Origin of the sequence: Aliidiomarina celeris, assembly GCF_003316875.1 — a bacterium.
Taxonomy (GTDB): domain Bacteria; phylum Pseudomonadota; class Gammaproteobacteria; order Enterobacterales; family Alteromonadaceae; genus Aliidiomarina; species Aliidiomarina celeris.
The window spans coordinates 518,170-633,512 of record NZ_QMIL01000001.1; the positions used below are offsets into that span (position 1 = coordinate 518,170).

General features: G+C 49.4%; 104 protein-coding genes, 1 other RNA gene and 3 pseudogenes (2 of these 108 only partly in view). 47 read left to right on the forward strand and 61 right to left on the reverse strand.

The window, feature by feature from the left end; all coding sequences use genetic code 11:
* Positions 1–634, forward strand: partial view of a DUF3549 family protein gene (locus DQW12_RS02420; protein ID WP_113906207.1) — the 3' portion only. Its footprint begins 410 nt before the window's first position; only the last 634 of its 1,044 coding nucleotides appear in the window; the start codon falls outside the window, past its left edge; it ends in the stop codon at positions 632–634.
* Positions 634–993 carry a DUF3301 domain-containing protein gene (locus DQW12_RS02425; RefSeq protein ID WP_113906209.1) on the forward strand — a complete coding sequence of 120 codons (360 nt, stop codon included), beginning with the start codon at positions 634–636 and terminating at the stop codon, positions 991–993. The genes DQW12_RS02420 and DQW12_RS02425 overlap by 1 nt, the downstream gene beginning before the upstream one ends.
* Before the next feature lie 26 nt (positions 994–1,019).
* Here DQW12_RS02425 and DQW12_RS02430 read toward each other — a convergent pair whose 3' ends face one another.
* The 3 genes from DQW12_RS02430 to syd form a co-directional block, all read right to left on the reverse strand.
* Positions 1,020–1,352: an Mpo1-like protein gene (locus DQW12_RS02430; protein WP_113906210.1), complete on the reverse strand. Its 333-nt coding sequence runs from the start codon at positions 1,350–1,352 to the stop codon at positions 1,020–1,022.
* Positions 1,342–2,034, reverse strand: a complete 693-nt coding sequence (locus DQW12_RS02435) for a GNAT family N-acetyltransferase (RefSeq protein ID WP_113906212.1) — start codon at positions 2,032–2,034, stop codon at positions 1,342–1,344. The genes DQW12_RS02430 and DQW12_RS02435 overlap by 11 nt, the downstream gene beginning before the upstream one ends.
* Positions 2,035–2,109: 75 nt before the next feature.
* Positions 2,110–2,682, reverse strand: coding sequence for a SecY-interacting protein (gene syd / locus DQW12_RS02440; RefSeq protein WP_113906214.1), 573 nt, complete (start codon positions 2,680–2,682; stop codon positions 2,110–2,112).
* 75 nt (positions 2,683–2,757) lie between these two features.
* Here syd and queF point away from each other — a divergent pair, with 75 nt between their 5' ends.
* From queF to DQW12_RS02470, 6 genes are all read left to right on the forward strand, one after another.
* Positions 2,758–3,600 (forward strand): NADPH-dependent 7-cyano-7-deazaguanine reductase QueF, encoded by an 843-nt coding sequence (queF, locus tag DQW12_RS02445; RefSeq protein WP_113906599.1) that lies wholly within the window; start codon positions 2,758–2,760, stop codon positions 3,598–3,600.
* Positions 3,601–3,709: 109 nt separating this feature from the next.
* Positions 3,710–5,293, forward strand: a complete 1,584-nt coding sequence (locus DQW12_RS02450) for a GGDEF domain-containing protein (protein WP_113906216.1) — start codon at positions 3,710–3,712, stop codon at positions 5,291–5,293.
* A gap of 16 nt (positions 5,294–5,309) precedes the next feature.
* Positions 5,310–6,674 (forward strand): nucleotide 5'-monophosphate nucleosidase PpnN, encoded by a 1,365-nt coding sequence (gene ppnN / locus DQW12_RS02455; protein ID WP_113906218.1) that lies wholly within the window; start codon positions 5,310–5,312, stop codon positions 6,672–6,674.
* 42 nt (positions 6,675–6,716) lie between these two features.
* Positions 6,717–7,091 (forward strand): DUF3192 domain-containing protein, encoded by a 375-nt coding sequence (locus DQW12_RS02460; protein ID WP_113906220.1) that lies wholly within the window; start codon positions 6,717–6,719, stop codon positions 7,089–7,091.
* A 3-nt stretch (positions 7,092–7,094) separates the two neighbouring features.
* On the forward strand, positions 7,095–8,372 hold the full coding sequence (locus DQW12_RS02465; protein WP_113906222.1) for a hypothetical protein: 1,278 nt from the start codon (positions 7,095–7,097) through the stop codon (positions 8,370–8,372).
* Positions 8,373–8,528: 156 nt separating this feature from the next.
* Positions 8,529–9,533, forward strand: coding sequence for an isocitrate dehydrogenase (locus DQW12_RS02470; RefSeq protein ID WP_113906223.1), 1,005 nt, complete (start codon positions 8,529–8,531; stop codon positions 9,531–9,533).
* 89 nt (positions 9,534–9,622) lie between these two features.
* On the opposite strand, the gene rlmM is transcribed toward DQW12_RS02470, so the two are convergent.
* The 10 genes from rlmM to DQW12_RS02525 all read right to left on the reverse strand — a co-directional run bounded on the left by rlmM (position 9,623) and on the right by DQW12_RS02525 (position 16,358).
* Positions 9,623–10,702 carry a 23S rRNA (cytidine(2498)-2'-O)-methyltransferase RlmM gene (gene rlmM / locus DQW12_RS02475; protein WP_113906225.1) on the reverse strand — a complete coding sequence of 360 codons (1,080 nt, stop codon included), beginning with the start codon at positions 10,700–10,702 and terminating at the stop codon, positions 9,623–9,625.
* On the reverse strand, positions 10,699–11,316 hold the full coding sequence (locus DQW12_RS02480) for an alpha/beta family hydrolase (RefSeq protein ID WP_113906227.1): 618 nt from the start codon (positions 11,314–11,316) through the stop codon (positions 10,699–10,701). Before DQW12_RS02480 ends, rlmM begins: the two co-directional genes overlap by 4 nt.
* Positions 11,309–12,226 (reverse strand): transcriptional regulator GcvA, encoded by a 918-nt coding sequence (locus DQW12_RS02485; RefSeq protein WP_113906228.1) that lies wholly within the window; start codon positions 12,224–12,226, stop codon positions 11,309–11,311. Before DQW12_RS02485 ends, DQW12_RS02480 begins: the two co-directional genes overlap by 8 nt.
* Positions 12,223–12,429: a hypothetical protein gene (locus DQW12_RS02490; RefSeq protein ID WP_113906230.1), complete on the reverse strand. Its 207-nt coding sequence runs from the start codon at positions 12,427–12,429 to the stop codon at positions 12,223–12,225. Before DQW12_RS02490 ends, DQW12_RS02485 begins: the two co-directional genes overlap by 4 nt.
* Positions 12,430–12,986: 557 nt before the next feature.
* The gene (locus DQW12_RS02495; protein ID WP_113906232.1) at positions 12,987–13,436 is read right to left on the reverse strand and encodes a hypothetical protein; all 450 of its coding nucleotides are present in this window, start codon (positions 13,434–13,436) and stop codon (positions 12,987–12,989) included.
* A 517-nt stretch (positions 13,437–13,953) separates the two neighbouring features.
* On the reverse strand, positions 13,954–14,445 hold the full coding sequence (locus tag DQW12_RS02505) for a hypothetical protein (RefSeq protein WP_113906235.1): 492 nt from the start codon (positions 14,443–14,445) through the stop codon (positions 13,954–13,956).
* Positions 14,442–15,038, reverse strand: coding sequence for an RHS repeat-associated core domain-containing protein (locus DQW12_RS13600; RefSeq protein ID WP_232819862.1), 597 nt, complete (start codon positions 15,036–15,038; stop codon positions 14,442–14,444). Before DQW12_RS13600 ends, DQW12_RS02505 begins: the two co-directional genes overlap by 4 nt.
* Positions 15,019–15,159, reverse strand: coding sequence for an RHS domain-containing protein (locus DQW12_RS02515; RefSeq protein ID WP_113906237.1), 141 nt, complete (start codon positions 15,157–15,159; stop codon positions 15,019–15,021). The genes DQW12_RS13600 and DQW12_RS02515 overlap by 20 nt, the downstream gene beginning before the upstream one ends.
* 18 nt (positions 15,160–15,177) lie before the next feature.
* Positions 15,178–15,717, reverse strand: coding sequence for a hypothetical protein (locus DQW12_RS02520; RefSeq protein WP_113906239.1), 540 nt, complete (start codon positions 15,715–15,717; stop codon positions 15,178–15,180).
* A 203-nt stretch (positions 15,718–15,920) separates the two neighbouring features.
* Positions 15,921–16,358, reverse strand: a complete 438-nt coding sequence (locus DQW12_RS02525) for a hypothetical protein (RefSeq protein WP_157957827.1) — start codon at positions 16,356–16,358, stop codon at positions 15,921–15,923.
* A 718-nt stretch (positions 16,359–17,076) separates the two neighbouring features.
* Between DQW12_RS02525 and ppk1 the strand changes: the two genes are divergently transcribed.
* From ppk1 to DQW12_RS02560, 5 genes and pseudogenes are all read left to right on the forward strand, one after another.
* Complete coding sequence (gene ppk1 / locus DQW12_RS02535; RefSeq protein WP_113906245.1) at positions 17,077–19,122, forward strand: polyphosphate kinase 1; 2,046 nt, start codon at positions 17,077–17,079, stop codon at positions 19,120–19,122.
* Positions 19,119–20,645, forward strand: a pseudogene (locus tag DQW12_RS02540) (Ppx/GppA phosphatase family protein). The gene ppk1 and the pseudogene DQW12_RS02540 overlap by 4 nt, the downstream one beginning before the upstream one ends.
* 101 nt (positions 20,646–20,746) lie before the next feature.
* Complete coding sequence (locus tag DQW12_RS02550; RefSeq protein ID WP_113906251.1) at positions 20,747–22,780, forward strand: TonB-dependent copper receptor; 2,034 nt, start codon at positions 20,747–20,749, stop codon at positions 22,778–22,780.
* 26 nt (positions 22,781–22,806) lie between these two features.
* Positions 22,807–24,039, forward strand: a complete 1,233-nt coding sequence (locus DQW12_RS02555; RefSeq protein WP_157957829.1) for a sensor histidine kinase — start codon at positions 22,807–22,809, stop codon at positions 24,037–24,039.
* A gap of 3 nt (positions 24,040–24,042) precedes the next feature.
* Entirely contained in the window at positions 24,043–24,567 is a 525-nt protein-coding gene (locus DQW12_RS02560) for a response regulator transcription factor (protein WP_113906255.1), read from the forward strand.
* On the opposite strand, the gene trxC is transcribed toward DQW12_RS02560, so the two are convergent.
* The 6 genes from trxC to DQW12_RS02590 form a co-directional block, all read right to left on the reverse strand.
* A complete protein-coding gene (trxC, locus tag DQW12_RS02565; protein ID WP_113906257.1) occupies positions 24,548–24,994 on the reverse strand; it encodes a thioredoxin TrxC in 447 nt (148 codons plus the stop codon). The genes DQW12_RS02560 and trxC overlap by 20 nt on opposite strands.
* A gap of 71 nt (positions 24,995–25,065) precedes the next feature.
* Positions 25,066–25,830, reverse strand: a complete 765-nt coding sequence (locus DQW12_RS02570) for an SDR family oxidoreductase (RefSeq protein ID WP_113906259.1) — start codon at positions 25,828–25,830, stop codon at positions 25,066–25,068.
* 6 nt (positions 25,831–25,836) lie between these two features.
* Positions 25,837–26,733, reverse strand: coding sequence for a 3-hydroxyisobutyrate dehydrogenase (gene mmsB, locus DQW12_RS02575; RefSeq protein ID WP_113906260.1), 897 nt, complete (start codon positions 26,731–26,733; stop codon positions 25,837–25,839).
* Positions 26,734–26,736: 3 nt separating this feature from the next.
* Entirely contained in the window at positions 26,737–27,864 is a 1,128-nt protein-coding gene (locus DQW12_RS02580) for an enoyl-CoA hydratase/isomerase family protein (protein ID WP_113906600.1), read from the reverse strand.
* Between the two features lie 32 nt (positions 27,865–27,896).
* Positions 27,897–29,054, reverse strand: a complete 1,158-nt coding sequence (locus DQW12_RS02585) for an acyl-CoA dehydrogenase family protein (RefSeq protein ID WP_113906262.1) — start codon at positions 29,052–29,054, stop codon at positions 27,897–27,899.
* A gap of 12 nt (positions 29,055–29,066) precedes the next feature.
* Positions 29,067–30,560 (reverse strand): CoA-acylating methylmalonate-semialdehyde dehydrogenase, encoded by a 1,494-nt coding sequence (locus DQW12_RS02590; RefSeq protein WP_113906264.1) that lies wholly within the window; start codon positions 30,558–30,560, stop codon positions 29,067–29,069.
* 182 nt (positions 30,561–30,742) lie between these two features.
* On the opposite strand from DQW12_RS02590, the gene DQW12_RS02595 reads away from it, so the two are divergent.
* Positions 30,743–31,651 (forward strand): AraC family transcriptional regulator, encoded by a 909-nt coding sequence (locus DQW12_RS02595; protein ID WP_113906266.1) that lies wholly within the window; start codon positions 30,743–30,745, stop codon positions 31,649–31,651.
* Positions 31,652–31,799: 148 nt separating this feature from the next.
* The gene (locus tag DQW12_RS02600) at positions 31,800–32,075 is read left to right on the forward strand and encodes a DUF1289 domain-containing protein (protein ID WP_113906268.1); all 276 of its coding nucleotides are present in this window, start codon (positions 31,800–31,802) and stop codon (positions 32,073–32,075) included.
* On the opposite strand, the gene DQW12_RS02605 is transcribed toward DQW12_RS02600, so the two are convergent.
* The 6 genes from DQW12_RS02605 to DQW12_RS02630 all read right to left on the reverse strand — a co-directional run bounded on the left by DQW12_RS02605 (position 32,072) and on the right by DQW12_RS02630 (position 39,015).
* The gene (locus DQW12_RS02605; RefSeq protein ID WP_113906270.1) at positions 32,072–32,641 is read right to left on the reverse strand and encodes a hypothetical protein; all 570 of its coding nucleotides are present in this window, start codon (positions 32,639–32,641) and stop codon (positions 32,072–32,074) included. The genes DQW12_RS02600 and DQW12_RS02605 overlap by 4 nt on opposite strands.
* 112 nt (positions 32,642–32,753) lie before the next feature.
* The gene (gene kdsB / locus DQW12_RS02610) at positions 32,754–33,515 is read right to left on the reverse strand and encodes a 3-deoxy-manno-octulosonate cytidylyltransferase (protein WP_113906272.1); all 762 of its coding nucleotides are present in this window, start codon (positions 33,513–33,515) and stop codon (positions 32,754–32,756) included.
* Complete coding sequence (locus DQW12_RS02615; RefSeq protein WP_113906274.1) at positions 33,512–33,712, reverse strand: Trm112 family protein; 201 nt, start codon at positions 33,710–33,712, stop codon at positions 33,512–33,514. The genes kdsB and DQW12_RS02615 overlap by 4 nt, the downstream gene beginning before the upstream one ends.
* The gene (lpxK, locus tag DQW12_RS02620) at positions 33,712–34,779 is read right to left on the reverse strand and encodes a tetraacyldisaccharide 4'-kinase (RefSeq protein ID WP_113906276.1); all 1,068 of its coding nucleotides are present in this window, start codon (positions 34,777–34,779) and stop codon (positions 33,712–33,714) included. Before lpxK ends, DQW12_RS02615 begins: the two co-directional genes overlap by 1 nt.
* 13 nt (positions 34,780–34,792) lie before the next feature.
* Positions 34,793–36,541 carry a lipid A export permease/ATP-binding protein MsbA gene (gene msbA, locus DQW12_RS02625; RefSeq protein ID WP_113906277.1) on the reverse strand — a complete coding sequence of 583 codons (1,749 nt, stop codon included), beginning with the start codon at positions 36,539–36,541 and terminating at the stop codon, positions 34,793–34,795.
* Positions 36,542–36,600: 59 nt separating this feature from the next.
* Positions 36,601–39,015 carry a DNA internalization-related competence protein ComEC/Rec2 gene (locus tag DQW12_RS02630; RefSeq protein WP_113906279.1) on the reverse strand — a complete coding sequence of 805 codons (2,415 nt, stop codon included), beginning with the start codon at positions 39,013–39,015 and terminating at the stop codon, positions 36,601–36,603.
* Between the two features lie 20 nt (positions 39,016–39,035).
* Here DQW12_RS02630 and DQW12_RS02635 point away from each other — a divergent pair, with 20 nt between their 5' ends.
* The gene (locus DQW12_RS02635) at positions 39,036–39,629 is read left to right on the forward strand and encodes a DUF2062 domain-containing protein (protein ID WP_113906281.1); all 594 of its coding nucleotides are present in this window, start codon (positions 39,036–39,038) and stop codon (positions 39,627–39,629) included.
* On the opposite strand, the gene DQW12_RS02640 is transcribed toward DQW12_RS02635, so the two are convergent.
* The 3 genes from DQW12_RS02640 to DQW12_RS02650 are packed head-to-tail and all read right to left on the reverse strand — an operon-like array spanning position 39,565 to position 42,711.
* Positions 39,565–40,806 carry a lipoprotein-releasing ABC transporter permease subunit gene (locus tag DQW12_RS02640; protein WP_113906283.1) on the reverse strand — a complete coding sequence of 414 codons (1,242 nt, stop codon included), beginning with the start codon at positions 40,804–40,806 and terminating at the stop codon, positions 39,565–39,567. The two genes, DQW12_RS02635 and DQW12_RS02640, sit on opposite strands and share 65 nt — an antisense overlap.
* Positions 40,803–41,486: an ABC transporter ATP-binding protein gene (locus DQW12_RS02645; protein WP_113906285.1), complete on the reverse strand. Its 684-nt coding sequence runs from the start codon at positions 41,484–41,486 to the stop codon at positions 40,803–40,805. Before DQW12_RS02645 ends, DQW12_RS02640 begins: the two co-directional genes overlap by 4 nt.
* Positions 41,479–42,711, reverse strand: coding sequence for a lipoprotein-releasing ABC transporter permease subunit (locus DQW12_RS02650; protein WP_113906286.1), 1,233 nt, complete (start codon positions 42,709–42,711; stop codon positions 41,479–41,481). The genes DQW12_RS02645 and DQW12_RS02650 overlap by 8 nt, the downstream gene beginning before the upstream one ends.
* Before the next feature lie 225 nt (positions 42,712–42,936).
* Here DQW12_RS02650 and DQW12_RS02655 point away from each other — a divergent pair, with 225 nt between their 5' ends.
* The 3 genes from DQW12_RS02655 (at position 42,937) to DQW12_RS02665 (ending at position 48,371) form a co-directional block, all read left to right on the forward strand.
* Positions 42,937–43,536: a PilZ domain-containing protein gene (locus DQW12_RS02655; protein WP_113906288.1), complete on the forward strand. Its 600-nt coding sequence runs from the start codon at positions 42,937–42,939 to the stop codon at positions 43,534–43,536.
* A gap of 72 nt (positions 43,537–43,608) precedes the next feature.
* Positions 43,609–47,100 carry a transcription-repair coupling factor gene (gene mfd, locus DQW12_RS02660; RefSeq protein ID WP_113906290.1) on the forward strand — a complete coding sequence of 1,164 codons (3,492 nt, stop codon included), beginning with the start codon at positions 43,609–43,611 and terminating at the stop codon, positions 47,098–47,100.
* A 14-nt stretch (positions 47,101–47,114) separates the two neighbouring features.
* Positions 47,115–48,371 carry a CsiV family protein gene (locus tag DQW12_RS02665; protein WP_157957830.1) on the forward strand — a complete coding sequence of 419 codons (1,257 nt, stop codon included), beginning with the start codon at positions 47,115–47,117 and terminating at the stop codon, positions 48,369–48,371.
* A gap of 8 nt (positions 48,372–48,379) precedes the next feature.
* Here the strand turns inward: DQW12_RS02665 and asnB are convergent, their stop codons facing one another.
* The 9 genes and pseudogenes from asnB to DQW12_RS02710 form a co-directional block, all read right to left on the reverse strand.
* Complete coding sequence (gene asnB / locus DQW12_RS02670) at positions 48,380–50,392, reverse strand: asparagine synthase (glutamine-hydrolyzing) (protein WP_113906294.1); 2,013 nt, start codon at positions 50,390–50,392, stop codon at positions 48,380–48,382.
* Positions 50,393–50,409: 17 nt separating this feature from the next.
* On the reverse strand, positions 50,410–51,480 hold the full coding sequence (locus DQW12_RS02675) for an aspartate/ornithine carbamoyltransferase family protein (RefSeq protein ID WP_113906296.1): 1,071 nt from the start codon (positions 51,478–51,480) through the stop codon (positions 50,410–50,412).
* Between the two features lie 120 nt (positions 51,481–51,600).
* Positions 51,601–53,046, reverse strand: coding sequence for a sodium:solute symporter family transporter (locus tag DQW12_RS02680; protein ID WP_113906298.1), 1,446 nt, complete (start codon positions 53,044–53,046; stop codon positions 51,601–51,603).
* Complete coding sequence (locus DQW12_RS02685; protein WP_113906300.1) at positions 53,039–53,557, reverse strand: hypothetical protein; 519 nt, start codon at positions 53,555–53,557, stop codon at positions 53,039–53,041. Before DQW12_RS02685 ends, DQW12_RS02680 begins: the two co-directional genes overlap by 8 nt.
* A gap of 135 nt (positions 53,558–53,692) precedes the next feature.
* Entirely contained in the window at positions 53,693–54,064 is a 372-nt protein-coding gene (locus DQW12_RS02690) for a VOC family protein (RefSeq protein WP_113906601.1), read from the reverse strand.
* A gap of 50 nt (positions 54,065–54,114) precedes the next feature.
* A complete protein-coding gene (locus DQW12_RS02695; protein ID WP_113906302.1) occupies positions 54,115–54,546 on the reverse strand; it encodes a nuclear transport factor 2 family protein in 432 nt (143 codons plus the stop codon).
* 10 nt (positions 54,547–54,556) lie between these two features.
* Positions 54,557–54,847: pseudogene (locus tag DQW12_RS02700) on the reverse strand (M24 family metallopeptidase); the annotation flags it as partial.
* Positions 54,848–54,865: 18 nt separating this feature from the next.
* Positions 54,866–55,072, reverse strand: coding sequence for a ParD-like family protein (locus tag DQW12_RS02705; RefSeq protein ID WP_113906304.1), 207 nt, complete (start codon positions 55,070–55,072; stop codon positions 54,866–54,868).
* Positions 55,073–55,211: 139 nt separating this feature from the next.
* On the reverse strand, positions 55,212–56,174 hold the full coding sequence (locus DQW12_RS02710) for a calcium/sodium antiporter (protein WP_113906306.1): 963 nt from the start codon (positions 56,172–56,174) through the stop codon (positions 55,212–55,214).
* A 229-nt stretch (positions 56,175–56,403) separates the two neighbouring features.
* Between DQW12_RS02710 and DQW12_RS02715 the strand changes: the two genes are divergently transcribed.
* Positions 56,404–57,213 (forward strand): alpha/beta fold hydrolase, encoded by an 810-nt coding sequence (locus DQW12_RS02715; protein WP_113906308.1) that lies wholly within the window; start codon positions 56,404–56,406, stop codon positions 57,211–57,213.
* Positions 57,214–57,290: 77 nt separating this feature from the next.
* On the opposite strand, the gene acnA is transcribed toward DQW12_RS02715, so the two are convergent.
* Entirely contained in the window at positions 57,291–60,008 is a 2,718-nt protein-coding gene (acnA, locus tag DQW12_RS02720) for an aconitate hydratase AcnA (protein WP_113906602.1), read from the reverse strand.
* A 223-nt stretch (positions 60,009–60,231) separates the two neighbouring features.
* Between acnA and tesB the strand changes: the two genes are divergently transcribed.
* Positions 60,232–61,098, forward strand: a complete 867-nt coding sequence (gene tesB, locus DQW12_RS02725; protein WP_113906310.1) for an acyl-CoA thioesterase II — start codon at positions 60,232–60,234, stop codon at positions 61,096–61,098.
* Positions 61,099–61,116: 18 nt separating this feature from the next.
* On the opposite strand, the gene DQW12_RS02730 is transcribed toward tesB, so the two are convergent.
* On the reverse strand, positions 61,117–61,866 hold the full coding sequence (locus DQW12_RS02730) for an SDR family NAD(P)-dependent oxidoreductase (RefSeq protein ID WP_113906312.1): 750 nt from the start codon (positions 61,864–61,866) through the stop codon (positions 61,117–61,119).
* A 191-nt stretch (positions 61,867–62,057) separates the two neighbouring features.
* Between DQW12_RS02730 and DQW12_RS02735 the strand changes: the two genes are divergently transcribed.
* From DQW12_RS02735 to DQW12_RS02745, 3 genes are read left to right on the forward strand one after another with little or no spacing between them, the layout of a single operon-like run.
* Positions 62,058–64,202 (forward strand): protein-disulfide reductase DsbD family protein, encoded by a 2,145-nt coding sequence (locus DQW12_RS02735; protein WP_113906314.1) that lies wholly within the window; start codon positions 62,058–62,060, stop codon positions 64,200–64,202.
* 31 nt (positions 64,203–64,233) lie between these two features.
* Positions 64,234–64,854, forward strand: coding sequence for a thioredoxin family protein (locus DQW12_RS02740; protein ID WP_113906316.1), 621 nt, complete (start codon positions 64,234–64,236; stop codon positions 64,852–64,854).
* The gene (locus DQW12_RS02745) at positions 64,855–65,760 is read left to right on the forward strand and encodes a DMT family transporter (RefSeq protein WP_113906318.1); all 906 of its coding nucleotides are present in this window, start codon (positions 64,855–64,857) and stop codon (positions 65,758–65,760) included.
* A gap of 36 nt (positions 65,761–65,796) precedes the next feature.
* Here the strand turns inward: DQW12_RS02745 and DQW12_RS02750 are convergent, their stop codons facing one another.
* Genes DQW12_RS02750 through DQW12_RS02760 form a run of 3 tightly spaced genes read right to left on the reverse strand, consistent with a single transcriptional unit; the run spans position 65,797 to position 69,471 of the window.
* Entirely contained in the window at positions 65,797–66,720 is a 924-nt protein-coding gene (locus DQW12_RS02750) for a M14 family metallopeptidase (RefSeq protein WP_113906319.1), read from the reverse strand.
* 41 nt (positions 66,721–66,761) lie between these two features.
* Positions 66,762–68,546, reverse strand: coding sequence for a hypothetical protein (locus DQW12_RS02755; RefSeq protein WP_113906320.1), 1,785 nt, complete (start codon positions 68,544–68,546; stop codon positions 66,762–66,764).
* Entirely contained in the window at positions 68,524–69,471 is a 948-nt protein-coding gene (locus DQW12_RS02760) for a ChaN family lipoprotein (RefSeq protein WP_113906321.1), read from the reverse strand. Before DQW12_RS02760 ends, DQW12_RS02755 begins: the two co-directional genes overlap by 23 nt.
* Before the next feature lie 80 nt (positions 69,472–69,551).
* Between DQW12_RS02760 and DQW12_RS02765 the strand changes: the two genes are divergently transcribed.
* A complete protein-coding gene (locus tag DQW12_RS02765; RefSeq protein WP_113906322.1) occupies positions 69,552–71,285 on the forward strand; it encodes a diguanylate cyclase in 1,734 nt (577 codons plus the stop codon).
* On the forward strand, positions 71,282–71,914 hold the full coding sequence (locus DQW12_RS02770) for a fumarylacetoacetate hydrolase family protein (protein WP_113906323.1): 633 nt from the start codon (positions 71,282–71,284) through the stop codon (positions 71,912–71,914). The genes DQW12_RS02765 and DQW12_RS02770 overlap by 4 nt, the downstream gene beginning before the upstream one ends.
* A 10-nt stretch (positions 71,915–71,924) precedes the next feature.
* On the opposite strand, the gene DQW12_RS02775 is transcribed toward DQW12_RS02770, so the two are convergent.
* Positions 71,925–72,404: a DUF4199 domain-containing protein gene (locus DQW12_RS02775; protein WP_113906324.1), complete on the reverse strand. Its 480-nt coding sequence runs from the start codon at positions 72,402–72,404 to the stop codon at positions 71,925–71,927.
* Positions 72,405–72,583: 179 nt separating this feature from the next.
* On the opposite strand from DQW12_RS02775, the gene ssrA reads away from it, so the two are divergent.
* Positions 72,584–72,936: a transfer-messenger RNA gene (gene ssrA, locus DQW12_RS02780) on the forward strand.
* Between the two features lie 3 nt (positions 72,937–72,939).
* Here the strand turns inward: ssrA and DQW12_RS13440 are convergent.
* The 3 genes from DQW12_RS13440 to DQW12_RS02790 form a co-directional block, all read right to left on the reverse strand.
* Positions 72,940–73,116 carry a hypothetical protein gene (locus DQW12_RS13440; RefSeq protein ID WP_157957831.1) on the reverse strand — a complete coding sequence of 59 codons (177 nt, stop codon included), beginning with the start codon at positions 73,114–73,116 and terminating at the stop codon, positions 72,940–72,942.
* 120 nt (positions 73,117–73,236) lie between these two features.
* The gene (locus DQW12_RS02785; RefSeq protein ID WP_113906325.1) at positions 73,237–73,602 is read right to left on the reverse strand and encodes a hypothetical protein; all 366 of its coding nucleotides are present in this window, start codon (positions 73,600–73,602) and stop codon (positions 73,237–73,239) included.
* A gap of 9 nt (positions 73,603–73,611) precedes the next feature.
* The gene (locus DQW12_RS02790; protein WP_113906326.1) at positions 73,612–73,824 is read right to left on the reverse strand and encodes a hypothetical protein; all 213 of its coding nucleotides are present in this window, start codon (positions 73,822–73,824) and stop codon (positions 73,612–73,614) included.
* A 145-nt stretch (positions 73,825–73,969) separates the two neighbouring features.
* Here DQW12_RS02790 and DQW12_RS02795 point away from each other — a divergent pair.
* Positions 73,970–74,404: pseudogene (locus DQW12_RS02795) on the forward strand (transposase); the annotation flags it as partial.
* Positions 74,405–74,795: 391 nt separating this feature from the next.
* On the forward strand, positions 74,796–75,167 hold the full coding sequence (locus DQW12_RS02800; RefSeq protein WP_157957832.1) for a GreA/GreB family elongation factor: 372 nt from the start codon (positions 74,796–74,798) through the stop codon (positions 75,165–75,167).
* Positions 75,168–75,510: 343 nt separating this feature from the next.
* Here DQW12_RS02800 and DQW12_RS02805 read toward each other — a convergent pair whose 3' ends face one another.
* Together DQW12_RS02805 and DQW12_RS02810 are read right to left on the reverse strand one after the other, a co-directional pair.
* Complete coding sequence (locus DQW12_RS02805; RefSeq protein WP_113906329.1) at positions 75,511–76,182, reverse strand: DUF1707 domain-containing protein; 672 nt, start codon at positions 76,180–76,182, stop codon at positions 75,511–75,513.
* 379 nt (positions 76,183–76,561) lie between these two features.
* Entirely contained in the window at positions 76,562–77,668 is a 1,107-nt protein-coding gene (locus DQW12_RS02810; protein WP_113906330.1) for an MBL fold metallo-hydrolase, read from the reverse strand.
* A gap of 199 nt (positions 77,669–77,867) precedes the next feature.
* Here DQW12_RS02810 and DQW12_RS02815 point away from each other — a divergent pair, with 199 nt between their 5' ends.
* From DQW12_RS02815 to DQW12_RS02840, 6 genes are all read left to right on the forward strand, one after another.
* Positions 77,868–78,632, forward strand: a complete 765-nt coding sequence (locus DQW12_RS02815; protein ID WP_113906331.1) for a nicotinamide mononucleotide transporter family protein — start codon at positions 77,868–77,870, stop codon at positions 78,630–78,632.
* A 19-nt stretch (positions 78,633–78,651) separates the two neighbouring features.
* Positions 78,652–79,041: an MAPEG family protein gene (locus DQW12_RS02820; RefSeq protein WP_113906332.1), complete on the forward strand. Its 390-nt coding sequence runs from the start codon at positions 78,652–78,654 to the stop codon at positions 79,039–79,041.
* An 89-nt stretch (positions 79,042–79,130) separates the two neighbouring features.
* Positions 79,131–79,259, forward strand: coding sequence for a DUF3149 domain-containing protein (locus DQW12_RS02825; protein WP_113906333.1), 129 nt, complete (start codon positions 79,131–79,133; stop codon positions 79,257–79,259).
* A 99-nt stretch (positions 79,260–79,358) separates the two neighbouring features.
* Positions 79,359–79,751 (forward strand): thiol-disulfide oxidoreductase DCC family protein, encoded by a 393-nt coding sequence (locus DQW12_RS02830; RefSeq protein WP_113906334.1) that lies wholly within the window; start codon positions 79,359–79,361, stop codon positions 79,749–79,751.
* Between the two features lie 157 nt (positions 79,752–79,908).
* Positions 79,909–81,537 carry a S1 family peptidase gene (locus DQW12_RS02835; RefSeq protein WP_113906335.1) on the forward strand — a complete coding sequence of 543 codons (1,629 nt, stop codon included), beginning with the start codon at positions 79,909–79,911 and terminating at the stop codon, positions 81,535–81,537.
* 74 nt (positions 81,538–81,611) lie between these two features.
* Positions 81,612–83,102: a DNA recombination protein RmuC gene (locus DQW12_RS02840; protein WP_113906336.1), complete on the forward strand. Its 1,491-nt coding sequence runs from the start codon at positions 81,612–81,614 to the stop codon at positions 83,100–83,102.
* Here the strand turns inward: DQW12_RS02840 and wrbA are convergent.
* Together wrbA and DQW12_RS02850 are read right to left on the reverse strand one after the other, a co-directional pair.
* Entirely contained in the window at positions 83,099–83,698 is a 600-nt protein-coding gene (wrbA, locus tag DQW12_RS02845; RefSeq protein ID WP_113906337.1) for an NAD(P)H:quinone oxidoreductase, read from the reverse strand. The two genes, DQW12_RS02840 and wrbA, sit on opposite strands and share 4 nt — an antisense overlap.
* A 44-nt stretch (positions 83,699–83,742) precedes the next feature.
* The gene (locus DQW12_RS02850; protein ID WP_113906603.1) at positions 83,743–84,870 is read right to left on the reverse strand and encodes a GNAT family N-acetyltransferase/peptidase C39 family protein; all 1,128 of its coding nucleotides are present in this window, start codon (positions 84,868–84,870) and stop codon (positions 83,743–83,745) included.
* Positions 84,871–85,038: 168 nt separating this feature from the next.
* Between DQW12_RS02850 and purM the strand changes: the two genes are divergently transcribed.
* Together purM and purN are read left to right on the forward strand one after the other, a co-directional pair.
* Positions 85,039–86,079: a phosphoribosylformylglycinamidine cyclo-ligase gene (gene purM, locus DQW12_RS02855; RefSeq protein WP_113906338.1), complete on the forward strand. Its 1,041-nt coding sequence runs from the start codon at positions 85,039–85,041 to the stop codon at positions 86,077–86,079.
* Positions 86,079–86,729, forward strand: a complete 651-nt coding sequence (gene purN, locus DQW12_RS02860; protein WP_113906339.1) for a phosphoribosylglycinamide formyltransferase — start codon at positions 86,079–86,081, stop codon at positions 86,727–86,729. Before purM ends, purN begins: the two co-directional genes overlap by 1 nt.
* A gap of 54 nt (positions 86,730–86,783) precedes the next feature.
* Here the strand turns inward: purN and DQW12_RS02865 are convergent, their stop codons facing one another.
* The gene (locus DQW12_RS02865; protein WP_157957833.1) at positions 86,784–87,521 is read right to left on the reverse strand and encodes a DUF3108 domain-containing protein; all 738 of its coding nucleotides are present in this window, start codon (positions 87,519–87,521) and stop codon (positions 86,784–86,786) included.
* Between the two features lie 276 nt (positions 87,522–87,797).
* On the opposite strand from DQW12_RS02865, the gene fadE reads away from it, so the two are divergent.
* Entirely contained in the window at positions 87,798–90,239 is a 2,442-nt protein-coding gene (gene fadE / locus DQW12_RS02870) for an acyl-CoA dehydrogenase FadE (protein ID WP_113906341.1), read from the forward strand.
* Positions 90,240–90,339: 100 nt separating this feature from the next.
* Here the strand turns inward: fadE and DQW12_RS02875 are convergent, their stop codons facing one another.
* Both DQW12_RS02875 and DQW12_RS02880 read right to left on the reverse strand, forming a co-directional pair.
* Positions 90,340–90,909: a thioesterase family protein gene (locus tag DQW12_RS02875; protein WP_113906342.1), complete on the reverse strand. Its 570-nt coding sequence runs from the start codon at positions 90,907–90,909 to the stop codon at positions 90,340–90,342.
* The gene (locus tag DQW12_RS02880) at positions 90,906–91,838 is read right to left on the reverse strand and encodes an isopenicillin N synthase family dioxygenase (protein ID WP_113906343.1); all 933 of its coding nucleotides are present in this window, start codon (positions 91,836–91,838) and stop codon (positions 90,906–90,908) included. Before DQW12_RS02880 ends, DQW12_RS02875 begins: the two co-directional genes overlap by 4 nt.
* Before the next feature lie 212 nt (positions 91,839–92,050).
* On the opposite strand from DQW12_RS02880, the gene DQW12_RS02885 reads away from it, so the two are divergent.
* A complete protein-coding gene (locus DQW12_RS02885; protein ID WP_113906344.1) occupies positions 92,051–92,428 on the forward strand; it encodes a hypothetical protein in 378 nt (125 codons plus the stop codon).
* A 10-nt stretch (positions 92,429–92,438) separates the two neighbouring features.
* Here the strand turns inward: DQW12_RS02885 and DQW12_RS02890 are convergent, their stop codons facing one another.
* Both DQW12_RS02890 and DQW12_RS02895 read right to left on the reverse strand, forming a co-directional pair.
* A complete protein-coding gene (locus tag DQW12_RS02890; RefSeq protein WP_113906345.1) occupies positions 92,439–92,906 on the reverse strand; it encodes a hypothetical protein in 468 nt (155 codons plus the stop codon).
* 100 nt (positions 92,907–93,006) lie between these two features.
* The gene (locus DQW12_RS02895) at positions 93,007–96,948 is read right to left on the reverse strand and encodes a S8 family serine peptidase (RefSeq protein WP_113906346.1); all 3,942 of its coding nucleotides are present in this window, start codon (positions 96,946–96,948) and stop codon (positions 93,007–93,009) included.
* Positions 96,949–97,215: 267 nt separating this feature from the next.
* On the opposite strand from DQW12_RS02895, the gene DQW12_RS02900 reads away from it, so the two are divergent.
* Complete coding sequence (locus tag DQW12_RS02900) at positions 97,216–97,911, forward strand: 2OG-Fe(II) oxygenase (protein WP_113906347.1); 696 nt, start codon at positions 97,216–97,218, stop codon at positions 97,909–97,911.
* 55 nt (positions 97,912–97,966) lie between these two features.
* On the opposite strand, the gene rrtA is transcribed toward DQW12_RS02900, so the two are convergent.
* Together rrtA and DQW12_RS02910 are read right to left on the reverse strand one after the other, a co-directional pair.
* A complete protein-coding gene (rrtA, locus tag DQW12_RS02905; RefSeq protein ID WP_113906348.1) occupies positions 97,967–98,599 on the reverse strand; it encodes a rhombosortase in 633 nt (210 codons plus the stop codon).
* A 15-nt stretch (positions 98,600–98,614) separates the two neighbouring features.
* Positions 98,615–101,044, reverse strand: coding sequence for an alpha/beta hydrolase family protein (locus DQW12_RS02910; RefSeq protein WP_157957834.1), 2,430 nt, complete (start codon positions 101,042–101,044; stop codon positions 98,615–98,617).
* Between the two features lie 189 nt (positions 101,045–101,233).
* Here DQW12_RS02910 and DQW12_RS02915 point away from each other — a divergent pair, with 189 nt between their 5' ends.
* The 7 genes from DQW12_RS02915 to DQW12_RS02945 all read left to right on the forward strand — a co-directional run bounded on the left by DQW12_RS02915 (position 101,234) and on the right by DQW12_RS02945 (position 110,559).
* Positions 101,234–101,800, forward strand: a complete 567-nt coding sequence (locus DQW12_RS02915; RefSeq protein WP_113906350.1) for a hypothetical protein — start codon at positions 101,234–101,236, stop codon at positions 101,798–101,800.
* A gap of 127 nt (positions 101,801–101,927) precedes the next feature.
* Entirely contained in the window at positions 101,928–103,490 is a 1,563-nt protein-coding gene (locus DQW12_RS02920) for an AbgT family transporter (RefSeq protein ID WP_113906351.1), read from the forward strand.
* A gap of 231 nt (positions 103,491–103,721) precedes the next feature.
* Positions 103,722–104,909: an acetylornithine deacetylase gene (gene argE / locus DQW12_RS02925; protein WP_113906352.1), complete on the forward strand. Its 1,188-nt coding sequence runs from the start codon at positions 103,722–103,724 to the stop codon at positions 104,907–104,909.
* Positions 104,906–105,541, forward strand: coding sequence for a ribonuclease HII (gene rnhB, locus DQW12_RS02930; RefSeq protein ID WP_113906353.1), 636 nt, complete (start codon positions 104,906–104,908; stop codon positions 105,539–105,541). Before argE ends, rnhB begins: the two co-directional genes overlap by 4 nt.
* Positions 105,542–105,555: 14 nt before the next feature.
* Positions 105,556–106,338: an SDR family oxidoreductase gene (locus tag DQW12_RS02935; RefSeq protein ID WP_113906354.1), complete on the forward strand. Its 783-nt coding sequence runs from the start codon at positions 105,556–105,558 to the stop codon at positions 106,336–106,338.
* Between the two features lie 94 nt (positions 106,339–106,432).
* Positions 106,433–107,476 (forward strand): efflux RND transporter periplasmic adaptor subunit, encoded by a 1,044-nt coding sequence (locus tag DQW12_RS02940; protein ID WP_113906355.1) that lies wholly within the window; start codon positions 106,433–106,435, stop codon positions 107,474–107,476.
* Positions 107,473–110,559, forward strand: coding sequence for an efflux RND transporter permease subunit (locus tag DQW12_RS02945; RefSeq protein WP_113906356.1), 3,087 nt, complete (start codon positions 107,473–107,475; stop codon positions 110,557–110,559). Before DQW12_RS02940 ends, DQW12_RS02945 begins: the two co-directional genes overlap by 4 nt.
* Positions 110,560–110,646: 87 nt before the next feature.
* Here DQW12_RS02945 and DQW12_RS02950 read toward each other — a convergent pair whose 3' ends face one another.
* The 4 genes from DQW12_RS02950 to astE all read right to left on the reverse strand — a co-directional run.
* A complete protein-coding gene (locus DQW12_RS02950; protein ID WP_113906357.1) occupies positions 110,647–112,242 on the reverse strand; it encodes a dihydrolipoyllysine-residue acetyltransferase in 1,596 nt (531 codons plus the stop codon).
* Between the two features lie 11 nt (positions 112,243–112,253).
* Complete coding sequence (locus tag DQW12_RS02955) at positions 112,254–113,231, reverse strand: alpha-ketoacid dehydrogenase subunit beta (RefSeq protein ID WP_113906358.1); 978 nt, start codon at positions 113,229–113,231, stop codon at positions 112,254–112,256.
* Positions 113,231–114,430, reverse strand: coding sequence for a thiamine pyrophosphate-dependent dehydrogenase E1 component subunit alpha (locus DQW12_RS02960; RefSeq protein WP_113906359.1), 1,200 nt, complete (start codon positions 114,428–114,430; stop codon positions 113,231–113,233). The genes DQW12_RS02955 and DQW12_RS02960 overlap by 1 nt, the downstream gene beginning before the upstream one ends.
* Before the next feature lie 146 nt (positions 114,431–114,576).
* A protein-coding gene (gene astE, locus DQW12_RS02965) for a succinylglutamate desuccinylase (protein WP_113906360.1) crosses the window boundary here: on the reverse strand, positions 114,577–115,343 show its 3' portion. It continues 265 nt past the right edge of the window; the window shows 767 of its 1,032 coding nt (coding positions 266–1,032); its start codon lies beyond the right edge, outside the window; the stop codon is at positions 114,577–114,579.

The window sequence follows — 115,343 nt, forward strand, 5'->3', positions numbered from 1 at the left end:
TGATTTAAACCGTAGCCCGTCGATTCATTTTGAGCATGCCCATAGCTTTCTGTCCGGCCACCCCATGGAATGGCAACAGGTTGGTGTGCAGGGAATTTATGACGTTATGCTACGTTGCCTGCACGAGCCCGCTATTCAGCAACATGTTCATACCCAATTTCAATTCTGGCCAGCGCCGGTTCGCGACACTGTCGTTGCGGCCTGCGAGCATCTTCAACTGCCCTCTGCGCTACAAGCCAATTTACTCGCCCAAGTGTCGGAGCAAACAGCAACTGAGCAACCAGAACTTGTTATTGCACTTTTACGAGCCACCTCGGGGCGCCATGCAGAGCGGAGCTACCGGCAAAAAATCAAACTATTAACGCGTAAGGCAAATTCAGAACTGCAACTCAACCTTATTACCCTTATTGCTGCCCGCAGCTGGCTTGTACTGGAACACCCCGAACTTATGCATTGGTTTTTTGCCGCTGCTGCAGCACATAACCCCCAGCTGTTCGTGCAGCTTTTTCGTGAATTGGTCTTTTTACCGCAGTTACGCCTAGCTTGTTTAACATACATTCGCCAACAGCATACCGATACCACAGTGCAGCAGGCTATTGCGCAACTCGTAAAATCTGCGGGAGCACGTTCCTAATGGTGTTCGAGTTACTAAATGTACTGTGGTTGCTTTGCGCGGCCACCGCTGGTGCATTATTTTGGAATTGGCGGCGGCAAGACGAATGGGCACGCAAATACGCAGCCCACGTATGCAAGAAAAACGATCTCCAATTACTCGACGTTGCCCGACAAACCGGGCGCTTCCGTTATCAAAAAGGCTGGGCGTGGCAAGCGGAATTCAGTTTTGGTTTTTCAAGCGACGGAGAGTCGCGCTACGAAGGAACCCTAACGTTACGGAATTTGCACCTTGCCGGTGTGCAATTACCACCACACCGTTGGCAAGAACCAGCGGCAGGTGTTCACTACCACCCCGCTGATCCTTATCGAAAACCTTAAACGTGTCGGTAGCATTAATTACTGGGCTAGCCCCAAGCTTTTTCTGCAGCAGCACTGCGCTTACGGGTGAGTAAAAACACCCAAGCGTCTTTGTACATCACCCAGTCGCCGAGCAGGCTATACGCGGGATACTTAAAGGTTGCCGGTTTATTATGTTCGAAAACAAAATGCCCGAGCCATGCAAAGCCATAGCCAATCAGTGGCAACGCCAATAGCCACCAAAAATTTGAGCTCATCAGAGCCCACGCCAACACCAGCAAAACCAACGTACTGCCTACATAGTGCATTATTCGGCAGCGTTTATCGCTGTGCTCTTTTAGGTAATAGGGGTAAAACTGTGCAAAAGACTCAAACTGCATCGGTTTCTGCTCCTGTTTTATTCACTTCGTCTTGTGCTAGCAGAGCTTCTCGACTGTGAAACATCAGAAGTCCATCAATACCGCCCACTTCAATTCGCTGTAACGGTTGGTATCCGCGGCTGCCAAAAAAGCGCTCATACTCGGGCCGCGTTGCGAATACGGCAACACCTTCAGAGTTCTCATTCTCGCGTAACTCTGCAGCAGCCGCTCGTAATAATAAGTCTCCTAACCCACGCTGCTGATAACGCGGATGTACGGCAATAAAAGCAAGCATATGATAATTCTCAACCGGCATTGCGGCTTGAATAATACGCTCTTTTTCTAACATTTGTTTGGTGCTCACCCAGCCTGCAGTCAGTAACATTTTCAACCGCCAATGCCACACTCTGTCCGCACCCACGTGTTCGCCAGGGCGTGTTAAACACAGTACACCTTCAAGAATGTTATCTTCGTAAACACCCACCATGGGCTGTTTATGCTGCCAAAAGCTCATCAACTCTTCGCGGATGGCGGCGCGTAAACGCTGGTCGTAGTCTTCTTTATCTGCTTGGAAAATGCGTTGAAACACAGGGTCGTCATGATACGCCTGATACAACAAAGACGCTGCCAGCCGAATCTCTTCGGATGCTAAATAAACCAGTCGCCCAGTTAATGGTTCTGCTGTTGTTGTCGCTTCTGCCATAAGGTTGCCTTATCTCTGCTTATTTCTATAAACGCACGTTTTACCGAACACTTCACTCACGATATACGAGCAGGGTTAAAATGTCACTGCTCCCTCACTTTGGTCAAGCACTACAGGCTCTACTTCCCGAAGAAAACTTGATAAGTCGCCTGCTAAAACCACATGCGGCTCTTTACCCGCATATTCTAATCCTATCGCCCCAGTGGCATTGTTCATCGACAGCATTAAGTCGTCTTCAATGCCCACGCCAAAAAACAACGTAATATTCTGCTTTAAACGCTGCTTCATCAGCACGTGGCCAATCAGGTTCTGCTGTAAACGTTCTGCGTCTTGTTGCGACTGAACTTGCAAAAGTGTGAAGCTAAGATCACGAAAACGAACCTGTAAATCGCCCGCCCAAAAGCCAGCAAAAAAATCTTTTAGGTCGTTATGGATAGCTAATGCCAAGGCGTCCTCAACATTACTAAAGTTGAGAGGAGGCTGCTGCACTATCGGTTGCCACGCTACTTCTTCCCCTTCTACACTTCCGCTATAGCAGGGCGAATCCCATTCCTTAATATAGTCGGTGCGAGGCAGTAGGCCTGCGTCTGCGTACATGCGTTGGTAACGCTCATGAAGTTCTGTTAAAACATTGGAAACATTACTCATGTAGAGTCCTTTAGCGGTTTCTCGTAAAATAGCGCTATCATAGTGCCATTAGTTACCGAGGAAAATCCAATGTCAATGCCAGCTTCTGAAACAAACAACGCGCTCAATGCGCTTCAGCTTGGCAAAGCAACTGAATACCCAGAACACTATAACCCCGCGTTGTTGCAACCCGTTCCGCGCGCCTTAAATCGTGAGCCGCTCGGTATTCACGCCGCGGAGCTCCCTTTTTATGGCACCGACACTTGGACAGCCTACGAACTTTCTTGGCTCAATACCAATGGTTTACCGCAGGTCGCTGTTGCCGAAATTGACGTACCCGTTACCTCACCCAATCTTATTGAGTCGAAGTCGTTCAAACTTTACCTGAATAGCTTTAACCAAGAGCAACTCGACACTTGGCAAACTCTGCACGACCGACTTACCGAAGATCTCAGCGCATGCGCTGGGGAGCCTGTTAAGGTGCGATTATTCAGTTTACGCGACTATGCCTTGCGCGGTTTAAACGTGCCCGACGGCGACTCCCTTGACGCCCTTCCCATTCGCATTGACACCTACGACTACGACCCTAATTTATTAACATTTGGCTCTCAAGCTGAAGTAGAAGAAACCCTCTACAGTGATTTGCTCAAATCCAATTGTTTGATCACCAACCAACCCGACTGGGGCTCTGTCACGATTCGTTACAAAGGCCGACAAATTGATCGTAGCAGTCTGCTGCGCTATGTCGTAAGCTTTAGAAGTCACAACGAGTTCCATGAACAATGTGTGGAACGCATTTTTACCGACATTCAACGCCTGTTGAAACCGCTTGAACTCTCGGTTGAAGCGCGCTACACACGACGCGGAGGGCTTGATATCAACCCCATCCGTAGTACAAATGAAGACAGTGCTCGGATGCAAAGAACGGTAAGACAATAAACAGCTTTTATGGTAGCATTTGCCGGTAATTACGAACCTTCGTAAAAAGCTTTTAAAGCCGCTTTGCGAGTCGTACATGAGTAGCCTGATATTTACAGAGTGAGACCGCGTGAGTATACAAAAACCGCATAGCAATGAAGTAAGCCAATTGCAGCAGCAGTTAGCAGAAAGCCGTGCCCTCCGAGAGCAACTTGAATTTGGCTTTCGGGCTGACATGAAAAACCTCACGCAATTTATTGGCAGGCTCGCCAATGCCCTCCGCGGCATTGACGGCGAGCTTGATCACCGTTTGAGTAGGCTCTCAACAGACATGGCGCGCACTGATAATATTGAGCGCGTAATGCCTGCTATGGAAGACGTAAGCCAGGTTCTACAACAGCAAGGCTCACGAGTTCAGCGCGAACTACAAGAAACCCACAATCGAATTTTAGCCGCCTCGAAGCAACTACAGAAAATGCATGGTTTACCCAAACCCATGCGTGAAGAGCTCAGAGACTTAATCGCACAAGCCGAGGGCCCAGCCTTTTCGATCATGCATTATCTGCCGTATTTACGGCAAATGATTGACCTGTATCAGCGCAGTATTCATTTAAAACTAAGCCGCAACGACAGCTCAGGAGTGCTTGAGCAAATGCGTGAGTCGGCAGAAAAAAAATATTCCGAGTTAAAAGAAGAACTCATTAATCTACTTTCTTTAGTTGATTTTTCAGGCTCAGCGTCGAATGGTTTACAGAATATACGCCAGCAACTTATTGGCGGAATCAACGAAGAGCAGTTTGTACTCTCTTGTGTGCAAGTTGTACGGTTAATTGTGCAAGGCATTAACGAAGAACGACAAACCGCTCAGGTATTCCTGCAAAACCTAAATGACGTGCTCGAAACCGTTTCTAAGTCGGTCAAGAAAACACTCAAAGCGAACCAGAAAACCCATTCCGCCCAAAAACTTCTTGACGATCGCCTTCATGCCGGCATTCGAGCGTTATCGGACTCTGCACAAAAGGCAACCAGCTTAAAAGAGCTCACTGCTGAAATTGGTAAACATGTAGAAGTAATAGCGTCTACTCTCGGGCAAAAACAAGAACTAGAACAACACGGGCATCAATTATTACAAGCCGAGCTCGAAGCAGCGCAAAATCGTATTATTGAACTCGAAGAGCAGGCGGAAACCTACAAAACAAAGCTCACAGAACAAAAATTCAAAAGTTTACAAGACACGCTAACGCGGCTGCCCAATAGAGCCGCGTTTGAAGAGCGCCTCGAATTGGAATTCAAACGTTGGCAGCGTTATCAAACACCATTGTGTATTGCCATTGCTGATATTGACAACTTTAAAGCCATTAACGACAGCTACGGACACATTGCGGGCGATAAAACCTTGCAAGTTATTGCCAGTATGTTAAAAAAATCACTGCGAGGCACTGACTTTGTAGCACGCTTCGGAGGGGAAGAGTTCGTTGTCATATTCCCGCAAACTGAAATGAGCAGTATTGCCGACCCTCTTGAGAAAGCTCGTAAACGGATTCAGAGCATTCCTTTTAAATTTAAAAATAACGATATATCGATCACTATTTCCATTGGCGCCGCTCGTTTTTCAGCCGAAGACAGCATTAGCAGTGTATTTGAACGGGCCGACGAAGCCCTTTATGCGGCAAAAAATAGTGGCCGGAACAAAGTTGTGATCGACAGCCGCTAGGAGAAAAAACGGCATTATGAGAATTTCATTATCACCACAAGGGAGTATGTCCCTTTTATCGCAAGTTGAAATTGATCGCCTTCAGCAGTCAACCAATAGCGAACTTTATAAATTATTCCGCAACTGCGTACTTGCAGTATTAAACGTGGGTAGTCATACCGACAACGCCGACGATATTTTCAACCAATTTAAAGATTTCCAAGTGAATGTGCTGCGTCGTGAACGCGGTGTGAAGCTTGAGCTATTAAATCCACCGCAGAATGCATTCGTTGACGGTGAAATTATTGAGGGTATTCGTGAGCATGTTGAGTCGGTGCTGCGCGATATTTTATTTGTCGGTGAACGCTACCCTGAAGAAGAACTGAAACGTATTGACTCGCGCCACTTAACCCATGTGGTATTCGATATTCTGCGCAATGCCAAGTCATTGAAGCCAGCACAAGAGCCGAACATGGTGGTGTGTTGGGGTGGTCACTCCATTAATGACACGGAATACAAGTACAGCAAAGTTGTGGGTTATGAGCTCGGCTTGCGTGGTTTTAACATTTGCACCGGTTGTGGCCCCGGAGCCATGAAGGGCCCCATGAAAGGTGCAACGATTGGTCATGCCAAGCAGCGCATTAAAAATGGTCGTTATTTCGGATTAACTGAGCCCGGAATTATTGCGGCGGAACCACCGAACCCGATCGTGAGTGAGCTGGTGATCATGCCAGACATTGAGAAGCGTCTTGAAGCCTTTGTGCGTTGTGCGCACAGTATTATTGTGTTCCCCGGCGGAGCAGGCACCGCAGAAGAAATTCTATATTTGCTCGGCATTATGATGCATGAGAAAAATGCAGAGCAGCAGTTACCCATAATCTTTACGGGGCCGAAAAGTAGCCGCGCCTACTTCGACGAACTTGACCGCTTTATTCGTAATACGCTCGGCGAAGAAGCAACACGCTGGTACACCATTATTGTTGACGACCCAGTTGCCGTTGCTCAACACGTGCAAACCGGTGTGGCTGCAGTGAAACGCTACCGCATTGAGAGTGGTGACGCCTTCTATTTCAATTGGACATTGCATATTGAAGAGCAATTCCAACACCCGTTTGAACCTACACACGAGAATGTCGGTCAGTTACAACTGCATCGCGATCGGCCGAAAGCTGAGTTAGCGGCCGATCTGCGCCGAGCATTTTCGTCAATAGTGGCGGGAAATGTGAAGGCTCCCGGCATTGCCGAAATAAGAAAGAATGGGCCTTATTTGATTCACGGTGAACCGTCGTTGATGAAAGAGCTCGACGCCCTGCTCCGTTCATTCGTAGAGCAAGACCGAATGAAATTGCCGGGTGGCACCGCCTATCAGCCTTGTTATCGGGTTCTCACAGAAAACGATTAACAAACGACACATTGCGTTTATAAAAAAGAGTAGGCATTTTTTATGTGGAAAGGGTTTAGTATTGCGTTGGTCGGTTTTATTATCTACGCCATTATAGCCGGCGCAGTGCTCACCTTTCATACCGCAAACCCAGAAAACATGACCTGGCGCGAGCGGGAAATTTTCAATCGCAAGTACATCGGCCGGTTGGAGCTAAGAAGCCACCGCGACGAGGTACTTCGCCTACTCGGCCCGCCCGACATTAGTGAAGCCATGGAAACACCGCAAGGTGAAATTCTCGTCTTATTTTATCGGACCCATCATGTAAAATCAGACGGTGTTACCACGCGTGACGAGACCACACCCTTGTTGTTCATTCAAGATCGATTAATTGCTTGGGGTGATCCTGCATACGCAGAATATACAGGGCAGGACTAAACTGTGTCGGCTCTGCTCAACACTCATACGCGCATTCAACAAACGCTCGAAAACGCTCAGATTACTCGCCAGCAATTAGCCGACATTGTCGCCGACGTTGAACAACTGGCACTTCATGCACCTTGTACTTTAGCCGCAGCTCTCCTCGAACTTAAGCAGTTACCACAAACACAACGCGGTGTATGCCCAGCCGCAACACTTGAGTTACTGTTGTTAGCGTGGTCGATTCACTTTCGCCATGTGTCGAAGCGCTATGCCCAATTGTTGCTCTCGCAAAGCTTAATCAGCCGTATGCATAGTGTGCAAGGCGAGCCCAAATTCCCTCGGAGTCAACTCATCCGCTGTGCGCGCGTTGTGGCTGACGATGCATGGCAAGGCAAAGCCCTCGCCAATAGCTTTGCGCGGCTTGTCCGTTACCGCAATATCGAAGCGGGGGTGCAGGTCATGGCGGAAAGTTTGTGGTATCAAAATCAGTTTTTAGAAAGTTATACCGACCATAAAATAAGGCCCCTACCGCATAAGCTGTTGCACGCTATTCGAAGCTGGCCCTACAACGATAGTTTATTTGAAAAAGTACTCACAGCTTTAGCGGCGCAACCGCTGCTAAGTCGCAATGTGCGCGACCATGCAACCTTACAAACGGAGCAAAAGCGCCGGCTGAGTTTAAAGGAATCGCTGCTGTTACTAGGCCCTGAACAAAGCCGTGAAGTGATCCTCATTACGCATTTTGCCACCCACCTTACATGGCCTTTTATTCCGCTCCGTGCCGAATTACTCGCGCGCCGCACCACTTTAGCTTTCCTTACAAAGGCACTTGCCGAGCATTGTCAGTTAGCGCTGCCCTGCGACGCTGACTTATTAAGCTATTTGTGGATTTACGACGCGTGGTTCCACGCCGACCTGAGTATCCAGCAACACTGGCAATATCAAGCGCAGCAGAGTGTGCCTGAGAGTGTGAGCCGTTGGCAGCCGTGCACAACACTCATGAACCACCAACGCGCCCTTAAGCTTGCCGAATACTGGCAACTGCCGGCTGCCACTATTCCACTACTAAAAATGCATGTGCACGAAAACAACCGCACGCTTGTCTGTGCTCGCATTGCGCATATTGCCACCGCGGTGCTACACGAATACGCGCTTTCAATACCCACTGCTTGGCAACCACGGCTCACGGCTCTGTGCCGAGCTATTCAATTACCTGAAACTCAGTTATACGCGCTGTTAGAGCAAGCTGCGCAGGCACTGAACATAGAATGCCCCTACCAACTACTGCCGCTTTAAATTAGCTTTTCTAGCCGTTTATTCGTCGCGCGCAACAAATTTTGACTAGACTATAGTCTTAGTCAGAGTATTGCGGATACAGGGTTAATTTTGGTGTAAACTATGGTTTTAAAGTTATCCAATTAACGATTTTGAGTTGTACAGAAGGAAGCAGTCATGAGCACCACAATCACCGTGATCCCAGGCGACGGTATCGGCCCCGACATTATTGATGCCACATTAAAAATTCTCGATAAAGCCGGTTGTAACCTGAATTATGAGTTCGCCGACGCGGGACTTGTAGCGCTCGAAAAACATGGCGAACTATTGCCCGACACTACACTTGCGGCAATTAAACGCAACGGCATTGCCCTCAAAGGCCCTTTAACCACACCGGTAGGTGGTGGATTTACTTCGATCAACGTTACCTTGCGTAAGCAGTTCAACCTTTATGCGAACGTGCGGCCGGTGGTGTCATTCAAAGGTACTAAAGCGCGCTACGAGAATATCGACATTATTACTATTCGCGAAAATACCGAAGGTATGTACTCGGGGCTTGGCCAAACCACAGCTGCAGACGGCTCTGAGGCCGAAGCCATGAGTAAGGTAACCCGTGTAGGTTGTGAGCGAATTGTACGCTTTGCCTATGAGCTTGCGCGCCGTGAAGGGCGTAAGAAAGTCACTATTGTTCACAAAGCAAACATTCTTAAAACAACGTCGGGAATGTTCTTAAGTGTGGCGCGCGATATTGCCAAAAACTACCCCGATATTGAAACCGAAGAAATGATTGTTGACGCCACCTGCATGAAGCTGGTGATGGCGCCAGAAAACTTCGACGTAATTGTAACAACAAACTTGTTTGGCGACATTTTATCCGATCTCTGTGCAGGCTTGGTTGGCGGTCTCGGTATGGCTCCGGGTGCCAATATTGGCAGCGACTGTGCTATTTTCGAAGCTGTGCATGGTTCTGCGCCAGATATCGCCGGACAAAACCTCGCCAACCCGAGTTCAGTTATTTTAGCGGCCATTCAAATGCTCGAGCACTTGGGTCAACACGACAATGCTAAACGCATTCTCGATGCGCTGCGCGACACCATTGAAAGCGGCGACCGCGCAACACGCGATCTCGGCGGTAGCCATGGCACGACAGACTTCACCCAAGCCATTCTTGACCGCTTATAAGCTGGCGGCAAAAGTCACCCCTTTAAGCACTGCAAAACAAAAGGCAGCTTCACAAGAAGCTGCCTTTTTAGTTTGGGAATTCGAACACTCTAGCTGCTCGTTTTCAATTTCTTGCGCAAATAAACCGTTACTTCCTCACGGTCATGATACAAATGGCGCGCACTCAGCTCATAGCCCCGCACTTCCGCCTCCTGTAGCCGATCGTGAATGGCTTGCAGGTATTGCTGAACTGCCGCATAGCGCTTCTTCATGGGCAGTTTTAAATTAAAAAGCGCTTGCTCACAATACTCTTCAATAAACCAGTCTGCCATAAGGTGCGCCACTCTCACCGGCTTTTCCACCATGTCGCATACGAGCCATTGAATATTGCGTTTCTTCGGCCGGAACGCAAAGCCGTCTTCACGGAAATGCTTCACTTGGCCAGTGTCCATAAGCCTTTCGTCCATAGCGCCGTTATCAACAGCACTTACCATCATTCCTTGGGCAACGAGAACAGCAGTCCAACCACCGGGGCAGGCGCCTAAATCAACTGCGTTCATACCCGAACTCACGCGTTTTTCCAACTCTTGCGGCGGAATCATTACTTTAAACGCTTCCGCCAGTTTTGCTGCCGAGCGACTTGGTGCTCCCTTTGGCGACTTTATCCGCGGAATGCCCATGGGATACGGCGCGTGATTATAGCTATAGGAGTAACCAAGAATTGCCGAATGGGTGCTTCGAAAGAAAACATGCAGTACCGGGCGATTGGTTACGTCTTTGTCGGTCAGTAGTTCTGCTTTTCGAAACGCAATGCGTAACGGCGTACTAATGCTTTTACATAACGCACTAAGCGCACGCCCTTCGTTCGTGTCTGCCGTTTCAACCCACACTGTTCCGCACTTTTGCATGCCCTCGGCGGCATCTAAAAGTGGAGCAATGCGGTCGTCTACCGCCAAGCTGTTGCATTCCGCTTGAATAATGATTAATTGACGCGCAAAAACAAGATCCCGTACGGCCAGCTTACGCCCAATATGATCAGCTTCTTCCGGTTTACATTGAAAGCTCACCACACCGCTGTCAGCTTGGGTTTTACAGAAGCCGTATACGCCGAGCGCACCCGCTCGTTCCTGTATTTCAGCCGCACACTCGCTTTCAAAGCCAGCACGGCAATAGAGCAATACGCCACTCATTCTAAACTCTCCAACCACCGGTGAATATGCTCAGCCACTTGCTGCCAACGCTGTTCGGCGGTTATACCCGAGCGTTTAGGCGGCACCAAATCGTGGTTCCCTTCACTTGCCCAACAAATGTCCACATTGTTAGGTAAGCTTTGAGCTTCCACCCAAGCGCGACTCCCAAATGGGTCACGCTCACCTTGCACAATTAAATTTCGTGAGCAGGGATTATACAGATCTTGCAGCCGATGTTTATCTTGTTTTCCCGGTGGATGGAACGGAAACCCCAAACCAATGGCTCCCTTTACCGCAAAATGATCGGCACAGCGAAAACTCACGCGAGCGCCCATCGACTTCCCTATTAAAAAAATAGGAGTATGGCGGCCCTCTTTCTCTATAATCTTGTTAATGCGATTACGCAAGTCAGCGTCGAGTTGAATAGCAGGATTTGGCGGACGTTTTTTTCCCGTTAATAAAACTTGTTGCCAATACGGAAACGGCTCGCACGTTAATTTATAACCCAGCCCGCGTAGTGCGTTGCTCATCGCTTGCATAAAAGCACTTTCCGGGCCAGCACCCGCACCATGCGAAAAAATAATATGAGGTTTTACGAGCACCGAGCTAGCCATTCACAGCCTCGTCAAAGGCGGCTTCATCTTTTGCTACTTCGTCGAGTAACCATGCTCGAAACGTGGCAATTTTACCTGCGTCTGCTTGAGACTCACGACACACCATGAAAAACGCATCGTTGGTTGGTAGCGCCTGTGGAAATACCTGCACCAAATGCCCAGACTCTATTTCTGGCTGCGCAAACACGTGGTTCGCTAACGCAACACCTTGCCCGTGCACCGCAGCTTTCAAAGCTAACGCCGAATGGCTAAAGGTTGGTCCAGACTTTTTGCTTGGTGGTGTTTCTCCCACCATGGCAAACCAGTCTTTCCAAGCGTTTCGAGTTTCTTCGTGCAATAAGGTGTGTTGATGCAAATCGCTTGGCGTTTTTAGTGGCTTCTTGCCACTTTGCAGTAACAACGGTGAGCAAACTGGAATCAATTTTTCGCGGTGAAGCCGGTTCGCACGCAAACCTTGCCAACTACCGCGCCCATAATAAATGGCAATGTCAACATAATCGGTTAGTGAGCCGGTAATTTCGTCGACAGCTTTAATACGCACGTCTACTTCTGGATGAGCTTCATGAAAGCGGCTTAGCCGCGGCACCAGCCAAATAATAGCGAACCCAGGGGGAACACAAACGGTCAGTGAGCCTTGTTCGCTCGACAACATTATTTTTCCCGTTACCACGCTTAAATGTTCAAGCATTTGCCGAATTTCGAGGTAATAAGACTGACCCGCTTCCGTCAACAATAAATTTCTGTTTTTCCGTAAAAATAAACGTATTCCTAGGTAGTCTTCGAGCGCTTTTACTTGGTGACTCACGGCGGCTTGGGTAACAAAAAGTTCCTCCGCAGCCTTTGTAAAACTGAGCTGCCGCGCGGCTGCTTCAAACGACTTGAGCGCATTTAAAGGTGGGAGCTTTCTCATTCCTTCTCTTTTTCGTCAGCGTTCGCTGAATCTTTGTCAGCTTGGATGTCGTCGCGAGCCGTTAAATTGCCAACGCATAAGCGGCACTCGCCATCTATGGGCGCAGAACTTTCAACGTAACGCACACGATGTGAAGCCGAATTTCTATTCGTAGACACTTGGTAAATTGCATCGCGTTTGGGTGCTTCGTTTTTCTCGCTCATTTGCCTTTTCTCCACTACTGCGGACTTGCCCTCATAATACCCCACATCGCCTTGGCAAATCTATTTTGTCATTAAAATGTCACGCCACTTATCGAAGATGTGGTGATAAAGTAAGCCTTCGGCTGCCACGGGATATAGAGTTTTTAACCGTTTTCATGTATGGGCGGGTGCGCATAACTACAGCTATAATTCGTTAGGTCAACGGGTAGCGAAAACGGTGGTGCAAGGGACAAGTAGCGTACACAGTCATTTTATTTAACACTCAGGGACAGTTATTGGCGGAAGGCACAAGCGCCGAAGCGGTTAAGTGCATGGATTCACTTAACAAAAAAGCTGGATGCGCTTTGGGAGAACGACAACGAGGACGATTGACCTCGGTCTCAGAGCGCACACAACATGTTGCATGGATACGTAAAGCTAATCAGTCGGATGCGCGATTACCGATCAACCCAATCGTTACCTTCATGTGGATTGGAATGCATGCTAGCTGTTTCGCCGAACATACTTGTCCCTGAATCGTTGTATTTTGGGTGCTCAGTTGGCCCCAATCATTGTAACTATAGGTTGTGGCTCCTATTTTTGTAAGAAACTACAAGAACCCAAGTTTTTGCTACTTCCATTAAATATATCAAACTAAAAGCTATAAAGGCATTAACCCCCAATGAATTGACAAGAACTGACGAAATATAAGAAAAACTGAATACTGAAAGAAACGCCAACTTAAATACCGCTTGAAAAAGCGATAGCTTTACTCCATATAAACTCCCTTTGAGCAACAGGTATCCCGAAACTATTGAACTCGCAGAAATAAGCATTAACGGAAGATAAAACCACTTCACATGAACTAGCAAAGAGCCATCAAAAAAATTATCCACTGCGTCCATTGCGTTTATCATTTCTGACCAAAAAGGCACTTGTGACTGGAGTAGTGCTTTTCCAAATACAAATACAAACAGTAATAAGTCGGAAATACCAAAAATTACAATAATATTCTTAGTATAGTTCATTGCTAACTAATCCTTATTGAGTTGTACCAGCTCTGCTTTTCTTCGTCCCAATATTGAGTAAAATATCAAGGAGCTTCAGGAGGGTGTTCAATATTCAGTGTACATAAACTGCTATTCCATACCTAAACTCATTCCTTCTTCTTTTCATCATTACTCTTACTAGGAGGCTGTAGGTATTTCTGTAGAATAAATATCCAAATTATTAGAGCACTCATGGAAGGTATTATGATTTTTAAGTCATACGTTCTGAGGGAACTATAAGTAATCCAGAAAGCTGCAACGTGAGTTATTGGTAGCACTATTCGATATTGCCATAACTTAAACATACCTTATTACTCCGACACAATATGACGTACTTCGGCTCCTGAGTATATCACCTGCAGAATTCACAGCTAAACTAAAATGCCTCCAAACAAAATCAACAATGCCCCTGCATACACAACGCCCATATGTTTTCCATCCGGTGCATAAATGAAATCCGCACCCGTGTGAAAATTTTAATTTGGAGACCACGAACTCATAAAGGATAGCCAGTTCTGAAATATACAAAAACTGGTCCTTCAAGTGAGTCGCTCTTGATGTTTATCTCACAACTTTCAAAATCTGAAAATTCACTTACTCGATAGCGTCCAAAAAATTCGGGACTTTTTCTGCTATTAGATACTTTCAGCTTCCCCATCTCATCAGATTGAAACTGCTGAGAAAAACCACTGTCACAATTAAGAATCAATTCAAAGCTGCTAGAGCTTTCTGTTATTTCACGAACAACCCTGATCTCATGGAGGCCCAAATAATTGTGAGAGAGCCTCAAGACATATGTTTCGTTTGGATGTAGCATCCCAGACCACACAACGTCGCGGTAATCACTCGGTGTATAGAAAACAGCCGCGATAGCCCCCAAAAAACCTCCGTACTCGAAATGCTTTAGTTGCCACTTCGAGTACCAGTGTAATGGCGAAAAAATAACTACTAATACTAAAATTACTATATACCATTTTGAAATTTTCACTGAATTCCGTACCTCAAATCACGCTGCATGTTGTCATAAATCCTCAAGACTTCTTGAACATAGTGCTGGCAATTATTAGTTAATAGATTGTATTCAGGACTAAAATAAGTTTGAACACGCTCCTCTGCAGTTTTCATTAACTCGTCGTCACATTGCTTCGCTTCACACTCATATCGGCCGACATTATCGTCTTGAACAATCCCAGGCCCAATTGGAAGCCCGTTTTCAGAGAAATACCCGCTATTATCGCCACTCTCATAGAAAATTTGGTCATAACGCACAACACCGTACTCATTTTTAAAATTTGATAATGGCCGGCTGCAAATCTGTGCCAAACCAAGCGGATCGGTATAAAGCACCGGATTCCCCCCAACATAAGCATACGTATTCATCCCTCCTTGCAGCCCTATCGGGTCACTTTGCAAGTAACGCCGGGTTTCTGGGTCGTAGTCTCTAAAATAGTTGTACCAGCTCTCTTTTTCTTGGTCCCAGTATTGCCCGGGACAAAATCGTCTGGAACGATTTTGAACATGCGAAGCATGGCCCGTAGGGTGGAGGGCAGGATGCCCGTAATCAACCGATGTTAAACTCACCTATGGTGCTCATCAGCACGGCTCGGTCAAACGCTTCAAGCTGTGCTCGCCACACCACATTTCCTGTACTGTCGGTAAGCACCTCTGGACGACCTAAATGGTCGTTGTGTACCCAATACAACTGGTTATCAAAATATCATCAATCACAAGTTCCGCGAAAACCTCCCAAGGTTGACGTATCAAGTATTAAATGGAATTTAGTGACTTCGTTATAAAAAGAAAAAGTTTGCGCCGTTCCGTTGGTTGTTGCTGTATACGCGCCGACTCCTTCAACACCGGCAATACAATATGGCTCATACGTCCCGTTAGTATCATCTTTTAAATAGTTAAAGAGTTCTAAATCACCGCGACTAATCAATACAGTATCCGAGCAAAATCCTGGTGCATTTGCACAAGCTCGAATGCGCTCTGCGTCCCGCATATTAATCCAATGAAAAATCGCGTCAAAAAATGTTAAAAAATAAGGAGCTGGTCTCGTGTATAAGTAATCGCTTTCCATGAGAATATAACCCTCTCCCAAGAGCTTAGTTAGAACCTTGGTTTCAGACTCCTTTAACACGACGATTTCAACCTGCAAGTAGTCTCTGAAATCAACCATGTGTTTAAAGATTAAAATATTCGAAACGAAAAAAACATATAAAACAACTATGACTACAATGAATTTCTCTCTTTTAATCATAACCATTTACCTTAAAAGACTTCCACACGTTGCCTTTGCCACAACAAACCCTGCGCATGGCTGCGATGGGTACGACTCATAAATCACCTCGTTAGTTGAAACGTGGTGATAAATTAGGACATCTACAACAGCATGCCTAGGTGTGGTTCTAGTCACGTGCTTACGTTTCAGTATGCATGATACGCTAAAATGAGTTGCCTATTTCACATTATCAAAGCTAATAAAAAAATCAGGAAATAAGTTGTGGGGCAAACAATTTTAACTATGAAACTGAGCCTCTCCCAAAATAAATTAGCTTGTAAATCCTCTCTAATATCCTCACCAATATTCTCTGGCCATGCTTTAAGATTAAAGAATTTATTATCAAGGCGGATATCCTTAATTGTAAACGGGTAAGCCTTTTTCGAAACCGAATCACCCAGTGCTACATAATTACATGCTTTGAGCTTTTCTTTTATATTCGCTCTTTTCTTTAACGTAATTGCCGTCACGACAAAAAACATAAAAAAAGAAACAAAAAAAACCAACGCTAGAATTTCAACTAGAAATAATAATTTGCTATCCACCACAATCATCGCACCATAATAAAAAATATATTCAAGCAGATAAATGAAACGAAAAACGCCAGAATATAAATCCATTCAATCAATATTTGTATTTTAAGATCTTTCTTAAGCTGATTCGGGATGTGGCTTAAACCCTTTCCAAAAACAAAAAATAGAAATTCATTAGTTACCCTGCTGGATGTCAAATCACTTAACGATCTCACGAAATAAACATCTAGTTTTTCTGCATCAGCTCGCCTGAATCTTTTTTTTAATATTTGCCTACGTATTATCGCGATAGCCGCAGAAAATAAGAAAACTACATACGAGAACAAGCCAAATTGTTTTATTACATTTATATCCATTTAATCTTCACACCCCTGAAATTGCTTGCAAAAGCTTGCAGTGAATTTTGTATTTGCACTTACACCAGCTGTAGATGTCACAGATAAACCGGTTATAAATCCCGCTCCAGCATTTGCCGAAAGAGTATTAGTACCACCAGTTACGTTTCCACTTATCCCGAAACCACCACCAGCGCTTGCAGTCGTACTGGTTGCGAAACCAAACCCAGTGTCTACGGTGTTTGAATAGTCAAATCCACCAGCGGCAGACACCCCAGCTTGCTCAGCAAGCTGGACAAACAGGCATCCGCAATATGTTTGCACAGCTTTTTGCTTACGGCGTTTCTGCTCAAAACTATAGCCTTGGCAAATCTATTTTGTCATTAAAATGTCATCATCGCCGCGCGGAAAATGGGTAAACTCTAGTGCATTGAAGGTAAATACTAGCGCCTAGGTTAACTACTAATACTATGAAATTCTATCCCAAAGAGCTCAGTTGGCTGTCTTTTAATGAGCGAGTACTGCAAGAAGCGGCGGATAGCTCGGTGCCAACCATTGAACGTGTCCGTTTTTTGGGTATTTTTTCAAATAATATGGACGAATTTTTCAGTGTTCGGGTTGCCGACGTAAAGCGCTCGATCTACTACGCGCGTAATCAGTCGGAACACGACGCCGCGGCGGCATTGATGGACGCGATTCAGCGGAAAGTTGTGGCGCTGCAAGAACAATTTGAGCGCGTTAATAAAGATGTATTTCGGGCGCTGGCGCAAAAACGTATCGCCATTATTACCGAAGACCAAACCGATGCTTTTGAGCGCAAATGGCTGACTAATTTCTTCCGCGAACGGGTGAAACGAGAGCTTATCCCTCTGTTAATCAATCAGCAAACCGACCTAGTGCGTGCCATCAACGAAGAAGCTACGTATTTGTGCGCCGAGATTAGTAACGGCGAGCATATTCGCTACGCCGCTATTGAACTGCCAACCGACAATATTGATCGCTTTGTTGTTCTGCCCCGTCAGCGCGGAGCTACAGTGAAAAAGGTTATCTTACTCGACAATGTCTTGCGCCTTTGTATACACGACTTATTCACAAATATTGTGCCGGCTGAACATATTCGTGCCTTTTCCTTTAAGCTAACACGTGACGCCGATTATCGCCTACCGCATGACATTGATCAGAGTGTACTTGAGCGAATGGAAGAAGGAATTCGACAACGCCTTGAAGCGGAACCTGTACGGCTCGTTTTCGACAGCAATATGCCACCAGCGATGCTTCGTTTCTTACGCGAAAAGCTAAAACTAACAACCCATGACTCGGTAGTTGCTGGCGGCCGCTACCGTAATACTCGCGACTATATTGATTTTCCGAACTTGGGGCATAAGTCGCTGGAGTATAAGCCATTTGAGCCTATTCGGCATGCCAGCATTCAACCGAATGAAAATATTTTCACCACCTTAAGCCGAAACGACATTCTACTCTTTTATCCTTACCATACGTTCGACCACCTTACCGAAGTTATTCGACAGGCGGCTTACGACCCTCACGTACAGAGCATTCAAATTTGTATTTACCGAGTGGCTGCACGGTCTCGCATTATTCGTTCTTTGGTAGAAGCGGTAAATAATGGCAAGAAAGTAACTGTTGTTGTGGAGCTGCAAGCTCGATTCGACGAAGAAGCAAATATAGAGTGGGCCAAATACATGACCCAAGAGGGCATTCGTGTGCTATTTGGTATTCAAGGCCTCAAGGTCCACTCAAAAATTATTTTGATTAAACGTTTTGAAGCCAACACTATTAAACGTTATGCGCATATCGGTACCGGTAACTTTAACGAAAAAACCGCCAAGATTTACACCGACTATGGTTTACTCACTGCTCATACCGAACTCTGCGAGGATATTGAACAGGTTTTTCAATATCTCGAAAGCCCCTACAGGAGATTTAAGTTCAATCAGTTGCTGGTTTCCCCTGTTAATACGCGCGAAAAACTGGAGTTTTTTATCGACCGTGAAATTGAAACGGCGAAACAAGGTGCACCCGCTGAAATTATGTTGAAGGTAAACAACTTAGTCGACGAAGCCATGATTATTCGCCTTTATCGGGCTAGCCGTGCAGGAGTAAAAGTTCGCGCTATTGTGCGCGGCATGTGCGCTCTGCGCGCCGGCGTAGCCGATTTAAGCGAAAACATAGAGGTGATTAGTATTGTTGATCGGTTCCTTGAACATACCCGTGTTTACTGTTTTCACAATAATGGCGAACAACGGGTTTTCATTTCTTCAGCAGACATTATGACGCGTAATATAGACCACCGCGTGGAGGTTGGCTGCCCTATCCACAACACGAACATTCGTAAACAGTTGATCGATATTTTCGAGCTGCAATGGCGCGACAATACCAAAGCCAGAATAATAGATGCCGCACAAACGAATGCTTATCGGCCACGCGGCAACAAGAAAAAAACACGCTCACAAAAAGAAGTTTTACAGTATTTGCAACGGAGCAGCAGTTCATGAAGAGCTCTCATATTCCGCAGCTTCCAGAGCTTCCCGAGCAAGAAGCGCCGCACTTTGCAGCACTTGACCTTGGTTCCAATAGCTTCCATTTAATTACCGCGCGTTTGGTGAATCATGATTTGCAAGCAGTACAAAAATTCAAACAAAAAGTTGGACTTGGCGCGGGTTTAAAACGAAACGGCTACCTCTCTGAAAAAGCAATAAATAGAGGACTTGATGCACTTAAGCTATGTGCCCAGCGGCTAGAAGGGTTTCCATCGGAGCAGGTTAAGGTTGTTGCTACACATACACTACGTGAAGCCTTAAATAGCGAGCTATTTCTCGCCCGTGCTGCCGAAGTATTGCCCTACCCGATCGCTATAATTTCGGGCCATGAAGAAGCTCGGCTTATTTATCACGGCGTAGCACAAACCACTGCTGGAACAGGCCAACGTTTGGTTGTCGATATTGGTGGCGGCAGCACGGAGATTATTTCTGGGCATGGCTTTGAAACTGACTATTTGGCTTCTCGAAGCCTCGGCTGCGTTACTTATACCGAACGGTTTTTCAACACGCCACGCGTTACCGCAAAACGATTTAAAAAGGCACTTATTGCCGCACGGCGTGAGTTAGAGCCAGTGGCGCAGGCCCTTAGGAAGTTCCATCACCAGCATTTTTTCGGTACCTCTGGCACTATAAAAGCACTGAGTCTTTGGGCTGAAAAACAAGCAGGTGCTACCCTAGGCACAATTCCGCTAACTGAATTATATAGACTGCGAGACCGCTGTATCGAGCTCGAGCATGTTCAGCAGTTTTCTCAGCTCGGAGTCGACGAGGCCCGCATTCCCCTGCTGGCCGCGGGGGTTGCTATTCTCATTGCCATTATGGAAGAGTTCGAAATTTCCGTACTTACCGCCCACGACGCGGCGCTGCGCGAAGGCGTACTGTATGAATTAGCCGACAGTCGGCTCAATCATCGTGATGTGCGCCAACGTACTATTGAAAGTTTAGCTACCCGGTATTTTGTTGACCGTGCGCAGGCTCAACGTGTGCGTGATTGCGCACTCGACATGCTTGCGCAGGTGAGAGAAAACTGGGAGCAGCGAGGTAAACAACCCAAAGTTTTTCTGAGTTGGTCTAGTTTACTTCATGAGGTAGGGCTCCAGATTAACTAAAGCTCATTGCAACTGCATTCCGGCTATATTCTAGCGCACTCTGACATGCCAGGGTTTAACCGTGAAGAGCAATGTTTCATCGCCACACTTGTAAGCTGTCACCGGAAGAAATTAAAACCAACGAGCTTTCCTGTATTCTCGCTCTACCCACAGAGAATGCTGCTTAAGCTTATCGCATTACTGCGCCTCAGCGTATTATTTAACACCGACCGGCAACCCGCTATGCTATTACTGAATACGCAGGTGAAAAACGATGTGCTCGTTCTCACACTTACACCACAGGGCAGAGAAAACCCGATGCTAACTGCTGATTTAGCAAGCGAAGCAAAGCAACTTAAAAAAATTGGTATCGCACTTCATTTCCACTAACAGCGCCTACACCACAATCTGCGACAATTTGTCACAGCCTCTGTGCTCTCTTTATTCAGTAGAATCAGCAGCATCGTTAATTTTCCGGAGTTGCTTTGTTCATGCGTCATATCTATGCACTTACCCCCTGCCTTCTGTTACCTCTACTTCCACTTACTTTTTCCGCCTATGCAGAAAGTGAAGAAGAGAAAAAACAACAACCTGTTGAACGCATTCAGGTAACAGGACAAGTTCTAGCGTCGCCGGCCGAGGTAATTGAAAATACAAAAGCACCTCGGCAACCCGTGCCGGCCCACGACGGTGCAGAGTATTTAAACGGAATTACTGGCTTTCATAGTGTTCGTAAAGGCGGTTCAAGTGCTGATCCAGTGTTCCGTGGTTTGTCAGGCTCTCGTATCGCAATTCTAGGTGATGGTGCGCCATTGCTCGGTGGCTGTCCCTCTCGTATGGACCCACCAACGGCTTATATATCGCCACAAAGTTTCGACCAAATTGTAGTTACCAAAGGACCCTATAGGCTGAATTCTGGACCACCTGCAACAGCGGCAACGGTGAATTTCCAACGGCAACCCTTTGTAGTGAGTGAACCCGGTATTAGCGGATTTATTTCGAGTACCCTTGCGCAAGCGAATCGAACCGACGTGAACACAGAGCTTACCGCTCAACACGATCAAGGCTTTATTCGCCTGAATGCTACCCATGCTGAATCTGATCATTATAAAGACGGGAATGGTGATGAGGTTCACTCACGCTACAAACGTTGGAGTTCACAACTTACTCTGGGGCACCAACTCACGCCCCAACAATTTTTAGAGGTGTCAGCAGGACTAGGCGACGGTTACGCTGCTTATGCCGATCGCACCATGGACGGAACCTCTTTTTATCGTCGTGATCTAGCGGCCAAGTGGTCGATGCAAACCTCATGGAGCATTCTACCCGAACTGAACGCTCATGTTTATTGGAGCTATATTGACCATATTATGGACAACTACACGCTGCGCCCCGACGCTATGATGAAGTCTGCCCATAATCCTGATCGATATACACGCGGGTTTGCTCTCTCTGCACAGCTAACTCCGCACCCTCAGCATCAACTTGAGCTGGGTGTCGATGGCATGCGTAACGAGCACCGCGGACGGATGTCTATGAATATTGAAAATCAAGCACTGAGCGGCTTGCCGCGCACCACCGATGCAACCTTTGAACAACTTGGCGTTTTTGTGGAGGGTACTTATCAAGCGCAAGCGAACCAACGATTCTTATGGGGTGCGCGTTTGGATGACTGGCAAACTACCGACCGACGCCAACAGCTCGGCATGGGCATGATGTCAAAGCCAAACCCGACTGCAAATTCAAGCCAAAATGAGAGTTTACATAGCCTCTATGGCCGTTATGAATGGCAATCGTTACCGACTCACTCGACTTGGTTTGTAGGCATAGGCCAAACCGAACGTTTTCCTGATTACTGGGAACTCTTTGCTCGAGGCCGCCGCAGCCCGGAGAGCGCCAGTGCCTTTCTGACCCGCAGTGAGCAATTGCAGCAGATCGACATCGGCCTTATTCAAAAGTTTACGAATATTGATATATCCGCCACTCTTTTTGCCAATCAAACCGATGACTTTATTCTTATCGAAGTTACTCCTATGGCCGAAGTGGTCCGTAATATCGACGCTCGATCGATTGGCTTTGAATTTGACGCGGAATGGCGTCACTCCAATGAATGGATAAGCAGCTACTCCATTAGCTACGTGCGAGGCGAAAACCGCAGCGACCAATTGCCGCTTGCGCAACAACCATCGCTTAGTTTCCGCGCGGGGCTTAGCTACACTACCGAAAACATGAGTTTTGGCGGGCAATTTAGAGCAGCGCAGGGACAGCACCGGATCGCGTTAAATCAGGGTACAATTGCCGGCATCGATACCCGTGAAAGCAGCGGATATGGTATTTTCTCGGTCAATGGCAGTTGGAAAATATCGTCGACATTGCAAATTAACTTTGGCATCGACAATATCTTCGATCGGTTCTACAGTGAACACCTGAGTCGTTCAGGCGCCGATATTGCGGGTTTCGTTACCACAGACGTAATTCCTGAACCTGGCCGTACGGCGTGGCTATACGCTAACTTTACTTTTTAACCTTGTGAAAAAATAAGGAAATGTCATTGAGCTTCGGAGCGATAGACAATGTAGCTGCGCGTGCCAATCAATTTTTGCGTTTGCTGTTTCTTATCACAATTGCAGTAAGTTTAAGTATGACCGTTCGGGCGTTTCTCATTTCGCCCGTACCGTCTCTTTTGTCTGAAGCCTTAATTTCTTGGGCTCTGCTAACTGTTGTAAGCGTGGCGTTAACGTGGCTTAGCTACGCCTTACGCCGAACGCAAACCACCTATCATCTGAGTGGTCAGTTGCTGTTACTTATTGCGCTCTGGGGTGCAGCCGTATATCTGCTTGGCGGCGCCATGAGTTCTACCAATGCAATCCAGCTTATTCTTGTCGCACTCCTGTTTCTGGTGCTCCCGCTTAGCCATGCATTAGCGTTACTGCTTTTCATGGTAGCCATTCAAGTAGTGTATGTGTTGCAGCTCATTGCTATGCACAGCCAGCATGACCAACATCAGCATTTTGTTGGCATGTCGGTAAGCTTTCTCATCGCAGCCGTTATTTTAGCCGCCGTAACCTACAGCCTGAGGCAGGCGCTCGAACGAAACGAAAAAAAAATGGCAGAGCTACGTGAGGAGCAAATGCGCCAAGAGCAGGTGCTCGCAGTAGCAACCGCCAGTGCGCAAATGAGCCATGAATTAGCAACGCCGCTTGGTACACTGAAGCTGTGGCTCGACGAACTCGACGAAACGGAAAATCATGACCTAGAGCCGATTCGCCATCCAATTGAACGCATGACGACATTGCTTGCCGAGCTCCAGCAGACCGCTCGTAATATTCAAGCGAATGAAAAGACCTCGAAAACCATTCAGCAACTTGAAAGTGAGCTTAAGCATCTCATTATTCTGCAGTATCCAGAGCATCCGGTGCAGTGGACATTGACGTGCTCGCAGCGAATCATCATGGTTGACGAAACACTAAGCTCGGCACTACTAAATTTAATCCGTAATGCGATTCAACATCAGCAAACTACGCAAAACCTAACCCAAGCGGTGGACGTCGAAAGCTCGGTAACAGAAAACCTATGGCAACTGCGTATTCGCAATGCTTTTCATGGTGACCCGTCAACACTTGCAACACTTGGCCTACATATTCAATCTAGTCAACATGGGTTAGGTATTGGAACGTTACTTAGCCATGCAACATTAGAACGCTTTCATGGGCATCTAAGCTTGAGCACGAAGGACGGTTTTGTTGAACAACGCGTTGAAATCCCATTAGCCGCAGGAGCCTAAGTTATGAAAAAGCTCCTGCACGTTGACGACGATTTAGCGTTCGCCGAAATTCTGAAGAGACGCTTAGAGCGTCATGGTTGGCAGAGTGAAATCTACACTGACACTGTCAGCGCATTGCGGCATAACGAAAAGCTAGACGCCATTTTGTTGGATTTAAATTTAAATAATGAAGCCAGCCTACCGACAATTCCCGATTTCAAAAGCAACTGGCCTCAGGCGCGTATTGTCATGCTTACCGGCTATGCGAGTATCGCTAGCACGGTTGCCGCCATTAAATTAGGCGCTGACGATTATTTAGCAAAACCGGTCGAACTTCATCAACTCATCCAAGTTTTAGCACCTAACGATAGCCATTCGGAATACGAAATGGGTCAGCCGTTGTCACCAGACCGGCTAGAATGGGAGTTAATCCAGCGCACGTTACAACAAAACCGAGGTAATATTTCCGCCACAGCCCGTGCCTTGAACATGCACCGACGCACCCTGCAGCGGAAATTACAAAAACGACCTACCAATCGATTGAGCTAAGCGCCTCATCAAGCCACTGATGAAATTGCTGCGGTGGCAGTGCGCCAGAAATACGAGCAACTTCTTGATCGCGGTGAAACACGGCAATGGTGGGAATACTGCGAATGCCATAACGTTGACCAAGCGTGGTTTCTGTTTGTGTATTGCACTTGGCAAAACGCGCACGCTCCGCAAAAGGGGCCGCCACCATTTCAAAAATGGGCCCAAATTGTTGGCAAGGACCACACCAAGGCGCCCAAAAGTCGACCACAACGGGCATATCACTGCTCATGTGCGCCGACAGGTTGTTCAGTGTTAGATCAAACGGAATGCCGGTTACCAAGCGCGACTTACAATGGCCACACAATGGGTGTTCCCCAACCCGCTCCCGCGTTAACTTGTTGCGCTTGCCACATTCAGGGCAGGCTAAAATTACAGCATCCGTCATCGTTATTTCTCACTTAGGTACAAAAAAGGTGCAGTTGCCCGCACCTTTTATATAAGGACATGCTAATTAAATTACAACCGCACGCCACCATCTATTTCAATCACCCGACCACTAAAGAAGTCGTTTTCGATAATAAAACGCGCCGAATCTGCTACTTCTGCAGGTTGCCCCCAGCGTTTTAGAGGCACCATAGACAACGCGCGCTCCACCGCTTCTGGCTTCATGGCGGCCGTCATGGGCGTTTCGATAAAGCCCGGTGCAATGGCACCGCAACGAATTCCGAAGCGCCCCAATTCACGCGCCCAAGTGACCGTCATCGCCACAACGCCTGCTTTGGTCGCTGCATAGTTGGTTTGACCGATATTACCCGCTCGTGCCACGCTTGAGATATTAATAATCACACCTTTGCGCTCACGTTTGGCCATAACAGCGGCCGCTTCACGACCACAAAGGAAAGTGCCAGTTAAATTCACGTCAATCACCGACTGCCATTGTTGCAACGGCATTTTATGGGTGATCTCACCTTCTTTGCACTTAATCAGCATGCCGTCGCGCAAAATACCGGCGTTATTGATCAATACATCCATGCCGTCAAAGTCGGCATCGATAGCCGCGAAAGTTTGCTCCACCGCGGCTTCCTCAGTAACGTTCACCGTGTACGTACGCACCACTTTCGCACCCGCTTTTTCACAGGCATTTTGCGCGTCTTGCAGCTGCTCGGCATTCATGTCCAACAACGCTAAGGATGCGCCTTGCGCCGCAAAGTTTTCAGCCATGGAGCGGCCTAAGCCTTGCGCGCCGCCAGTAATCACAATTACGGAATCAGAAATCTGCATAGTGGGTTATTTCCCTTGCTGTTCAAAAAAGTCAAAAATAGAGGAAAAGTCTTTGCTTCCCGCACCGTTTTCACTATGTGCGTCGAAGAGCTCAGCGGCTTTTTCACCCATGGGCGTAAACGACTCAGAACCGGCGGCAGCTTTCAGTGCCAAATTCAAATCTTTACGCATCAAGTCCACCAAGAAACCGCCGTTGTAGCCATTGCTTGAGGGCACGCCTTCCATCACCCCTGGGCATGGGTTATACACTTCTAAGGTCCAGTTGCGCCCCGAGCTCTGTAACATGATTTCCGACAACACTTTTGCGTCCAGCCCATGCTTACGCCCAAGTTGTAATGCTTCGGAGGTCCCCGCCATTAATACTGCGAGCAGCATGTTGTTGCAAATCTTAGCGACCTGACCGGCGCCATGACCACCGGCAGAAAATACGGCTTTACCCATGTCTTCGAGAACCGGACGTGCTTCTTCAATGTCTGCGTTATCGCCGCCACAAATAAAGGTGAGGGTTCCAGCTTTCGCGCCGCCAACGCCGCCCGACACTGGCGCATCAATAAAACGACGGCCTTGACCAATCACACCCTGCGCCAATTCACGCGCCGCTTCTGCACTAATAGTGCTCGAGTCAATCACTAAAGCGCCTTCAGGAATGGCAGGCAAAATCCCCTGCTCACTATCCAAGTAAAGACCCAGCACATGCTTATCGGCGGGCAACATAGACACCACAAATTCAGCATCCTTCACCGCGTCTGCCGCCGTGGCGGCTACCTGAGCGCCCGCTTCTTTTAACGTTGCCAGTGCCGCTTCTGATAAATCAAACACCGTTACATCATGCCCGGCTTTGACCAAATTTGTGGCCATTGGGCCACCCATATTTCCTAAACCTATAAATCCAATACGTGCCATCTGCTAGTTTCCCTCACCAAGTGTGTTGAGTGGATGTTCACCTTCGCCCCATGGCGCGGTGAACATGGCGTCTAAGTCGTCTTCAGTAACTGCATCAATACTGCGGTGCTGCCATTGTGGGCTTTTGTCTTTGTCGATCAGCAATGCCCGTACACCTTCAATAAAGTCGCCTTTCATGGCGCAATTCACCGATAAGGTTAATTCCAGCTGAAAAGCTTCTTCTAAGCTGAGATCAGGCCCATGTTGCAATTGTTGCCAAACAATATGCGCCGTTAACGGGCAACCCTGCGCTAAAGTCTGCTGACCGCGGCTGATGGCTTTGTCTTCCGTTTCAAAAGCAAGGAATTGTTTAGCGACTGCTTCAATGGACGTGCCTTGCATTAACTTTTGAATCACACCGTAATGCGGTTTTAACTGTGCAGGAGGAAGATCGTTATCGTCTACTGATACCGTCGCTAATGCGCGGCTCGCCGCTTGCTTGTTGCTGTTGGCATTTACACTCCAAGACGCCTCTGCAAGCGCAGCTAAAGCATTGTCACGCTGATCAGAAGCCAATGCCAAATCCGCCATACCTAACCACAAAGCATCGGCGGCGTTCACTTGCGCTGCCGTTAAGCCGAGGAATAACCCCATGCCTTCCGGTAGACGACTCAAAAAGTAAGTGCCGCCCACATCGGGATACAAGCCAATGCTAATTTCTGGCATGGCAAGGCGTGAACGCTCGGTCACAATACGATGACTCGCGCCGTTCATTAAGCCCATGCCACCGCCCATCACAAAGCCGTCGCCCCACACCACCAAAGGTTTTGGATAGGTGTGAATACGGTAATCAAGGCGATACTCACGGGTGAAAAAGTCCACCACTTCAGCAACCGGCTCTTTCGGTAGGTCTTTTGCTGCCTTGTACATGGCTACAATATCGCCACCCGCACAAAATGCTTTTTCACCAGCGCCTTCGAGCCACACACAAACAATCGAATCGTCGTTCGCCCAAGCTTCAAGCTGCGGCTCAAGGGCATCGATCATCGCCAAGCTGAGCGCGTTAAGTGAACGCTCAGAATTTAAGGTGGCAATTCCAATTTTATGACCGTCTGCGGTGTCTTTCGTGCTAAACAGCACGGCATCTTGCATACTTGTCATCTCATTCTCCTTTTGCAAACGGCTTACAACAGTTCACTGGCACCGTCGGCTAACAAGCGGCGTGCAATGATCAAACGCATAATTTCATTGGTGCCTTCCAAAATTTGATGTACACGCACATCGCGAACATGCCGCTCAAGCGGATATTCCTTGATATAACCGTAACCACCATGAATTTGCAGGGCTTCATTACAAACTTGAAAACCGATGTCCGTTGCAAAGCGTTTCGCCATGGCACAGTAGGTAGTTTTGTCGCTGTCGTCGTTATCCACTTTAAAGGCCGCTAAACGCACCATTTGGCGGGCAGCAACTAATTCAGTGGCCATATCCGCCAATTTAAATTGCATGGCTTGGAAAGCAGCCAAGGGCTTACCGAACTGACTCCGCTCGTGCATATAGTCACGGGCTGTATTTAATGCGGCTTGCGCAGTGCCCACCGAGCAAACAGCGATATTAATACGGCCGCCGTCTAAGCCCATCATCGCGAACTTGAAGCCTTCACCTTCTTCGCCGAGCAAGTTCTCAGCCGAAACGCGAACATTCTCAAAGGTAACTAGGCGAGTCGGCTGCGCATTCCAGCCCATTTTTTCTTCCGCTTTACCGTAGTGAATGCCCTCAGCGTCGGCAGGCACCACAAAGGCTGAAATACCCTTGGCACCTTCACCGCCAGTGCGTGCCATAACCACCAATACGTCGGTCGCGCCAGCACCTGAGATAAACATTTTCGAGCCGTTTAAAACATAGTGGTCGCCGTCTTTTTTGGCACTGGTGCGCAAGCTTGCGGCGTCAGACCCAGCACCCGGCTCGGTTAAACAATAAGAGCCGAGTTTTTCGCCCGTAACTAACTCAGGACACCACTGCTCAACCACTTCGGGCTTGGCAAACGAGCCAATCATCCAGGTCACCATGTTGTGAATGGTCATCATGGCGGTGGTTGCAGTACAGCCCATCGCTAATTGCTCAAAAATAAGTGCTGAGTCGAGGCGACTCATACCGAATCCACCCGCGCTTTCCGGGGTGTACATGCCCATAAAGCCCATTTCACCGGCTTTGCGGAACACGCCGATAGGGAAATGATGTTCTTCGTCCCACTTGGCGGCAAATGGCGCCATTTCTTTCTCTGCAAAAGCGCGCGCTGTATCAACAAAGGCTTGTTGATCTTCAGTTAAATTAAAATTCATGCCGCGATCCTCTTACTGCAACTTAATGGTCATGTTCGGGCCATTGTCGATTTCACTTTCTGGCCAACGTGCGGTAATGGTTTTGGTTTCTGAATAGAAACGAATGGCTTGCTTACCATAGGCATGCAAATCACCGAAGAACGAGTTTTTCCATCCCGTGAACGAGAAGAATGGCAGTGGCACCGGAATTGGAATGTTAATGCCGACTTGGCCCACTTCAACTTCGTGCTGATATTTACGCGCAGACGCACCATTGGTGGTAAAAATCGATGTGCCGTTGCCATACTGGTTGCTATTCACCAGTTCCAAGGCTTCCTCCAAAGTGTCGACTTCTACCGCACAAAGCACCGGACCAAAAATTTCTTGTTCGTATATGCTCATGCCTTTCTTCACTTTGCTAAAGAAGGTTGGACCCACCCAGTTACCATTCGGGAAGCCTTCAACCGTACAATTAGAACCGTCGACCAATAGCTCAGCGCCCTCTTCCTTACCTTTTTGAATCATATCCAACACGCGTTGTTTCGCCTGCGGGCTAATCAGCGGACCATAGCCCGCGTTCTTGTCGTTCCAAGCACCCGGTTGAACCTTCGCCAGCTCTTTCGCGAGATCTGGAATCCACTCTTTCGATTTACCCACGAATACAGCGACAGAAATCGCCATACAGCGTTGACCCGCAGCACCGACTGAAGCTCCCACAAGGTTGTTAATCACGGTTTGCTTGTTCGCGTCAGGCATAATCACGCTGTGGTTTTTCGCACCAGCAAAGGCTTGAACACGCTTCAGATTCTCGGTTCCCGTGCGGTAAATGTACTGGCCAACCGGTACCGAGCCCACGAATGAAATGGCTTTAATATCTTTGTCGTGCAACAGGTGGTCCACTTGCTCTTTACCACCGTGAACGACTTGCAGTACGCCCTTAGGTGCACCGGCTTCAACAAACAGCTCAGCTAACCGCGTGGGGGTGAGCGGATCTTGCTCAGAAGGTTTCAAAATAAAGGTGTTACCGCAGGCAATAGCCATAGGGAACATCCACAATGGAATCATGGCGGGGAAATTAAACGGGGTAATACCCGCACAAACACCAAGCGGCTGAATGTAGCTGTAGGTGTCGATACCACGCGCCACGTTCTCCGCAGTTTCACCCATCATCAACGAAGGAATATTCGCGGCTTGTTCTACCACTTCAATGCCGCGCCACACATCGCCCTTCGCATCTTCAAAGGTTTTGCCCGTTTCTTTAGCAAGAATCTCAGCAAGCTCGTCATGATGCTCTTTCAATAAGGCCTGATAGCGCATCATTAAACGCGCGCGCTCTGACACAGGCACTTCACGCCAAGATTTAAAGGCCTCTTTAGCACTTTCTACTGCAGCCACCATTTCGTCAGGCGTTGCGCAAGGCGCTTCTGCAATCACGTCTTGCGTAGCAGGGTTGGTCACAGGAATGATTTGAGTCGCTTTCGACTCGATAAATTCGCCACCGATAAATAACTTCACACGTTGTGTCATAACTTAGCCTTTTCAGTTGTTGCTTACGTTGTTTTTTAATTGCCACCATTAGAGCAGAGGCAGCCCTATTTTAGAATCGATAAAATTAGCGCTATAATGGACAATATTGTTATTGGTTGTTCACTTTTGTGAATCACTAAAAACAAAGCCCCGACAGGTAAACGAGCAGGTAAAGAGAACCCATGAGCCAACCGTCCAACTGGCCTTTAGTGGCTGGCAGTTCGCGCCTCATCATGCCCCAGCCCTTGCTGGAACAGTTGCAGCAACATCCATTAGCGCGCGATCTATACCCTATTGCCTATGGTCACTATGTGGATGCTCAAGGTCACCGTGTGCGCCGCTACGTACATACCGACCACCTCATTATATTCTGCCATGGTGGTCGCGGACGCTACCGTGTTGGTAAGCACAAAGGCTATTTAGTTCCCGGCCAGGTGCTTTTCTTGCCGAAAGGTATTTCTCATGTGTATCAGTCGGACAGCGAGCACCCTTGGAGTATTTACTGGGCACATTTTGCCGGTGATCAAGTCGACGCTTTCATGGATTATCTTGGGATGACCGAGAATAGTAGCCATCCTGCTCATCCACAAGGGAATCCGGTTCTTACCCTACGCAATTGGCGCGCATTGCTCACCGACGTAACGCATTTACTCAACCTACAACACGAGCGCCTTACCCTAGAAAAAGGCATTCTGGCAGCATCGTTACTGCGCAAGCTACTCAGTGAATTACCGTTAATGGCGCGCCACACCGAACCTAAGGTTGCAGGGTTCAACCTTGTGAGTTTAGAGCGCTTTATGCAAGACAACAGCCATAAAGCCATAGAGCTCGATGAACTGGCCGCATTTGCGGGCCTTTCCCGTTATCATTTTTGTAAGAAATTTAAGCAACATACAGGCGAGCCGCCCCTGCAGTACTTTACCCGAAAGAAAATGGAGCAAGCCGCGCAAATGCTCCGAGAAGGCGAACAAACGGTGCGTCAAATCAGCCAAACCTTTGGTTACGACGACCCTTACTATTTCAGCCGCCTATTTAAGAAGCATCAAGGCATGTCGCCTAAGCTCTATCGGGAAGCTGCCACTGCGTCTTAACCTCTCTCCCTGTCGGTGGTAACCTAGCTAAAACACAACGATAAACACACTGCATGAAGGATTGAACATGAACATTCGCAAGGCCACTCATGTTGACGTAGCAGTGCTTTATCGTATCCAGTTTGTCTTACCCAGTTAAGGTTCATGCATGGCAGCCGAGCAACTTGAAATGTTTCAGCTTCCCAATCCCTGTATTCAAGTGTGTGAAGCAGGGCCTCGGGGCTATTGCATCGGCTGCCTGCGTTCTCGTGAAGAGCGTTTTAACTGGCCGCAAAAGCCAGCGCATGAAAAAGCGGAAATACTTAAACGGTTAGCCCAAAGACAAAAGCGCCGTGAGGCCTTTCTGGCGTCACAGCGCTTACAAGAGAAACAACAAGAGGAGAGCCCGCCACAACTTCAGTTGCCGGGGCTCGAGGAAAACTAAAAGTCTTCGTCGTCGAATTCAAACACTTCTCTAAGTTTAGCAAGGTGCGGCTGAATAGCATTAACATCGGCCTCTGGTGCTGACCAAATACCCTGCATTTGCGCCAGTTGGCTACGTGCTTGCTGCTCAAATTGCGCCTTCATTTCAGCCGACAAATATTCATTGTTACCCAACTCTTCGAGCATGCTCTCAATTTCCGCCTCCATTTGCGGGCGTTGTTTGTTCACCTCGTGTGTAATAACAGCTTTTACAATGCGGTCTGACACCGTCGCCCATTGCTCGGTTGACTCGAACCCATGGCTACGAATAATGCGCGAAAACTCCGCATACGACGGATGTTCTTTATAATTGTCCAGTAAATCGGCAAAAAACACAGCGTCGTCACCTGCTCTATCGTCTTCCATTTCGTCAAACGCCTGCGATACCGACTCTACCGTCGTTAACTCCTCAAATGAGGCGATAAAACGATTAATCTGAGTGTCGGTTAACGCTTGCGCCCACGCATTGGTTGCGAGGCTAGATGCCAGCACAAATAGGCACGCTACAACTACATTGATAAAACGCATTATAAGTCTCCCTTTTGTTTCATGCTCTGCACTACAGTGTAGTTCATCCATGAATTCTTGCTGACCGATCACCCTTCCCTTGGCCAAAAATTTACGCTGAAACTGCTGATTTTTATCTCGGCTTCACCATACGCCGAACAAGTTCGAGATCTGCTTCTGTGTCTACACCTGCAGGCGGTACTTTAATTGCGTCGGCAACATGAATACGTTCACCATGCCACAGTACCCGAAGCTGCTCCAAACTCTCTATTTGCTCCAGCGGTGAAGGCTCCCACTCAGCATAACGCGCAACAAAGCCCGCACGGTAGGCATAAATACCAATGTGTCGCGCCCAGCCACCATGCTCAGGCAGTTCGCTACTGTTGGTCGCAAAATGTTCCCGGTCATAGGGAATTGGCGCGCGGCTGAAATACAACGCATATCCAGAAGCGTCACGCACCACCTTCACTGCGTTGGGGTTAAATATCTCTTCTCTACTTTCTAACGGCACGGCCAACGTTGCCATTGGCGCTAAACGCTGTGCTTTTAAGTTTTCGGCGACTTGGTAAATAATCTCCGGCGGAATCATTGGCTCGTCACCCTGCACATTTACCACTACTTCATTGTCGTCGAGCGCTAAGCGCTCAATCACTTCGGCAAGGCGTTCCGTACCCGAGTTGTGCTCCGCCGACGTCATCATGGCATGGCCACCTAAATCATTGACAATGTGGGCGATCCGCTCGTCGTCAGTTGCCACCACCACTTCTGCAGCACCACTTGCAATAGCACGTTCCATAACGTGCTGAATCATGGGTTTTCCCTGAATATCAACCAAAGGCTTGCCGGGCAACCGGGTTGAACCAAAGCGAGCCGGAATAATTACGGTAAAGCTCATAAGGTGTCGACCTTTTCCATTTCTTCGCGGCTAAGCTCGCGCGATTCTTGCGCCAACAATGCCGGAATACCATTTTTAACCGGGTACGCCAATTGCTCGCCTCGGCAAACTAAGCTGTTTTTTTCTGGGCCCCAAACCAACTTTCCTTTGCAAGAAGGACAGGCCAAAATACTCAATAGATTGGTCGCGATTGTCATTATTTTTCTCCTTTGCTCATGCGCTCTTTTTCAACTTGCAGCGCCTTCACACGGTCTGTTAATTGGTCCAAAAAGCCTTCTTGAAACTGCATGCCCACTTTTAAATAATACCAATGCGGGCGAGCAAACTCGCGCACTTTTACCGCGTCTTTTTCAGTCATCAATACCGGATACTGGTTACTAATGTCGTAAAAATCTGCAGCTTTATAGGCGTAATGGTCGGCATACACCCGGGTTTCTGCAATAGCAATGCCACTGGCTTTTACCGTATTGAAAAATCGTTCTGGGTGGCCAATGCCGGCGATTACAATTGCAGTTTCGCCGTCGGGAACCTCAATCTCAGCGTTGTCTGCAACACGCCGCCAGCCCAACGGAATCAACTGCATTGCCACTGGCGTTACACATTCCGGCAGGTGAGCTACCTCCCCATGCGCTGCATCGTGGCGATCGCCGTTTAGCAATACAAAGTCAACCTTACGTAAGCGGCGAACCGATTCGCGTAATGGCCCCGCCGGCAACCGCCAGCCATTGCCAAAACCTCGCTCTTGATCCACCAAAGCCAATTCAATGTCGCGGCCCAAAGCATAATGTTGCAAACCATCGTCAGCAATAATCAGGTTAACATCAGACCGCTCGAGTAACAGTTTCACTGCGTCTGAACGCACCGGACTCACAGCTACCGGAACACCGCTTAGCGCTGCAATCAAGCTTGGTTCATCGCCTACTGCTGCAACTGAACTGTCCGCACTCACCAGTGCTGGGAAAGGCCCTTCTGCGCCATAACCGCGCGACACCACCCCGGGCCGCAGCCCTTGTTGTTTAAAATGTTCAATGAGGGCCAAAACCGTGGGCGTTTTACCCGTGCCGCCCACCGTTACATTGCCCACCACAATAACGGGAACCGACGCCACAAAGCGCTTTTTCAAGCGCAACCAAAACAACGCACGTCGAACGCCTGCAACGAAGGCAAACAATATACTGAGCGGGGCAAGCGGCCACAGGGCAGGCACCAATTTAGGTTGATACCACCAGGCAACAATACGTTGCCTCGATCTCTTTTCTGTCATTTATCTACAGCCCTTAAACACTGCCACCAAATTGCATTTGATAAAGTTGCGCGTAGCTGCCTTTTTTCTCCAACAGTTCCGCATGCGAACCGCGCTCAATAATACAGCCGTGATCGAGCACTAAAATTTCGTCTGCGTTTTCAATGGTCGACAACCGGTGTGCAATAACCAAGCTGGTTCGATCCTGCTGTAAGTTTTCCAGCGCTTTTTGAATGTGACGTTCCGACTCGGTATCGAGCGCCGAAGTCGCCTCATCCAAGATCAACACAGGAGCGTCGCGCAGCAGCGCGCGGGCAATGGCAATCCGCTGCCGCTGCCCGCCCGACAACATCACACCATTTTCACCCACCATGGTTTCTAACCCTTTGGGTAAGTTGTCGGTGAATTCGTCTACATAGGCTAACTGTGCCGCTTTAGCAATCGCTTCGGGCGTTACTTTACCGCGTGCACCGTAGGCAATGTTGTTGGCAATAGTGTCGTTAAACAGCATTACGTTTTGCGAAACTACCGCAAACTGACGACGTAACGACTTCAGGGAATACTCGCGAATATCGTAACCATCGAGTTCAATGCTACCTGTTTCGTAATCATAAAAACGGGTCAGCAAACTCGAAATTGTAGACTTGCCGCTCCCCGAGCGCCCCACCAATGCCACCGATTTTCCTGCCGGAACATGAAAGTTTATATCTTTCAGCGCGGGTTCATCGCCAGCCACATAGCCAAAGGTCACGTTCTTAAAGTTCAGTTCGCCGCGCGCCCGCTCAACCGAACGTTTACCCGTGTCCACTTCTCGTTTTTGATCTAACACTTCAAAAACACTCGCCGCAGCTGCAAGCCCACGCTGAAAATCCGCATTGACATTCGTAAGCTGTTTCAGCGGCCGCAGCAGCATAATCATGGCGGTGAGCAAGGTGGTAAAGGCGCCGGGCGTAAGCCCTTCGAGCATGCTTGGAAAACTAGCAATCACCAGCACCATAGACAAACTGAGTGAGGCAATGAGCTGAATTATCGACGTACTAATGGTTCTTATGTTCACCAGCTTTAAATTTTGCCGGCGGGTAACTTGGTTAATTTCTGCAAAGCGCTTGGCTTCGCGCTTTTGCCCTTCAAACATCACTACCACTTGATGGCCGTTGATCATTTGCTCAGCAGTGGTGGTTACATTACCCATGGCGGTTTGAATATTTCCGCTTACATGGCGGAATTTACGCGACACCACCGCCACTACTTTGCCCACCACAGGCCCGATTAATAAAAACACCAGCGACAACTGCCAGCTGTGGTACATCATGAGCCCCAATAGACCAATCACAAATGCGCCTTCGCGCACCATGGTCAGCAACGCCCGGCTGGTTGCCTCGGCTAACTGCTGAGTGTCGTAGGTTATTTTTGAGATTAGATCGCCGGTCGACATATTATCGTGGTAACTCACCGGCACGCGCATTAAGTGCTCAAACAGCTCTTGGCGCATATTGGTTACCACCTGAAAACCAACATAGCTCAGAAAATAACTGGAAACGAAATTAAAAATACCGCGCAAAATAAATACTAGAGGAACAAAAATAGCGCCGTATAAGAGAATTTTGGGGTTACTGGCGCCCAAACCATCGTCGATCAAAGTTTCAATATGGTAGAAGAAAAAAGTGTCTACACCTGCATAGCCGACCATGCCAACAACGGCCACAATAAAGGCAAGCCGGTAGGGCTTGATGTACGTCAGCAAACGTCGAAAATGCTTTTTACGTTGTTCTTTTGGGTCCATTCCATTCATTTCTAGTTATGGTTTTAGTGCGCATTGTACCTGTAATGTACGGTACTTGACTAGCTAGCCTCTGGTGCCAGCCGATGATACCAAGGTGTTCTCCCCTCTGGGCGCTTCACCTCAACACGCCAAAACCCCTCCTGCTCATTCTTTTGGGGTTGCCATATAAAGCTCACTTGGCCATCAATACCTGTGTCGTAAACGCTAATATGGCGTTCTTTATAGCGCGTTAAGGTTTCTTTATGTGGCATGGAAAACTGATTGGCTAAACCGCGGCTCACCACCGCAAACTGGGGCGAAACCGCGTCTAGAAATGCCTCTTGGCTCGAATTTCGTGAACCGTGGTGCGGCACTAACAGTAGCTCGCTTTGCAAGGCGTTGCCATAGCGCCCAACTAAGCGTAGCTCATTAAACCATTCGCTGTCGCCGGCCAGTAAAACCCGCTGTTGCTGATAACGAAGCGAGAGCACACAGCTGTCGTTATTCGGGCCAAAAGACGGCCCAGGTAAGGGCGCTAGCATACGAAGTTGTACACCTTGCCACTGCCACACTTGGCCCCATTGGCATTGCCAGTCGCCGACTTCACTGCCTAAGGTAACGAGCTGCGGGAATTCCGTTACAAGTGCATCAAAACCGCCAGCATGATCTTGATGACGATGGGTAATGACCAGCAGCTCGGGTGTAAGCCGATGGTGGTGAAGAAAGGGAATAACCACTTGTTCCCCCATGTCGAACCCCGACGGAAATGCTGGCCCAGCGTCTACCACAATTGCCTTTCGCCCCCGCTGAATTACCAAGGCATTGCCTTGCCCAACGTCGAGCACATGCACGGCAAAGTCAGCCGGTGGTGCGGGCTTTAACCATGGGTAACATAACACTGTGAGTGCCGCACTTACCTGCAAACGTTGGCGCAGCGCACCAGGCCACCAGCGCCAACTGACAAAAAAAAGCAAAGGGACCAACAGGCTAAAACCATAAATGTTCGACCAACTCAGTGAGTGTTCAGCAACCGGCTTGAGACTATTTAGAACAGGAGTGAGCGAAAAGTCGATAAAACGCCAAAGTGAACCATACGCCCATTCTTGCTCCAACCACACAAAAGGCAACGACAACAGCAGCAGCGGAATGACCAGCACCGTAAAATAAGGAATAACCAGTAGGTTTGTGGCCGGTGCAACCCAAGACACGCCGTTGAAAAACAGCACCGTAAGTGGTGTAAGTGCAATGAGCAGCATCACTTCAAGGCGCCATAGCGCCGCAATTTTATTGCGCCAGCCAAGCGCTTGGGGTTGTGGCCAACGCCATTGCCAAATAAAGATTGCCGCAACCGCTCCTGCCGACAACCAAAAGCCGGTGTCCATCCATGCACGTGGGTCCATAACCCAAAGCAGTAGCACCGCAAAGAGCAATACCAATAAAGGGGATCGTCGTTCGCCCGTGAGCCGCAAAACAACAAAGAGTACGATTAACACCAAGGCCCGCACCGTGGCCACCGAAAAACCGGCCAACGCGGCGTAGGTAAAAGCCACCGGCAACGCGAGTAGCAACGCCAGAGGATTTAGCAAGAACCCAGGTCGAGGCCAGTGCACACAGCGATAAAGAACACCTGAAAACAGCACCAAAAGCAACCGAAAGAGTGCCCAAACCGAGGCAAAAACCAAGGTAAGATGCAGCCCAGAAATTGCCATTAAATGGGCAAGCCCGGTGCGTTGTAATACCTGCCAGCGCTCCGTGGTGAGCCACTGCCGCTCGCCCAACGCGAGCGCGAGGAGAATGTCTACACTGCTGAGCACAGACTGTGCCTGCAGGTTAGAATGGTGGTAACGAGAAAAGGCATGGAAAATTTTAAGCCGCGCGGCGGCAATACTCCATGCCGGCGTAGCTAACTCCCGGTGACCTTCCATAATCGTCCCCAGTGCCTTTATACCGCGCCGTTGTAAGTACTTTTGGTAGTCGTAACCACCGTCATTTAATGTGCCTGTCGGCGGCTTTAACCGCACCTTAAATTGCCAAGTTTCGCCTAATTGCGGAATGGGGAGCGGTTCTGGCTCCGTTTCGGTAACCGAAAAGCCCCGTTGCGGGTACCAATACAGGCGCACTTTGTTACGACAGAGCAAATTATTCGACACGGCCGGCAACGGGCTTTCAGTGGCAATAACACAGCCCTCCACGCGCATGCGCGTAGGCTCCGAAACGCTAAAAGCAGAAATACGCAGGGTCACTTCGCTTTCAGTGCGCCACTGCTCTGCAGGAAGTTGCCAACTATTATGCAGTTTTAGATTGAATAACGCCCAGCAAATACCGCACAATACGCCCATTGTAAGCACCAGTGCGGAGCTCGATTGTTTGTAGCAGCCAACCGCCGCCAGCAGCAAGGCAAGCAAAAAAGGCCAAAGTGGCCATTCTGGCTGTTGCCAAACCGCACTCAACAAGCCTATCAGTGTGCCAAGAGTCCAATACGCAAAACGAGTCATGTTTACTTGAGTAAAATTAAATGCCAAAGAAGTTTATTCAGCATCTAATTCCTGATCCACGCAAGCTTCTTGCGGGTAGGTCATTGCGTATTTTTGGTGGCCTCATTCACAACGCTAACCTTTGGCACGTGAATCGGCGCAGTGCTTCGGGTGCCTTTGCTATTGGCTTCTTTGTGGCTTTTATTCCACTTCCTTTTCACATGCTCATGGCTATTGCGCTGGCGATTGGGCTGCGGGTAAACGTACCGCTTTCCGCTGCGTTGGTCTGGGTGTCGAACCCGGTCACCATGGGCCCCATGATGTACGCAAACTACAAGGTGGGTGCGTTTTTACTCAACGTAACGCCACAACCCTTGCGTTTTGAACTTACTTTGGCGTGGTTTCGTGACGGAATGCTGTCGGTCATGCCGCCCTTACTCCTCGGCAGTGTTGTGCTTGGTTCAATCGCAGCGCTGCTAGCCTACACTACTATTCGCCAGTTGTGGCGCCAAGCTGTGCGTAACGCATGGCGAGACCGCGCACGTAACCGCACAGCGGAGCACCGCGCGCCTACAACTGGCGTAGAGCTATCACCGGCGCAACCTGAGCAGCCCGGTAAGCCGGATAAATTGTAGCCAAAAGGCTCGACACCAGCGCGATTAACCCAACCCAAACCACGTCGGCCCACTGTACTTGCACCGGTACCGTGCTAACAAAGTAAATATCGGCTGCAAGTAACGAGTGCCCTAACAACGCCTCAACGGCACTGAACAAAGACGGCAAGAACCACGCCCCAATCACGCCAACCAAACACCCTATCAAGGTTCCCGGAATGCCATTCAGCGCGCCTTGCCACATAAAGGTACGAATAATGGTGGTATCGCTAGCGCCCATGGTTTTTAAAATCGCAATAGAACCGCGCTTTTCTTCCACTTGCATCATGAGCGTGGCCACAATATTAAACGACGCCACCGCCAGCACGAGCACCAGTACAATGTACATCACCGTTTTTACCAACTGAATGTCGCGGTACAAGTGCCCTTCCGTGCGTGTCCAGTCATGTATATAGGCATATTCGTCGATTTCTGCGGCTATTTCATTTGCCACCCAAGGTGCACTGTACACGTCATAAAGCCGCAACCGAACCGCATTGCTTTCTGTATTTAAACCGGTGAGCTCTCTACCTTGCGCTAAGTGCACGTAAGCTTGTTTGAAATCGAGTTCACCGCCAAATTGAAAGATCCCTTCTACAGTAAAGCGCGCGCGTTTCGGTGCGCCATTTAAGCGATCTTGCGGAGCTAACTGCGGCACAAATAGGGTGAGGGTGTCACCCACACTAACATTAAGCTCTTGCGCCAACCCTTGGCCCAGTAAAATGCCTTGCGGAGCGTTCACAAAGCGTTGCCAATCCGCCTCGGGCGTATACCGCTGCAAATCCGACACACGGGCTTCTTCAGCCGGCAGTATGGCGCGCACGTCCATACCAAAAAAGCGTTGCTGTTGCTGTGCCATGGCTACGAAGCGCGTTACCGGTGCTGCAGCCACTACGCCCGCATGTTGCTCTGCTGTGGCGACTACGCCTTGCCAGTTGGCTAAACCACCGCTCACGGCTTCAAACTCCACATGCGGAACCAACGACAATAAGTCGTCTTCCAATGCCTTATGAAAACCATTCATAACCGACAGCAGAATAATAAGAATGGCGCAGCCAAGCCCAATACCCCAGGTTGACGAGCGGGCAATAAAGCTTAAATACCCACTGGTCGCCTTATTCTTACGAAATCGCGACGCCAGCGTGAAGGCAAGGTTCATTTTCGCGCCTCTACTAACAAACCATGGTCCATTGCGAGGGTACGCGGCAGCTTAGCGGCAAGCGTGTGGTCGTGCGTAACCACCACAAATGTTGTGCCAAACTCGGCATTTAACGACAGCATCAAGTTGTAAATCATCGCCGCGGTGTCTTCGTCTAGGTTTCCGGTGGGCTCGTCGGCCAGTACCATTTTCGGGCGGTTCGCAAGGGCGCGCGCAATAGCAACCCGCTGACGCTCGCCTCCAGATAATTGCGCCGGCGAATGTTCCGCACGATGGCTTAACCCCACTCGATCCAGCAACTCGAGCGCACGCTGCTTAGCGTGGGCCGCCGGTTGCCCAGCAATGAGCAGGGGCATGGCGATGTTTTCCCATGCGTTAAACTCTCCGAGCAAATGATGAAACTGGTACACAAACCCCAAGTTTTCGTTCCGCCATTGCGCCAACGCTTTGGCATTGAGCGCCAACACGTCTAGATTTGCCACTGTTAAGCTACCGCTGTCGGCTTTATCCAGCCCACCCAAAATATGCAACAAAGTGCTTTTGCCCGATCCCGAAGCACCTACAATGGCAACCATATCGCCTTGGTTTAAACTCAAGTCGACGCCAGCAAGCACAGACACCTCGCGTTCCCCGTCGAGGTAACTTCGTGTGAGCGCAGTTGCAGTTAATAAGTTAGGCATACCGAAGGGTCTCCGCGGGTTGTACTTGGGCGGCGCGCCAAGCGGGATAAAGTGTGGCAATAAAACTTAACACTAAGGCAAAAAAGAACACCAACAAAATTTGTTGTACATTAAACACGTAGGGAAGTTGTTCTTCGTAACTAAAAACACTCACACCCACCAGCGTTAGCAGCGGGTTAATTAACACCGTAATAAGAATGCCAAGCAGCAATCCTAGGGTTGCACCTAGGCTTCCCGTGTACATGCCTTGCAGCACTAAAGTGCGATAAATACGGGCCGGTGTAAAACCTAGTGTTTGCAAAATGGCAATGTCACCGCGCTTGTCATGCACTAACATAACCAAGGCCGAAACTGCATTAAAGGCCGCCACCGCAACCACTAAACTGAGCATAATCATCATCATGCTTTTTTCCATCTGCACGGCAGCAAATAAATTCCCGTAGCGTTCACGCCATTCGCTAATAACATAGCGACTCGGCTCTACTTGCTCACGCAACTGAGCTGCCACCGTACCGGCGTTGAACGCATCGTTTAGGTAAAAGCGCACTCCACCCACGTGGTCTTCGGGTAAACGCGCTAGCCGGGCAAGATCCGCTCCATGCACAAATGCCACGCTTTGATCGATATCAGAACCGGCTTCAAAAATACCAACCACGGTAAACTGACGCTGCGCTGGCATTACGCCAAGTGGTGTAAAGCGCTGTCCTTCAGCCGCGAGCACGCGTATTTTACTCCCCGGCCATAAGCCCATGCGATTCGCCACCGGTCGGCCAATTAAAATACCGTATTCACCCGGTTGAAGGCCTGCCAAAGAACCATGAAGCATGCTGGCGTTGAGTTCACTTTGGCGCGGCTCTAAGCGCGGATAAACACCCTGTAGCAACACCGGTTGGAGGTGCCCAGCACCTTGGAGTACACCTTCTACATTTACGAATGGCGCATGACCCATAACGCTTTTAGGGAGCGTTATTGCCGCCAGTGGGTCGGGGGTTAACGGCAGCGAACGGCTCTCCGCGGAAGTGAGCGTAACATGCGGCACCAAGCCCAAAATACGCTCTTTGAGCTCGCGCTCAAAACCGTTCATTACCGAGGTCACCACAATTAACGCCATTACACCAAGCATAATGCCCAGCATCGACACGCGGCTGATAAAAGCGGCAAAACCTTGGCGTTGTTTCGAGCGCCCATAACGCAACGCCAAAAATAATTCTGCAGGCTGAAACATGCGAATTCCACAATAAGCAAGGCAAGTTGAGCCCCAAAAAGAGCACCTTGCGAAACAAAGTGCCTCAAGGATAATGACTTCATAGGCTTGGCACAAGGGAACGCGCGTCGCTTCTTGCTCTGTAAAACAGTAAGCGCATTTGTAAGTGAATTTGCAGCATCTCTATAATTCAGGATATTCTGCAGGAAAGCACAGCATATTTGGCTGCGAGCAAGAGGAATTCCCATGAGTGACCGCCCTGAACCCACCGCGCTTGAACGTTATCAAGAGTACTACGCTATTCGCGACGTGGTTGCACTCACGGTAACCCCACTCGCAAGCGACTTTCAGCTTCCCGACGAAAACGACTTTATTGCGGAGATCCCCGAAGTATTTCGCCTTGCGAACGACATTCGCAATGTCGATTTGAATGCTGTCGCTGCACTTCGTGGTTTAGGGGCCCTCGCCGAGCCTCTCATGGCTTTGCTCAACCAACAAAACACCAAGCTTAACCTTTTACTTGGCTATGTACTGAGCCGTGAAGACACACCAGACGCACGGCACCAGTCTTATGAGTATGGCGGTGGTGGTGTTCGCTACCTCGACAACAATTCCGCTTTACAACTCGGCCAACACGTTAAGCTGAAAATTTTTCTACGAGAAATTGCTGCTGCTATCTATGCCTACGCCGACGTAGCCGCAATTGACTCAACCGCCAATGGCGACACCTTAATTACCCTCGCCTTTACCCGCATTCGCGACGACGATCGGGAAATATTGGTGCGCGCTAGTTTACAGGCACAAACCAAGTTGTTGAAAAAACGGGCAGAAGAACGAGACCGTTAAGCCAAGAGCCAGGTTTTCGCGTATAATGCGCACACTTTTGGCTTTCCACTTTCGGTTTAAAAGAACTTTATCATGCAACGTGTTTCTCTGCTTCAGCCGCCAATACCCGACAACGCCACGCTCGATCAAACATGGAAAAACCTGACCGGGAGCAGTTTAGCACTCGCGCTCTCAGGCCTAGTGAGAACCGCTAAACGGCCTATTTTGTTGGTAACCGCCGACGCTCCTGCGGCATATCGACTTGCACAAGAAGTGGAGTTTTTTCTTGCCGACACCAGTCACCACGTGCATGTATTACCCGACTGGGAAACGCTACCCTACGACAATTTCTCGCCTCACCAAGACATTATTTCCGAACGTTTGCGCATACTTTCACGCCTGCCCAGCATGCAGTCGGGGCTGCTTATTGTTTCGGTGAACACACTGTTACACCGCTGCGCGCCAGCAAGTTTCATTCAGGGCCATGCATTAGAGCTTAAGCAAGGCGAAACCATTACCGCAGAAAATTTACGAATTCGGCTCGAACGCGCCGGCTACCGGCATGTGGCACAGGTCATGGAACACGGTGAGTACAGTGTGCGTGGGTCTATTCTAGACTTGTTCCCAATGGGTTCAAAAGTTCCTTTTCGTATCGACTATTTCGACGACGAAATCGATAGCATTCGTACTTTTGATCCAGAAACCCAGCGTTCGCTTGAGGTCGTAGCCGAAATAGCCATGCTACCCGCGCGCGAATTCCCGACTACGCCAGAGGGTATTGAGTTTTTTCGCCGTAGTTTTCGCGACGCATTTGAAGCACAGACAGCCCGCGACTCGGTATACCAGCAAGTGACTGAAGGCATTATGCCGGCCGGTATTGAATACTATTTACCGCTCTTTTTTGAGCATACCGCTACCGTATTCGATTACTTACCGAGCGATATTGTGCTGGTTACCGAAGGCGACATTCAAAAGCAGCTCGAACAGCTCTGGCTCGACATCCAATACCGTTATGAAGACCGTCGTTACGATAAGCAACGGCCAATATTGCCCCCGCAACAGCTTTATTTGTCGACAGACGAAGTAAATTCAGCCTTTAAAAGCGTGCGTCGTATTCGGGTGAATATCCCAGCGCACAACCGCGCAAAAGGACCGGTTGAGTTTGCCACCCAAGCGCTACCGGAAATGCGCATTGACACGCGCCACAAAGAGCCGATGGCCGCTTTAACTAAAGCAATTAAGAGCCTGAAGCCGGAGCAACGCGTGTTATTTAGCACCGAGTCCGCAGGACGGCGCGAAAGTGTACTGAGCTTATTAGCGAAAGCGAAATTACACCCCACTATCTTCCCAAGCTTTTCCGCGTTTATTGACGGTACAGCGCAGTTTGGAATTATCGTTGGCCCGTTAACGCACTCCTTTATTGCTACCTTTAACGAACGCGATGAGTCTCAACAAATATGGGTTGTTACTGAAACCGAGTTACTGGGTGCAAAACCCGACATTCGCCGCCGCAACGAGCGCGGTAGCACGCAAAACACCGACGCGCTGATCCGCAACCTCGCCGAGCTCAATATTGGCCAACCCGTTGTGCATTTACAGCATGGTGTAGGTCAGTACCAAGGGCTCACAACCTTAGACACCGGTGGTGTAACTGCCGAGTTTCTTACCCTTGGCTACGCCAATGACACCCGTTTATTTGTTCCGGTAAGCAACCTGCATTTAATTAGTCGCTACAGCGGGGGCGACCTCGAAAAAGTGAATTTAAGTAAACTCGGCAGCGATCAGTGGGAAAAAGCACGGAAAAAAGCCGCCGAGAAAATTCGCGATGTGGCCGCCGAATTACTGGAAGTGTACGCCCAGCGTGAAGCCAAACCGGGCCACCCGTTCGACATTAACGAAGAAGACTTTGAACGCTTTGGTGCAGGCTTCCCGTTTACCGAAACCGACGATCAGCTCAATGCTATTGCCGCAGTAAAAGCCGATATGAGCCTACCTCGTGCCATGGACCGTTTAGTGTGTGGTGACGTTGGTTTTGGTAAAACCGAAGTAGCCATGCGCGCCGCCTTTATTGCTGTAAATGGCGGTAAACAAGTAGCAGTACTTGTGCCCACTACTTTGTTAGCCCAACAACATTATGAAAACTTTAAAGACCGATTTGCCGATTGGCCGGTGCGTATTGAAGTGCTGTCGCGTTTTCGTTCGGGCAAGCAAACCAACGAAACCTTACAAGCGCTTGTAGAAGGCAAAGTAGATATTGTTATTGGAACGCACAAGTTATTGCAGAACGACGTGAAATTCGCAGATCTAGGTTTACTCATTGTCGATGAAGAGCACCGTTTCGGTGTGCGCCAGAAAGAGCAAATTAAGCGCCTGCGCGCCGAGGTTGATATTTTAACCCTTACCGCAACGCCCATTCCGCGTACGCTCAATATGGCCATGAATAGCATTCGCGATCTGTCGGTAATTGCTACCCCCCCTGCACGCCGCTTGGCAGTAAAAACCTTTGTAAGGGAATACGACAAACCCACAGTTCGTGAGGCGGTACTGCGCGAGGTACTACGCGGCGGGCAAGTGTATTTTCTCCACAATAATATCGACACCATTGAAGCAACAGCCGAGAACTTACGCGAACTTATTCCAGAAGCCAGCATACGCGTTGCCCATGGGCAAATGGGTGAGCGTGAACTCGAACGAATTATGTCGGATTTTTATCACCAGCGGTTCAACCTATTGGTGTGTACCACCATTATTGAAACCGGAATTGATATTCCAACTGCGAATACCATTATTATCGACCGCGCTGACCATCTCGGCTTGGCGCAATTGCACCAATTACGCGGGCGTGTAGGTCGCTCTCATCATCAAGCCTACGCTTATTTGCTCACCCCCACGCCAAAGCGCATGACCAAAGACGCAATAAAGCGTTTAGAAGCCATTGCGCAACTCGAAGACCTCGGTGCGGGCTTTGTGCTGGCCACCCACGACCTTGAAATTCGTGGCGCCGGTGAGTTGCTGGGCGACGAACAAAGCGGGCAAATAGAAACCATTGGCTTCAGTTTGTATATGGATATGCTCGACCAAGCCGTAACAGCCTTGCGCGAAGGTCGCGAGCCCTCTCTAGACGCGCTGGTACAACAGCACACCGAAATAGAGCTCCGCATTCCAGCCATTTTACCGGAAGACTATATTCGTGACGTGAATACCCGGCTTTCGCTCTACAAACGCATTGCAGGAGCGGCAAATTCCCATGAACTCGACGCCCTACAAGTTGAGCTCATTGACCGCTTCGGCCTTTTGCCCGATGCCACTAAGAATTTGTTCCGCGTGAGTGAGCTGCGAGTGGCGGCCGAACCACTGGGTATTCGGAAAATTGAATTGGGCCCACAAGGTGGTTATGTGGAGTTCAATGCGCAAACACCTGTTGAACCCGCCGCCATTATTAAACTTTTACAATCTGAACCCCAAACCTACAGCATGGACGGTTCGACACGGCTTAAAATTCGCGCCAATATAGAACATACTCAAGAGCGCATAAAACTGGTACAGTCACTTTTTCTTGCATTGTCACCCGCGCAGGTAAATTAAGGAGCTTGGTTCAGGTGTTTAAAACGAGGTTATCTCACTTCTCTTATTCGGCGCTTGGTATAGTGTCTGCCCTGCTGTTCACGTTACCTGCATGGGCAGAAGAAACCGACAACGGCTACCGCTGGTTTGAAGTGGAAGTCCTTATTTTTCGGCACAATCAGTCTGAGCCGACTGATCCTGAACGCTTTCCAATTGCCGTTACCCCCATACCCACAGAAGGTTTGCGCGACTTGGTGGGCACCACCATGCGCCCCCATTTAGACGGTTTACTGAGCTCAGCCCCGCGCTGCTCTTATATGCAAGACCTCCCCGCAAACGTAGGGCAACTCGACTGGCCGATTACGCGCTACCCTATGCCCCCGTTACCAAACTTTGATGCCGATATTTTCTGTCGCCCGCACACAGAACGTATTATTACCGACAGCCTGTACCCACAGGCTCCCGAGCAGTTTACTATTGAGTTTTGGCAGCAGCGCCTGCCGACAGTGAGTGGCGAAGGCGGTGACATTCGCACCGCGGAAGAGCCTTTTTTAATGCCGCGCGAGGCCTTTACCTTTAATGAAGTGCGCGCTCAACTCGAGCGGCGTCATGGCGCCGATGTTCTACTTCACACGGTTTGGCGTCAACCCGTTTTTAATCGCAGTCAAGCGCGCCCACACCGCTTATTCGGCGGCGAAAACTTTACCAAAACCTTCGATTATTTTGGCTTCGCTAAGCCTAATGAAAATGAGCCCGCGCCGCTGCTCGACATGCAAGAGCCTCCGGCTACAAGCGCACAGGTAGCAACCCAAGCGGTAACAGAAATACCCAGCGAAAGTCAGCCACTGTCGGCCGAAGAAATGCAGGTTTTAGAACAAATTGAGTCCATCGACAACTTACTCCAAGCAATCGAAAGCGGTGATTTTCAATTTGCACAAGTGGACAGTCGTGGCGACTTATTGCCTTCACCACCGGCCCAATATCCTGCTGGGCTGCCCTCCGACGTGTGGGAGCTCGACGGTTCCTTTCAGCTCTATTTAGTGGGTAATTATTTACACATTAACAGCCAGTTAAATGTGCGCGAGCCAGAAACCTTCGGTCAGCAACTTACCTCCGCTCCAGAGCAAGTTACCGCGTGGCGTAATGGTGGCGCAGAACAAATTCCTTTTCTCCGCGGCTATTACCTGAACCAGCTGCGCCGCATTATCAGCCACGAAGTGCATTACTTTGACCACGACAAATTTGGCATGTTAGTGCAGGTACGCCGCACGGAACTCTCCGAACGGCGTTAAGCGTTCTATTAGGCGCTCCAGCCGAGTGCTTCGGCCCGCTTTGCGGCGTCTGCCGGCACGTCGGTTTGAACAAAATGTTTGTGTAAAATCTGAACACCCAACATGTGATTGACTACCGCGTCGAGCTGCACTTGAACTTCAGCGGTAATCTCGGGGTCGTCGTGCATGGCAAACAGTTTTTGCACTTCAGTAAAGTCGAGCAACCCTGCTCGCTCAACGGCTTCTTTACTTAAATGGCGATCCGCTAACACTTTCATGGCTTGCCATTTTTTCGGGTCCGTATGCGCTGGCGGCGCCATAAAGGCAAATTTCTCACGTTTGTACAGTGTTTCCGGCAACAGCCCTTTCATGGCCTCACGCAATACCCATTTTTCTTTATTGCCCTTAATACGCAAATGCGGTGGAATTTTAAACGCATGCTCAGCTAAGTGATGGTCTAAAAATGCTGGGCGCGCTTCCATGGAGTTGGCCATATCCACACGATCGCCACCCCAAGTTAAGATTTGCCCCTCAAGCATGGTTTTAATCCACACATACTGCGCTTTATCAAGCGGGTGGCGCTCTTTTAGCATCTCTTCATCGAGTGTCGCGGCAATCGCCGCACCGGCGTCGTAGTCACCTAAATTGTCTTTGTGGGTTTTAGCCATCAAAGTGTCGGCAAAGCTCGAGCAGGACAGCCATGGCTGCACACAACTCGGGGTAAAGCCCATTTTCTCCACAAAGGCGTCACTGACAAACTCTTCGCGGGCTAACATAGCGCCTTTAAACAGCTTGTTGTTTTTCTCCAACAGCTCTTCCCACTCTTTGCGTTCTTCCGGTGGCAAATGATCCAGACCATGCAAGAACAAGTCTTTACGGAACGCAGGATAGCCAGCGTATAGCTCATCCGAGCCTTCACCCGTCATCACCACTTTATACTGAGATTCGTTCACCTGCTGGCTCATCAAGTACTTCGCTACACCAAGAGTGTTGTAAATAGTGCGTTCTGTGTGCCACAAGGTGCGTTCAAAATGATCATAAAGATCATCTGCATTCAAGGTCATAATGTGATGATCCGCGCCCGTTGCTTCCGCCATTTCTTTGGCAATCGGCGTTTCGTCGTAATCTGCGGAATCAAAACCAATGGTAAAGGCTTTAATTGGGTTCTGGCTGGCTGCAGCGGCGAGCCCCAGAATAGAACAAGAATCGATACCCCCCGATAAATAACAACCTACCGGCACATCAGCCGTTAAGCGATGTTGTACTGCTTCCAAGAGCTTTTCACGTACGCCGTCTACGTAGGCTTGTTCGTCGGGGTTTTGGTCGTGCTCATGAGCGAGTGGGAAATTCACATCCCAATACTTAGTTTCGGTAACCTGAAGTTTGCCATTTTCTCGTTTAAAACTGACCACATGACCAGGCTGCACCTGCTTGATACCTTCAAAGGCGGTGGAGCCCGGCACCATCACTTGAATCAGTTGGTGATACAAACCTTCAGAGCTAAATTCACGCTTCACTTCGGGGTGTGCAAACAAGACCTTCAGCTCTGAACCAAACACCACGCCTTTTTCTGTTTCCGTGTAATACAGCGGCTTAATACCAAAACGGTCACGCACCAAATGCATGGTATCTTCTTGTTTGTCGTAGAGGGCAAAGGCAAACTCGCCCCGCAGGTGAGGCAACATATCCATCAAACCAAGCCGCGGATAAAGCTCGATGACAACTTCTGAGTCACTTTTACTGGCAAAACGCGCGCCCTGCGCGGTTAAATCGGCTCGAATGCGTTGAAAATCATAAAACTCACCGTTGTGAGCAAGCAGCAAGCGCTCGTCGCGTGAAAGGAAAGGCTGCCGGCCACGGTTTTCATCGAGATCTATAATCGACAAGCGGGCATGGCTAAAACCTACACCCGCGTCGTTCAATACTTTATAACCATAACCGTCAGGGCCGCGGTGATGCATAATCGCCGCCATATTCACAAGTACCTGAGGGTTAATCATGTCACTGGGATTCGGGTAAAAAACTCCGGCTATTCCGCACATAAATGTTGAGACTCCTGTTACACCACATCAATGACACGTTCAGCACGCTGCACCATACAGGTGAGCAACGCCATACGCACGAACACCGCACCCCGTGCCTGGCTGAAATACCAGTTATGGGTAGTGTTATCGAGATCCTTCGCAAGCTCTTCGCCACGCGCCAACGGGTGCAAAATAATCCCATCTGGCTTCAATGGCGAGCTCGCACTTAAGGTAAAAATTTTGCCATAGGTTTCGAACCCGTCACCTTCCCACGCAATGGCATTAATGTAGGTTACATCAAGGCGTGGTAAAACTGCGTCGAGGTCTTCCGACAAGGTAATCTTGAGCCCTCGCTCCGCAAGCTCTTCACGCTGCCCTGGTGCGAATAAATCGGCTTTACTGGCAGCATCATGAATAATCACAATTTCATTAAAACACTCAGGAAAAACCGCCAATGTCTTCAAAAGACTGCGAACGGTGCGCATTTTACTGGGAATACCTATCACACCCATGGTGATTTTTCGTTCTGGTGCGATTTCCGCTTGTAGTAGCTCCGGGCGCCATTTGAAAATGGCATACAAGTCTGCCATGGCTTGCGTAGGATGTTCGTCACTGCCATTGCCCGCATTAATAATAGGAATACGCAGAGTGTCCATCATGGCATTAATCGACTCTTCTTGGTTGTCACGCAACACCACACAGTCGCCGTAGTTATTGAACATTTCCGCCACGTCTTCGAGGCACTCACCTTTCGCTATACCGGTAGTAGAGCGGTCGGTAATCGACATAATGTCGCCACCTAATCGATGCCATGCGCTTTCAAAACTCAGGCGCGTACGCGTGCTCGGCTCGTAAAAAGCACTGATCAGAATCTTGCCTTGTAATGGCGAGCTAAAACGAGTCGGGTTACTCTCGTATTTAGCCGCGAGGCGAAATAACTGCTTGAGGGTGTCGCGGCAAAATTGATCCGACGACAAAATATGCTCATTAGACAGCTTTAACAGAAAGTCACCGTCTTCCTGAATGGTGCGTAACAGCGCTTTGGGATGGGCATCGCCATACACATCGGGCCGCTCGCGATTAAAAGACGCATCAGCTACGTTCATATAATTACCAAATCTCTTTTGATTTAAAATCTAAAATAAACAACAACACTAAGATTAAAGGAACGCAAGCCGCCAAAATTACTGCTGTAACGACGAGTGCGGTCAAACCTGAAACGCTGATCATCCCGACTCTCCTTCCATCGCTTTCTCATTTAAACGGCACCACTCAAAGTTTGTTTTACTCAGTTTTACACCGACAAAGGTAATAGCGCCAGACACCGCGCACGCACTCAGCGCTGCCACATAAAAGCCGATACTGAAATACGCAATTAAACCTATCGTGGTGCCCAATGCCATGGCTAGCGCTGCGGTTAGCCCGTTAATACGCGGGTTATACAAACCAAACACCACAGGCCAAATGGTGCTAGCAACAAAGGCACCGGTGAAATTTAATAGTGCCCCTAGGGTTGCCACCTGAGGCAAACAAAATAGCCAGGTTAACACCCCAAGCCCGACAATGACGCGCCGGTTTATTTTAAACAAACGGGCGTCATCCGCTTTTGGATTCATATGCTTATGATAAAGGTCGCGGGTTACCAAGTCCGACGTGGCGGCGAGCAAGGAGTCCAAGCTCGAGGCCAATGCCGAAAACACCACAATAAAAACAACCACCGCGCCAAAGGTGCCGAGTACATGCGCGGCAACGCTCGGCCCCACCATGTCTGGACTTGCGGGAAATATGCCAAGTTGGGGGGCCGCTAAGGCAACAAAACCGGTGACAATAGGAATGGGCAACCACAGTAAACCACCCACCAAAAAAGCTTTAAACGCTACTTTCTTTTTGAACGCTAAGGCCCGCGTCCACCATACATTGGAATGGAAAATTTCACCCAAGCCAAAAAAGATATTGTTGAACAAAAACATGATCGCTGCGGGGAATAACAAACTCAGCAATTCAGGATGGTTCATGCTCAGAGTTTCATGCACAGGCTCGAGCCCTTGACGCATTAACAACAGCACTGCCACTAACACCACACCCACAATAATAATGAGCGCTTGAATAAAGTCGGTGGCGATAACAGCTTTCAGCCCCCCAAATAAGGTGTAAGTGACACAAATGAAGAGTATGGCGCTCATGCCAACCTGGTAATCCAAACCGCTAAGCGCCTGCAACAAAATGCCGCCCGCCATACCTAAGCTGATTAACCAGCCTATGGCATACACCATGGAAATAACAATAAAGATACGCCACGCCCATTTGCCATAGCGCAAACGAATAAAATCACCGCTAGTATAGCCATGGGGCAAAAGCTCGCGAATACGGGCCGACAACGGCGCAAAGAGAATAAGGCCAAGTGCTGCGAAGGAATAGCCGATCATGCCCCACATGCCAAACTGATAGGTAAGTTGAGGCGCCACGAGAGTAGTGTTACTGGTCACCCAGGTCGCCATAGCTGTAGCTGCAGCAAAAGCAAAGCCCACATTACGGCCGGCTAACGCAAAGTCTTCATGAGTCTTATTAGAGCGCCCGAGGTAATAGCCAAAGGTGATCCAAATCAATCCAAACACCACCACAATGGCAAGGCCGACGGAGCTGTTCAGGGCAAAGGCTGGCGTGTCAGTCATGCTCAGTACCCTCCCGTTTGGTTTGCAAGTGATAACGTAAAATGGTCAGCACTAACAAAATAAAAATGCCGGCACCGATGGCAAAAAGCGTCAATGCCCGATTCAGAGAATGATGTTGAACGTGTACAGTAACCACGTTACTCACGGCTACGCGCTCAGCATTGGTAGCTTGAAACACCGCCGCACGAAAGTAATAGCGCCCGTCTGAGAAGCCACTTAGCGCTACTTGATTGAATTCCCCCATAGCCGGATACCGACGAATCACCGAGGCGAAGTCTTCGCTGTCACTTTGTTCGAACAGAAGTTGCGTTTCCGCAGGCGCGTTATGCAGGGTGTCGTCACCTTCCGCGTGCAGCCGAAAATATCCCTCGGAAACAGCCCCGGACGGTCCGGTGAGAGTGAGTGCTGGAGCCTCGCTTTGGTGGGCAAAACTCGGAATGCCAATAGTCCAATACAAACAGAACAAGCTGCTGCACATCAGCAGCACTATCCGTAATCCTGCTTTTGTCATAAAAAGGTCCTCTTGCCGGGGCAATGTTATCGAGCCATAGTACCGGGGAGCGACGAAACATTAACCCTAACAAGCGGTTGGGCAACTTGCAACTTTGCACCTGCACATCAGGAGTTTGTGCCACAGGGTCAGAGCTTACCGGTGTTGATCGATCAAGATCGGGTTACCGTCTGGGTCTTCCAAAACAATGCTGCCCGGACCTTCTTCATTTGTGATCTCATCTTTCAAGATGGTGAGTCCGCGGCGTTTGAGTTCGTCGCGTAAGTCGCGAACGTCGGTGAATTCACTTAAGTTCTGTGCGGACTGATCCCAGCCCGGATTAAACGTCAGAATGTTTTTCTCAAACATACCTTGAAACAGGCCAATAATGTGGTCGCCATTTTTAAGAATAAGCCACCCTTGGCCGCATTCCCCATGAAACGAGGTAAAGCCAAGCTTCTCGTAAAATGCCTTGGACGCTTCGATGTCCTTGACGGTTAGACTGACGGAAAATGCCCCTAAATCCATGGTTGATGACATAACGTGACCTCACTGTTGTGGTTCAAATCGCGGCCACGTTACTGCTCTGCCGCAAAGTAATACACCCGCTTAATTAAATTCCCAGAAAACTCATACACAGAAACACTGCGCTGCGCTTGGGGACCATTCGCCGTTTCATAACGTGCCACTTCAAGGGCGGATACTCGACCCTCTGTTGAGAATACATGCTCGAGCGAAGATTTACAGGTGGTGCAGGAATTAAAATAAGACGCCATGCCTTGGCGCAGCTGCGCTTTGCTGTTGGTCTCAGTCACCACCGTGGTGCCCGAAACCGTTAACCACTGCACGTCGTCGGTCACCATCGACATCATGGCGTCAACGTCACGCGCATTAAAGGCGGCAATATAGTCGTGAACTCGTTGTTCATGGTTCGAGTTATCGGCCGCTTGGACGAATGCCAAGGGCCAAAGACAAAGCACAAACAAGACAGATCGGAAACGGTTCAACATGGTTTAATTCCTAATTTGATTCAGTGGCGGACTGCTCGTCCGCGCGTAAGGTCAGGACCTCGAAACCGTCGGCGGTGACTGCAATAGTATGCTCCCACTGCGCCGATAGCTTCTTGTCACTGGTGACCACGGTCCAGCCGTCTTTCTTGGTTTTGATCTTGGCTTTGCCCTGATTAATCATCGGTTCAATGGTGAAGACCATGCCTTCTTTGAGTTTCAGCCCTTTGCCGGGTTGCCCGTAATGCAAAATGTTCGGCTCTTCGTGCATCTCCCGCCCGACACCGTGACCGCAATTTCGTCGGCCGTTTTGATAATCACATCAGCCACTGGCCACCTGCCTTACATCGACATCGGCCTGCTTCATCTGCTCGTCAATGATTTCAGAGAAGGTTTTGGTAGGATTCGCCTCGGCCAACATACCGATTTTCATCCAATATTCAGCCTGTGCGTTGATGGAGCGCACCATAACCGAGCTCGCTTTGCGAACCTCTTCGTGCAAGTCGTCGTTGATTTTTACAATGCCCATAAACAGCCTTGATATACGGTTTATGTATGAATCATATACGCTCACCCAGGATTGAACAAGCTAGCGTAAGACAACGAGGCACTCTATTTGCAACCAGACACTGATAACTCGCGCTATGAAAATAAATATTTCATACGGCTCACACGCCATAGGCCGTAAAGCTCAATGAAACGTACGCTGCATACGCAACAAGTAATACCCCACCCTCCAGCCGACTGAGCCGCCTGCCGGTATAGAGAAAAAGTAGAAGTATTAATGCAGTGCCCATCATTACCCATTGGTCGAACTGCAAAATACGAGCATGCACTGGCAAGGGCTGCAATAGCGCCGAGATACCGAGAATACCCAGCAAATTAAAAATATTACTGCCTAAAATATTACCAATGGCAACGTCTGCATGTTTGCGGAACGCGGCAATAACCGAAATCGACAACTCCGGAAGCGAGGTGCCAACCGCAACGAGCGTTAAACCAATGACGGCTTCTGAAACACCTAGTGATTGTGCAATACCAACGGCCCCTTTTAGCATGACTTGCGAGCCGCCAATTAAGAGCGCCAAACCGACAAGTACCGCTGCTGTTATCCAAAGCGTTGTTTTCGGTAACGTTGTTACTTCTTCAGCTTCCGCTGCATGGAGCGTTGCCGAAGGTGAGTGGCCACTGCGCTCAGTCCAATAGGCCCAAGTTAAATAAGCCGCCAAAAGCAAAAGTAAAATAGCCGCATCGGCTCGAGCGAGCGCGCTTCCACCGACTAAAACTAGAAACAAAGCGCTGGCACCAACCACGGTCACCGCGTCACGCCGCAGTACGAGTGGCTTAACCGCCAAAGGCGTAATGACCGCACACAAACCGAGTATTAATAGAATATTGCCAATATTACTCCCCACAACATTACCCACCGCAATGTCGGGCTGACCATTTAACGCAGCCTGAATAGAAACCACAAGCTCAGGGGCAGAGGTTCCAAAACCAACAATAAGCAAGCCACTTAACAGCGGGGAAATACCAAGCCGCTGCGCCGCCGCTAATGAGCCGCGAATTAACGCTTCTCCACCCACAGTAAGCAGTACGACTCCGATTGCTACAAATAGGAAATTAAGCATACGACTCCGTTTCAGCTTTAATAGCTTAGATCTTTTCCATCTCTTTTAGGGATGAGTCAAATTTCACGGTGCGAAGCGACGGACCGCGCATACTCAGTATTCAAGTGTTATGATTCTTGACCGCACCTGTTACATGCTTCGAGTTCACCCAGATGTTGGCGGAGTGAGGAGCTGCTCGAATTACCAGCAAACGAAACATAACCAAGCCCTACTGTTTTAAGGAATAATTTTGAAGTTTATCTTATTTATTGGTTTTGCATTATCTTTTACTGTTTCTGCTCAAGCAACACGTATCAATATAAATGAATTTGAGCTTGAGTATGAAATAGCCGGCAATGGTCAACATATCGTTCTTTTGGAGGCTGGTGGTAGTGCTGGCATGTCTGACTGGGAGCCTGTTTTTGAGCACATAGCCGAGCACGCTACTGTTATTCGATATTCTCGAGTTGGCAATGGCAATTCCACAGCGATTAAGAGACATTTTACATCGCGTGATTACGCAGACTACGCCAACGCGCTTTTAGTGGCATTAGATATTAACCAGCCTGTTATTTTAGTGGCTCACTCCTATGGTGGCAGCGTTGCACGAGATTTTGCCGCAGCTTATCCAAACCAAATAAAAGCACTATTAATGTTAGACCCGTCCTCAGAGCATGATGTTGATATATTGCGTGCTATTGATTTAGAGAGAGGGAATCGCGAAATTGCTCAGATCAAATTGGATGACATGGCCAATGGTATGTCGAACCAATATCTGGATTTCTGGAGCAAAAGGCCGCTGCCTGATTATCCCCAAATTCAAGATATGCCGGTAACGGTAATTACCTCGGTAAAAAAAGTGGAGAACCCAGCCAATTTGTTTTTCACCGATCAAGGCAGACAAATGTGGGGGGAGCTTTGGCAGCAATGGGCGAATGCTTTTCCTCAGGGGAGAGCGGTGTTGACTGAAAAAAGCGGTCACTTTGTACAGTTTGACGAACCAGAATTGGTTATCAATGAGCTGTTAGCATTAATGCAAAAACTGGACAAACACGACTAGGAAGAAACTGGGTAACCCTAACGCCGCCCGAAGAATCAATATACATCTTCAAGGCGGCGGTTTCTCACCCGAGCTACTTACTCAGCAATGAGTTGCCTTAACACGTGGTGCAAAATGCCACCGCTGAGGAAATAACGGATCTCATTGGCGGTATCGATGCGGCAAAGCACCTCGAACTCAACCGTTGTGCCGTCGTCTTTACTGGCTTTCACGTTAAAGCGCTGACCCGGTTTAATATCCGCATTCAAACCGAGAATATCGATTTGCTCGGAGCCGTCTAACCCTAAGCTCTGGGCACTTTCACCTTCGGCAAATTGCAAAGGCAATACACCCATACCCACCAAGTTAGAACGGTGAATACGCTCGTAGCTTTCTGCAATCACAGCTTTTACACCGAGTAAGCGTGTTCCTTTGGCTGCCCAGTCTCGCGACGAGCCCGTGCCATATTCTTTACCGGCTAGAATCACTAAAGGCGTGTTCTCGCTCTGATACTTCATTGCGGCGTCATAAATCGGCATTTGCTCTCCCGCAGGCATATAACGGGTAAAGCCACCTTCTACACCATCGAGCATCAAGTTCTTAATGCGAATATTGGCAAAGGTACCGCGCATCATTACTTCATGGTTACCGCGGCGTGAACCGAAAGAATTAAAGTCGCTTACGGCAACGCCCTGCTCTTGCAAGTACTTACCTGCGGGAGAATCGGCTTTAATGGCACCTGCCGGCGAAATATGATCGGTGGTAATGGTATCGCCAAACACCGCCAGTACTCGCGCGCCCTGAATGTCTTCCGGCTCTGCTGCAGGTTTGTCGATGCCCTCAAAAAACGGCGGATTCGCCACGTAAGTCGAGTCTTCTTGCCAGTCGTAGGTTTCACTATCGGGAATTTCCAGCGCTTGCCAATGCTCGTCACCGTCAAATACCGCACCATATTGGGTGGTGAACATCTCACTGGTCACCTGCTTCACCGCATTCTGAATCTCCTCATTGGTCGGCCAAATGTCTTTCAAGTACACCGGGTTACCGTCTTTGTCAGTGCCCAACGCATCTTTGCTCAAGTCCATACGGGTTGAACCCGCTAATGCAAAGGCAACTACCAGCGGTGGTGACGCCAACCAGTTGGCTTTCACTAAGGGGTGAATACGGCCTTCAAAGTTGCGGTTACCGGAAAGCACAGACGACACCACTAAATCGCCTTTTTCCACCGCTTTTGCGACATCATCTGGCAGCGGGCCCGAGTTCCCGATACAAGTGGTACAGCCATAACCAACTAAATCAAAGCCGAGTGCGTCAAGGTATTCTTCAAGCCCCGCTGCCTTCAAATAGTCGGTAACCACCTTCGAGCCAGGTGCTAAAGAAGACTTCACCCACGGCTTGCGCTGCAAACCTTTCTCCACTGCTTTTTTCGCCACTAACCCTGCTGCCAGCATCACACTCGGGTTAGAGGTGTTGGTGCACGAAGTGATCGCCGCTATCACCACATCACCATGAGACAATTTGTGATCCGTACCCTCAATCGGCACCGCGGTAGAATCGTCGAGTTGCGCTTTGGTCAGTGATTCCACGCCGCCCATTTCATCGTCTACCGACACATTCATGGAGTTTAGTAGTAAATCGAAGTTTTCCCGCAATTTCGGTACAGATACCCGATCTTGGGGACGTTTCGGACCAGCTAAAGAAGGCTCTACGGTGCTCATATCAAGTTCAAGGCTGTCGGTAAAGTCAGGCTCTTGATCGTCTGTACGCCACATGCCTTGGGCTTTACTGTAGGCTTCCACCCGTTCAATCACACTTTCATCACGACCCGACAAACGTAAATAGCGCACGGTTTCTTCGTCTACAGGGAAGAAACCACAGGTTGCGCCATATTCCGGCGCCATGTTGGCAATAGTGGCACGGTCGGCCAGTGGCAAGTGCTTCAAACCTGGGCCATAAAACTCTACGAACTTACCCACTACGCCTTTCTTGCGCAGCATTTGAGTAACCGTTAACACTAAATCCGTCGCGGTAATACCTTCTTTCAGTGCGCCGTCTAAACGGAAGCCTATTACCTCTGGAATGAGCATGGAAATGGGCTGGCCGAGCATGGCGGCTTCGGCCTCAATACCACCTACACCCCAGCCTAAAACACCGAGGCCGTTGATCATGGTGGTGTGAGAGTCCGTACCGACCAAGGTATCCGGATAAACGTAGGTTCTCCCGTCCATTTCGCCGGTCCACGCCACCTGCGCTAAATATTCGAGGTTTACCTGATGGCAAATACCCGTACCCGGCGGCACTACGCGAAAGTTATTAAATGCCTTTTGCCCCCAACGCAGGAACTCATAGCGCTCTTTATTACGCTCCATTTCAATTTTAACGTTCTCTTCAAACGCACTGTCAGAGCCGAATTTGTCGACCATAACCGAATGGTCAATCACCAAGTCTACCGCCGACAATGGATTGATTTTGTTTGCCGGTAAACCTGCTTTCGCCACTGCGTCGCGCATGGCCGCCAGATCAACTACCGCCGGTACACCGGTAAAGTCTTGCATTAACACGCGGGCCGGACGATATTCAATTTCATGAGAGGAGCTTTTATTCTTCAACCAAGCTGCAACGGCTTCAATGTCTTCCTTTTTTACGGTTGAGCCGTCTTCATGGCGGAGTAAATTTTCCAGCAAAACTTTCAACGAAACAGGTAGTTTGTCGATATTGCCCAGCGTTTCCGCCGCCTTTGGCAGGCTATGGTAGTGCAGCGTTTCACCGCCAACTTCGAGTGTAGACAAGGTATTAAAGCTATCGTGCACAGACATAAACATTCTCCGTTCTTGGATACTGTGTTGTTTATAAGCTTGGTTCAGTTCAGTAGAAATTCAAGGTATATCCACTATATACCAAACAAATGGAAATTCCTGTTTAATGTCATCATCATGCATTTGTAAACGCCCTGCGGTATACTGCGCTACCTGTAAAATGCGTTAAAAGTTGCGCTTGGAAACACCTTTAAAAGCTGAGTTAGAGGAAAAGGAACAACGAATGAGTCAGGTACTCGACGAATTACTCACATTAATGGATTTAGAAACCATTGAACAAGGAATCTACCGTGGGCAAAGCCAAGACTTAGGCTTTCGCGCTTTGTTTGGTGGGCAGGTTATGGGGCAAGCATTATCCGCAGCGAAAGAAACCGTGGATCCCGACCGCGGCGTGCATTCGTTTCATAGTTATTTTCTACGCCCCGGCGATGCCAATCACCCTATCGTATACGACGTTGAAATTATTCGCGATGGCAAAAGCTTTTCAACACGGCGGGTAAAAGCCATTCAGTTTGGTCAGCCCATTTTTTACATGACCGCGTCTTTCCATGGCGAAGAGCCTGGGCACGATCATCAGTCGCCAATGCCCAATGTACCCGGCCCCGAGGGTTTAATGTCAGATCTCGACGTTCACCGGGAAAATGAACACTTAATTCCAGAGCCACTGCGGGCTAAATTCACCAGCGAAAAGCCTATTCAAATGCGCTTTGTAACGCATTACAACCCATTCAAACCGGAGGTAACCGAAGCCAAGCGTTACGTGTGGATTAAAGCCAATGGCGATCTTCCTAACGACCAACGGGTGCACCAGTATCTGCTGGCCTACGCTTCCGATTTCAATTTTTTGCCCACTGCATTACAACCCCACGGTAAGAACTTTGCGTCGCCGGGAATGCAAATGGCCACCATTGATCATGCCATGTGGTTTCACCGACCATTCCGCATGGACGACTGGTTGCTTTACGCCATAGACTCACCCAGTGCGAGTAATGCCCGTGGGTTCGTGCGCGGTGAAATATATAATCGCCAAGGGCAGCTCGTGGCGTCGAGCACCCAAGAAGGCCTCATGCGCCAGCGCGAGAAAAAATAAAGCCCAGCAAAGGTGGCTCTAACGAGCCACCATACCTCCGTCTACCGCCAACGCCTGCCCCGTTATAAATCCGGCTTTTTCTGAACACAAAAACACCACAGTTTGCGCCACTTCATCCACAGTCCCCATACGATTCATTGGGTGAAATGCGCCATACGCGGCTTCCATTTCGGGGTCTTTACCGGTCACTCGGTCGATCATGTCGGTATGAATTACCCCCGGACAAATAGCATTTACGCGAATATTTTGCTCCGCGTATTCAATCGCACCGGCTCGCGTGAGCTGAACCACTGCCCCTTTCGACGCGCAATAGGCTGGGCGCTCTGGAAAACCTACCAGTCCGGCAATAGACGAGATATTCACAATAGCTCCGCCGCTTTGCTTTTGCATAATCGCAATTTGTTCTTGCATACACACGAACAAACCGCGGGTATTAATGTTCATCACACGGTCGAAGTTTTCCATACTGCAGTCGGTAAACTTCGCCGCATCGCCTTCAATACCGGCATTGTTACAGGCGTAATCTAAGCGACCAAAGGTTTCGAGCGTACGCTGATGCAATTGGCGAACCGCCGCTTCATCACCCACGTTCACGTGCATGGCGACTACCCGTTGGCCCATGGCTTCAATCTGCTTGGCCACTGCCTGTAACTTTTCATCTTGAATGTCGGAGATCACAACATCGCAGCCCTGCTCGGCAAACAATAAAGCCACCGCTTTGCCAATACCAGCGGCCGCTCCTGTAACGAGTGCTACGGGGTTACTCATAAACAGTTCCTCTTTTATTCCAAGTGTATGTGTTCACTATGGCACAAGTACTTCGTGCATATCATGATCTACATCACGCTTCCCTTAATCGTGAAATACCCGATATTGAACGCATGTTGTGAGCAAAAACCTCATCTTTTTGTCTACAAATCACGTACCCTATACATCGAAACTCTTTAGCAAGAAGAAGAATGATGTCCATGATGGAAACTTATGTACGCTCGCTCGGGCTTTATTTACTCGTCACTTTAAGTGCGCTCGTCGTACTTGGTGCCAACACCACAGCAATGGCAGCACCACAAAGTCAATCAGAATGGGTACAGCAACCTCATCTTGAGGCGCGCTTATTGAGCGAGTTTAGCACCATATCTCGTGGTCACTTGTATACCTTAGCGGTGCAACTTGAGCCAGAAGCGGGCTGGCACACTTACTGGATGAACCCCGGCGATTCAGGCCTCGCCACACAAATTCAATGGCAAGGTCCTGAAGGCAGCTACTTCGACGCCATTCAGTGGCCTATTGCTGAAAAATTCAATATTGGTCCTTTATCGAACTATGGCTTTGAAGGCACCACCTATTTACTTACCGACTTTTCAATACCACAAAACTACGAAGGCTCTGAGGTTACCCTTACCGCGCAAGTCGACTGGTTGGTGTGCGAAGAAATTTGTATTCCCGGTAGTGCTGAACTCAGCGTTACACTGGCCATTGGGATGCCAAATCCGGCCAGCGAGAACACCGCCCATTTCTCTACCGCCCGCGCCCAGCTGCCAGAGCTTGTGGCATGGCCGGCGCAGTTTGATATCCAAGATCGACAAGTTACGATTGTTGTGAAGTCTGCCGACGCTGTTGCCATGGCCTCCGAAGCAGGCTTTTACGGTTTTGTAGGCGCGACAGAATTAGTTGAACATGCGGAAACGGGTCAAATAGATACCGCAGACGACATGCTCGTACTGCGACGCACACTCAACACCTACAACAGTGAAACGCCCGACTCCTTTGCCTTACAACTCACCCACCCGAACCGCTCCGTTGAGCTTCGGGTAAGTAGTGCGCAGCAGCCGGAGGCCGTTGACGCAGCAGCGCCTGCAGCAGCAAGCACTGGCGATGTTAGCTTTGGCTTGGTTCTGATATTCGCGTTTTTGGGCGGCCTTATTCTCAATCTTATGCCCTGTGTATTCCCGGTGCTGTCGCTCAAAGCTATGGCGGTGGCCAATAGCCACGGTAACGAAAAACGTGAAGCGCTTTGGTACACCGCTGGCGTTGTCGTAACATTCTTGGTTTTTGCTGGGTTATTACTCGCATTACGCGCAGCAGGCCAAGCACTTGGCTGGGGCTTCCAGCTACAAAACCCTTGGCTCATTGCTGCACTGGTCTTCTTATTCGTTGCCATCGGCTTGAATTTATCGGGTGTATTCCAAATGGCGACACGCTTAATGAGCGTGGGCCAAGGGATCGACACTCATACCGGCGCTGGCGCGAAGAAGTCATTCGCTACCGGTATACTCGCGGTGATTGTGGCAAGCCCTTGTACCGCGCCCTTTATGGGTGTTGCCTTGGGCTACGCAATTACCCAGCCGCCGGCAATTGCACTCCTGGTATTCGCCGTATTAGGGCTTGGCCTCGCCGCCCCCTTCTTGCTGATTGGTTTTATCCCCGCCATAGCGCGCTTATTGCCCAAACCCGGCGCGTGGATGGACACCTTCAAGCAGTGGATGGCCTTCCCCATGTACCTCACTACCGTATGGTTACTCTGGGTATTCGGTCGCCAAACCGGCATAGATGCTTTAACACTTTTGCTTATTGCCCTTGTATTCTTAGCAACCGCACTTTGGTGGTTAGGCAAGTTACAACTGCGCAGTCAGCCTGGCCTATTTAGCCGAATTCTCGTATGGGTGTTTTTGCTGCTCACTGCGCTTACTTATTACAGCGCACTGAACATGCCGAGCCAACCTACGGCAAGCAGCAACGGAACAGAAAATGGCCAAGTGAGCGGCCAAAATTGGCAACCATGGAGTGCTGATAAACTTGCCGAACTGCGCGCCAATAACGAAACCGTATTCGTAAATATGACCGCAGATTGGTGCATTACCTGTTTAGCCAACGAACGCGTTGCACTTAATGTAGACGCCACACGCACTTTGTTTGCAGAAAACGATATCGTTTATTTAAAAGGTGACTGGACACGCCAAGATCCAGCCATTACCGAGTATCTCGCACAATATGGCCGTAATGGGGTGCCGCTTTATGTGCTTTATGTACCCGGCGAAGCGCCCAAAGTTTTACCACAAATTTTAACGCCTGCTATTGTTCGCGAGCAGGTACTGTCACAATAATAGGTTCTGTTTAAACCGAGAGGATATTGCTATGAAAATATTATTAAGGTTATTGGCTCCTGTACTCTTTGTCTGTGCTTCAGTGCTCCCCTTTGCTACGCAGGCCGCACCGGAAATAGGTAAGCCAGCGCCCAACTTTTCTGTGGTGGATACACAAGGCACCACCCATAGCCTTGCCGACTTTGCCGGTAAAGCCGTGGTGTTGGAATGGACCAATCACGACTGTCCTTTTGTCATTAAACATTACGGCTCCGGCAATATGCAAAGCTTGCAAACCGAAATGACCGAGCAAGGTGTGGTTTGGTTGAGTGTGATTTCTTCTGCGCCGGGAACCCAAGGCCATGTATCGCCCGCCTATGCAGACGAGTTAACCGCGAACCGCAACGCTAAACCCACGGCCGTGCTGCTCGACGAGTCAGGCGAAATGGGTCGTGCTTACGACGCCCGCGTAACGCCGCACATGTATGTAATTAGCAGCGACGGTATTCTACGCTACGCCGGCGGGATCGACAGTATTCCCTCGGCAAACCCAGCAGACATTCCACGCGCAGAGCCCTACTTTGCTAATGCCGCACGCGCAGTGCTGGCCGGTGATAACGTGGAACGGCCAATTACTCGCCCTTATGGCTGCACCGTGAAGTACGCCGACTAAATGCACGCGTCACACTCAAACGCCGAACACATTAATCGCGGGATCCTATTTATGGTTCTCGCGGTTTTCTGTTTCGCCCTCATGGACGTAGCGATGAAGCACTTGGCAGGCCACCTCAGTACCTTTCAGGTGAGCTTTTTTCGTGGCGCAACGTCGTTGCCTTTTATTTTGCTTTGGTTAGTTGTGGCTAAACGCGTACACCGTATTAAGCCCGTACGCACAAAACTGCATATAGTGCGAGCGCTACTCACCATTGGCTTTTTAACCATGACCGTGATTACGCTAAGGGAGCTCCCGTTAGCCAACGCCTATGCCATATTCTTTGTCGCGCCGTTACTGATTACCCTGCTCTCCGTGCCGTTACTAAAGGAACACGTGGGCATTCACAGATACAGTGCAGTAGTGGTGGGCTTTATTGGCGTTTTGGTGATGCTGAATCCAAATGCCATGGGGTTTATGTCACTCGGGGTGATTGCTGGGTTATTGGCAACCTTAGGGTATAGTTTAGGTATGATTTTAGTGCGCTACATGCACCGCACTGAAACCTCAGAATCCTTAATGTTCTTTTTTGTGGTTGGCATTACCGTTGGTTGTGGGCTGCTGGCATTATTCGACTGGCAAAGTGTGCGCTGGAGTGACACAAAGTGGTTAGTGCTGCTCGGTATTTCTGGTGCTATCGCCCAATACTTGCTCACTGAGGCCTATCGACAAGCACCGCCGTCGGTACTTTCTTCATTTGAATATACAGCAATGATCTGGGCCATTGGGCTTGGCTATTTGTTTTGGAACGAACTGCCCGGCCTTTGGGTGTTAGCCGGTGTTGCCATTGTTATCGCGAGCGGTGTTTATATAAGCCATCGTGAAGCGGTAAATAAAGTTCCTGTAGAACGAAAACTCGAGCACTAAGGCTCGAGTTTTTACTTTGGTTGCTTCGGTAAGGCTTTAGCCGAGCGCTTTTAAATAGTCTAAAGCGCCGGTAATTGCTGCCACTTGCGCCTGAATACACTCCTCTGGCGTGGCATTAGCACTGTCTGGATACACTTCCGTAGTGGTTACAGAAGGCGCACCGGTAAAGCCCATGCATAAACCGTATTTTTTCGCCTGATAATAAATCAAACCAGGCGCGGCAATCGGCTCACCAATCAGCCGATTGTGTTCATCGGCAGGGGCAATATGGGTTACTTTCGCTACCGAGTCGAGCACCGCTTGCTGAAAGTTCTGCTCTGGCGCATCACTATTGCCCACCAAATAAAAACCATCTGGAATATTCCAGTTGTCGTTGGTAGTACCATCGCGGGCCGCGAGTGCGGGGCGAAACTCACTATTGTCGGTGTCGGTGGTTTCATGCAAATCAATATGCATCAGAATAGGTGTATTTAACGCCCGTACATACCGCATAATGGCTTCAGCTTCCGCTGCGGGTGCAGCGTCGGTAAACGAACGATTGGGGTCTACCGCAAATGGATTCCAGCGGTTAATGGTTTCATAACCCCACGGGCTAATACAGGGCGCCACTACCAAATTGAAATCGCTCTGGTAGCTTTTTGCCACTGTTGTTAAAAAGCGTAATGCACCATGCACACCGCTGGTTTCGTAGCCATGTACGCCTCCAGTGACCAGCACCGTTGGTTTGTCGTCTTGCCATTTGCGCGTTTTTACCACAAACAACGGGTAATTTTTGCCTGCAACGTCTTGGTACGCGAGTTCTCCATATTGGTGCACAATAAAGTCACCATTACAGGTTTCAACTTCCATGAGTACATCGTTACGGTACGAGCGCTGTCGTTGCTGTTCAGCCAACCATTGGCTTTTTTCTTCCGCTTGCCAAGGCTGCCCCAGCGTTCCAATTGGATATGGATTATCCATGCATACCACCTTAAATTTTGCCGAATGTTCCCGAGTGGGGGTTAATCGTTAAAATTTGAAATTCGAAAGCGCTCCTGTTCCAGCGCTTCCAGCGAATCAAAATAGGTATTCAACTGCGCGCTATAATACTGGCTTAACGCAGCTTTCACATCTTCTTTCACCGTGTCTAACGCAAGCAACATCTCGCTTTGTAGTATGGCACGATGTTGCACCTCGTCGAAAGCCACCAAGCCATAATCAATTGCCAACCACGACCCAACTGCAATTGCCGAGCCACATAAAGGTGCGAGCGGTCCACAGGCCGCTCCTAACGAGCTTGAGCCGATAGCCCCAGCTCGCAAGCCTAAACGGGTAAACAACGCGGCCATAACACGCCGAACACCGTGCCGACCGGTTACACGTGCAGCATACATGGCCAACCGAGCGCTCACCACAACCGCTGCTCCGGTGCCCGCCCCAGACCATTGCAACTCAACGTTGTCGAGTACATTAAGTTCCAGTGCAACCGGCTCAAAACAGGCACTGCTGGCATACAAGCGCTGCACAAAGTCCTCATGAGCGTGTTGTTCCGCTATCAGTTGCTGCTGCCACAATGCTGCCATGCGTTCATGCTCGAGCGCCAGCAGAGGCTCGAGTTCTGCCATCAGCTCTTGATTTGCCCGCTCTCCCAAAAATTCAGCAAACGAGGCTTCCGTTACCGAAGACGCAAGAAAGTAGCCTAGCTGCTGATACTGCCCCCGAATACTAAAATTCCAGTCTAAAAAGCGCTCCACCGCTTGGTCGCCATGGGCAAATACTCGCTCCACCACTTGATCAACCTCGCTGCTTACGGCGTCATCAAAGGCTTGTCGGCGTGCGTTTAGGCGTTCCGTTTGCGCATCTTGCAGTTGCTCGCGCTGTGCAGCCACGCGCTCTGGCGAACAGGGATCAACTACCTTTGCTCGCTCGGCCACGGCAAGCCAGCTCGACTGTAATTGCTGCCACGACGCAAAGTGCACACTCGCCGCCAGTGCTAAAGCGAGCAGCGCAAGAGCACTGGCACTGCGCCGGCTTAATGCGTGCTCACCAGAAACAGGCGACGAAAAAGCGAGAAAAATACCCAATAAAACCCACTGCAGCACTGCAAACTTCACTGCGTTCAAGGCTAAAAACAACCACCAGCCGTAATCGCCATGCTGCATTAAATGCCAACTTACCGCTTCGGTTGACGCCAACAAACCCACCACAGCCTGCTGCAACGACGGCTCCGTTCCAGCAAAGCGTTGAAACTCGTAAGTAAAGAGTTCGTTCGCCGTAAGGTGGCGTGTATCAGGAAAAAACACCCAAAAATATTCAACCACCACCAAGGCCAGCATAAACAGAATAAAAGTAAACCAAGAGGCTAGCCGAAGCGCTGCTATTCGCTGCCATTGGGCATGAACATGGGTTCGTAAGCAGGTTTCAGCGAGGGCACGAAGCACGGGAAATAAAAGCGCGAAAGCGGCAATAAGAAGCCAGTGGTGAGGCCGATAAAATTGCAGTTGCAACGACAATACATAGGCCGCTGCGACCGCGAAAAACCATAAACCCAAGCGCGACCACCCGCTGTCCCAAAAACGCCGCCGCACACTGCTGTTTTCATTCAAGGTATGGCTTAATATAGCTTGCCGCTTGAGCGTTCGAAGCGGGTTATAAAAGGCAAAAATTCCCCACGCGAGTACACAAACCCAAAGCCCGTAGCCCCAAAATGGCAACGTAATACGGCCTAGAAAAGTGCTCGCCAAAGCGATCATTACACCTACGGCGAGGGTTACCCCATAGGCTTTAGTTGCGCTTAAACGCAGCACAGTAGTCCACTTGCTCTATACCCGGTACAAAAAACAGCAGGTCGGCAGATCCTTGTTGATATGCTTTCGGGTCTTCACTTTCGCTCACCCCTACCAGAATAATTGTTCGCACGGGTACATTGTCGGCCATCCAAAGCGGCGCACCGAGGTCTGTGCGCACATGCCCAGAACCGGCAATGAAAACCCCTACCTGATCAGGCAACGCGTAGGCAATCATCTGCTGGGCCATAATTTGGTCGCGGGCAATTTGCATATCAACCATGGGCAGTGCACGTTCGGCACTAAACATATTGCAGTGGCTGGCGACAATTAAATCCGCCAATTGTTCGGTATGCGCCTCGCTGTAGTGGGCAATGGCTTCGTTGTTATGCTTAATTGCGTTCTTTTGTGCGTCAGACAAGTCACCAAAAATAAGCTTTGGCGACAACTCGAGGGCCGCCTTTACTTGGTTCTCATAACGCTCCCAGGGCCAGCCTTGGCTGGGCCAATCAAGATCTTGCGGCGTTACGCGTTCTGGCGTTCCTTGGTACGCGTTAATTGCAGCTTGCTGGTTGGCGGCAACCATTTCCATAGCCACGTGCCCAAGCAGACCGCGCTCGGCTAAATAATAAATAAAGTAACTTTGCACAAGGTGATGGTCGGGGTGGTCGTGCTGCTCTCCCAGCATTACCCAACCGCCGCGCGGTAAATAATGCGCAACTTCTCGCCACGGCACAAACTCCTCCGTAGCTGGGCTCCAAAACTTCCCAACCAAGGCATTATTGCGGTGTTCAGTACCCTGAAAAGAAATAGCACCTGGTCCTGAGCTGCTGCGGCTCGCTCGATCCTGCGACGGCATCAGCGTGCAACCGGCCAATAAAAAACTGAGCCACACCGCAACAAGCTTGAGTAAAACGCCTTGTTTGTACGCCATCATTGTTTTCATGAGCTGTTATTCCCTGTTTTTTTAGTTAGAATCAACAATAATTTAACCCAGCATTCCCTGCAACAGGATTAATTAACGCCATGCGCTCATTCTTGCTTCACACGCTATGGATCTCTTTATTTTTAATGCTCAGCAGCATGGCACAGGCAACCAGTAATTGCACACCCACAGTGTGTCCGTACACGGTCTCAGAACAGGCTAAGCAGCCGCTCAATCAGCATGTATTGATGTTCGAGGCCCCGAGCGACTGGACCATTGAGCAAGTGCACGAAGCGTATCTCAATCAGCAATTTCGCCCTGCCCTCGGCCAAGCCTCGGCAAGCGCTAGCACGAACGCAATTTGGCTGCGGCTCGAACTTAACGGTGTTCCTTCCGGTGCCATGGAGCAGCCTTGGGTGCTTGTTTCGCAATCAGTTTCCCAGCGGTCCATCGACTTCTATCACTATTCGCCCACAACCGGGCTCTGGCAACACCTGCCCTCGGGTATGCAACGCCCCTTTAGTCAAGGCCGCAGCGCGCCCTATCGGCATGCCAATATTGCGCTTTCCCTGTCGCCACAACACCCCACAATTGTGTATGTGCGCTATCAAGATCCAGTCGGTAATTTATTCCCACTAAAACTTATAAAGCCACAAACGCTAGCAACGCAAAACTTAAACGAGCATTGGGGCTTCGGCATTATTGTTGGTATTGTTTTGGGTTTGCTGCTGTATAACTTCGTAATTATGCTGCAACTCAAAGAGGCCAGCTACGCATGGTACGTACTCAGTACTTGCTGCGTTCTGCTGCTCATACTCGACGGCACCGGCTTTGGTCTGCAATACCTCACCCCTGAATTGGGGCAACCGCGTTGGATGGACCGCACTACGAGCTCTGTACTTTGGGGCGCTTGCGTTATTCAGTTTGCGCGCGTACTGCTCAACACGCGAGTTTTACACCCCATGCTCGACCGAACATTGCTTGCTTTAGCCGTTGTTTTTGCCGCCGCAACGGCATTGTATTTGCTCGGCTTTGAGCGTGTCGTCGGCACCCTCACCCGCCCACTCGCGCTGGTTGGCATTGCATTACTACTCAGTACCGCTACTTTAAGTATGCTCCGTGGTAACCGTACCGCAGTGTATTTCTTTGTTGGCCATGGCGTCGTGTTTATTGCCGCAGGGCTGATGGTTGCCCGCACGAACGGTTGGATAGCACCGCAAGAACTCAACACTTATATGTTCCCGGCGGCCGTAGCCTTTGAAAGCATTATTTTTTCCCTTGCCCTCGCCCATCGTATACAAACACTGCAACGCCAGCATAAAGCCGCCGTTGCCGACGCACAGCTTGATCCGCTCACCGATATACTCAATAGACGGGGGCTCGACCATGCTTTTCAACGTATTGTTCAAAACGGAAAAGGTGAAGTAGCCCTGCTGCTGCTCGATCTCAATAAATTCAAAGCTGTAAACGACACCTACGGCCACGACGTTGGCGATATCCTTTTGCAGGCCGTAGCCGCTCGTATTCAACACGCTACGCGCGGGCAAGATGCAGTTGCACGCTTAGGGGGCGACGAATACGCCATACTCTTGAACCGTGCCCATGTAAACGACGCCCTTGCCCGCGTAAAGGAACGCTTGCAAAAAGCCTTTGCTGAGCCGGTGCATCACCAAGGGCTAACCCTGCACATAGACACGTGCGTGGGCATAGCGCAAAGCCCAGTCACCAGTGCTGATTATAACGCCCTGTATCGTCAAGCCGACCAAGCTCTCTATCAACAAAAACAAGCACTCAAAAACACCCAACGCACTACAGTGAACGAGGCAAACGCATGAAGTACAGCAAAGTAGTTTGTATTGGCAGAAATTACGCGGAACATGCAAAAGAGTTGAATAATCCGGTTCCTTCCGAGCCCTTGCTCTTTATAAAACCCGCCGACACCTTAGTGCCTTTTGAAGATCCCATTGCAGTGGGAGGCCACAGTTGCGACGTGCACTATGAATTAGAAATTGCCGTGCTCATTGGCAAAAAACTGAAAAATGCCGATGCAGTAGACGCCAGTACCGCCATCGATGCGGTTGGTCTCGCGCTCGATCTCACCTTGCGCGACCTACAAAACCAACTCAAAGCCCAAGGGCACCCTTGGGAAAAAGCAAAATCCTTCGACGCCAGTTGCCCCGTGTCTGCCTTTATACCTAACGACAATCTCGACCTCACCGACTTGCACTTAGCATTAACCATCAATGGCGAGCTTCGCCAGTCGGGCCATTCCAGCCAAATGCTTACCCCCATTGTTGAGTTACTGCAATATGCCAGCCGCTTCTTCACTCTTAACCCCGGCGATGTTGTGCTCACTGGCACACCCGCTGGCGTAGGTGTACTCAACCCCGGCGACCAACTCAACGCCAGCCTTGCTAATAAACAAGGCCAGCTGCTTACTGTCAGCACAGTAGTGCAAGCTTGAGGCTTGGCGATTATTTTGAGCGCGTAAAAAACGCCACTATAGCGCTGGTAATTAGGCCCATAATGAGGGCAAAAACAAACGACTGCTGCATATAGGCGGCGAGGTTGAAGTAGGCAGCCGCCGCTTCAGCGGTCATTTTTTGCGTCGCCACCGCATGACTTTGCATGGTCCCAAAAAAGTCCGGTGAAATAACGCGGTGAATAATCAACTGCACTAACGGGCTTAGTATAGCCACAACAATAGTCACGCCTAACCCCGTGCTGAGCCCCTGAACGTAACTCATCGAGCCTTCAAACCGCCTTTTACGAGCGTCTTGTAACGCCAATACATACACAGCCACGGCTATCAATGAAAAGATCATGGTGAAAAAGGCATGCTGTTCAATACGCGGCCCATGAAAACCGAGCAAACGCTCAATAATCATCCATGCCACCATTGAAAGTGAAAACACCAGCCCCCATTTAAGTTCTATCGCGTAACGTTGCAGCATAATTTTCCTTGTTGTAGTTGTTAGAATGCGCGAAGAAATAGTAGCAACAAACCTAAGTGTATGCGCTGCAAAAAATAGTACAAAGGAAGAAATTTGCAGATAGCCGCGGAACCTTTGTTTTGTTACACTAGTCGAAGTTGTAAGAAGCGTTACACAGAAGCTGTAAAAGAAAGAACACTGGGGCTGATTTGGATTCGACGAGATACAAAAAGCTTTAGGTGCATGCCGAGGTGAGGCTGGCCTCGTAAAAAGCCTCAAACTTATAGTTGCAAACGACGACAACTACGCTTTAGCGGCTTAATCCCCGCTAACCATCCACTCAGGCTTTGTCTGTAGGCAGAGGTTCGGATGGTCATAAATACGGACTCGCGTGGCGGCTTCGCTCGGAGCTTAAACGTTAAAACCAATCGAGCTCGCTGTTGAAAAGCCTGTCGCTCGGCGTTTCACCAGTTAACCAAAAGAGTCGACTAAGCATGTAGTACCGAGAGTGGCGGTATAGCGGACGGGGGTTCAAATCCCCCCAGCTCCACCAAATCTAGAAAAAAGGCTCGCACCTAGTGCGGGCCTTTTTTTTTAGACCAGCATACAGTGTAAACGCAGTCAGCACATAGGCATCTGAGTTTACTGCTGCAATGATAGCTGTTCCCCCCGGCACTAACGCTACAACGCGCATTAGATCGTTTTGGATTTTACTGTTTTCTTCTTTTTTCATATTACTCCTTAGCACCGCCTGCGTACGTTGTATTTATAAAAAACAACACCCAACACGGTGATAAAGAGATTCTGGTACCCCAATGCGGGAGGAAATCTCCCGTGCTGGGGTTGGTTTACGTTATTGGCTGATAATAGAAAGCACGCGATGCGCTTCTTTTATCGCGTGGACCTCATGCAGTGGATACCAAGGATTTCCCTCATGAGGTGGTTTCGCACGACCGACAATGAGGTACCGACAAAAATCAGCACCATCATTCATCGCTGCATTCACTGAGTCATAGACTTCTTCATGAATCACATCACCTTCACTGTCTTGAAAACATCCGACAGCTTTCATGTGAAACTCACGAAAAAGCGCTAATTCCTCTGGATTTAAAAAACCTTCAGGCGCTTCATTAAGCTCAATAGAGCCTTTTGATTTACCTTTACGGTTTTGCTGAATCTCTACGAATACATCGCGTGGTTCTTTAAGAGCTACACACATAACGCCCCCTTATTGCCCAGTAAAGCCCCACGCAAACTCAGTGAGCTCGCTTCGATACATTAATGAGTCAGAACACTCCACCACGGTTACGTCACCTTCGATATAAACGTAAACAGTGTGCTCTGAAGGAATGCCTACAACCGCGACACCTTCATTCTGAATAATGTATTCAGGTGATGGCTTACCGTTGATATAGCACGCGAAGAACATTCCAATATCCATGATAAAAGAGCGCTCTTTCACCAACGCACCAGAGGGACGTGTTAGTGCATCATTCTTTCTGTAATTTCGCCTGAGCTGGAAAAGGTGCAGGTCAAAGTTTATCCTTCTGATTTACTGACCAAAGTAAATTGAAAGAGGAACCACAATGACCTGCGATATACAGGATAGATCGATTGGCGATGTTTTGGAATTATTGATTGAACAAGGCTTGGACGGTACAGCCAAAGCGATCAGTATTTTACTCAATGAAGCGATGCGGTTAGAGCGAGAGCGACACCTTGGAGCAGGCCCCTGGGAGCGTTCAGAAGAGCGCCAAGGGTACGCCAACGGTTATAAGAAAAAGTCGCTCCAGAGCCGTTTTGGCAAGCTCGATTTAAGTATTCCGCAAACCCGCGACACGGATTTTTATCCAAGTAGTTTAGAGCGAGGTTTGCGCTCTGAGAAAGCGCTCAAGCTGGCATTAGCAGAGATGTATGTGCAAGGTGTGTCGACGCGTAAAGTGGCACGTGTGACTGAAGAGCTGTGCGGCTTTGAAATCAGCTCCACTCAATTGAGCCGCGCCGCACATGAGCTCGATGTGCAGGCGTGTAGGCTTTTCCTGCTGGAACTTCGGTAAGCTTACTTAAAGGGCTGTTGCTCACGCTTCACCTCCTTCAAGCCATGCCTGTAATTGACGTGCAATGACACGACTGTAAATCCCCCCAGTGTGAAAGCGCCCTGCTCCCCTTGCCTTTTATTTTAACGGGCTATGATGGCTACTCACGTATTAGAGGTCGCCATTTTGGTAACATTGTTTAAATTTAGAAAAACCAGTTGGAGCCGTTCCCCCACCTTTCCTCGTTAAGGCCGGATAGCGACTATCCGGCGATAAAATCCTGTTCGATAAATTCTTTGTTGGTTCGGTTGGAGATAATGCCGTGCTTACGCGTATGTTCAGGTTTTGCAAAACCTCAATTTGCCCAAAAAGTCCCATGCTTCACGACGCTTCACTACAACTGTTGATGGACGATTTGCAGCTCGCGACCTTACTCGATCGTTTAAAATTATCATCCACTCCACAGGCGAGCTTAGAGCGGCGCGTCAGAGTGGGCAGCTATGTCACCATAGCGTCTCCAGACTTTAAAGACACCTTCGATGTACAAATCGTTGACCCTGACCAAAGTAACCCCGTACACAGTCGGATTTCTTATTTATCTCCCCTCGGTTCGGCATTGCTTGGACTACGACTCGGTGCCGAGCTCACTGTACCGACGAGCTCCAAACCTCGTGGTAACAAGCCAACTGCCAGCACGCAGCAAAAGTGGATTATTACCGATGTGCGTCAGCACCCAGGGAACTTTTAGTCTAGCTATACAAAATTGAGGAGGGTAGCGCCATGAAGTAGCCAGCCTGTTGGATGTCATTCTGCCCATATTGGCAGAGAATGTTTAACATGTTAGAGGTGAACTCATGAGTAAAGAAAAGGCGAAAAAGCCTGCACAAAAAACTTTAAAAGAAAAACGTCAGGAAAAACGAAAGAAGCAAAAATCAGAGTCATAGCTCTGTTGTCGTAAACTGACACAGTCGGGGCTCTGCACGGAGCCCCTTTTCGGCCTCGCAACTGCTAAAGGCACTTCCTTCTGCACCCGCATCGAATGTTTGCCGTTAATCGCTAGTTCACATTCGCTTTGCCAGTATTTCAGTCACTCACGACATACTAGAGTCGTTAAACGCCTGTTTAATGCTGTTGGCGAAGGCTACGAACTTTTCCTTCATGGTTTTCTTCACTTTCACGTCGATAGAGCTTAAAACCGACCACCCCTCAATGGTAATCATGGGCGCCTGTTTACCGCCCATGTTGGGTGCGGAATGCTCAGAGGTACTGACAAAATTGGAAATCGAGGTTGTTACGTTCACGCTTTCTGGCACCAGAACATCGAGAGAACTTAATACATTGCGAACACGAATGGTCACATGTTGGTGCTGGAAAACCGCGTCGCTAAAATCAAGTTTAGAAGCACCGAGTACGCCCACAACAGTGATGACACGAGGAACCACCCAAGCGCCAGTGCGCTCTCCGTTACTCAACACAGAAATTATTTTCTCATTTTCGGAATCGTTTCCGGCGCGGTCATTTTTAGCCAGGTAATGTGGCGTAAATTGTTTATCCTTGTAGGTGTCATACTGGCTATCGGCTTCCATCGGTAAGTCTTCTACTAGCGCAAGCAATTCAGCGTGAACATTACTTGCGCTCGCTTCGTCGAGACGTCGTTCAAAGGCTTCCGAAGAAATAACCCCGTGGCTGTAATTCACGATCAGTTTGTCTATACACTCTTCGCGCACCTGTTCGATAGGTCGGTCTTCTAATTTTACTGGCATGAGCTTTTCCTCTAAGGCGTTCAATTATTGTAGTGGTGCTGAATCCTTTTGGCGATAGGCGTTCTTACAGTTAGCGCAACAGCATCAGCGTCGATAAATTCTTAGGTCAACAGAAGCAAGATTCGCGCCTATTACAAAAACCATAAATTTCAATCATTTAGAGAAACAAGGGGTTATTTAGAGTAGTGATTTAGGCTATTTTTTAGCAAAATCCACGTAAACCTTGGCCCAATCGGGTGGGGAAACAAGTGGTTTAAACATTTTCACGTGATTGTGCCATTTGCTTCAACGCTTCAAGTAAGTTTTTCTGCCTTTTGCTCTAAGTGCTTTGACATAGCTGGGCCTATGCAAAATAGGCCCACTTCGTATAACTCATAGCTTAAAGTGCCACTGCGTCGCCTTCGTTAAGCAAATACAAAGGAACTTGGCTCTCTAGCCGCTCATGCATGTTCAACAGCCGAATGAGTGGCGCGTGTGAGGAATGATCGCCCATTTGCCAACTGGCATTGCCATACCCCCATGGAATCATAACCTTACAATTTAGCTCCTCGGCCGCTACTAATGCGTCTTCTGGGGTAGTGTGCACATAGCGGTACCACCCGCCGTGTTTTTCGTGGTGATACGACGCAATAGGAATTAAACACACATCAATGTCGCCATAGTGCCGCTGAATGCTTTTAAAGTGATCGGAATACCCTGTGTCGCCCGCATAAAATAATGTATTGCCCTCATGCTCCAGTATCCAACCACCCCACAACGCCTGCTCGTCGTCGTTATAGATAAACGGAATCCACACTCGGCTATTAAAATGATGCGCAGGCACTGCATGCACCGTGGTTTCCTTCATTTGCACCTTGGTAAACCAGTCCATCTCGTACACTGAAAGTCCTAATTTCGGTAAGTACGGCGCGGTGTCTAAATGCACAAAATAGGTTGGCGCATTTCCCAAAAACCGAATGTCGCGTTTACTAAAATGGTCGTAATGCAGGTGGGAATAAAGCACCGCGTCTATCTTTTCACGTTGCTCCTCTGGCAACCATTCGGGCTGCGCTCGCTTATGCCCGCCGGTTATACGAAAGGCGAAATCTATCGGTTGGTCGAATCCGTCTGACACCGGATCAATAAAGAATTGTTGTTGATCTGGTGTGGTAATCAAGAAGGTCGCGTGCCCTAACCAATGCACCTCAAATCCGGTGTCGAGGCCAGGCTGCTTGTTTTCTCCAACAAACCGACACTGTTCGCCGTGCCCGCTTTCGCGTTCGCTTTCGCACGCCACTAACGCGTGCGGCTGATAACACTGCTCGGTACAGGTAAGCGGGTATTGCGCTCTTTTTGGAAATAAATTTTCATATCGACCGTCGTGAGCTTTTTGCGTTGCGCCCTCGGCAGGCACAACCCGCGTTATGTTATTTGGGCTTCCTATTAACGAACAGGCCGGTAATACTAAACTCACCACAATAAGGAAAAACACGCTTCTTAATTTCATTTTTAGTTCAAACCTTTTTATTTTTTACGTAAAACAAGCGCTGCACCCTAGAAGCAACCACTCGCGAGCCGTGCGTACTGACTTAAAAGAGCGGCTTAAAAGAACGGCTTAAAAGGGCGGGTTAGAAAAGCGGGTTATACTAACGCAGTCTTTCTGTTACACATAAGAAAACCGTTCCTCAATAGAAAAAGGCAAACCAATGAAGGTTTTGAACAACATAATAGGCCCATGGCAAAAACCTTGGGCAGTTACCTGGTTCCTCTGCGGTGCACTGGCACTTGGTATAGGGTTTTGGGTGAGCACCGAGCGTACCGGGCTCGACCTTTTTATGCTTGTTGTTGCACTTGTCGGGTTGGTTTGCGTGCTGGCCTTGGCGTTTCGTCGAAATACTGCGGGGAATGGGCTCGGCATGCTCGCCAATATAGGTGAAGTGGTGGCACAAGGCCGCAGTGGCGCTACGGGATTGATGCTTGCGCCGCTCTTCTACTTTGCAACCCACCTGTACGGATTTTTTGCTTGGCGCCGCGCGCAAGATGAGTACGGCCGCATGACACCGCGCAAAGCCGGAGTTTTGGTTTGGCTCATCAGCGGCGCTTTTATTGCGCTCGGTTTGGCCATTTTTCCGTGGCTCAATACGCAACTCCAGCAGTTCAGCTTTATTCCAGCCGGCAACGAGATTGCGCTTCGCCTCGCATTTGTTGAGATCAGTTGGTACCAAATTAACGTACTGGCTTTCGTGTTGGGCGTTACCGCGCAAACCACCATGATTTTACGCTATGCCATTAGTTGGACCTTATGGATCATCGTCAACTTCGTGTGGCTCGCTGTGAATGTAGCCAACAACAACACTATTTTCGCAATACAAACTATGATTTACCAAGTTAATGCCATTATTGCCTTGTATGCGTGGTGGCAGTCCACAACAACCGTAAATCAAAAACCACAAGTCAAACACCATAATTAAAAAACAATAAGGACCCACTATGAGCCATTTATTTACCGCGTTATTTATTGCCATGTTACTGCCATTTTTAGCAAAATTGCCGTTAATTAAAGCCATGAATAACGAAAAAGGCGGCTACGACAACAACAATCCCCGTGCCCAACAGCGGGCTTTGAAAGGCTTCGGCGAGCGCGCGAACGCTGCTCACTATAACAGCTTCGAAGCATTAGCTATTTTCGCCCCTGCCGTGCTCGCAGTTGCCGTACTCGGCCAAGTCGACACTACCGCCATTGCGCTCGCCTACACTTTTGTCGTAGCTCGCGTTGTATTTCTTATTTGCTACTGGACCGATAAAGCCACCCTGCGTTCACTCGTGTGGGCAGTGAGCATGATTGCAGCTTTTGTAATGATGGGCCGCGCCATTTGGTAAACGCTTTGTTGATCCGCGTCAAAGCATAGAACTGAAACAGCACGTACCATAGATTCATAGCCTATTCGGTGACCTACCAAGGAGATGTTATGAATCTATTTGCTGAGTTCTTTCGCGACCCTGTGCTGTTTTTTTCATTCACAGGTCTCGCTGTTTTATTTGGTATTTGCGCGTTTTATGTCATTTACTTTATTCGCAAAACGAACGCCGGCGAGTGAACTATAGCGGCTCTGCACGCGTAAACTATAACACTCCCCCACGTTGTTGTGGTTTACGCAATTTGCGAAAACATTTGCGAAAATAAAAGGCAGAGTAAAATGCGCACCCCAAAACTCACTATATTTTACGACGGCGGATGCCCGCTTTGTGTTCGCGAAATGAAACATCTCAAGCGGCTTGATCAGAACGGTAAAATGGCATTTGAAGACATTCTTGCCGCCGATTTTGAAGCCCGCTTTCCGCATGTAAGTATTGAAAATGCTAATCGTATTTTGCATGGCATGAACGGCAATGGCGTTATGCTGTATGGCCTCGACGTAACCCATGCGGCGTGGTCTTTAGTAGGCCGAGGCTGGCTCACAGCACCGATGCGCTGGCCATTAATTCGCTGGGTTGCCGACAAAGTGTATCTGTGGTTTGCCAGAAACCGCTACACAGTATCTAAGGTGCTTACTGGCAAGGCACGCTGCGAGCAATGCTCAATCGACTGATTGCGCATAATACTTTCTCAGCACTTTTCAAACTCAATACTATACGCCAGCGGCTTTTTTTATTAACGTACGGCTTTATTTCATTTTTTCAATAGAGTTCATTGTGAATCGTTTCTTATCAGCAGCCGCGGCTGTCTTGTTTTTCTCGCTTTCGTGCATGCTTTCCTGGTTACCTGCTGCGCAGGCACAGTCATACAACGTAGACGCACTTTCTCACGCGGTTGTACAAGTGGAGGTGCCCGACGGCGCTGGCTCCGGCACGCTCGTTATTCAGAACAATAAAGCTTACGTATTCACCAACCGCCATGTTGTAGAAAATTACCACACAGCTACCATAGCCGTATTACTCGACGTTACCGAGCCCGCAGTTACGCTCTTCAATGCCGAGTTACGCGGTTTTTCACTTAATTACGACTTTGCCTATTTAGAGCTAACGCAATACATTGAAAACCCTGAACAACCCGAGCCTTTTCAAATCAGTCGGCTAAAAGAAGGCCGCTACGGCTTTTCTTTGCCAGCATTGCCGTTAAACGCGGGTTTAGACGTAGGCCGGGGTGAAAACATTGCTATTTTTGGTTACCCAGGCCTGTTAGACAGTGAATTGGTGTACACCACGGGCATTATTGCCTCGCTGCAATACGGCACACTCAACGACCAGCGCATACCCATGTGGTATCGAACCAGCGCGGAAATGTCTCCCGGAAACAGTGGTGGTTTAGCGGTCAACAGCCAAGGTCAGTTTATTGGCATTCCTACCAATATTGCCCAGGAGCATGAAACCGGCGGCCGGCTCGGGAATTTGCTCGCTCTGCCCTTCGCCCTTGCGCTCATGCAAGATGAAACGGAAATGACCACAGACTGGGCGCTTTATCGTAGCACCCACGACCTTGAGCTGACACCGGCTGCAGAGCCTGCTTATGGAGTGCTCAGCGCCAACAACAGCGCATTGGCGAGCGGTGCGACCACGCAAATAACCGCTGGCGGCAACGTATTGGTGAATTACCTTGGCGAACAATGCGCGGGTTATGCCGCAAATGCTCCCGACTACCGCGTAAACCTAAGCGAATTACAGAGCGTCTTGAGCGTCCAATTCGAGGCGACGAATCAGGGCGACGACACCACCCTGATTGTGCAAGACCCTGCTGGGCTGTGGCATTGTAATGACGATTTTAACCAGCTTAACCCCGCACTGAGTATCCACGACGCAGAACCGGGCAGCTATTCAATATGGGTGGCAAGTTATACTGAAGGAAACTTCTATAACGGTACACTCACCTTGTCGAACCGTGAGCTTCGTAACCATAGTCATAACCATTCGACTATTGTCGAGCAGGTCTTTACCGTCGACAACAGTGCACAACTTACCTTAGAAGCTGAGCCTCGTTTTGGCTCCTCAAGTCTTCATCACGACATTGAGCCCCGTCAAGTGCGCGTTGCAAGTAATGCCGGTGGCGTGGTGAATATGGCGAATCAGCCAATGAGTGAATGCGGCGGCTACGCGGGTGCGGCAGCAAACTACAGCGTGAGCTGGCAGTCGAACAGCAAGCCCCTATTTATGCGGTTTATTAGCAATTCGGCCAGCGACGACCCTATGCTTTACGTGCTCACCCCCACAGGTGAATGGTACTGCAACGACGACGCAAATAGCGAAACCCTGCAACCTGAACTAGTACTTAAAACTGCCCCAGCGGGTCTTTATCGTATTTGGGTGGGTACTTTTCAAGAAGGCGCAGAGTTACAAGGCCATTTAATAATCAGCAGCGAACATCAACCGTTAAATCAATAGCGCGTGCCGACATCAGTTGTCGGCAGCTGTGTTACCTTATGCCGTTAAGAACATAAACCGTTTAAGGGGCTCACATGGAATGGTCGACACCACTCATTATTTTTTTAGCAAGCAGCGCGGTTGCCGCTGCGATTATCGGCTATCTTACTGGTTGGGGGCTGACCAACCAGAAAAAGCATGCGGTTGAGCGGTTACTTAGCAGTGCTCAGGCTCAGCTGCAAAGCACCACAAGCCAGCTGAGCGAGCAACGCCAGCTAACCGAGCTGCGCGAAAGTATGATCGAGCAGCTGCAAACCCAGCTTAACCAACTCAAAATTGAGCACGAACGGCTGGAAACCACGTTAGAAAAACGCGAAGAAAACTATCAGCAGCAGCTTGCTCAACTGAAAGACGCGCGCGAGTCTTTAACCAAAGACTTTGAAAATATCGCCAATAAAATTTTTGAAGAAAAAGGCAAAACCTTTACTTCAACCAGCAAAGACAGTATCGACGTATTACTAAAACCGTTTCGTGAACAAATTGAAGGCTTCCAGAAGCGCATTAACGAAGTTCACACCGACTCGGTTCGCAGTACCAGTACCCTCTCCGCTGAAATTAAAAAGGTTATGGATATTGGCCTTGCCATGAGTCAAGAAGCGAATAACCTCACCTCTGCATTGAAAGGCGACTCTCAGCAACGTGGCGCTTGGGGCGAGGCACAGCTCGAACGCACACTCGAAATGAGCGGCTTAGTTGAAGAAGCACATTACGAAAAACAAACCCAATTTACCGATGCGGAAGGCAAACGCCGTATTACCGACTACCTCGTAAAGCTGCCTGATCAGAAACACATTATTATCGACAGTAAAGTTTCGCTTGTCGCATACGATCGTGCGGTGTCGGCCAACTCACCCGAAGAATATAATGTCGCTATGGCTGAGCACGTAAAAGCGGTACGCGCTCACATTGATGATCTCTCCAAAAAGGATTACACCAATCTTATTGGTATGCGCAGCCCAAGCTTTGTGCTGATGTTTATGCCGATTGAGCCGGCCTATATTGAAGCCTTAAAAAACAATAAAGACCTGTTTGAATACGGCTACAAAAAGAACATTGTTCTGGTGTCGCATACTACTCTTATTCCGATTTTGCGCACGGTGTCGAATTTATGGATGATGGAGCGCAGTAACTCCGAAGCCCGCGAGATCAGCGAAAGCGCTGCGGAAATTTTTAACCAAGTCTGTATTGTCGCCGAACGTCTGCAAAAACTCGGCAATACACTCAACACTGTCGGCACACATTACAACAGCACGGTAACTGCCTTGGCCGGTCAGCAAGGTTTGCATGGTAAGGTTTCACGCTTTAAAGATCTCTCGTCAAAAGTATCCAAGTCGTTACCTGACTTGCAACCAAGCTATACGGACTTTGAATCAGAGCGACTCTCGCTTATTGTTGAACCCATAGAGGAGCCCGTTGAAGGGGCCAACAGCGCACTGAGCGATCAAACCTCAACTGAAGCGAGTAAAGACAAAGAGTCCGGACCGACAGCCTCGGACTCCAGTTCTAATGCGAAAATAGAAGACTAGGCCACCAGCTTTTTGGCAATTTTCGCGATATGTTCACCCTGAAAACGGGCTCCATCGAGCTCGTTCTCCGACGGTTGCCGTGAGCCGTCGCCATTGGCCAGTGTAGAGGCACCATACGGCGAACCACCGGTAATCTCGTCCATGCGCATTTGGCCCTGAAAGCTATACGGTAAACCCACCACAACAAAACCAAGGTGTAACAGCACCGTATGGAAATTTAACAATGTACTTTCTTGGCCACCGTGCTGCACGGCGGTGGAGGTAAACACCCCGCCAACCTTGCCCACTAAGTCGCCGTTCGCCCACAAGGCGCCGCATTGGTCGAGAAAGTTCTTCATTTGCGAGGCCATCATTCCGAAGCGTGTGGGAGTACCGAAAACTACAGCGTCGTATTGCGTCAGATCGTCAGGCTTTGCTATCGGTGCTGACTGTTCGAGTTTATATCCTGAACTTTGCGCCACTTCAGTTGGCACCAATTCAGGCACACGCAGAATATCAACGTCGGCGCCACCATTGCGCGCGCCTTCCGCAACGGCTTGCGCCATTTGCTCAATATGACCATAACTTGAGTAATAGAGAACCAATACCTTTGCCATAACATCTCCTCGCTATTGTGTTAATTAAGCCTGCGGTGTGTTGTTCAGGCTTTATCAGCAGAGAGTACCAAAGCCGTTCGCAGGCGGCTACTGCCATAACCAAAGGCCCGTAAGAAAGTTTCGCAGGGTACCGGCAAATACTGTCGTTCAGTTTGCGTTTGCCAGGGTAAAAGATCGTCGTCTGGGTCGTTAATGTATACGAACTCTTCGTCGGCTGCGGTTACCACCACCCAGTGAGGCGCTTTCGTTTGGTCAAACTGATAGGTACTAATGAGAGTAATAACCACACAGCCTTCTGCGAGGTGCGCGCGCAGTTGTTCCAAACTGTAGTCTTCAATATGAACGGCTACACCGCTTTGTGCCAAGGCATGAATGTCTGCGTTCTGAATGCGCTCCATTACCTTTCGCTTCGCCTCATTGCGCACGCTGTCCAGCATAACGGGGCCACTTTGGCTCACCCACAGCTCAACATTTAAACCGCGTTTGTGCGCGGCGCGCGCCAGACCATGCGGGCCACAACCGCCATGGCCCGAGGTCATGTAAATGGTGGTGGCCTCACGCCAAATTTCAAGCTCTTCAAACTCTGGGTGCGGTACCGGGTGGCCAAAATGCGCCAATGCCATTAACAAACTGGCCGGCCCACACGTAAATTCTGTGCTTTGGGTTAAATAAGGCACAAGTTGCGGCACGTCCGAGGAGTCGAAAAAATGCAACTGCTTTTGCAACACCAGCGCGTCGGAGGCATCGTCGAAATAAGCCGCCTTCAAACCAAGCTGTTTGTATCCTCGCCCGCTACAAAAGGCGAGTGACCCATTATCATTGGCGTTCACTTCTAAGCGTAAAAACAAAGAATACGTGTTACGGGCATGATTCTCTACATAAGCCATAAGTTCTGAACCTAAGCCCTGCCCTTGCCAGTCTGGGTCAATAGCAAGCGAATACAAACGCGCAAGCCGAGTTGCTTTACGATACAGCAAAATAGCGTAGCCAACGCACAGCCAGCCCTGCGGTTGGGCAACTTCAAGCACAACGCATTGCCCCTGTTCATGGTCAATAAAACGCCGAAAGCTGCGCCGGCTTAAGGCGTCATAAGGGGCACTGCGTTGATTAATCGAAAGCAAAGCGTTCAGATGTGTTCGATGGGCTGGAATAATGCGTCGGGTGGAGCTCATAGGTCGGCCTGTAACCGAGAAAAACACATGCATTTGACGCCAATTCAGAAGGCTTAGCAAGAGCCCTACAAAAAAATATTTCAGTTTCCGTTCAAGGAAGCGCCCGCTGCTGTTAAAATACGCACCCAACCTGGCCACCTAGCCCTACAGAAAAACTGAGGAACTCTCGTGAGCGAACAAAAACAGTCGTTAAGCTATAAAGATGCGGGCGTTGATATCGACGCAGGGAATGCATTGGTTGAGCGTATTAAGCACGTAACACGCCGCACTCATCGGCCCGAAGTAATGGGTAATATTGGCGGTTTTGGTGCCTTATGCGAAATTCCTGAGGGATACAAGCAACCTGTTTTAGTATCGGGCACCGACGGGGTGGGTACTAAATTAAGACTCGCTATCGACCTCAAGCAACACAGCGGTGTGGGTATCGACCTCGTGGCCATGTGCGTTAACGATTTAATTGTTCAAGGCGCGGAACCCTTATTTTTCCTCGACTACTACGCAACCGGCAAACTCAATGTCGACGTTGCCGCTGAGGTTGTAGCAGGCATTGGCGAAGGTTGCGTGCAAGCCGGTTGTGCATTAATTGGTGGCGAAACCGCGGAAATGCCTGGTATGTATGAAGGCGATGACTACGATTTAGCCGGCTTCTGCGTAGGCGTAGTGGAAAAAGCCGACATTATTGACGGTACTAAGGTTACCGCTGGCGACGCCCTCATTGGGGTCGCTTCGAGCGGTCCTCACTCAAATGGGTATTCGCTTATTCGTAAAGTACTCGAGGTGAGCGGCGCTGATCTCAATGAACAACTCAACGGCAAACCACTGTCGGAGCATTTAATGGCCCCGACTAAAATTTACGTGAAATCTGTACTGGAACTCATTAAAGCGCTACCGGTGCACGCGATTTCTCACATTACCGGCGGCGGCTTCCAAGAAAATATTCCGCGTGTACTCCCAGCCGGAACCAAAGCGGTGGTTGAGCGCAACAGTTGGCAATGGCCTGCTGTGTTCGGTTGGTTACAAGAGCAAGGTAACATTGCTCGCGACGAAATGTTCCGCACCTTCAACTGTGGTGTCGGCTTAGTGATTGCAGTTCCCGCTGAGCAAGCAGAAGCAGCAGTTAAGCTACTCAATAACGCTGGCGAAAGCGCGTGGGTACTCGGCAAAGTGGCCGACAAAGCCGATCATGAAGCGCGGGTGGAATTTATTTAATGGCGCAAGAAAAACGTATTGTGGTGCTGATTTCCGGATCGGGCACCAACATGGTCAATATTGTTGAACAGTGTCAACTTGGTCGTATTCAAGGCTCTGTGGTTGCCGTAATAAGCAATAAAGCGTCGGCGGCAGGGCTGGAAAAAGCAACGCAATTTGGTATTGCCACGGCTGTCGTTGCACATCAAGACTATAGCGATCGCAACGACTACGACCGTGCGCTGGGTGACTGTGTAGCGTCGTTTAACCCCGACGTGGTGGTATTAGCAGGCTTCATGCGCATTCTTGGTTCTGAGTTTGTCCGCCGCTTTACCGGCAAGGCCTTAAATATTCACCCGTCTTTATTACCCAAATACAAGGGGTTACATACCCACCAACGGGCGTTGGAAAACGGTGATTCAGAACACGGCGTAAGTGTTCACTTTGTTACCGAAGAGCTCGACGGCGGCCCTGTTATTTTGCAAGCCAAAGTACCGGTATTTGCAGGAGATACAGTTGACGACTTGCAAGCACGCGTGCATGAGCAGGAATATCGAATTTACCCGCTGGTGGTAAATTGGCTTTGTAGCGAGCGGTTAACGCTCACCGTACAAGGCGCAGTGCTAGACAACAACTTACTTGGCCAAGCAGGCTATGCCGCCGACGACTAACATCGGCGGGCTTAAAATCGAAAGGCATAGAACATACGTTCTGTGCCTTTTTACTTAATCTCGGTCTAACTGCTTCAAAACAAGCCGGGCTTGTTCCTTTCCTTCCTTAATTTGCTGCATTTGCACCAAGGTGTAGTTGTGCATGGGTGCAAACCAAAAGTAAGTTTCCCGCCGATCGGTTTCGCGTACGCGTTTTACCCGAATGGTTTCCATTTCGCCCACGGGTAATCGCAGCACTTCCGAGCTTTCGCGCTCAAATTCATAACGCCGATTACGCCCATCGTCGTCTATAAGTTCATACGCCCAGCTTGACTCGTTACCAGCCACATCAATTTGCAGTTGATGCAATACCGCGTTCGAGTCGAGCAATTGCTCCCGCCACTCCGCTTCAACTGGATCGCCGCCACGCGAAAGCAACGTTTGCTCGGCATAATTGAAGGTTACAAAATAGTCTTGGTTCGAGCCTGTTCCTTCACGGCGATAGGTAAATTCCAGTGGTTGCACTTGGTCGCCCTGCAAACGAAACACCGTGTCTTGATAGCGCCGATCGGACAAAAACAAAAAGCTCGCTTCTGTTGTTGTTTGATAACGCCAAAGCCCTTCGTCGCTCACACTAAGCGTGCGCGACGCTGTGCCATGCTCACGCCCGCGGCGCATTAGCAAATACTGCGCGTTATACGGTTGCGTGAGCGCTTCCGCGCGGCATCTTTCGTTCTGCATAGGCACCTGTGATTGTGATTGCTCCGTCGACTGTATTGGCTGCTGTGCCAATGCGAAACTCGCGACACTCATGGCGACCCCGCCCAAGCAAATTGCGGCACCAAGCTTTAACAGCGGCTTGCCAAATGTGCGGCTACGCCTTGCAAATCGCGGCTTCCATTCTTGATAGAGCATCATCATTAACCTTCTCTCATCCGTATTAGCGTAGTACGTATACTTTTTAATACGTATTACAGTGACATAAGACCCCTAAAATAGACACCAGTTCAACCAAGAAACTTGCAAATTTAGTGCAATTGTTCTAACGTGTGAAATAACTGGTCAGACCTCAAATTTAGGAGTAAAGCAATGAGCGTCGTTCTCTGGTGTATCGCAACCCTACTTGTATTGGGTGCACTTATTTATCATCGCGTGTCATTACTGACATTTACTGCAGGCACTGCTGTTATGTTGGCCATTGGCACCAGCTTTGGTGTATTTGCTTGGGTTCCGTGGGTAATTGCCGGCGTAATTTTATTACCCTTGGTGCTTAGCCCGGTTCGCAAAGCGCTATTAACCGCGCCTATTCTAAAGGTATTCCGCAAAATCATGCCGGAAATGTCAGAAACCGAACGTGACGCAATTGAAGCCGGCACAGTTTGGTGGGACGGCGAGGTTTTTCGGGGTAGCCCAGACTGGAAAAAGCTCCACACCATTCCTGCTCCACGCCTAACCGAAGAGGAACAAGCCTTTCTCGACGGTCCATGCGAAGAAGTTTGCAAAATGATGGACGATTGGGAAGCGACACATGAGCTTGCAGATATGTCGGCAGAAGTGTGGCAGTACCTAAAAGACAAAAAATTCTTCGCCATGATTATTAAGAAAGAATATGGCGGTTTAGAATTTTCAGCCTATGCGCAGTCTCGCGTGCTACAGAAACTGGCTGGTCATTCAACCATTTTAGCTAGTACTGTAGGGGTTCCGAACTCTTTGGGTCCAGGTGAACTGTTACAACACTACGGCACCGAAGAGCAGAAGAATCATTATCTGCCACGTTTAGCCAATGGTGACGAAATTCCATGTTTTGCCTTAACCAGCCCCGAAGCAGGTTCAGACGCAGGTGCCATTCCAGACACAGGCGTAATTTGTAAAGGCGAATGGGAAGGCAAAGAAATTATTGGTATTAAACTGAACTTCAACAAGCGCTACATTACGCTTGCGCCTATCGCTACAGTTGTCGGTTTAGCCTTCAAATTATACGACCCAGAAAAATTAATTGGCGACAAAGAAGAGCTTGGTATTACTGCGGCATTGTTACCGCGCGACACCAAAGGCATGGACATCGGTCGTCGTCACTTCCCATTGAATGTGCCTTTCCACAATGGTCCTATTCGCGGTAAAGACGTATTTATTCCCCTCGACTACATTATTGGTGGCCAAAAAATGGCCGGCAAAGGCTGGCGCATGCTGGTTGAATGTTTGTCGGTTGGTCGTGCCATTACCCTACCTTCAAACAGTGCAGGTGGCGCTAAGTCTATTGCACTGGCAACCGGTGCCTATTCGCGTATTCGCCGCCAGTTCAAATTGCCAATCGGTAAAATGGAAGGTGTTGAAGAAGCCATGGCGCGCATTGGCGGTAACGCTTACCTTATGGACGCGGTAACCAAAATGTCCACGCAAGGTATCGACTTAGGTGAGAAGCCTTCGGTTATTTCAGCTATTGCCAAATACCACATGACTGAGAAGCTTCGTTTAGTAATGAACGACGCTATGGACATTCATGGCGGTAAAGGCATTTGCTTGGGCCCAAACAACTATTTAGGCCGTGGTTACCAAGGTACACCTATTGCGATTACAGTTGAGGGTGCCAACATTCTTACCCGCAACATGATGATTTATGGACAAGGCGCAATTCGTTGCCATCCTTTCGTGTTAGAAGAAATGGAATCGGCCCACTTGGAGAACGGTAAAGAAGGTTTACGTCGGTTCGATAAAGCCTTGTTTGGTCATATTGGTTTTGTATTCAGCAACTTCTTGCGCTCTTGGTTCTACGGTTTGGGTGGCTACCATTTCGTAAGCACTCCAGCGAAAGACAGCACGGCGAAGTACTACAAACAAATGACACGCTTTAGTAACAACTTAGCGTTATTGTCAGACGTCGCTATGGGTGTTTACGGTGGCGAACTTAAGCGTAAAGAGCGCGTTTCTGCTCGTTTAGGTGACATGTTAAGCTACCTCTACATTGGCTCTGCGGTAATGAAGCGCTTCGAAGACGAAGGCCGTCGTAAAGAAGACCTACCTTTCGTGCATTGGGCAATGCAAGACACCTTGTTCAAGCTGCAAGAAAGCCAGCGTGCGCTACTCGAAAACTTTGCGCCGGTTGGTGGCTTCATGAAGCTGATCATGTTCCCGTTCGGTCGCTTCGTAAAAGCACCTTCAGACAAGCTTGATCACAAAATCTCGCGCTTACTGATGGAGCCTAGCGACGTGCGTACGCGTTTAGGTGAAGGGCAATTTGTTGCACCGGAAGGGCCGTTTGGCTACCTCGAAACCGTGTTGAAAGACATTATTGCTGCGGAACCATTGCATGCGAAAGTTGTGAAGGCTGCGGGTGATCGTATGCCGTTTATCTTCCTCGACAAGGTAGCCGCCAAAGGCAAAGAACTGGGTGTGCTTAATGACGAAGAAGTGGCGCTGCTTGAACGTGCGGAAGCTGGCCGTTTGCGCGTTATTAATGTCGACGACTTCGACCATGAGTATCTGCTTGCAGGTGCAAAAGGTAAAGACGAAGCTGCACGCGACGCTGCATAAGCGTTGGCGTTGCCTCTGCGCGCGGCACTGCCGCGCGATAGTTCAAAACAAAAACCCGTTCCAAGGAACGGGTTTTTTATGTGCTGTAAAGCAGGCGCTGTTACGTTGCTTGATTGTCGAGTTGTTCACGCTCTTTGCGTGATTGTTCCGACAGCTCCGTTAAGCTTTGCTGCCAACTGGCAACCCACTCCGGCAGCTCCGGCGATACAAGATTGGCGTGTCCAGTTCCTGCTAACAACTCCGCGGGTGTCATACCGCCCTTCTTTTTGCTCCAAAACATACCACGAATAACAACAATGGCCGCTAAGCGGTCGTGCTGGTCTAAAATCCGATGCTCCAAGTACGCCCATTTTTCATTCCAGCCCAATAAGCGAGTTTCGATATAAAACCGATCGAAAGCCTTCAATTGGCGGATAAAGCGTGCAGTTGCGTCGCCAATAACCGGAATACAGCCTTCTTTTCGTGCAACTTGAAAACAGCCTGTACGAATAAACCAGTCCATGCGGCCCAAGTCGGCAAAGGTTAAATAGCGACCATTATTCACATGAAAGTTCAGGTCAAGATCATGAGGCATTACTCGCGAGCGCACCCGCAAGGTGTCAAGCGGCTCGCAACGCGGAACGCGCGAGCGCTTCACTAAAATCCATAGTAACCGCCCAAGCAAACTCATTTAATTAAACCAATTTCGCGTAAGCGCTCCATCAGGTAGTCGTCTGCTGTAATCGCCGGCTCTTTTTTCGGATTCTCTTCGCTTACACAGCTGTCTAATGCGTCTATCACCACATCTGGATTGAAATGCAAAAAGAACGGAATGGAGTAACGGCTTTTCTTATTGTGTGGTGCTGGTGGGTTCACTACTCGGTGCGTTGTCGACGGCAACACGCCATTCGTTAAGCGTTGCAGCATATCGCCCACATTACAAATAATAGCGCCTTCCAGAATAGTGACCGGAATCCACGTACCACTTTTCGACAACACTTCTAAGCCCGGCTCACGAGAGCCGACTAAAAGCGTAATCACGTTGATGTCTTCATGCGCCGCCGCACGAACGGAAGGCGTACCTTCTTCTACAATGGGCGGGTAATGCAATGGCCGTAATATGGAGTTGCCATGGTTGGTTTTATTCTGAAAATAGTCGCGTGGCTGCTTTAAATACACTGCAATGGCTTCTAGAACACGGCTGCCCAGGGCGTCTAATGCATTAAACAATTCAACCATGTGGGTTTTAAAGTCGGGTAACTCAGCCGGCCAAATATTAGACGTTAACTGCGGATGAGCCGCACTTCCTTCAACTTCACGGCCTACATGCCAAAACTCTTTTAAATCCACATGCTTTGCGTCTTTTGCTATTTCTGTACCAAACGGCGTATAACCGCGCGCACCGCCACCACCAGGAATGTGATATTGCTTCTTCACCGCTTCCGGGAGTTCGAATAAGCGGGCGGTTGTGTCGAGCGCTTGTAAAATCTGCTCTTTCGGAATCCCATGGTTGGTTAACGCAACGAAGCCATTGCCTTCATAACCCTCGCCAAGCGTTTTCACAAATTGGTCGAAATCGTTTTGGTATAAACCAACGTCTACATGTGGAATTGAGCTCATCTGTTACTGCCTTAAATTAGTCTAGAGTACTGTGCGATCCTATACGCAGCGCCCATCTGAAACAAGAACGAAAGGCGCTATTGAGCGGTTTTTTAGTACAGTTTGCAAAATGCATGATAAACTTCTAATACAATCATTTATTTGCGCCAGTTCGGTGACCGCAAGTTCGGCCAGTGAACGCGCTAATTCACGCCACTAAGAGCGGATCAAAAATGGCAAAGCCTTCAAAACATAAGCAGCTACCGCAAAAAAAGCAAAAGGCGCAGGAAAAACGCCTGCCACGCTCAATCAAACTCTTTGGTTGGAGCGTTATTGCCGCGGCACTCTTCATTTGGGGCATTCCCCTCGCCTACGACATTTACTTAGCCTTTACCCCAGCACTACCCGAGCACATTGAACGTCAAACACGCACAATAGCCGAACACACTGCTGTTATTTTCGGCATCGCGGTATTTGTATTAGGCTGTTTACTGGCGCTTCGCCGCTGGCAGTGGGAACGAAAACGCGCCCGCTTGCAGCAACTTATTCGTGACTACAAAATAAGAAAAGCAATGAAGGCGCGTGAGTCTGAGAGCAATACGAATCAATAAACAACCTGGCTTACATTTCAGCTTTAGATGCGGTTACGCAGACATTGCCTCTAAGCAACAAGCCGGGCTCTGGCAGCACTTCACAGGTTCCCATCATGCCAGACTCATTTACCCGTTGGCGTACCATGTTGTTATAACGCTCAACGAGCCCCAATAAAAGCTGCTCATTGGTCGTCTCTGTAGAGTAAAGTAGGAAGCGATCAGGGCCACCACAGGGTCGGTAACCTAAGCCTACCAGTTTACAATGCTCAACACTTGAAGCTGTAGGTCCTCCAACTTCAGAACGAATAGCTCTCAGCAACGCATTTTCACGTTCCTCGTTGGTGGCTAGTTCATTTATTACGGTTAGTTGCTCTTCTAGTTGCTCCGTTTGATTATTTACCCTCGCGCTATCTTGAGACTTCTCAAGAGCGTCACCGCAGCCTATTAAACTTAACGACAACAATACTGCAGGAATAAAAGCTTTGGTAAAACTCATAACTAAAATATCTCCTTAAAAAAAGGGCCGTTAAACGGCCCTTTTGTTTCGAACGTTACTCAGTAGTAGTATCCTATTTTACCCTACTGATTGCCGCCAGTTATTTCTGTACTTTTACAGAGCGACGACGTAACCATACGAGTGGTAAGCCGAGCAATGCGATGAACGCACCGAAGCTACCTTCGTACCATTTCTTACTGCTTGATACGCGCTCAACTTGAACAGTTACAGTCGCAGTGCTTGAAAGCTCACCATCAGAAGCTGTTACCTCAAAGGTTAAGGTGCCATTTTCATTTGGCGCAGTGAATGATGCACTCGCAGAGTTACCACCACTCAAGCTTACCGCAGTACCACCTGTTTGCTCCCAGCTGTACGTCACTGTGTCGCCATTGGCGTCAGTAGCTGTTGCAGAAAGAGAAACAGACTCGTTGCCTTTAACCGTACCTGGACCAGAAGCTGAAACTTCAGGAGCTACGTTCTCCAGCATCACTTCAACTTCAACAGTTGCAGGCGCTGAAGTGTTACCTTCGCTGTCTACCAGTTGATACGTGAAGCTGTCGGTACCTACGAATTCACCGTCACCCACATAAGTGAATGTAGTGCCTTCGAAGGTTACTTCACCATGTTCTGGTGCAGTAACAACTTCAATCGTTACATCACCCACGGCATTCACGAAGATAGGTGTAGCAGCATTCAAGTCACCGTTATAAGTGTCCGCAGTTACATGCGAGTACACAGGGGCAGACTCTGCTGAAACGTAGTTCGCTAAGTCGTAGCTAATGTCGCCAGTACGAAGACCTGAAGTGCTTGCATCTTTAACTGAACCGAAGTGCGGAATGGTCAGATCATAGTCGATTGTTACATAACCGCGCTGTGAGTCTACACTTACTGCATAAGCTTCACCTGTCGCTGGCAATGTACCTGCACCGTCAAAGAACTGAGAAATACCAATTGCACTGTTTGCGTCTTCAACACCTACTGAAGCGCCCCAGAATCCTGCATCTGGCAAGTCCACGTAGTTGAAGATCACCTCGTCTGAACCCAGTTTGATCCAAACCGCAAAGGTATATGGCCCAAGCCCGAAGACATCACTTGCTAAGTATTCTTTAACTTGATTCCATTCCCACACAAACCAGAGGTTACCCGCACCGTCGTCAACAAGATTATAAATCATGCTAGCGTTCGGACCGTCAATTTCCATGTCAGTCCAGAAAGGTGCCATTTTACCAAATGGAGCTTGCCCGTCCGGTAATTGACGTGATGTAAAGGTACCACTCACATTTTGGTCACCGAGCGCCATGAAGCCATTCTCTGAAATGCTTACATAGTCAACTTGTGTACCATCCCATGTGAAGCCACCGAACATCCCGATATTGAGGCCAATGCTCACTTCGTCACAATACTCGTCAGCGCCACAAATGGTGAGGTAGTCGTCTGTTACGTCAGCAAGTGACTGGCCTGCAAATGGGAACGCAACAGCGTCCATGCTTGCAGACGGTGAGCTACCGCTCGCCATGCTTGCCGCAACAGTCACGGTTTTGTTGTCACCCGCTACCGTAGTACCGAGAACAGTTGAATATAGAGAGTCAACTTCAACCGATTCCGTGTCAAGCACTGCACCTTCTGGTAGGCGTGATATTAAGCTCAGCATTGGGATTTCGAAACCTGCGTCGCGCAGTAAGGTACGCACAGAGAATGCTTCACCCGCATTCACAGCACCCGAAGTTACAAACGAATCCAATACTTGGCGGTTGTCAGCAGACGATGGAGAAACCACTACAGGAATACGCACGTCAGCAAACTCACCACTTGCATCAGTCCATACCACGTGGCCAAACTGCCAGCCTTCGGCCGCAGAACGAGCGTCCACAGTTAAACGGAAGGTTGCACTACCGTTTGCGTCTAGCGACAGTGAGTCTGTGTTTAAGCTTCCAGTTAAACCACTTCCTTCACGGAAAGACACAGAACCGTGCCATTCACCGGCTTGGTCCAGCAAGTTTGTTACCGTGCGTTCAAATGTACACTCAATCACACAGGTGGTGCCCACAATAGAAGGACCATCAATTGCAATTGCAGTATTCATTGCTGCTGCAATGTCCAAACGACCTGCACCAATATCGAAAGCGTCTGCAGGTGTTACTGCATCTTCTTTGCGAATATTCGGATTAGACGAAGTCATTAAGACTGATTTAATTTCCTTTGCATCTAGCTCTGGGCGCATTTGACGAATCAAGGCCGCAGCACCCGCTACATGTGGAGACGCCATTGACGTACCAGAATACTCAGCGCTGTATGCATCGTTCTCACCCGCGATCGCAGAGAGAATATCGCTACCCGGTGCGGCGATATCAGGCTTCAAGAAGCTCGCATCAAAGTTTGGACCGCGGCTTGAGAAACCAGACATGATATCGATGTTATTTTCATTAACAATCGTCATTGCTGGTGAAATTGAACCGGCAACAACAGAGCCGTCTGCCAATAAGCCCGTTACAGCTTCAGCGTCTGATTGCAAAATAGCAACAGAAGGTAAAGTAGCGCCGTCCATAGTCATTAAAATAATGCCTGGAGCGTTATTACCAACCACCATCCCAATGGCGCCCGCTTCTTGTAAGTTATTGGCTTTGTCAGTAAATGCACAAGTACCACGCGCGGTGTATACAATGTGCCCTTCAAAAGCGCCCTCTTCAAACGGCTCACACGCAAGCGCATTTTCTGCGTCTGCGGTACCCGCCCAAATCATTGGCCCTTCAATCATTTCAGTAATTGTGAAGTCACCATTGCCAGGCCACGCTTGTACGCTGTCTTCAATGCCTTCTACTTCAACTAGACTACCGAAAGTCCGACCATGCTGGGTAGACGCAACCGTTAAACCTTCCTCAATACATGAAGGACAACCAATAGAGCCAGCAACTGGACCGGAGTTACCCGCCGCAGTAACCACTACAACGCCAGCAGCCTCAGCCGCTTGGAATGCAGCATAGTAAGGGCTGGTTTGTGGATTACCTGGACCGCCGCCCCATGAGTTGTTAATAACATCAGCACCGTCGGCTACAGCATCTTCCAATGCTTGCACAAGCATGATGTTTGAACCGCCACCGCGACCTGACGTATCGTTAAATAGTGCTTTATACGCCATTAGCGTAGCGCCCGGCGCCACACCAGAAAACGACGTTTCAACACCTTCATAGGTAATAGAAACGTGGTTACCAACCGCGGTACCCGCTACGTGTGTACCATGGCCACCGAAGTCTTCAGGGCTGATATGCTCGTCAGGATGAACTTGGAAGGTAGGGGTGTAATAACGTGCTACCGCAAGTTTATCGTTACAGAAAGTTGGATCGATTACCGAGCAGTAGTCGTCCGTAGGTAAACCTTCTGGACGCGTGTGACCATTGGCCGCAAACATGGCATGACCAGAGTTGATACCACCGTCAATCACTGCTACGCGAACACCTTGGCCCGCCATATCACGCGAACCAATCATTTCCCACACTGCTGGAGAGTTGATCAGCTCATTCGACGCATCCATGTTGGCATAATACATTTTATGCTCATGAACACGTTTTACGCCTGGAGTACGAGCTAGCTGACGAGTAACGTCAGTACCTTTCGGAACTTCAATAATAAGAGAGTTCGAAACAATGCTCAGGTTACGCATCACATTCAAGCCAGCAACTGACTGGCGAAGCTGCTGTGCAACCGCGTCTTGCTCAGCACGAAGCTGATTTGCATACTGTTGAATCTCAGGTTGGCTCAGGTCCAAACGCCCCACATCAGCACTGTTTGCACGGGGACCAGTAGTACCGAATTGAAGCGCAATTGGCTGTGACTCTAGTTCAACAATATAATAATCTGGGAATTCTTTTGCTTGCTCTCTGTTCATTGGATCCTGTTTTACAAAGCCTTGACCTTGTGAAAACGAATCAATAGACAGTCGTTTATCAGCGGAAGTATTTGCCGCTGCAACCCCAACAGACAGCGATGCTGCCACCAAAGTTGCAACAACACTTAACTTCATTTTAGGTGTTGTAGTTTTAACCATTATAAACTTCCTATTTTTATGTTGTTCCGCACTATATGGAAAGCCAGCCTTGCACCAACAAACCACACCGGAAAGTTCATAATATCAGTGAAAAGTTATTAAGCAAGCGACGAGTTATAACAAAAAGAATATACGGCGACGTCAGAATTGTTACTAAATGTTTCGCCGATTGGTCTGAGCTAACTCAAGGCAGGAAATACAAGGGGTTTACGCAAATTCACAGATATGTAAAGCTCTACACGATTACAACTTAACTAGAAATTAACCATGACCGACTTTATTGGAATTTACGATAACGCCCTGCCCGCTGATTTTTGTCAGCGTTTTATTGAACGCTTTGATCAAAGTCCGCATAGACAAGCGGGACGCACCGGGCATGGGGTCGAGCCGGATAAAAAAGTAAGTGAAGACTTGTACCTGGACCAGCTTGCTGACTTTCAACAGGAGCTGGCTTTTATTCGTGACACCACGCGACGCTATGTATTGGAGTACTTTAAGCAGCACCACTTCGCTTTAATTGCGCCGATTGCCTTGAAAGTAAAGCACCCTAAAACTGGCGAGCCGGTGAATTTAACGCACGAAAACTTTGACGAAGTTGCTGCAGGTAACGAAGAAGCCTACATGAAGTTGCTGTACCGCTTGGGTGCTATTCAGGCACAAAAATACAAAGCCAATGAAGGTAACTACAACTATTGGCATTGTGAAGTGTACCCACAGAAGGGCAGCGTAGATGCGTTACACAGAACTTTGTTGTTTATGTATTACTTGAATGACGTGGAAGAGGGAGGAACCACCGATTTTTATTACCAAAACAAGCAAGTCCAGCCGAAGCAGGGCCGCATGGTTATAGCACCGGCATACTTTACCCACACACATCGTGGCACAACGCCGGTAAGTAACGACAAATACATTCTTACGAGTTGGGTGCTTATGAACCCAGCCAAGCTTCTATTTGGCGCGTGACTGCTCCCCGCCTTAAGCGCTCAAAGGCCACGGGCGAGGGTTTATGGCGTGTTTGCTAACGATTATGCTTAGCGCTTGAATCGCGCTCACGCTTGCTAACCCCGAGCGCCCGCTGCACAAACGCGAGAACAATGCCGGTAACCACTCCGTAAAAATGAGCAGACACCGCTAAATCAGATTCTGTTGGTACCACGACAATACCCTGCTCTATCGCAGCGGGCGCCAGCCAGTAGTCGTATACCGCCTTGCCTGTTATGCCCAACAATAAAATCCAACCTAATTTTACCTGCTGTAACACATCGCTCAGTGCACCCCAGGCAAACATGCCATAGAGAGTGCCGGAAAAGCCGACGTAATAAACCACATTCGGATCGGTCACTAACATGCCCATATTCGCACCGAGGGCAATAATCACTACCACCGCCAAATAACGAAAGCCGGGCGCATGCTCGGCGAACAGAAGCCAAAACAACAACAAACCGCTCATGTTTAAGGCCAAGTGCCCTACTTCCAAATGCATAAATTGGCCGCTCAGCAGCCGCCAAAGCTCACCACTGAGAATTGCACTTCGGTCGTACACCAAGCTCATTTTTAATGTTTCGGGGAGTAAAAACAGCGCCGCTAATAAAAGCGCCACCCCCACGGGTGGCACCAGATAAGCGCGAGCAATAGGCAATTGCTTTAGCATAGTAAAAACTTATGGTTATTTTTCTGGGTACAAATAGTCCCACCATTCTGGTTGATCTTTCAAGTGCTTGTCGAAAAATGCCATGTAGGTGTCCCACCAGTGAAAGCGTGTTTCGCGGTCGATCACGTGGTGGTCTACACCTTTGTATTCCACCAGTTCCACCTCTTTGCCGAGCAGCTTCAGTGCGCTGTACATGTTGTGGCTTTCGCCCGGCGGTACATTGGTGTCGGAGTCGCCGTGTATCAGCAACATCGGTGCAGTCACCTTGTCCGCATGGAACACGGGACTTTGCTGGCTGTAGAGTTCTGCGTTATTCCACGGGAACGAGCCTTTCGACGCTTCACCAGAATACAAGAAGCCCCACCAACCTTGACCCCAGTATGAGGTAATATTGCTAATGCCGGCATGCGACATTGAAGCACTGAAGATATCCGTCATGGTGGCAAGTAACATGGTCATAAAGCCGCCATACGAGGCCCCCAAATGCCCCACCCGATCCGCATCAACAAAGTCGTGCGCGTCGAGGAAACGCTTAGTGCCCTCAATAATGTCGCTGGCTGTGTATTCACCCCACGCATTCACATGCCGCGCCGAAAACTCTTGGCCAAAGCCGGTTGCGCCGGTTGGCTGTAGCACGTACACCACATACCCTTGTGCCGCCCATTGATTAAACGGATAACGCCCAGTGAATCCACGCTGAACAGGCGAAGTACCGCCGTAGTAATACACCAATGCCGGATACTTCGAACGCGGGTTAAAGTTTGGCGGTAAATAAACGCGCCCATAAATGGTATCGCCGCGCTCATTTTGGAAGTTCCACTCACGAATGTCATGAATATGATGGTTACGGAAGTAGAGAGGTGCACTGTCCCACAGCACCGCAGCGGTGTTTTCGTCGAGCGCGATACGTCCCATGCGGCTTGGCTTGGTCGCGTCACTACCTGCAAAGTAAATACGTGGCGTGCTCTCTTTACTTGCAGTAAAGCTATTCACCACATCTACACCGGTACTGATACGCGTATATTGGCCATCACTGGTGCGGTATCTATAGAGCTGAGTGCGGTCTCGATCAGTCGTCGACAATAAAATATCACCGTTGGTTAACGCCTGTGCAGAACCAATCGCCGGATTAAAATTCACGCTTAACGGAGTCACCTCGCCATTGCGCGCCAACCGATACAGCTGCCCGTCATAGTTATTAGCGAGGAAACCTTCTGGCAAGTTTCGCCCCGCACCGTCGCCAAATTCCGGACCCGCCACTACGTAAATGTCGTCATTCACGTAAAACGCTTGATTAAACGTGCGGTGTTCACCGAGTTCGATAACTTCGTCCGTTGCAAGGTTCATTTCACGCAGCAGCATTAAATAGTGTGCAGGCTCACGATAGTCGACTTTGCGTTCACTCACCAAAATACGATCACCACTTGCGTGGCTCGCTTCAAAGCTGATCGAACTGTCGCCTTGCGTAATTTGCTTAAGCGCCTGCGACTGAGTATTCAGTACATAGAGCTGGCTGTTGTCACGAAAGTAGCTCCAGCGGTCTTCTAAAGCGCGGTAACGTTTTACGGTGTCGCCGTCTTGCTCGCCCCGCTCGTTCCAACTGAACACCAGTTCATTAGCCGACAGCCAATGCAGCCCGCGCGCGCCAGTTAATGCGCTACTCAGCGGTGTTACCGACAAATCGGTTAAGTTTAAGAGTTGAACACGGTTATTTTGTATAAAGGCTAACCGTTCACTGTCGTCATTCCAGGCAAAACTGTGTGCGGAACCGTCTTGCCAACGAAAAATCGTACGCTCTGCACGTGCGTCAAAAACTTGTAGGTCAACTTGAGCAGTATTTCCTGTAGCCTCTGTGTAATGCTCACGGCGCCAAACCAAAAATTCACCATTCGGTGACGCATTCACGTAGGTCGTTGTTTCCGCGTCGAACATCAGTGGTTGACTTACCCGCAGTCGGTTCGGTAGCTCTGCATTCACTTGGTCGTGGTCCGCTTTGCCTTGCCAGCTTACTTCAAGCGCTTGCCAATCGTCGGCCTTTTCAACCAACACCAGCAATTGATGGTCACCCGTTGGCAGCACAAGTTCAGCACTACCCTCTGTCTGCTCAACCCATTCACCATTTAAGTAAAAGCTTACTTGCTCGGCGCCAGCGACCGACACCTTACCTTGGGTAAAGCGCTGGGTAGCCAGCGGTATATGAAGCACAGGCAAGTTTTCGATACTGCCGTTTTTCTCTGTGAGGCGTGTTCCGCCGGGCAACGTATTTAACCACGACTGAATTAAACTCGACCGTAACATGTTGGCTTGCGGGCTATCAGCAAGCGCCACACCCACTTGAGCACGATCAACTTCATGCACCCATACTTGGTCACGGTCAATTGCTGCAGCCGATAAGCTTACGAATAATGCGCTCAGCACCCATCCATATTTCAGCATTTTTTTCATTCTCATACCTTTTATCCGTTTTGATGAGCAAACTCATTGCAATAGAATTAATAGCAATAATCATACATGAATACGCTGCCAAGCAAGTTCCTGATTCGTTCATTAACCGAATCCTTACGTCGAAACATTCTCTGCCGAGCCAATAATGGTATAATCTCGCTTCATCACACTAAATATAGGAACTCCCGTATGAAGTTTTTTGTGTATGCCGCGCTCACTGCATTACCCTTTGTGGCGTTCTCTGCCCAGTCAATTACCCTTACACAGCCCAGCTATACGCATGTTTCGGCCTCGTACACCGACGGCAACCGCACTCAAAGTGGTATTTTTTTAGACGCTGAGTATGAACTTGACCATCAATTTTTCGTTACAGGTACTTACCAAAATTCGCGGTATCGCACCGGAGGCAACTCCTTTCGCGAGTCGGTAATCGACCTTGGCTTGGGCCGTTACTTCACCATTGCCGACGGTCTTACCTGGGACTTATCCGCTTCTGTTGGCCGCTATGCTCAAAGCGGTAACGTGTTCGGTTCTGGCAGTAATTTTCATACCCTCAATACCGGCTTTCGCAATCGCTTTGAAGCCTTTGAAACACGCGTAGGTTACCGCTATATAAAATATGAAGGCATGGCGAAACAGCACGGTCTGGTAGCCTCTGGCTGGTATTACTTCACGCCTCAAATGTCGGTTGGCGTAACCTTTAGCGACGTGTATTCCCAATCAACCTGGGGATTTGGCGCGCGCATTTTGTTCTAAATCGGGAATTCCTCGCTTTTCCCCCTACCCCCTGCGCACGGTTCCATGTATTCTTAGCCCACTAGCAAGCCGATTAACATCCGTTAAACCTATAGAGAACACGTGCGCATAACCACGGGGAATAACAATGAGCAACAATAACAACGCAAATGCTGGGGACAACCCAGACACTCTAATAAACCGCATTCTCAACCGCATTGAGGTTATCGGCAACAAACTGCCTGATCCCGCGGTTATGTTTGCTGCTTTACTGGTCATCGTATGGATTCTGAGCCTCATTTTTGCTCAGTTTAGTTACAGCGAACTCGACCCTCGTACCGCCAGCCCAATTGTGGTGAATAACCTCTTAGCACCCGACGCTTTGGCGAGTTTCTTGGCCAACATGGTAACAACCTTCACCTCGTTTGCACCTCTAGGTGTAGTGCTGGTTGCCATGCTCGGTATTGGTGTGGCAGAACGCAGTGGTTTTATTAACGTAGGCATTAAGTTGCTGTTGAACAACACGGCTAAGTTCTTACTCACACCTATTCTTATTTTAGTGGCCATTGTAAGCCATACCGCGGTCGACGCAGGCTACGTATTAGTTATTCCGCTCGGCGGCATTATCTTCTACGCGGCAGGGCGGCATCCATTGGCAGGTATTGCGGCGGCGTTCGCGGGTGTGTCGGGCGGTTTCAGTGCCAACTTCGTGCCCAGTGCCATCGACCCCATGCTACAAAGTATTACCCAAGAAGCGGCTCGCCTTTACGACACCGACATTCTATTAAACCCGCTGAACAACTGGTACTTCACCGCCGCCTCAAGCATTGTGGTGGTATTGGTGGGTTGGTACCTTACCGACAAGATTGTCGAGCCTCGCCTAAAGGGTGTCCAGATCGACGGCGACCCCGACGAGATTCCAAAAATTGAAGACGCAACACCTCAAGATCGCAAGGCATTCCGTGCCGGCGGACTCACCATGCTTGCGGGTATTGCGATTCTAGTTGCGGTAGTGCTGCCGGAAAATTCTGCATTACGCTCACCCACCGGTGAAATTGCCGCCTTCGACGCACCCTTAATGCAGTCGATTGTGCCGCTCATTTTCCTTCTGTTCTGGGTACCGGGCATTGTGCATGGTTTTGTTGCGGGCACCTTTAAAGAAAGCAAAGACGTGATTATGGCCATGTCAAAAACCATGGAAACCATGGCGTATTACTTGGTTATGGCTTTTTTCTGTGCTTTGTTTATTCGCGCGTTCGGCGACTCTAACCTCGGCATATTACTGGCCATGAAAGGGGCAAATTTCCTCCAGTCACTCGCTGTACCAGGACCCGTTACTTTGGTGGGTATTATCATGCTGGTGGCCATTATTAACCTCTTCGTCGGCTCTGCCAGTGCAAAATGGCTGCTCATTTCGCCGATTTTCGTGCCTATGCTCATGCAACTCGGTATTTCTCCCGACCTTACCCAGGCAGCCTATCGCGTAGGTGACTCGGTGAGTAACATTATTACGCCGCTGCTGCCCTACTTCCCCTTGGTTGTGGTGTACTGCCAGCGTTACGTGAAGAGTACCGGCATTGGTACCTTGGTATCCATGATGCTGCCGTTCAGTGTTGCACTGGGTATTGTTTGGACCGCGTTCTTACTCTTGTATTGGACAGTTGGAATTCCACTCGGAGTGCAAGCCAACTACCTTTACCCTGCAGGATAATTCACTGCAGTAAATGGGTAGCAAAAAAGAGCCGCAATTGCGGCTCTTTTTTATGGCCTCAACAAACTATCGGTTTGATCTATCATAGAAGCCTTCGTACTTAGCCACCGCTTCCACTCTGCACATTTAATGTTAAACTGAAGGCGTTCTGTTGTGCGCCCCTGAACCCAACACAATCCGTTGAGGCTTCATAGCAACTGTAAATAATTCTAACCGTGAGTATGCATTCCTATGGCTAAACTTCCTGCTTTTCTCGACATGTATCGTGCGCTCATCGCGTCGCCCTCTGTGTCGTGCCTAAACCCCGAATGGGATATTTCGAACAAGGCGGTAATCGACCAACTCGGCCAATGGTTAACAGCGCTCGGTTTTGAAGTACAAATAGAAGCGCTCGAGAGCCAAGCGGGAAAATACAATTTACTCGCTCGTATCGGTCCCGCGCACCTGAGCGGAGGCTTGCTACTGGCAGGCCATACCGACACCGTGCCTTGGGACGAAGGCCGTTGGACCCGAAGCCCGTTCGAGCTTACGGAAGCCGACAATAAACTTTACGGGCTGGGAAGCGCCGACATGAAAGGCTTTTTTGCCTTCGTTTTGGAAGCCCTGCGCGAGCTCGATTTAAGCAAGCTCACCAAGCCCCTTTACATTTTGGCAACTGCTGACGAAGAAACCACCATGGCTGGCGCCCGCGAGCTGCATCGTTTTGCCAATTTAAAACCGGAATACGCCATTATTGGCGAGCCGACCAATATGGTGCCCGTGCGCATGCACAAAGGCCATAGTACCGACTGCATTCGCATTACCGGAAGAACCGGGCATAGTTCTGATCCTGCCGCCGGGCTCAACGCCATTGAGGTTATGCACCAAGTCATTACTGAAATGATGGAACTGCAACAGCACTTTAAAGACAACTTTAATGAGCCCGCATTTAAAGTACCTTACCCTACCTTAAATTTTGGCCACATTCACGGTGGCGACGCGGCAAATCGCATTTGCGCCTGCTGTGAGCTCCACATGGACATGCGCCCACTGCCAGGCATGTCTATCGACTTGTTAGATCAACTGCTGCACGCACGCCTTGGTGAACTGCAAAAGCGTTATCCCAACGCAATTGCTATAGAAGCCATGCACCCACCTATTCCAGGTTATGCGTGTGCGGCCGACGCAACCTTAGTCAAACTTGCCGAGCGAATAAGCGGGCATGCCGCTGAGCCAGCAAACTATTGCACCGAAGCGCCCTTTGTTAATCAGCTCGGTTGCGAAACCATTGTTATGGGGCCGGGCTCTATTGCCCAAGCGCATCAGCCCGACGAGTTCATCCGCTTGGACGAAATTAAGCCTGCCCTGAGCCAACTCAAGTCGATTATGGAAAATCTGTGTTTCAATTTAAAACCTAACAACGCGGAGCCTGCCCAATGAGCACGCAACTGTTAGTGTGTGGCGCAGACGAAGCTGGCCGCGGCCCCATCGCCGGCCCGGTGGTGGCTGCGGCGGTTATTCTCGACCCGAACCAGCCTATCGAGGGTATTAACGACTCGAAGAAGCTGAGCGAAAAGAAGCGCAATGCGTTAAGTGAGATCATTAAAGAAAAAGCCTTAGCATGGGCAATTGCGCAGTGTGATCCCGATGAAATTGATCAGCTTAATATACTGCATGCTTCTATGTTAGCCATGAAGCGCGCGATCGAGTCACTCAGTATAGCCCCCGATAAGGCATTCATCGACGGTAACCGAATTCCGCCGGGGTTGTCGGTGCCGGCCGAAGCAATTATCGGCGGCGACGCCATTGAACAGTGCATTGGAGCCGCCTCAATATTGGCTAAGGTTGAGCGTGATCGGCAAATGCTCGAGTGGCATGAACGCTACCCAATGTACGAATTTAACAAGCACAAAGCCTATCCCACCAAGCAGCATTTGCAGTTGTTACAGCAGCATGGGGTAAGCCCCATTCATCGCAAAAGCTTCCGGCCGGTTAAATCGCTGCTTGAACACCCCCCTGCGGATCATGCACTGGCAAAGCCGATAACTAAAACACATAACAAAAAACAATAACTGAGGAATTTAAAATGAGTTCACTGCACGGCAAAACCATTTGGTTAACAGGCGCCTCTTCTGGCATTGGCTTGGCCCTCGCTGAAGCGCTTGCGAACGAAGGCGCATCACTCATTTTAACGGCGCGCAGTGAGGACACTCTCACGGCATTAGCCAACCGTTTACCCGGCCAGCACCATGTTGCCGTAATGGACTTAATGCAACCTGAACACGCATTTGAGTCTGCGACCAAAGTGGTTGCCGCACATCAAGTGGACATTTTAATTAATAACGCAGGCGTGTCGCAGCGAAGCTTGGCATTAGAAACCGATCTCAGTGTTTATCGCAAATTAATGGACATCAACTATTTTAGCGTTGTTGCCCTTACCCAAGCTGTATTACCCAGCATGGTTAAGCGCCAAAGTGGTCATATTGTTACGGTGTCTTCTGTGGCCGGCAAGGTTGGCACCAAACTCCGCAGTGGTTATGCAGGTTCAAAATTTGGCGTGATTGGCTTTATGGACTGCTTACGCGCAGAAATGCGTGAACACGGCGTGCATTGCACCACCATTTGTCCCGGTTTTGTAAACACCGCCATTGCCCATAATTCACTGGTGGGTAACGGTCAACCCCTTAATCAAGCCGACCCCGACAATGCCGGAGGTATTTCCGCGGAGCAATGCGCGCGCGCAATCGTAAAAGCTATCAAAGCACAAAAGGCAGAGGTTGTGGTTGCAGATGGCCTAAGTAAACTCGCGCCTTTGCTGAACCGTTTCTTTCCTAGCTTGGTACGCAAAATGGTTGCTAATCGCAAATAGCATTCAGCTAATGGCAGCGAACTGATCAAAAGCGCAGAAAATACGTACCCTATACATATCGTTCACTCAGTACGTTTTTTTATAAGGATTACCCATGCGCTCAATGAAGTTCGCGCTTTTCACCGCTGCCCTCACGGCCCTATTTGTAGCGCCAATGAGCCAAGCCCAACAATGGGGTGGCAACCGCCCTGCACAAGTGGTTGCGAGTAAAATAGCCTTCGACGCGAGAACTCAACGGGTTGAAGCGGTGGGCAACACCGAGTCGGTGCAATCTGTACTGATCTACCCCGCTGTGGGCGACTTGGTCACCTCCGTGCGTTTCGTGGCCGGCCAATATGTCGAACAAGGTGACATCTTGCTCGAGCTCGATAGCCGCCGCCAGCGTACAGCCTTACAGCGCGCTGAAATTGAATTGGTTGATGCGGAGCGCACCGTTGAGCGCTTGCGTGCCAGCCGAGAGCGAGGCGCCATTCCGCAAAGCGATCTCGACGACGCCCTCACCGTTCGTGATCTCGCTCGAGTGCAAGTTCGAGAAGCCGAAGCTAACTTGGAAGACCGCTTTGTGCGCGCCCCCTTCGACGGCGTTGTGGGCATTACCGATATTCAGCCTGGCGACCGTATTAGCGCCACCACCATGGTCACCACCATCGACAATCGCGAACAACTTTACGTGGACTTCCAAGCCCCAGAAACCGCGCTAAATTTACTACAGAACAACGACACGGTTGCCGCCACACCTTGGCAAAACAGTGCCGAAATACTCACCCTCAACATTGCCGATATCGACTCTCGGGTTGACCCACAAACACGTACCATTCGTGTGCGCGCACTCCTAGAAAACGAGGATGACAAATATCGACCCGGCATGAGCTTTCGTATTCGGTTGGAAATTGAAGGCGATTACTATGCCGTTATTCCAGAAGCCGCACTGATGTGGGGAGCCGAAGGCGCCTTTGTTTGGCGTGTAGCTGAGGGCAAGGCCGAACGGGTGAACGTAGAGATTCAACAGCGCCGCCGCGGTTCGTTATTAGTAGACGCCGATCTCACATCGGAAGACTTAATTGTAGTTGAAGGCGTGCAAACATTACGCCCTGGCCAAGCGCTTAATGTTTCGAATGCTGAGGAGCTGAGCCAATGAGTAACGAAAGCGCACTCACCAATGACTTACCCTCGCTGGCCATTCGCCGCCCGGTACTGATTGTTGTACTCAACCTACTGATTATTATCGCGGGTATTGCAGCGCTGAATGGTTTAGAGGTACGCGAACTGCCAGACGTTGATCGGCCGATTGTGACCGTGAGCGCAAGCTTTCCCGGCGGCTCTCCGGAAACCGTAGATTCAGAAGTAACAAGCCGACTCGAAGCGGCAGCTGCCCGTGTTAGTGGTGTGAAGTCTATTCGCTCGTCGAGCGAAGAAGGAAGCACTCGTATTGTTGTTGAGTTTAGGCCCACTGTCGATTTAGACACCGCCGCCAATGAAATGCGCGAGTCGGTAAGCCGCGTGCAACGGCAATTACCTCCCGAAGTGGAACAAGTGGCAATTATTAAGGCCGACAACGACGCCCAGTCGGTGGTCAGTGTAGCGGTAAGCTCCGACACCCTTCAACTCGAAGAGTTAACGGAACGGATTGAAACAGACTTAGCACCGCTGTTCCTGAACATTCCTGGTGTCGCCGACGTGCAGCTGCAAGGCGCGCGCGAGCGGGTCATGCGAGTTAACATTGACCCATTGCGGTTGTCGAGTTTCAACCTTACCGTTGCCGATGTAGCGAACGTACTACGCCAAGCGCCGTTCGACGTGCCGGCCGGCTCGTTAAAATCAACCGACCAACAACTGATTGTACGTGCAGACGCAACTTCCGTAAGCGCGGAGCAAGTCGAAGACATTATTATTAGCGGCGACACCCGTATTAGCGACATTGCCAACGTATTTTTTGGCCCTGCCGACGCCTCTAATATGGTGCGGCTCGACGGCCGCCCCGTTATTGGTATGGGTATCTTGCGCCAAGCCGGCTCCAACACCATTGAAATTTCGAACGAAGTTTTAAATCAGATCGAACAACTGCAGGCTCGTTTTCCTGAACTCACCTTCCAAGTAACCTCCGACGACGCCGAGTTTATCCGCGGGTCTGTACGTGAAGTCATTGTGTCCCTCTCGCTCACTATTGCCTTAGTTATTCTTACATTACGTGTATTCATTGGTTCATGGCGAGCCACTATTATACCAGCAGCCAGTATACCAGTGGCCTTAGTCGGTGCGTTGTCTGCTCTCTGGGTGCTCGGTTTTTCTATTAATATTCTTACCTTATTGGCCCTCGTGCTGGCCACCGGTTTAATAGTAGACGACGCCATTGTAGTGACCGAAAATATTCAACGGCGTCGCAGCTTAGGCTTAGGTGCGCGCGCTGCTGCCGTGATTGGTACTCGCGAAGTTTTCTTTGCAGTAGTTGCAACCACGGCTGTACTCGCGGCGGTGTTTATCCCGATCGCCTTTTTACCCTCCACCGCGGGCATGCTGTTCCGCGAGTTTGGCGGCACTCTTGCTATTGCAGTCATTATCTCGTCGTTTGTTGCACTTTCCTTGGTGCCTGCACTCACTGCAAAGCTGCCGATCAAAAAAGGTAAAGCAAGCTTACTCATGCGCTTTGGAGACCGTTTAGTCAATCTCTATGCCCGTAGTTTAGGGTTTTGCTTAAACCACGCATGGTGGGTGCTGGTTATTAGTTTGGCGCTTGCAGGCGGTGCTTTCACACTCTACCAAAGCCTAGAGAATGAACTTATGCCCACAGAAGACCGCGGCACTGTGCGTATTTTCGCTCGCGGGCCCGACGGTGTCGGCCTCGACTTTATGGACCGCCAAGCCTATCGGCTGGAAGAAATTTTAATGCCATACGCAGAAAGTGGCGACATTGACTCCATTTTCACTGTAGTGGGTCAATGGGATCCGAACCTTACCTTTATTACCGCTAAGTTAAAGCATTGGGACGAGCGCGATAAAAGCCAGCAAGATATTATCGACGCCATTAACGAGCCTATTTCCAGCGTAGCGGGTGTTTCTGGGCGCGCGTTTGGCAGCAACAGCTTAAACTTGCGTGGGCAAGGTGGCGGCTTAGAGCTCGCGTTAACCGGCCCCACCTATGAAATTATTTACGACGCTGCCTTAGCGTTCACTGCGGAAGTACGGGAGAAGTTGCCAGAATTAGGCTTTCCGCGTATTTCTTATCAGCCCACACAGCCACAGCTACGGGTAAACATAGACCGTCAACGCGCAGAAGAGCTTGGTGTGCCGCTATCGGACATTTCAACCACCTTGCGGGTCGCCATTAATGGCGACGATATCGCCGACTTGAATGTTGGTGATCAGTCTATCCCCATTATGCTGCGGGCCAACCGCAGTCGCGTGCAAGATCCAATCGACTTAGAGAACCTCTACGTGGGTGCTCGCGACGGCAGTTTAGTACCCTTATCTAGTATTGCGACCATTACCGAAGAGGGTGTTGCCGCGGAACTTGAGCGGCAATCACAACGACGCGCCATTGAAATAGACATGGAGCTACCCGATTCTATGAGTATTGAGGAGGCAGTGACAGCCCTGCGCGATATTGCCCAAGCCAATCTCCCCTCAGGCATTGGCTTAGTCTTTATGGGTGAAGCGCAGGCGTACGAAGAAACCGCTCGGGAAGTGCTTCTAACCTACGTTCTGGCCTTCCTTATTGTATTCTTAGTGCTTGCCGCTCAATTTGAAAGTGTGAATAGCGCAATTGTGGTGATGATTACGGTTCCATTTGGAATCGCTGCCGCCTTGTTCGCCCTCTTCTTAACCGGCAATAGCATTAACATTTACTCGCAAATTGGTTTAGTTATGCTCATTGGCCTGTTAGCGAAAAACTCTATTCTACTGGTGGAGTTCGCCGACCAGCTAAGAGACAAAGGCAACAGCGTGCGCGAAGCCGTTGAACAGGCTGCCACTATTCGCTTGCGCCCAATAGTAATGACCTTGGTTTCAACCCTGTTGGGTGCGCTGCCCTTAATTCTTTCCACCGGCGCCGGCGCAGAGGCCCGCAATGCTATAGGCTGGGTGGTATTTGGTGGCTTGGGTATTGCCATGGTGTTTACCCTCTACTTAACGCCGGTACTTTATCTAGGCCTTGCGCGCTTCGTGAAGCCGCGTGCCGACGAAAGTAAGCGCTTGGAGAAGGAAATGAAAGAGGCGGAAGTTTAGCCGTAGCCTGCGGCGCACCCAACAAAAAACCCTGCTTTCGCAGGGTTTTTTTTAATGCATCGAAACGGTCATTGCGAACCGAACGGCTTAACGCATCACCGTAAGCATTTGCATCGGGTCTTCTAAAAACTGTTGCCAGCGTTTATTGAAGTTGGCGATGGTTGCACCGTCGATAATACGGTGATCACCCGACCAACTCGCGGTCATCATGTCGCGCCCTACTACGCTGCCGTCTGCGGCAAAACGTGGCAAGGTTTGTACTTTACCCAAGGCCACTATGGCAGCTTCCGGCTTGTTAATGATCGGCGTTGTAACCGTGCCTCCTACTACACCAATATTGGAAATAGTAATGGTGCCGCCCTTCATATCTGCAGCCGCAACTTTACCTTCACGCGCACTTGCGGTGAGGCGGTTTACTTCCTCAGCTACGTCTAGCAGCGACTTATTTTGCACCGCTTTAATGTTCGGAACCATTAAACCTATTTTGGTGGCTACCGCCATACCAATGTTATGGTCGTCAAAATAGGTAATCTCGGTCGCATCGTCGTTCAGCTGTGCGTTCATAATCGGGAATTCACTTAACGCTAAACTCATAGCCTTGATAAAAAACGGCATCAGCGTTAAACGAATACCTTGTTCCGCATATTGTGCTTTTAATCGCCCATGCAACAAACGCAACTCCGTTAAATCGAACTCTTCTGCATAGGTAAAATGCGGAATAGTTCGCACCGACTCCGCCATTTGCTTGGCCATAGCTGCACGCACACCGCGCATAGGCTCAGTGCGAGTGCCACCCGTTGCGTGGTTTGCGGTAGTCGCACGGCTCTCGCTGGCGCTGCCTTCTTTCGCCGGCTGAACCGAAGCGTCAGACGCTTTCGCTGCGTTAGCGCTGCTCAAGTCTTCCTTCAGTATCCGACCTTTCTTGCCCGACCCCTGCACCTTTGTGAGATCAATTTCCAACTCACGGGCGCGACGGCGCACCGCAGGGCTCGCTAATGCCTTACCGGGTGCTGCAGGTTGTGGCGCTTCAAACTCACCGCCAGCACTGCGCTTTGGCGCAGGCGCAGACGTAGTCGCAGGTGCTGTAGTGGCTTCTCCAGCAACCGCGGTACCGCCTTCGCCTTGCAGTGCGAACAACGGTTCACCAACACGGGCAATATCGCCTTTTGCATGATAAAGCTTGCTTACCACACCGTCCGACTTGGCTGGAATCTCAACCACCGCCTTGTCGGTCATAACCTCAACAACCACTTGGTCTTCTTTCACAGCGTCGCCTTCGGCAACACGCCAATCCACAATTTCGCACTCTACAATACCTTCTCCAATATCCGGTAAGATAAAGTCCGAGGCGCTGTTATGGCTGGTCGTCGGCGCTGGCGTAGGGCTTGGTGCAGGCTCTTTCACCACTGGCTTTGTTTCAGCTTCAGCCGGCGCTGCTGCGCTGCTGTCTGTACCGATAGCAAACAAAGGTTCGCCCACTTTGGCAATGTCACCTTTGGCATAATAGAGCTTGGTTACGGTGCCGTCGAACTTCGCCGGAATTTCCACTACGGCTTTGTCGGTCATGACTTCCACAACCACTTGGTCTTCTTGAATGCTGTCGCCTTCTTTTACCAGCCACTCCACAATTTCGCACTCAACAATACCTTCGCCGATATCGGGCAGAATAAAATCTGTACTCATGTCAGCTCCTGTTAATAGTTGAGAGAACGCTTAATGGCTTCATAGGTTTTCAGGTGGTCAGAGAAATATTCTTTCTCATGTGCCAACGGATAGGGCGTATCAAGGCCAGAGGCACGCATAATGGGTGACTCCAAATACAAGAAGCACTGCTCTTGAATCGTCGCTGCCACCTCACTACCAAACGCCATGGTGTGTGGCGCCTCTTGGCTAATCACCAAACGCCCCGTTTTCATCACCGACTTGGCTACGGTTTCGGCGTCCCAAGGTAAAATCGAACGGAGATCGATAATTTCCGCGCTCACTCCGTCTTTCTCCGCAAGTTCAACCGCTTTTTCAATCACTTCCACTTGCGCGCCCCAACCCACCACAGTTACGTCGGTGCCTTCTTTTACCACTTCGGCTTTACCAATGGGTAAGGTGTACTCTTCTTCCGGTACCTCACCGACAGCGGCACGATACAAACGTTTCGGCTCCATAAACAGCACCGGGTTTGGATCAAAAATAGCGCTCAGCAACAAGCCCTTAGCTTGGTACGGATTGCGTGGAATCACTATTTTCAAGCCCGGCGTATGGGCAAAATAGGCTTCCGGCGACTGCGAGTGGTAATGGCCACCATGAATACCGCCGCCATAAGGCGTGCGAATGGTTAAGCCCCCTACATTAAATTCGTTACCCGAACGATAACGGAACTTCGCCGTTTCATTCACAATTTGGTCGAAGGCAGGGAAAATATAGTCGCCGAACTGAATTTCAGCGACAGGAAACGAGCCCTGCGCGGCCAAACCGTTGGCAAAGCCAATAATACCTTGCTCAACCAAAGGGGTGTTGAAACAACGGGCTTTACCGTACTTTTCTTGTAAGCCGCTGGTGGCACGGAAAACACCACCAAAATGGCCTACGTCTTCACCAAACACGCTTACTTTGTCGTTCTTTGCCATTGCACAGTCGAGAGCGCTGTTAATGGCTTGCAGTAAATTCATTTTCGCCATTACTTCACTCCTTTTGCGGTCGCAGGATAAGCGTCTGGATATTTCCGAATATGCGCTTTTAAGGCGTCGAGCTGCACTTGCAACTGTTCGCTCGGCGTGTCGTAAACATCGGTAATAATCTCGTCAACATGAGGCGCAGGCACTGTTTCTGCCTTTTTCAATTCCGCCAACACGGCTTCTTTATGCGCTGCCATTTGTTGATCAGCCTCTGCTTCGGTAATCCAGCCTTTGGCGATAAGCCAGTTACGGAAGCGGATCATCGGCTCTTTTGCCCGCCATTTTTCTTCTTCTTCTTTGGTACGGTATCCAGTTGGGTCATCCGACGTAGAGTGGCCCGCCATACGATACGACATGGCTTCAATTAACACCGGCTCGCCCTCTTCAAGTGCAATTCGGCGCGCTTCTTGCGTCGCTGCATAAACGGCAAAAATATCATTGCCGTCAACGCGAATGGCCTTCATACCATATCCTGTGGCGCGCGGTGCAATGCCGTCACCAGCAAATTGTTCGCTGGCAGGCGTGGAAATGGCGTAGCCGTTGTTACGGCAAAAGAAAATAACCGGCACCTTAAACACCGCGGCCATGTTTAAGCCGGCGTGAAAGTCGCCTTCCGAGGCGGCGCCTTCGCCAAAATAAACGAGCGTACAGGTCTTTTCTGCGTCTTTATTCGCTGGGCTATGTTTTTGCCCGTACGCATACCCAGTGGCTTGCGGAATTTGTGTGCCTAACGGCGACGAAATCGTCATAAAATTGAGTGCCGCACAGCCGTAATGCACAGGCATTTGCCGCCCTTTGCCTAAGTCTTTTTCATTTGAAAACAGCTGGTTCATAAACTGCTCAACGGTAAAGCCACGAAACGCTAATGCGCCCTGCTCACGATATTGCCCCATAATCATGTCTTCAAATGCGAGCGCGGCTGCCGAGCCAATACTGGCTGCTTCTTCACCAAGCGACGACAAGTAAAAGCTAATTCGCCCTTGTCGCTGTGCCGCGAACATGCGCTCGTCGAGCAAGCGAATGAATTGCATGGTGCTGAACATTTTCAGCGCTAACTCTTTGTCGATTGCGGGGAGTTTTGCACCTTTGTGTACCGTGCCGTCTTCTTTTAGCAGCTGGAACACCGGAATGTTCACTGCATGCCCCGGAATAACTTCAAGTTTTGAAGTTACATTGGTTTTTGCTGTGTTTTCCATTGACATAATGTTGTCTCATTGTGAACGTTGCGGCAACTTTACCTTTACGTAAAGGTCGTTGCAAACGCTGTTGCGTTAAGGTGCACGAAAAAACTGTTCATTCTCCCGTACACCCCTTATTTTTACTGTGTTTAGGCGCTCACCCACAGAACTCAGACCAGTTCTAAACTCTCTGCTGGAATGGCCACCACGGTGAGCAGAGCGCGCTGCCCAAGCGCTACTTTTGCGTTTGGAAAAATAACCGACTCCCCTTCTGTTTCAACTCGGTATTCCGTTTCACCGTCGCGCGCAATCACAGCGCCAAGTGGAAACTCAGTAAAGTTTGCAACATTGTCGGGGAAGTTCAGCTCAAAATCCTCTGCGGTGCGGTTAATGCTGCGAAGCACCTGATAAATCATAAAATCGTCGTGCTCAAACCGATCAAGTTCCGGGTCAGCCTCGCAAATAAGCGCGGTTAACGTGCTTTGGGCTGCCGCAAAACGCTGCATGTCGTTTTGTCCGAAGGGTTTAACCTTACCAAGCTCCACAGTAAAACCATGGGCATTAAATTGGTTTACCGAATAATACGAAAACGTAGTGGTAGGGCCGTCGTTGAGCAGCACAACAGGAACGCCCATTGCTTTTAATAACTGCAGTTGGCGTTTGCTATAAGGGCGCTCGTTTTGGTAAGGGTAGACCACAAATTTCTCGTGCGCAGAGTCGCGAATGGCGGTGTGCATGTCGTAGTGAATGCGCTCTCGGCTAGGTGGCGAGGTTGCAAAGAATCGCTCCATATAGCCCTCAAGCGCTTCGGCGCGAACGCGCTCTTTGTTTACCAAGCCTGGGCCTTTGCTATGCGCTCCGCTGAACAATCGATTCATATTTTCTTCAACGAACCGAGTGCCGTTATTAATGGCAGCAGGGTTTGCAATTAAAAACA

Bases quoted from the DNA above. Each gene is read 5' to 3' on its own strand.
- DQW12_RS02425 (WP_113906209.1), top strand. From the start codon at position 634: ATGGTGTTCGAGTTACTAAATGTACTGTGGTTGCTTTGCGCGGCCACC.
- DQW12_RS02430 (WP_113906210.1), bottom strand. From the start codon at position 1,352: ATGCAGTTTGAGTCTTTTGCACAGTTTTACCCCTATTACCTAAAAGAG.
- DQW12_RS02435 (WP_113906212.1), bottom strand. From the start codon at position 2,034: ATGGCAGAAGCGACAACAACAGCAGAACCATTAACTGGGCGACTGGTT.
- syd (WP_113906214.1), bottom strand. From the start codon at position 2,682: ATGAGTAATGTTTCCAATGTTTTAACAGAACTTCATGAGCGTTACCAA.
- queF (WP_113906599.1), top strand. From the start codon at position 2,758: ATGCCAGCTTCTGAAACAAACAACGCGCTCAATGCGCTTCAGCTTGGC.
- ppnN (WP_113906218.1), top strand. From the start codon at position 5,310: ATGAGAATTTCATTATCACCACAAGGGAGTATGTCCCTTTTATCGCAA.
- DQW12_RS02460 (WP_113906220.1), top strand. From the start codon at position 6,717: ATGTGGAAAGGGTTTAGTATTGCGTTGGTCGGTTTTATTATCTACGCC.
- DQW12_RS02470 (WP_113906223.1), top strand. From the start codon at position 8,529: ATGAGCACCACAATCACCGTGATCCCAGGCGACGGTATCGGCCCCGAC.
- rlmM (WP_113906225.1), bottom strand. From the start codon at position 10,702: ATGAGTGGCGTATTGCTCTATTGCCGTGCTGGCTTTGAAAGCGAGTGT.
- DQW12_RS02480 (WP_113906227.1), bottom strand. From the start codon at position 11,316: ATGGCTAGCTCGGTGCTCGTAAAACCTCATATTATTTTTTCGCATGGT.
- DQW12_RS02485 (WP_113906228.1), bottom strand. From the start codon at position 12,226: ATGAGAAAGCTCCCACCTTTAAATGCGCTCAAGTCGTTTGAAGCAGCC.
- DQW12_RS02490 (WP_113906230.1), bottom strand. From the start codon at position 12,429: ATGAGCGAGAAAAACGAAGCACCCAAACGCGATGCAATTTACCAAGTG.
- DQW12_RS02495 (WP_113906232.1), bottom strand. From the start codon at position 13,436: ATGAACTATACTAAGAATATTATTGTAATTTTTGGTATTTCCGACTTA.
- DQW12_RS02520 (WP_113906239.1), bottom strand. From the start codon at position 15,717: ATGATTAAAAGAGAGAAATTCATTGTAGTCATAGTTGTTTTATATGTT.
- DQW12_RS02525 (WP_157957827.1), bottom strand. From the start codon at position 16,358: ATGGATTTATATTCTGGCGTTTTTCGTTTCATTTATCTGCTTGAATAT.
- ppk1 (WP_113906245.1), top strand. From the start codon at position 17,077: ATGAAATTCTATCCCAAAGAGCTCAGTTGGCTGTCTTTTAATGAGCGA.
- DQW12_RS02550 (WP_113906251.1), top strand. From the start codon at position 20,747: ATGCGTCATATCTATGCACTTACCCCCTGCCTTCTGTTACCTCTACTT.
- DQW12_RS02560 (WP_113906255.1), top strand. From the start codon at position 24,043: ATGAAAAAGCTCCTGCACGTTGACGACGATTTAGCGTTCGCCGAAATT.
- trxC (WP_113906257.1), bottom strand. From the start codon at position 24,994: ATGACGGATGCTGTAATTTTAGCCTGCCCTGAATGTGGCAAGCGCAAC.
- DQW12_RS02570 (WP_113906259.1), bottom strand. From the start codon at position 25,830: ATGCAGATTTCTGATTCCGTAATTGTGATTACTGGCGGCGCGCAAGGC.
- mmsB (WP_113906260.1), bottom strand. From the start codon at position 26,733: ATGGCACGTATTGGATTTATAGGTTTAGGAAATATGGGTGGCCCAATG.
- DQW12_RS02580 (WP_113906600.1), bottom strand. From the start codon at position 27,864: ATGCAAGATGCCGTGCTGTTTAGCACGAAAGACACCGCAGACGGTCAT.
- DQW12_RS02585 (WP_113906262.1), bottom strand. From the start codon at position 29,054: ATGAATTTTAATTTAACTGAAGATCAACAAGCCTTTGTTGATACAGCG.
- DQW12_RS02590 (WP_113906264.1), bottom strand. From the start codon at position 30,560: ATGACACAACGTGTGAAGTTATTTATCGGTGGCGAATTTATCGAGTCG.
- DQW12_RS02595 (WP_113906266.1), top strand. From the start codon at position 30,743: ATGAGCCAACCGTCCAACTGGCCTTTAGTGGCTGGCAGTTCGCGCCTC.
- DQW12_RS02600 (WP_113906268.1), top strand. From the start codon at position 31,800: ATGGCAGCCGAGCAACTTGAAATGTTTCAGCTTCCCAATCCCTGTATT.
- DQW12_RS02605 (WP_113906270.1), bottom strand. From the start codon at position 32,641: ATGCGTTTTATCAATGTAGTTGTAGCGTGCCTATTTGTGCTGGCATCT.
- kdsB (WP_113906272.1), bottom strand. From the start codon at position 33,515: ATGAGCTTTACCGTAATTATTCCGGCTCGCTTTGGTTCAACCCGGTTG.
- DQW12_RS02615 (WP_113906274.1), bottom strand. From the start codon at position 33,712: ATGACAATCGCGACCAATCTATTGAGTATTTTGGCCTGTCCTTCTTGC.
- lpxK (WP_113906276.1), bottom strand. From the start codon at position 34,779: ATGACAGAAAAGAGATCGAGGCAACGTATTGTTGCCTGGTGGTATCAA.
- msbA (WP_113906277.1), bottom strand. From the start codon at position 36,541: ATGGACCCAAAAGAACAACGTAAAAAGCATTTTCGACGTTTGCTGACG.
- DQW12_RS02630 (WP_113906279.1), bottom strand. From the start codon at position 39,015: ATGACTCGTTTTGCGTATTGGACTCTTGGCACACTGATAGGCTTGTTG.
- DQW12_RS02635 (WP_113906281.1), top strand. From the start codon at position 39,036: ATGCCAAAGAAGTTTATTCAGCATCTAATTCCTGATCCACGCAAGCTT.
- DQW12_RS02640 (WP_113906283.1), bottom strand. From the start codon at position 40,806: ATGAACCTTGCCTTCACGCTGGCGTCGCGATTTCGTAAGAATAAGGCG.
- DQW12_RS02645 (WP_113906285.1), bottom strand. From the start codon at position 41,486: ATGCCTAACTTATTAACTGCAACTGCGCTCACACGAAGTTACCTCGAC.
- DQW12_RS02650 (WP_113906286.1), bottom strand. From the start codon at position 42,711: ATGTTTCAGCCTGCAGAATTATTTTTGGCGTTGCGTTATGGGCGCTCG.
- DQW12_RS02655 (WP_113906288.1), top strand. From the start codon at position 42,937: ATGAGTGACCGCCCTGAACCCACCGCGCTTGAACGTTATCAAGAGTAC.
- mfd (WP_113906290.1), top strand. From the start codon at position 43,609: ATGCAACGTGTTTCTCTGCTTCAGCCGCCAATACCCGACAACGCCACG.
- asnB (WP_113906294.1), bottom strand. From the start codon at position 50,392: ATGTGCGGAATAGCCGGAGTTTTTTACCCGAATCCCAGTGACATGATT.
- DQW12_RS02675 (WP_113906296.1), bottom strand. From the start codon at position 51,480: ATGAACGTAGCTGATGCGTCTTTTAATCGCGAGCGGCCCGATGTGTAT.
- DQW12_RS02680 (WP_113906298.1), bottom strand. From the start codon at position 53,046: ATGACTGACACGCCAGCCTTTGCCCTGAACAGCTCCGTCGGCCTTGCC.
- DQW12_RS02685 (WP_113906300.1), bottom strand. From the start codon at position 53,557: ATGACAAAAGCAGGATTACGGATAGTGCTGCTGATGTGCAGCAGCTTG.
- DQW12_RS02690 (WP_113906601.1), bottom strand. From the start codon at position 54,064: ATGGATTTAGGGGCATTTTCCGTCAGTCTAACCGTCAAGGACATCGAA.
- DQW12_RS02695 (WP_113906302.1), bottom strand. From the start codon at position 54,546: ATGTTGAACCGTTTCCGATCTGTCTTGTTTGTGCTTTGTCTTTGGCCC.
- DQW12_RS02705 (WP_113906304.1), bottom strand. From the start codon at position 55,072: ATGGGCATTGTAAAAATCAACGACGACTTGCACGAAGAGGTTCGCAAA.
- DQW12_RS02710 (WP_113906306.1), bottom strand. From the start codon at position 56,174: ATGCTTAATTTCCTATTTGTAGCAATCGGAGTCGTACTGCTTACTGTG.
- acnA (WP_113906602.1), bottom strand. From the start codon at position 60,008: ATGTCTGTGCACGATAGCTTTAATACCTTGTCTACACTCGAAGTTGGC.
- tesB (WP_113906310.1), top strand. From the start codon at position 60,232: ATGAGTCAGGTACTCGACGAATTACTCACATTAATGGATTTAGAAACC.
- DQW12_RS02730 (WP_113906312.1), bottom strand. From the start codon at position 61,866: ATGAGTAACCCCGTAGCACTCGTTACAGGAGCGGCCGCTGGTATTGGC.
- DQW12_RS02735 (WP_113906314.1), top strand. From the start codon at position 62,058: ATGATGTCCATGATGGAAACTTATGTACGCTCGCTCGGGCTTTATTTA.
- DQW12_RS02740 (WP_113906316.1), top strand. From the start codon at position 64,234: ATGAAAATATTATTAAGGTTATTGGCTCCTGTACTCTTTGTCTGTGCT.
- DQW12_RS02745 (WP_113906318.1), top strand. From the start codon at position 64,855: ATGCACGCGTCACACTCAAACGCCGAACACATTAATCGCGGGATCCTA.
- DQW12_RS02750 (WP_113906319.1), bottom strand. From the start codon at position 66,720: ATGGATAATCCATATCCAATTGGAACGCTGGGGCAGCCTTGGCAAGCG.
- DQW12_RS02760 (WP_113906321.1), bottom strand. From the start codon at position 69,471: ATGAAAACAATGATGGCGTACAAACAAGGCGTTTTACTCAAGCTTGTT.
- DQW12_RS02765 (WP_113906322.1), top strand. From the start codon at position 69,552: ATGCGCTCATTCTTGCTTCACACGCTATGGATCTCTTTATTTTTAATG.
- DQW12_RS02770 (WP_113906323.1), top strand. From the start codon at position 71,282: ATGAAGTACAGCAAAGTAGTTTGTATTGGCAGAAATTACGCGGAACAT.
- DQW12_RS02775 (WP_113906324.1), bottom strand. From the start codon at position 72,404: ATGCTGCAACGTTACGCGATAGAACTTAAATGGGGGCTGGTGTTTTCA.
- DQW12_RS13440 (WP_157957831.1), bottom strand. From the start codon at position 73,116: ATGAAAAAAGAAGAAAACAGTAAAATCCAAAACGATCTAATGCGCGTT.
- DQW12_RS02785 (WP_113906325.1), bottom strand. From the start codon at position 73,602: ATGTGTGTAGCTCTTAAAGAACCACGCGATGTATTCGTAGAGATTCAG.
- DQW12_RS02790 (WP_113906326.1), bottom strand. From the start codon at position 73,824: ATGGATATTGGAATGTTCTTCGCGTGCTATATCAACGGTAAGCCATCA.
- DQW12_RS02800 (WP_157957832.1), top strand. From the start codon at position 74,796: ATGCTTCACGACGCTTCACTACAACTGTTGATGGACGATTTGCAGCTC.
- DQW12_RS02805 (WP_113906329.1), bottom strand. From the start codon at position 76,182: ATGCCAGTAAAATTAGAAGACCGACCTATCGAACAGGTGCGCGAAGAG.
- DQW12_RS02810 (WP_113906330.1), bottom strand. From the start codon at position 77,668: ATGAAATTAAGAAGCGTGTTTTTCCTTATTGTGGTGAGTTTAGTATTA.
- DQW12_RS02815 (WP_113906331.1), top strand. From the start codon at position 77,868: ATGAAGGTTTTGAACAACATAATAGGCCCATGGCAAAAACCTTGGGCA.
- DQW12_RS02820 (WP_113906332.1), top strand. From the start codon at position 78,652: ATGAGCCATTTATTTACCGCGTTATTTATTGCCATGTTACTGCCATTT.
- DQW12_RS02825 (WP_113906333.1), top strand. From the start codon at position 79,131: ATGAATCTATTTGCTGAGTTCTTTCGCGACCCTGTGCTGTTTTTTTCA.
- DQW12_RS02830 (WP_113906334.1), top strand. From the start codon at position 79,359: ATGCGCACCCCAAAACTCACTATATTTTACGACGGCGGATGCCCGCTT.
- DQW12_RS02835 (WP_113906335.1), top strand. From the start codon at position 79,909: ATGCTTTCCTGGTTACCTGCTGCGCAGGCACAGTCATACAACGTAGAC.
- DQW12_RS02840 (WP_113906336.1), top strand. From the start codon at position 81,612: ATGGAATGGTCGACACCACTCATTATTTTTTTAGCAAGCAGCGCGGTT.
- wrbA (WP_113906337.1), bottom strand. From the start codon at position 83,698: ATGGCAAAGGTATTGGTTCTCTATTACTCAAGTTATGGTCATATTGAG.
- DQW12_RS02850 (WP_113906603.1), bottom strand. From the start codon at position 84,870: ATGAGCTCCACCCGACGCATTATTCCAGCCCATCGAACACATCTGAAC.
- purN (WP_113906339.1), top strand. From the start codon at position 86,079: ATGGCGCAAGAAAAACGTATTGTGGTGCTGATTTCCGGATCGGGCACC.
- DQW12_RS02865 (WP_157957833.1), bottom strand. From the start codon at position 87,521: ATGAGTGTCGCGAGTTTCGCATTGGCACAGCAGCCAATACAGTCGACG.
- fadE (WP_113906341.1), top strand. From the start codon at position 87,798: ATGAGCGTCGTTCTCTGGTGTATCGCAACCCTACTTGTATTGGGTGCA.
- DQW12_RS02875 (WP_113906342.1), bottom strand. From the start codon at position 90,909: ATGAGTTTGCTTGGGCGGTTACTATGGATTTTAGTGAAGCGCTCGCGC.
- DQW12_RS02880 (WP_113906343.1), bottom strand. From the start codon at position 91,838: ATGAGCTCAATTCCACATGTAGACGTTGGTTTATACCAAAACGATTTC.
- DQW12_RS02885 (WP_113906344.1), top strand. From the start codon at position 92,051: ATGGCAAAGCCTTCAAAACATAAGCAGCTACCGCAAAAAAAGCAAAAG.
- DQW12_RS02890 (WP_113906345.1), bottom strand. From the start codon at position 92,906: ATGAGTTTTACCAAAGCTTTTATTCCTGCAGTATTGTTGTCGTTAAGT.
- DQW12_RS02895 (WP_113906346.1), bottom strand. From the start codon at position 96,948: ATGGTTAAAACTACAACACCTAAAATGAAGTTAAGTGTTGTTGCAACT.
- DQW12_RS02900 (WP_113906347.1), top strand. From the start codon at position 97,216: ATGACCGACTTTATTGGAATTTACGATAACGCCCTGCCCGCTGATTTT.
- rrtA (WP_113906348.1), bottom strand. From the start codon at position 98,599: ATGCTAAAGCAATTGCCTATTGCTCGCGCTTATCTGGTGCCACCCGTG.
- DQW12_RS02910 (WP_157957834.1), bottom strand. From the start codon at position 101,044: ATGAAAAAAATGCTGAAATATGGATGGGTGCTGAGCGCATTATTCGTA.
- DQW12_RS02915 (WP_113906350.1), top strand. From the start codon at position 101,234: ATGAAGTTTTTTGTGTATGCCGCGCTCACTGCATTACCCTTTGTGGCG.
- DQW12_RS02920 (WP_113906351.1), top strand. From the start codon at position 101,928: ATGAGCAACAATAACAACGCAAATGCTGGGGACAACCCAGACACTCTA.
- argE (WP_113906352.1), top strand. From the start codon at position 103,722: ATGGCTAAACTTCCTGCTTTTCTCGACATGTATCGTGCGCTCATCGCG.
- rnhB (WP_113906353.1), top strand. From the start codon at position 104,906: ATGAGCACGCAACTGTTAGTGTGTGGCGCAGACGAAGCTGGCCGCGGC.
- DQW12_RS02935 (WP_113906354.1), top strand. From the start codon at position 105,556: ATGAGTTCACTGCACGGCAAAACCATTTGGTTAACAGGCGCCTCTTCT.
- DQW12_RS02940 (WP_113906355.1), top strand. From the start codon at position 106,433: ATGCGCTCAATGAAGTTCGCGCTTTTCACCGCTGCCCTCACGGCCCTA.
- DQW12_RS02945 (WP_113906356.1), top strand. From the start codon at position 107,473: ATGAGTAACGAAAGCGCACTCACCAATGACTTACCCTCGCTGGCCATT.
- DQW12_RS02950 (WP_113906357.1), bottom strand. From the start codon at position 112,242: ATGAGTACAGATTTTATTCTGCCCGATATCGGCGAAGGTATTGTTGAG.
- DQW12_RS02955 (WP_113906358.1), bottom strand. From the start codon at position 113,231: ATGGCGAAAATGAATTTACTGCAAGCCATTAACAGCGCTCTCGACTGT.
- DQW12_RS02960 (WP_113906359.1), bottom strand. From the start codon at position 114,430: ATGTCAATGGAAAACACAGCAAAAACCAATGTAACTTCAAAACTTGAA.